Annotated in this window: 113 protein-coding genes and 3 pseudogenes (1 of these 116 running past the window's edge); 52 read left to right on the top strand and 64 right to left on the bottom strand. The window is 71.8% G+C overall.

Translation table 11 applies throughout. The features are described 5' to 3' along the window. The first annotated feature begins 403 nt into the window (after window positions 1-403). Window positions 404-2,824 carry a bifunctional acetate--CoA ligase family protein/GNAT family N-acetyltransferase gene (locus Nocox_RS21280; protein WP_020543137.1) on the top strand — a complete coding sequence of 807 codons (2,421 nt, stop codon included), beginning with the start codon at window positions 404-406 and terminating at the stop codon, window positions 2,822-2,824. 141 nt (window positions 2,825-2,965) lie between these two features. Here the strand turns inward: Nocox_RS21280 and Nocox_RS21275 are convergent, their stop codons facing one another. From Nocox_RS21275 to Nocox_RS21265, 3 genes are read right to left on the bottom strand one after another with little or no spacing between them, the layout of a single operon-like run. Further along, window positions 2,966-4,348 carry an NAD(P)(+) transhydrogenase (Re/Si-specific) subunit beta gene (locus Nocox_RS21275; RefSeq protein ID WP_020543138.1) on the bottom strand — a complete coding sequence of 461 codons (1,383 nt, stop codon included), beginning with the start codon at window positions 4,346-4,348 and terminating at the stop codon, window positions 2,966-2,968. Continuing rightward, window positions 4,345-4,638: an NAD(P) transhydrogenase subunit alpha part 2 gene (locus Nocox_RS21270; protein ID WP_020543139.1), complete on the bottom strand. Its 294-nt coding sequence runs from the start codon at window positions 4,636-4,638 to the stop codon at window positions 4,345-4,347. Before Nocox_RS21270 ends, Nocox_RS21275 begins: the two co-directional genes overlap by 4 nt. Further along, window positions 4,635-5,735, bottom strand: coding sequence for an NAD(P) transhydrogenase subunit alpha (locus Nocox_RS21265; protein WP_020543140.1), 1,101 nt, complete (start codon window positions 5,733-5,735; stop codon window positions 4,635-4,637). The genes Nocox_RS21270 and Nocox_RS21265 overlap by 4 nt, the downstream gene beginning before the upstream one ends. A 135-nt stretch (window positions 5,736-5,870) precedes the next feature. On the opposite strand from Nocox_RS21265, the gene Nocox_RS21260 reads away from it, so the two are divergent. Genes Nocox_RS21260 through Nocox_RS21220 form a run of 9 tightly spaced genes read left to right on the top strand, consistent with a single transcriptional unit; the run spans window position 5,871 to window position 14,604 of the window. Then, window positions 5,871-6,413, top strand: a complete 543-nt coding sequence (locus Nocox_RS21260; RefSeq protein ID WP_020543141.1) for a 2-oxoacid:acceptor oxidoreductase family protein — start codon at window positions 5,871-5,873, stop codon at window positions 6,411-6,413. Beyond that, window positions 6,406-7,632: a hypothetical protein gene (porA, locus tag Nocox_RS21255; protein WP_020543142.1), complete on the top strand. Its 1,227-nt coding sequence runs from the start codon at window positions 6,406-6,408 to the stop codon at window positions 7,630-7,632. Before Nocox_RS21260 ends, porA begins: the two co-directional genes overlap by 8 nt. Window positions 7,633-7,634: 2 nt before the next feature. Then, window positions 7,635-8,612 carry a thiamine pyrophosphate-dependent enzyme gene (locus Nocox_RS21250; protein WP_020543143.1) on the top strand — a complete coding sequence of 326 codons (978 nt, stop codon included), beginning with the start codon at window positions 7,635-7,637 and terminating at the stop codon, window positions 8,610-8,612. A 2-nt stretch (window positions 8,613-8,614) separates the two neighbouring features. Then, window positions 8,615-10,234 (top strand): NAD(P)-binding protein, encoded by a 1,620-nt coding sequence (locus Nocox_RS21245; RefSeq protein WP_020543144.1) that lies wholly within the window; start codon window positions 8,615-8,617, stop codon window positions 10,232-10,234. An 11-nt stretch (window positions 10,235-10,245) separates the two neighbouring features. After that, window positions 10,246-11,346, top strand: a complete 1,101-nt coding sequence (locus tag Nocox_RS21240; protein ID WP_051112558.1) for a 4Fe-4S dicluster domain-containing protein — start codon at window positions 10,246-10,248, stop codon at window positions 11,344-11,346. After that, window positions 11,343-12,146, top strand: a complete 804-nt coding sequence (locus Nocox_RS21235; protein WP_020543146.1) for an FAD/NAD(P)-binding protein — start codon at window positions 11,343-11,345, stop codon at window positions 12,144-12,146. The genes Nocox_RS21240 and Nocox_RS21235 overlap by 4 nt, the downstream gene beginning before the upstream one ends. Continuing rightward, window positions 12,143-12,892, top strand: a complete 750-nt coding sequence (locus tag Nocox_RS21230) for an NADH-quinone oxidoreductase subunit B family protein (RefSeq protein WP_020543147.1) — start codon at window positions 12,143-12,145, stop codon at window positions 12,890-12,892. The genes Nocox_RS21235 and Nocox_RS21230 overlap by 4 nt, the downstream gene beginning before the upstream one ends. Further along, complete coding sequence (locus Nocox_RS21225) at window positions 12,882-14,165, top strand: Ni/Fe hydrogenase subunit alpha (protein ID WP_033408983.1); 1,284 nt, start codon at window positions 12,882-12,884, stop codon at window positions 14,163-14,165. Before Nocox_RS21230 ends, Nocox_RS21225 begins: the two co-directional genes overlap by 11 nt. Continuing rightward, window positions 14,158-14,604 (top strand): hydrogenase maturation protease, encoded by a 447-nt coding sequence (locus tag Nocox_RS21220; RefSeq protein WP_020543149.1) that lies wholly within the window; start codon window positions 14,158-14,160, stop codon window positions 14,602-14,604. The genes Nocox_RS21225 and Nocox_RS21220 overlap by 8 nt, the downstream gene beginning before the upstream one ends. 27 nt (window positions 14,605-14,631) lie before the next feature. Here the strand turns inward: Nocox_RS21220 and hypE are convergent, their stop codons facing one another. The 6 genes from hypE to Nocox_RS21190 all read right to left on the bottom strand — a co-directional run bounded on the left by hypE (window position 14,632) and on the right by Nocox_RS21190 (window position 20,449). Further along, complete coding sequence (gene hypE / locus Nocox_RS21215) at window positions 14,632-15,681, bottom strand: hydrogenase expression/formation protein HypE (protein WP_020543150.1); 1,050 nt, start codon at window positions 15,679-15,681, stop codon at window positions 14,632-14,634. Then, window positions 15,678-16,766, bottom strand: coding sequence for a hydrogenase formation protein HypD (hypD, locus tag Nocox_RS21210; RefSeq protein WP_026214330.1), 1,089 nt, complete (start codon window positions 16,764-16,766; stop codon window positions 15,678-15,680). Before hypD ends, hypE begins: the two co-directional genes overlap by 4 nt. Beyond that, window positions 16,750-16,983: a HypC/HybG/HupF family hydrogenase formation chaperone gene (locus tag Nocox_RS21205; RefSeq protein ID WP_026214331.1), complete on the bottom strand. Its 234-nt coding sequence runs from the start codon at window positions 16,981-16,983 to the stop codon at window positions 16,750-16,752. Before Nocox_RS21205 ends, hypD begins: the two co-directional genes overlap by 17 nt. A 386-nt stretch (window positions 16,984-17,369) precedes the next feature. Next, on the bottom strand, window positions 17,370-19,607 hold the full coding sequence (hypF, locus tag Nocox_RS21200; protein WP_020543153.1) for a carbamoyltransferase HypF: 2,238 nt from the start codon (window positions 19,605-19,607) through the stop codon (window positions 17,370-17,372). 10 nt (window positions 19,608-19,617) lie between these two features. Continuing rightward, window positions 19,618-19,878 (bottom strand): CBS domain-containing protein, encoded by a 261-nt coding sequence (locus tag Nocox_RS21195; protein WP_157383043.1) that lies wholly within the window; start codon window positions 19,876-19,878, stop codon window positions 19,618-19,620. 199 nt (window positions 19,879-20,077) lie between these two features. Continuing rightward, window positions 20,078-20,449, bottom strand: a complete 372-nt coding sequence (locus Nocox_RS21190; RefSeq protein ID WP_020543155.1) for a hypothetical protein — start codon at window positions 20,447-20,449, stop codon at window positions 20,078-20,080. An 896-nt stretch (window positions 20,450-21,345) separates the two neighbouring features. Between Nocox_RS21190 and Nocox_RS21185 the strand changes: the two genes are divergently transcribed. Then, window positions 21,346-21,591: a YciI family protein gene (locus tag Nocox_RS21185; RefSeq protein ID WP_211212650.1), complete on the top strand. Its 246-nt coding sequence runs from the start codon at window positions 21,346-21,348 to the stop codon at window positions 21,589-21,591. A gap of 784 nt (window positions 21,592-22,375) precedes the next feature. Here the strand turns inward: Nocox_RS21185 and Nocox_RS21180 are convergent. Continuing rightward, window positions 22,376-23,389, bottom strand: coding sequence for a phosphotransferase family protein (locus tag Nocox_RS21180; RefSeq protein ID WP_020543159.1), 1,014 nt, complete (start codon window positions 23,387-23,389; stop codon window positions 22,376-22,378). A gap of 208 nt (window positions 23,390-23,597) precedes the next feature. On the opposite strand from Nocox_RS21180, the gene Nocox_RS21175 reads away from it, so the two are divergent. Next, on the top strand, window positions 23,598-24,116 hold the full coding sequence (locus Nocox_RS21175) for a recombinase family protein (protein ID WP_020543160.1): 519 nt from the start codon (window positions 23,598-23,600) through the stop codon (window positions 24,114-24,116). A gap of 46 nt (window positions 24,117-24,162) precedes the next feature. Here Nocox_RS21175 and Nocox_RS21170 read toward each other — a convergent pair whose 3' ends face one another. Then, the gene (locus Nocox_RS21170) at window positions 24,163-24,396 is read right to left on the bottom strand and encodes a hypothetical protein (protein ID WP_020543161.1); all 234 of its coding nucleotides are present in this window, start codon (window positions 24,394-24,396) and stop codon (window positions 24,163-24,165) included. Between the two features lie 142 nt (window positions 24,397-24,538). On the opposite strand from Nocox_RS21170, the gene Nocox_RS21165 reads away from it, so the two are divergent. Next, complete coding sequence (locus Nocox_RS21165; RefSeq protein WP_020543162.1) at window positions 24,539-24,760, top strand: hypothetical protein; 222 nt, start codon at window positions 24,539-24,541, stop codon at window positions 24,758-24,760. A 244-nt stretch (window positions 24,761-25,004) separates the two neighbouring features. Here the strand turns inward: Nocox_RS21165 and Nocox_RS21160 are convergent, their stop codons facing one another. Further along, complete coding sequence (locus Nocox_RS21160; protein WP_020543164.1) at window positions 25,005-25,904, bottom strand: helix-turn-helix transcriptional regulator; 900 nt, start codon at window positions 25,902-25,904, stop codon at window positions 25,005-25,007. Between the two features lie 248 nt (window positions 25,905-26,152). Between Nocox_RS21160 and Nocox_RS21155 the strand changes: the two genes are divergently transcribed. The 3 genes from Nocox_RS21155 to Nocox_RS21145 all read left to right on the top strand — a co-directional run bounded on the left by Nocox_RS21155 (window position 26,153) and on the right by Nocox_RS21145 (window position 28,121). Continuing rightward, window positions 26,153-26,851 carry an SDR family oxidoreductase gene (locus Nocox_RS21155; protein ID WP_026214332.1) on the top strand — a complete coding sequence of 233 codons (699 nt, stop codon included), beginning with the start codon at window positions 26,153-26,155 and terminating at the stop codon, window positions 26,849-26,851. Window positions 26,852-27,112: 261 nt separating this feature from the next. Continuing rightward, on the top strand, window positions 27,113-27,484 hold the full coding sequence (locus Nocox_RS21150) for a beta/gamma crystallin domain-containing protein (protein ID WP_020543166.1): 372 nt from the start codon (window positions 27,113-27,115) through the stop codon (window positions 27,482-27,484). Between the two features lie 205 nt (window positions 27,485-27,689). Continuing rightward, on the top strand, window positions 27,690-28,121 hold the full coding sequence (locus Nocox_RS21145) for a tyrosine-type recombinase/integrase (RefSeq protein ID WP_020543167.1): 432 nt from the start codon (window positions 27,690-27,692) through the stop codon (window positions 28,119-28,121). Between the two features lie 474 nt (window positions 28,122-28,595). Here Nocox_RS21145 and Nocox_RS21135 read toward each other — a convergent pair whose 3' ends face one another. The 3 genes and pseudogenes from Nocox_RS21135 to Nocox_RS21125 all read right to left on the bottom strand — a co-directional run bounded on the left by Nocox_RS21135 (window position 28,596) and on the right by Nocox_RS21125 (window position 30,260). Continuing rightward, a complete protein-coding gene (locus Nocox_RS21135) occupies window positions 28,596-29,018 on the bottom strand; it encodes a VOC family protein (RefSeq protein WP_020543168.1) in 423 nt (140 codons plus the stop codon). Continuing rightward, window positions 29,015-29,281, bottom strand: a pseudogene (locus Nocox_RS21130) (IS256 family transposase); the annotation flags it as partial. The pseudogene Nocox_RS21130 and the gene Nocox_RS21135, both read right to left, overlap by 4 nt. A gap of 337 nt (window positions 29,282-29,618) precedes the next feature. Then, entirely contained in the window at window positions 29,619-30,260 is a 642-nt protein-coding gene (locus Nocox_RS21125; protein ID WP_020543170.1) for a hypothetical protein, read from the bottom strand. 54 nt (window positions 30,261-30,314) lie between these two features. Between Nocox_RS21125 and Nocox_RS43150 the strand changes: the two genes are divergently transcribed. After that, window positions 30,315-30,704: a transposase gene (locus Nocox_RS43150; RefSeq protein WP_246649824.1), complete on the top strand. Its 390-nt coding sequence runs from the start codon at window positions 30,315-30,317 to the stop codon at window positions 30,702-30,704. A gap of 196 nt (window positions 30,705-30,900) precedes the next feature. Continuing rightward, complete coding sequence (locus Nocox_RS43145; RefSeq protein ID WP_026214334.1) at window positions 30,901-31,365, top strand: hypothetical protein; 465 nt, start codon at window positions 30,901-30,903, stop codon at window positions 31,363-31,365. Between the two features lie 765 nt (window positions 31,366-32,130). Here the strand turns inward: Nocox_RS43145 and Nocox_RS21115 are convergent. Both Nocox_RS21115 and Nocox_RS21110 read right to left on the bottom strand, forming a co-directional pair. Beyond that, the gene (locus Nocox_RS21115; RefSeq protein ID WP_020543172.1) at window positions 32,131-33,414 is read right to left on the bottom strand and encodes an ArsB/NhaD family transporter; all 1,284 of its coding nucleotides are present in this window, start codon (window positions 33,412-33,414) and stop codon (window positions 32,131-32,133) included. Continuing rightward, window positions 33,411-33,968, bottom strand: a complete 558-nt coding sequence (locus Nocox_RS21110; RefSeq protein ID WP_246649823.1) for a CBS domain-containing protein — start codon at window positions 33,966-33,968, stop codon at window positions 33,411-33,413. The genes Nocox_RS21115 and Nocox_RS21110 overlap by 4 nt, the downstream gene beginning before the upstream one ends. A 148-nt stretch (window positions 33,969-34,116) precedes the next feature. On the opposite strand from Nocox_RS21110, the gene Nocox_RS21105 reads away from it, so the two are divergent. After that, entirely contained in the window at window positions 34,117-34,878 is a 762-nt protein-coding gene (locus Nocox_RS21105; RefSeq protein ID WP_020543174.1) for a hypothetical protein, read from the top strand. 534 nt (window positions 34,879-35,412) lie between these two features. On the opposite strand, the gene Nocox_RS21100 is transcribed toward Nocox_RS21105, so the two are convergent. Further along, window positions 35,413-35,871, bottom strand: coding sequence for a MarR family winged helix-turn-helix transcriptional regulator (locus tag Nocox_RS21100; protein ID WP_020543176.1), 459 nt, complete (start codon window positions 35,869-35,871; stop codon window positions 35,413-35,415). Between the two features lie 63 nt (window positions 35,872-35,934). Here Nocox_RS21100 and Nocox_RS21095 point away from each other — a divergent pair, with 63 nt between their 5' ends. From Nocox_RS21095 to Nocox_RS21085, 3 genes and pseudogenes are all read left to right on the top strand, one after another. After that, window positions 35,935-36,303 (top strand): VOC family protein, encoded by a 369-nt coding sequence (locus Nocox_RS21095; RefSeq protein ID WP_020543177.1) that lies wholly within the window; start codon window positions 35,935-35,937, stop codon window positions 36,301-36,303. 26 nt (window positions 36,304-36,329) lie between these two features. Then, window positions 36,330-37,286, top strand: a pseudogene (locus tag Nocox_RS43140) (transposase); the annotation flags it as partial. A 15-nt stretch (window positions 37,287-37,301) separates the two neighbouring features. Continuing rightward, window positions 37,302-38,261 carry a hypothetical protein gene (locus Nocox_RS21085; RefSeq protein ID WP_084685655.1) on the top strand — a complete coding sequence of 320 codons (960 nt, stop codon included), beginning with the start codon at window positions 37,302-37,304 and terminating at the stop codon, window positions 38,259-38,261. 58 nt (window positions 38,262-38,319) lie between these two features. Here the strand turns inward: Nocox_RS21085 and Nocox_RS21080 are convergent, their stop codons facing one another. The 4 genes from Nocox_RS21080 to Nocox_RS21065 form a co-directional block, all read right to left on the bottom strand. Further along, window positions 38,320-38,490 carry a hypothetical protein gene (locus Nocox_RS21080; RefSeq protein WP_157383044.1) on the bottom strand — a complete coding sequence of 57 codons (171 nt, stop codon included), beginning with the start codon at window positions 38,488-38,490 and terminating at the stop codon, window positions 38,320-38,322. Window positions 38,491-38,771: 281 nt separating this feature from the next. Beyond that, entirely contained in the window at window positions 38,772-39,491 is a 720-nt protein-coding gene (locus Nocox_RS21075) for a hypothetical protein (protein ID WP_020543178.1), read from the bottom strand. A 148-nt stretch (window positions 39,492-39,639) separates the two neighbouring features. Then, entirely contained in the window at window positions 39,640-40,650 is a 1,011-nt protein-coding gene (locus Nocox_RS21070) for a MaoC family dehydratase (protein ID WP_020543179.1), read from the bottom strand. Beyond that, complete coding sequence (locus tag Nocox_RS21065; RefSeq protein WP_026214337.1) at window positions 40,647-41,498, bottom strand: HpcH/HpaI aldolase/citrate lyase family protein; 852 nt, start codon at window positions 41,496-41,498, stop codon at window positions 40,647-40,649. The genes Nocox_RS21070 and Nocox_RS21065 overlap by 4 nt, the downstream gene beginning before the upstream one ends. Window positions 41,499-41,609: 111 nt before the next feature. Between Nocox_RS21065 and Nocox_RS21060 the strand changes: the two genes are divergently transcribed. Continuing rightward, the gene (locus Nocox_RS21060; protein ID WP_084685656.1) at window positions 41,610-42,281 is read left to right on the top strand and encodes a TetR/AcrR family transcriptional regulator; all 672 of its coding nucleotides are present in this window, start codon (window positions 41,610-41,612) and stop codon (window positions 42,279-42,281) included. 62 nt (window positions 42,282-42,343) lie between these two features. Here Nocox_RS21060 and Nocox_RS21055 read toward each other — a convergent pair whose 3' ends face one another. From Nocox_RS21055 to Nocox_RS20980, 16 genes are all read right to left on the bottom strand, one after another. Beyond that, the gene (locus Nocox_RS21055) at window positions 42,344-43,558 is read right to left on the bottom strand and encodes an NAD(P)/FAD-dependent oxidoreductase (RefSeq protein ID WP_020543182.1); all 1,215 of its coding nucleotides are present in this window, start codon (window positions 43,556-43,558) and stop codon (window positions 42,344-42,346) included. Beyond that, window positions 43,555-43,746, bottom strand: a complete 192-nt coding sequence (locus tag Nocox_RS21050; protein ID WP_020543183.1) for a ferredoxin — start codon at window positions 43,744-43,746, stop codon at window positions 43,555-43,557. The genes Nocox_RS21055 and Nocox_RS21050 overlap by 4 nt, the downstream gene beginning before the upstream one ends. A gap of 31 nt (window positions 43,747-43,777) precedes the next feature. After that, window positions 43,778-45,088, bottom strand: coding sequence for a phytoene desaturase family protein (locus Nocox_RS21045; RefSeq protein WP_020543184.1), 1,311 nt, complete (start codon window positions 45,086-45,088; stop codon window positions 43,778-43,780). 4 nt (window positions 45,089-45,092) lie between these two features. Then, window positions 45,093-45,956: an SDR family NAD(P)-dependent oxidoreductase gene (locus Nocox_RS21040; RefSeq protein WP_026214338.1), complete on the bottom strand. Its 864-nt coding sequence runs from the start codon at window positions 45,954-45,956 to the stop codon at window positions 45,093-45,095. Window positions 45,957-45,991: 35 nt separating this feature from the next. Beyond that, complete coding sequence (locus Nocox_RS21035) at window positions 45,992-47,143, bottom strand: acyl-CoA dehydrogenase family protein (RefSeq protein ID WP_020543186.1); 1,152 nt, start codon at window positions 47,141-47,143, stop codon at window positions 45,992-45,994. Window positions 47,144-47,146: 3 nt separating this feature from the next. Beyond that, window positions 47,147-48,358 (bottom strand): enoyl-CoA hydratase-related protein, encoded by a 1,212-nt coding sequence (locus Nocox_RS21030; RefSeq protein ID WP_020543187.1) that lies wholly within the window; start codon window positions 48,356-48,358, stop codon window positions 47,147-47,149. Window positions 48,359-48,416: 58 nt separating this feature from the next. Then, on the bottom strand, window positions 48,417-49,610 hold the full coding sequence (locus Nocox_RS21025) for an acetyl-CoA acetyltransferase (RefSeq protein ID WP_020543188.1): 1,194 nt from the start codon (window positions 49,608-49,610) through the stop codon (window positions 48,417-48,419). Continuing rightward, entirely contained in the window at window positions 49,607-50,980 is a 1,374-nt protein-coding gene (locus Nocox_RS21020) for an OB-fold domain-containing protein (RefSeq protein WP_020543189.1), read from the bottom strand. The genes Nocox_RS21025 and Nocox_RS21020 overlap by 4 nt, the downstream gene beginning before the upstream one ends. Then, the gene (locus Nocox_RS21015; RefSeq protein ID WP_020543190.1) at window positions 50,977-52,188 is read right to left on the bottom strand and encodes an acetyl-CoA C-acetyltransferase; all 1,212 of its coding nucleotides are present in this window, start codon (window positions 52,186-52,188) and stop codon (window positions 50,977-50,979) included. Before Nocox_RS21015 ends, Nocox_RS21020 begins: the two co-directional genes overlap by 4 nt. Then, window positions 52,185-53,453, bottom strand: coding sequence for an acetyl-CoA hydrolase/transferase family protein (locus tag Nocox_RS21010; protein ID WP_020543191.1), 1,269 nt, complete (start codon window positions 53,451-53,453; stop codon window positions 52,185-52,187). Before Nocox_RS21010 ends, Nocox_RS21015 begins: the two co-directional genes overlap by 4 nt. Next, entirely contained in the window at window positions 53,446-53,667 is a 222-nt protein-coding gene (locus Nocox_RS21005; protein WP_020543192.1) for a hypothetical protein, read from the bottom strand. Before Nocox_RS21005 ends, Nocox_RS21010 begins: the two co-directional genes overlap by 8 nt. 11 nt (window positions 53,668-53,678) lie before the next feature. After that, the gene (locus Nocox_RS21000) at window positions 53,679-54,173 is read right to left on the bottom strand and encodes an aromatic-ring-hydroxylating dioxygenase subunit beta (RefSeq protein ID WP_020543193.1); all 495 of its coding nucleotides are present in this window, start codon (window positions 54,171-54,173) and stop codon (window positions 53,679-53,681) included. After that, window positions 54,170-55,414: an aromatic ring-hydroxylating oxygenase subunit alpha gene (locus Nocox_RS20995; protein ID WP_020543194.1), complete on the bottom strand. Its 1,245-nt coding sequence runs from the start codon at window positions 55,412-55,414 to the stop codon at window positions 54,170-54,172. The genes Nocox_RS21000 and Nocox_RS20995 overlap by 4 nt, the downstream gene beginning before the upstream one ends. Beyond that, window positions 55,411-57,108: a class I adenylate-forming enzyme family protein gene (locus tag Nocox_RS20990; protein ID WP_020543195.1), complete on the bottom strand. Its 1,698-nt coding sequence runs from the start codon at window positions 57,106-57,108 to the stop codon at window positions 55,411-55,413. Before Nocox_RS20990 ends, Nocox_RS20995 begins: the two co-directional genes overlap by 4 nt. 74 nt (window positions 57,109-57,182) lie before the next feature. Next, the gene (locus tag Nocox_RS20985; RefSeq protein WP_020543196.1) at window positions 57,183-58,826 is read right to left on the bottom strand and encodes a class I adenylate-forming enzyme family protein; all 1,644 of its coding nucleotides are present in this window, start codon (window positions 58,824-58,826) and stop codon (window positions 57,183-57,185) included. A gap of 156 nt (window positions 58,827-58,982) precedes the next feature. Next, on the bottom strand, window positions 58,983-59,777 hold the full coding sequence (locus Nocox_RS20980; protein WP_020543197.1) for an enoyl-CoA hydratase/isomerase family protein: 795 nt from the start codon (window positions 59,775-59,777) through the stop codon (window positions 58,983-58,985). Between the two features lie 92 nt (window positions 59,778-59,869). Here Nocox_RS20980 and Nocox_RS20975 point away from each other — a divergent pair, with 92 nt between their 5' ends. Then, complete coding sequence (locus tag Nocox_RS20975) at window positions 59,870-60,898, top strand: MBL fold metallo-hydrolase (protein ID WP_020543198.1); 1,029 nt, start codon at window positions 59,870-59,872, stop codon at window positions 60,896-60,898. Window positions 60,899-60,987: 89 nt separating this feature from the next. Here the strand turns inward: Nocox_RS20975 and Nocox_RS20970 are convergent, their stop codons facing one another. From Nocox_RS20970 to Nocox_RS20955, 4 genes are read right to left on the bottom strand one after another with little or no spacing between them, the layout of a single operon-like run. Beyond that, entirely contained in the window at window positions 60,988-61,797 is an 810-nt protein-coding gene (locus Nocox_RS20970; protein WP_020543199.1) for an enoyl-CoA hydratase/isomerase family protein, read from the bottom strand. Between the two features lies 1 nt (window position 61,798). After that, window positions 61,799-62,554: an enoyl-CoA hydratase/isomerase family protein gene (locus tag Nocox_RS20965; protein WP_020543200.1), complete on the bottom strand. Its 756-nt coding sequence runs from the start codon at window positions 62,552-62,554 to the stop codon at window positions 61,799-61,801. Beyond that, window positions 62,551-63,300, bottom strand: a complete 750-nt coding sequence (gene fabG, locus Nocox_RS20960) for a 3-oxoacyl-ACP reductase FabG (RefSeq protein WP_020543201.1) — start codon at window positions 63,298-63,300, stop codon at window positions 62,551-62,553. Before fabG ends, Nocox_RS20965 begins: the two co-directional genes overlap by 4 nt. After that, the gene (locus Nocox_RS20955; protein ID WP_020543202.1) at window positions 63,297-63,749 is read right to left on the bottom strand and encodes a MaoC family dehydratase; all 453 of its coding nucleotides are present in this window, start codon (window positions 63,747-63,749) and stop codon (window positions 63,297-63,299) included. The genes fabG and Nocox_RS20955 overlap by 4 nt, the downstream gene beginning before the upstream one ends. Before the next feature lie 106 nt (window positions 63,750-63,855). Here Nocox_RS20955 and Nocox_RS20950 point away from each other — a divergent pair, with 106 nt between their 5' ends. From Nocox_RS20950 to Nocox_RS20925, 6 genes are all read left to right on the top strand, one after another. Further along, window positions 63,856-64,653 carry an SDR family NAD(P)-dependent oxidoreductase gene (locus Nocox_RS20950; protein ID WP_026214342.1) on the top strand — a complete coding sequence of 266 codons (798 nt, stop codon included), beginning with the start codon at window positions 63,856-63,858 and terminating at the stop codon, window positions 64,651-64,653. Window positions 64,654-64,714: 61 nt separating this feature from the next. Continuing rightward, complete coding sequence (locus tag Nocox_RS20945) at window positions 64,715-65,869, top strand: acetyl-CoA C-acetyltransferase (RefSeq protein ID WP_020543204.1); 1,155 nt, start codon at window positions 64,715-64,717, stop codon at window positions 65,867-65,869. Window positions 65,870-65,871: 2 nt separating this feature from the next. Next, entirely contained in the window at window positions 65,872-67,026 is a 1,155-nt protein-coding gene (locus tag Nocox_RS20940; RefSeq protein WP_020543205.1) for an acyl-CoA dehydrogenase family protein, read from the top strand. A gap of 81 nt (window positions 67,027-67,107) precedes the next feature. Beyond that, on the top strand, window positions 67,108-68,265 hold the full coding sequence (locus tag Nocox_RS20935) for an acyl-CoA dehydrogenase family protein (protein ID WP_020543206.1): 1,158 nt from the start codon (window positions 67,108-67,110) through the stop codon (window positions 68,263-68,265). Further along, a complete protein-coding gene (locus Nocox_RS20930) occupies window positions 68,262-68,984 on the top strand; it encodes a TetR/AcrR family transcriptional regulator (RefSeq protein WP_020543207.1) in 723 nt (240 codons plus the stop codon). The genes Nocox_RS20935 and Nocox_RS20930 overlap by 4 nt, the downstream gene beginning before the upstream one ends. Window positions 68,985-69,044: 60 nt before the next feature. Continuing rightward, window positions 69,045-70,157, top strand: a complete 1,113-nt coding sequence (locus tag Nocox_RS20925) for a CaiB/BaiF CoA transferase family protein (RefSeq protein WP_033408992.1) — start codon at window positions 69,045-69,047, stop codon at window positions 70,155-70,157. Window positions 70,158-70,164: 7 nt separating this feature from the next. On the opposite strand, the gene Nocox_RS20920 is transcribed toward Nocox_RS20925, so the two are convergent. Continuing rightward, window positions 70,165-70,983 (bottom strand): GNAT family N-acetyltransferase, encoded by an 819-nt coding sequence (locus Nocox_RS20920; protein ID WP_026214343.1) that lies wholly within the window; start codon window positions 70,981-70,983, stop codon window positions 70,165-70,167. 177 nt (window positions 70,984-71,160) lie between these two features. Here Nocox_RS20920 and Nocox_RS20915 point away from each other — a divergent pair, with 177 nt between their 5' ends. Beyond that, window positions 71,161-72,345: a DUF2786 domain-containing protein gene (locus Nocox_RS20915; RefSeq protein WP_020543210.1), complete on the top strand. Its 1,185-nt coding sequence runs from the start codon at window positions 71,161-71,163 to the stop codon at window positions 72,343-72,345. Window positions 72,346-72,453: 108 nt separating this feature from the next. Then, a complete protein-coding gene (locus Nocox_RS20910; RefSeq protein WP_020543211.1) occupies window positions 72,454-73,863 on the top strand; it encodes an alpha/beta hydrolase domain-containing protein in 1,410 nt (469 codons plus the stop codon). A 109-nt stretch (window positions 73,864-73,972) separates the two neighbouring features. Here Nocox_RS20910 and Nocox_RS20905 read toward each other — a convergent pair whose 3' ends face one another. Together Nocox_RS20905 and Nocox_RS20900 are read right to left on the bottom strand one after the other, a co-directional pair. Further along, the gene (locus tag Nocox_RS20905; RefSeq protein WP_020543212.1) at window positions 73,973-74,266 is read right to left on the bottom strand and encodes an Lrp/AsnC family transcriptional regulator; all 294 of its coding nucleotides are present in this window, start codon (window positions 74,264-74,266) and stop codon (window positions 73,973-73,975) included. Window positions 74,267-74,381: 115 nt separating this feature from the next. Continuing rightward, complete coding sequence (locus Nocox_RS20900) at window positions 74,382-75,533, bottom strand: RNA-guided endonuclease InsQ/TnpB family protein (protein WP_219495641.1); 1,152 nt, start codon at window positions 75,531-75,533, stop codon at window positions 74,382-74,384. A 22-nt stretch (window positions 75,534-75,555) separates the two neighbouring features. Here Nocox_RS20900 and tnpA point away from each other — a divergent pair, with 22 nt between their 5' ends. Beyond that, window positions 75,556-75,981 (top strand): IS200/IS605 family transposase, encoded by a 426-nt coding sequence (gene tnpA, locus Nocox_RS20895; protein WP_026214400.1) that lies wholly within the window; start codon window positions 75,556-75,558, stop codon window positions 75,979-75,981. A gap of 102 nt (window positions 75,982-76,083) precedes the next feature. Here the strand turns inward: tnpA and Nocox_RS20890 are convergent. Then, window positions 76,084-76,224: pseudogene (locus Nocox_RS20890) on the bottom strand (Lrp/AsnC family transcriptional regulator); the annotation flags it as partial. 30 nt (window positions 76,225-76,254) lie between these two features. On the opposite strand from Nocox_RS20890, the gene Nocox_RS20885 reads away from it, so the two are divergent. The 8 genes from Nocox_RS20885 (at window position 76,255) to Nocox_RS20850 (ending at window position 84,104) form a co-directional block, all read left to right on the top strand. Next, window positions 76,255-76,578, top strand: a complete 324-nt coding sequence (locus Nocox_RS20885) for a hypothetical protein (protein ID WP_157383090.1) — start codon at window positions 76,255-76,257, stop codon at window positions 76,576-76,578. 170 nt (window positions 76,579-76,748) lie between these two features. After that, window positions 76,749-77,204 (top strand): glycosyltransferase, encoded by a 456-nt coding sequence (locus tag Nocox_RS20880; protein ID WP_020543568.1) that lies wholly within the window; start codon window positions 76,749-76,751, stop codon window positions 77,202-77,204. Between the two features lie 194 nt (window positions 77,205-77,398). Continuing rightward, window positions 77,399-78,529 carry a glycosyltransferase gene (locus Nocox_RS20875; RefSeq protein WP_020543567.1) on the top strand — a complete coding sequence of 377 codons (1,131 nt, stop codon included), beginning with the start codon at window positions 77,399-77,401 and terminating at the stop codon, window positions 78,527-78,529. After that, complete coding sequence (locus Nocox_RS20870) at window positions 78,526-79,530, top strand: hypothetical protein (protein WP_020543566.1); 1,005 nt, start codon at window positions 78,526-78,528, stop codon at window positions 79,528-79,530. Before Nocox_RS20875 ends, Nocox_RS20870 begins: the two co-directional genes overlap by 4 nt. After that, window positions 79,527-81,047, top strand: coding sequence for a glycoside hydrolase family 130 protein (locus Nocox_RS20865; protein ID WP_020543565.1), 1,521 nt, complete (start codon window positions 79,527-79,529; stop codon window positions 81,045-81,047). The genes Nocox_RS20870 and Nocox_RS20865 overlap by 4 nt, the downstream gene beginning before the upstream one ends. Window positions 81,048-81,190: 143 nt before the next feature. Then, window positions 81,191-81,547 (top strand): STAS domain-containing protein, encoded by a 357-nt coding sequence (locus Nocox_RS20860; RefSeq protein WP_020543564.1) that lies wholly within the window; start codon window positions 81,191-81,193, stop codon window positions 81,545-81,547. A gap of 126 nt (window positions 81,548-81,673) precedes the next feature. After that, a complete protein-coding gene (locus Nocox_RS20855) occupies window positions 81,674-82,555 on the top strand; it encodes a universal stress protein (protein WP_020543563.1) in 882 nt (293 codons plus the stop codon). Window positions 82,556-82,625: 70 nt separating this feature from the next. Then, window positions 82,626-84,104 (top strand): SDR family oxidoreductase, encoded by a 1,479-nt coding sequence (locus tag Nocox_RS20850; protein ID WP_020543562.1) that lies wholly within the window; start codon window positions 82,626-82,628, stop codon window positions 84,102-84,104. 20 nt (window positions 84,105-84,124) lie between these two features. On the opposite strand, the gene Nocox_RS20845 is transcribed toward Nocox_RS20850, so the two are convergent. The 5 genes from Nocox_RS20845 to Nocox_RS20825 form a co-directional block, all read right to left on the bottom strand. Next, the gene (locus Nocox_RS20845; protein ID WP_020543561.1) at window positions 84,125-84,967 is read right to left on the bottom strand and encodes an alpha/beta hydrolase; all 843 of its coding nucleotides are present in this window, start codon (window positions 84,965-84,967) and stop codon (window positions 84,125-84,127) included. 410 nt (window positions 84,968-85,377) lie between these two features. Next, a complete protein-coding gene (locus Nocox_RS20840; protein ID WP_157383089.1) occupies window positions 85,378-86,352 on the bottom strand; it encodes a LysR family transcriptional regulator in 975 nt (324 codons plus the stop codon). A 30-nt stretch (window positions 86,353-86,382) separates the two neighbouring features. Next, window positions 86,383-87,381, bottom strand: a complete 999-nt coding sequence (locus tag Nocox_RS20835; RefSeq protein ID WP_020543559.1) for an acyl-CoA desaturase — start codon at window positions 87,379-87,381, stop codon at window positions 86,383-86,385. 18 nt (window positions 87,382-87,399) lie between these two features. Next, window positions 87,400-87,711 (bottom strand): UBP-type zinc finger domain-containing protein, encoded by a 312-nt coding sequence (locus tag Nocox_RS20830; RefSeq protein WP_084685689.1) that lies wholly within the window; start codon window positions 87,709-87,711, stop codon window positions 87,400-87,402. A 184-nt stretch (window positions 87,712-87,895) separates the two neighbouring features. After that, window positions 87,896-88,099, bottom strand: coding sequence for a hypothetical protein (locus Nocox_RS20825; protein WP_020543558.1), 204 nt, complete (start codon window positions 88,097-88,099; stop codon window positions 87,896-87,898). 100 nt (window positions 88,100-88,199) lie between these two features. Between Nocox_RS20825 and Nocox_RS20820 the strand changes: the two genes are divergently transcribed. Further along, window positions 88,200-88,514 carry a hypothetical protein gene (locus Nocox_RS20820; RefSeq protein ID WP_020543557.1) on the top strand — a complete coding sequence of 105 codons (315 nt, stop codon included), beginning with the start codon at window positions 88,200-88,202 and terminating at the stop codon, window positions 88,512-88,514. On the opposite strand, the gene Nocox_RS20815 is transcribed toward Nocox_RS20820, so the two are convergent. The 9 genes from Nocox_RS20815 to Nocox_RS20775 form a co-directional block, all read right to left on the bottom strand. Then, entirely contained in the window at window positions 88,451-89,686 is a 1,236-nt protein-coding gene (locus tag Nocox_RS20815) for a 2-hydroxyacyl-CoA dehydratase family protein (protein ID WP_020543556.1), read from the bottom strand. The two genes, Nocox_RS20820 and Nocox_RS20815, sit on opposite strands and share 64 nt — an antisense overlap. Beyond that, a complete protein-coding gene (locus tag Nocox_RS20810) occupies window positions 89,683-90,741 on the bottom strand; it encodes a 2-hydroxyacyl-CoA dehydratase family protein (protein WP_020543555.1) in 1,059 nt (352 codons plus the stop codon). The genes Nocox_RS20815 and Nocox_RS20810 overlap by 4 nt, the downstream gene beginning before the upstream one ends. Before the next feature lies 1 nt (window position 90,742). Then, window positions 90,743-91,981, bottom strand: coding sequence for a CaiB/BaiF CoA transferase family protein (locus Nocox_RS20805; RefSeq protein ID WP_020543554.1), 1,239 nt, complete (start codon window positions 91,979-91,981; stop codon window positions 90,743-90,745). Continuing rightward, entirely contained in the window at window positions 91,974-93,098 is a 1,125-nt protein-coding gene (locus tag Nocox_RS20800; RefSeq protein ID WP_020543553.1) for a CapA family protein, read from the bottom strand. Before Nocox_RS20800 ends, Nocox_RS20805 begins: the two co-directional genes overlap by 8 nt. After that, window positions 93,095-93,913 (bottom strand): amino acid ABC transporter ATP-binding protein, encoded by an 819-nt coding sequence (locus tag Nocox_RS20795; protein WP_020543552.1) that lies wholly within the window; start codon window positions 93,911-93,913, stop codon window positions 93,095-93,097. Before Nocox_RS20795 ends, Nocox_RS20800 begins: the two co-directional genes overlap by 4 nt. Then, window positions 93,913-94,755: an amino acid ABC transporter permease gene (locus Nocox_RS20790; protein ID WP_020543551.1), complete on the bottom strand. Its 843-nt coding sequence runs from the start codon at window positions 94,753-94,755 to the stop codon at window positions 93,913-93,915. The genes Nocox_RS20795 and Nocox_RS20790 overlap by 1 nt, the downstream gene beginning before the upstream one ends. Continuing rightward, window positions 94,752-95,645 (bottom strand): transporter substrate-binding domain-containing protein, encoded by an 894-nt coding sequence (locus tag Nocox_RS20785; RefSeq protein ID WP_033409184.1) that lies wholly within the window; start codon window positions 95,643-95,645, stop codon window positions 94,752-94,754. The genes Nocox_RS20790 and Nocox_RS20785 overlap by 4 nt, the downstream gene beginning before the upstream one ends. A 112-nt stretch (window positions 95,646-95,757) precedes the next feature. Beyond that, window positions 95,758-96,681 (bottom strand): PaaX family transcriptional regulator, encoded by a 924-nt coding sequence (locus Nocox_RS20780; RefSeq protein ID WP_157383088.1) that lies wholly within the window; start codon window positions 96,679-96,681, stop codon window positions 95,758-95,760. A gap of 197 nt (window positions 96,682-96,878) precedes the next feature. Next, the gene (locus Nocox_RS20775; RefSeq protein WP_020543548.1) at window positions 96,879-97,346 is read right to left on the bottom strand and encodes a MarR family winged helix-turn-helix transcriptional regulator; all 468 of its coding nucleotides are present in this window, start codon (window positions 97,344-97,346) and stop codon (window positions 96,879-96,881) included. A gap of 115 nt (window positions 97,347-97,461) precedes the next feature. On the opposite strand from Nocox_RS20775, the gene Nocox_RS20770 reads away from it, so the two are divergent. The 4 genes from Nocox_RS20770 to Nocox_RS20755 are packed head-to-tail and all read left to right on the top strand — an operon-like array spanning window position 97,462 to window position 101,295. Then, the gene (locus tag Nocox_RS20770; protein ID WP_020543547.1) at window positions 97,462-98,388 is read left to right on the top strand and encodes an SDR family oxidoreductase; all 927 of its coding nucleotides are present in this window, start codon (window positions 97,462-97,464) and stop codon (window positions 98,386-98,388) included. Further along, entirely contained in the window at window positions 98,385-99,278 is an 894-nt protein-coding gene (locus Nocox_RS20765; RefSeq protein WP_020543546.1) for a 4-hydroxyphenyl-beta-ketoacyl-CoA hydrolase, read from the top strand. The genes Nocox_RS20770 and Nocox_RS20765 overlap by 4 nt, the downstream gene beginning before the upstream one ends. Next, window positions 99,275-99,733, top strand: a complete 459-nt coding sequence (locus Nocox_RS20760) for a MaoC family dehydratase (protein WP_020543545.1) — start codon at window positions 99,275-99,277, stop codon at window positions 99,731-99,733. The genes Nocox_RS20765 and Nocox_RS20760 overlap by 4 nt, the downstream gene beginning before the upstream one ends. Before the next feature lie 20 nt (window positions 99,734-99,753). Next, window positions 99,754-101,295 (top strand): acyl-CoA synthetase, encoded by a 1,542-nt coding sequence (locus tag Nocox_RS20755; protein ID WP_020543544.1) that lies wholly within the window; start codon window positions 99,754-99,756, stop codon window positions 101,293-101,295. 56 nt (window positions 101,296-101,351) lie between these two features. Here the strand turns inward: Nocox_RS20755 and Nocox_RS20750 are convergent, their stop codons facing one another. Both Nocox_RS20750 and Nocox_RS20745 read right to left on the bottom strand, forming a co-directional pair. Beyond that, window positions 101,352-102,548, bottom strand: coding sequence for a hypothetical protein (locus tag Nocox_RS20750; protein WP_157383087.1), 1,197 nt, complete (start codon window positions 102,546-102,548; stop codon window positions 101,352-101,354). Continuing rightward, a complete protein-coding gene (locus tag Nocox_RS20745) occupies window positions 102,545-103,072 on the bottom strand; it encodes a SigE family RNA polymerase sigma factor (RefSeq protein ID WP_020543542.1) in 528 nt (175 codons plus the stop codon). Before Nocox_RS20745 ends, Nocox_RS20750 begins: the two co-directional genes overlap by 4 nt. A gap of 333 nt (window positions 103,073-103,405) precedes the next feature. Between Nocox_RS20745 and Nocox_RS20740 the strand changes: the two genes are divergently transcribed. Next, the gene (locus Nocox_RS20740; protein ID WP_033409182.1) at window positions 103,406-104,755 is read left to right on the top strand and encodes a TrkH family potassium uptake protein; all 1,350 of its coding nucleotides are present in this window, start codon (window positions 103,406-103,408) and stop codon (window positions 104,753-104,755) included. A 316-nt stretch (window positions 104,756-105,071) separates the two neighbouring features. On the opposite strand, the gene Nocox_RS20735 is transcribed toward Nocox_RS20740, so the two are convergent. Further along, window positions 105,072-105,998 (bottom strand): dioxygenase family protein, encoded by a 927-nt coding sequence (locus Nocox_RS20735; protein WP_020543540.1) that lies wholly within the window; start codon window positions 105,996-105,998, stop codon window positions 105,072-105,074. A gap of 121 nt (window positions 105,999-106,119) precedes the next feature. Here Nocox_RS20735 and Nocox_RS20730 point away from each other — a divergent pair, with 121 nt between their 5' ends. Continuing rightward, complete coding sequence (locus Nocox_RS20730; RefSeq protein WP_020543539.1) at window positions 106,120-106,611, top strand: MarR family winged helix-turn-helix transcriptional regulator; 492 nt, start codon at window positions 106,120-106,122, stop codon at window positions 106,609-106,611. A 3-nt stretch (window positions 106,612-106,614) separates the two neighbouring features. Here the strand turns inward: Nocox_RS20730 and Nocox_RS20725 are convergent, their stop codons facing one another. Continuing rightward, on the bottom strand, window positions 106,615-108,096 hold the full coding sequence (locus Nocox_RS20725) for an aldehyde dehydrogenase family protein (protein ID WP_020543538.1): 1,482 nt from the start codon (window positions 108,094-108,096) through the stop codon (window positions 106,615-106,617). A gap of 65 nt (window positions 108,097-108,161) precedes the next feature. Between Nocox_RS20725 and Nocox_RS20720 the strand changes: the two genes are divergently transcribed. From Nocox_RS20720 to Nocox_RS20705, 4 genes are all read left to right on the top strand, one after another. Beyond that, window positions 108,162-108,989, top strand: coding sequence for an IclR family transcriptional regulator (locus Nocox_RS20720; protein WP_026214397.1), 828 nt, complete (start codon window positions 108,162-108,164; stop codon window positions 108,987-108,989). Window positions 108,990-109,216: 227 nt separating this feature from the next. Continuing rightward, the gene (locus Nocox_RS20715; RefSeq protein WP_026214396.1) at window positions 109,217-110,524 is read left to right on the top strand and encodes an ABC transporter substrate-binding protein; all 1,308 of its coding nucleotides are present in this window, start codon (window positions 109,217-109,219) and stop codon (window positions 110,522-110,524) included. Continuing rightward, a complete protein-coding gene (locus Nocox_RS20710; protein ID WP_051112571.1) occupies window positions 110,521-111,276 on the top strand; it encodes an ABC transporter ATP-binding protein in 756 nt (251 codons plus the stop codon). The genes Nocox_RS20715 and Nocox_RS20710 overlap by 4 nt, the downstream gene beginning before the upstream one ends. Then, window positions 111,273-111,420, top strand: the 5' end (the start) of a protein-coding gene (locus Nocox_RS20705; RefSeq protein ID WP_020543534.1) for an ABC transporter ATP-binding protein. Its footprint extends 578 nt past the window's final position; only the first 148 of its 726 coding nucleotides appear in the window; the start codon lies at window positions 111,273-111,275; its stop codon lies beyond the right edge, outside the window. Before Nocox_RS20710 ends, Nocox_RS20705 begins: the two co-directional genes overlap by 4 nt.

The raw sequence follows: 111,420 nt of genomic DNA, 5'->3' as shown, positions 1-111,420 counted from the left end.
TCGCCGCGGCGCTGGGGCCCAGGGCGGCCTCGGCGAAAGCGTCCTCCGGCATGAGCCGGGACCGGCACGAGCCGTCCACCGCCAAATCGACCACCTTCTCATTCTCCTCGGCCTCTCTCGCAAGCACATCGCGGGGGGCGAGGCCGGCGCCACCGCCGAAAGTCCCGCACCTCAGGGCCTTCGACCCGTTCCCGGGCGGGATCGCGAACGTCGTGGGGTTCGTCCGCTTTCGGCGCGCGGGGACTTTCCGCCCTCCTCCCGGCCACTCCGCGCGGACCCGGTGCCGGCACCTTCGGCAGGACTTTCGGCTGTGCGGCCGGGCCGTCCGGCTCTGCCTGCGGTGCGCGCGTCCCATCAGCCTCGGAGGCAGGAGGCACCAGCTCGATCGACGGGAGGCGCCACGATGTCCGACGGCTACGACGTCCTGCTGCGCGACGGCGGCATCGCGCACGTGCGCCCCCTGCGTCCCGGCGACCGCGCGGCCCTGCACGAGCTGGTGGAGCGCTCGTCGGAGCGCTCGGCCTACCTGCGCTTCTTCACCGGCGGCCGCAACACGGCCCACGCCTACATGGATCGCATCACCTCCGACGTCTACAGCGGGCACGCGCTGGTGGCCGGGCTGAGGGGACGGCTGGTGGCGGTCGCGGAGTACATCCCCGTGGACGGCGGCCCCGCGGAGGGTCGCAAGGCCGACCTGGCGATCCTCATCGACGACGCCGCGCACGGTCACGGGCTGGGCACCCTGCTGCTGGAACACCTCGCGCTGGACGCGGCCGCCCACGGGGTACGCACGCTGGTGGCCGACGTGCTGGCCGAGAACCGGCCGATGATCCAGGTGCTGCGTGACCTCGGCCTGGACGTGGCGCGGCGTTTCGAGGGCGGCATGACGCACATCGACATCGCCGCCCGGCCCACCGCCCGGCTGCGGGCCGGCATCGAGGCGCGCGACCACCAAGCGGCCCGGGCGTCGCTGGCGCGGGTGCTCTCGCCCCGTTCGGTGGCCGTGATCGGCGCCGGCGGCGACGAGCGGTCGCTGGGCCGCCAGGTGCTGCGCAATCTGCTCGACGCGGGTTTCCGCGGCCCGATCCACCCGGTCGGCCCCCACGCCGCCGAGGTGGCCGGGCTCCCCTGCCACACCAGGGTTCCCGACGGGGTGGACCTGGCGGTGGTGGCCCTACCCGCCCGGCACGTGCTGGAGGCCGCCCGGGACTGCGCGCGGGCCGGGGTCGCCGGGCTGGTGGTGCTGACGCCGGGGTTCGCCGAGGACGGCCGGCACGGCGCGGAGGAGGAACTGCGGCGGGTCTGCCGCGCGGCGGGGATGCGGCTGGTCGGCCCGAACTGCCTGGGCCTGATCAACACCGGGATACGGCTGAACGCCGCCTGCCTGCCGCACCAGCCGGTGCGCGGGCGGCTGGCGCTGATGTCCCAGCCGGGTACGGCCGGGGCGGCCCTGCTGGAGCGGCTGGCGGTGTCGTCGTTCGTGTCCGTCGGGAACAAGGCCGACGTGAGCGGCAACGACCTGCTCGAATACTGGGAGGACGACCCGGACACCGACGTGATCGCGCTGTGCCTGGAATCGTTCGGCAATCCGCGCAAGTTCGCCCGCATCGCCCGCCGGGTCGGCAGGACGAAGCCGGTGCTGCTGGTCATGAGCGGGCGCGGCGACGCGGGCCGCCGGGCGGTGCACTCGCGCGCCGCCGCGGCGCTCACCCCTGGCGTCGCCGTGGACACGCTGGCCCGCGCCGCGGGCGTCATCCGGCTCGACAGCCCGCGCGAGCTGATCGGCGCCGCCGAGCTGCTGGCCGGCTCGCCGCTGCCGGCGGGACGCCGGGTCGCCGTCGTGGGCAACTCGGGAGCCCTCTTGGCGAGGGCCGCCGACGCCTGCGAACGGCGCGGCCTGACCCTCTCCGAGCTGCTCGACGGCCGCGCCGCCGCCCCGGGCAACCCGGTCGACCTGACCGCCGGCGCCACCGCCGCCGAGATCGGCGCCGCCGTCGCGGACCTGGCGGCCTCCCCCGAGGTGGACGCGGTCCTGGTCGTCTGCGCCCCTCCGTTCGGCTCCGGCCTGGAGGCGACCAGGCGGGCCATCGCCGAGGCGACCGGGACGGCCGGCAAGGCCACGCTTGCCTGCCTCGCCGGCCACGACGGCCTGATCGACGGCCGGATCCCGTCGTACGCCTCCCCCGAGCAGGCCGTCGCCGCGCTGTCGCATGTCGTGCGCTACGCCGAATGGCGGCGCGGCCCGGCCGAACCCGCGGACGCGGACGGGGACGTGGACGTGGACGACCGCGCCGTGCGCAAGATCATCGAGGCGGATCCGGCCACCCCTGCCGAGGGCCATCGGCTCTCCCCCGCCGCCACCGCCCGGTTGCTGGCCTGCTACGGCGTGGCGCTGCATGCGGACGGCCCCGACGCAGGGAAGACCGGCGCGGACGTCCAGTCCAGGCCGGCGGGCGTCGAGATGATCGTCGGAGGCGTCAACCACCCGTCGTACGGCCCCCTGGTCATGGCGGGCATGGGCCCGGGCGGCCCGCCGCACGACCGGGTCTTCCGCGTCGCCCCGGTGGCGGACGCGACGGGGATGGTCGAGGAGCTGCGCCGCGCGGCGCTCCCGCACGGCCACCAGGGCGCGCCGCCCGTGGACGCCCGGGCGCCGGCCGCCCTGATCACCCGCGTCGGCCGCCTGCTGAGCGACCTGCCCCAGGTCGCCGAGCTGGACCTCGATCCGGTCATCGTCACCGAGGACGGCGTCGTCGCGGCCGGCGCCCGGATCTGGGTCGCGCCCTGCGAGCCGCCGTCGCCGCTGCTGCGCCGGCTGCGCTGACCGGGGGAACACCCTCTTCGGGTGGTCCTCATCGGACCCCTGTCCGTGCTGTTCACCGGCCGCTGCCCACGCGGGGTGCACGGCCTCGTGCCCGGGCCATGCCGCCCGAACCCCGGCCTGCCGCGGGGAACGGCGCGGCCGTCAGCCGACGAGTGTCTTGACGGCCGCCGTGATCTCGCTGAGGGCCCGCCTGGCGTCGGCGAAGTACATCCCGGTCCTGGGGCCTGTGTACAGCTCGTTGTCGATGCCCGCGTAGCCGTGCCCCATCGAACGTTTGATGACGATCACGCTCTTGGCCCGGTCGGCGTCGATGATGGGCATGCCGGACACGGCCGTGCCGGGGCGGCGGGCGGCCGGGTTGACGACGTCGTTGGCGCCGACGACGAGGGCGACGTCGGTCCGCGGCATCGCGGCGTTGGCCTCGTCCAGGTCGGCGAGCTGCTCGTACGGCACGCCCGCCTCGGCCAGCAGCACGTTCATGTGGCCCGGCATGCGGCCGGCCACCGGGTGCACGGCGTAGCGGACCCGCGCGCCCCGCTGCCGCAGGAGCTCGGCCAGCTCGTGCAGCTGGTGCTGCGCCTGCGCGGCGGCCAGCCCGTAGCCGGGGATGACGACGACGTCGGCGGCGTAGGCGAGCTGGATGGCGGCGTCGTCGGCCGACAGCGACCTGACGCGTCCCTGGGCGGAGGCGGCCTCGGCAGGCCCGTCGCCGCCGCCGAAGCCGCCGGCGACGATCGCCGTCAGCGACCTGTTCATGGCGTCGGCCATGAGCTTGGTCAAGATGGCGCCGGAGGCGCCGACCAGGGCGCCCGCGGTGATGAGGACGCTGTTGCCGAGCGTGAATCCGGCCATCGCCACGGCCGTGCCGGTGAAGGCGTTGAGCAGCGAGATGACCACCGGCATGTCCGCGCCGCCGATCGGCGCCACCATGCTGATCCCGAACGCCGCCGCCGCCACGGCCAGCACCACGAACGCGGCGTCGCCGCCGCCGGTGAACAGCAGGATCGAGGCGGTGACCATGGTCAGGGCGAGCGCGCCGGTGAGCAGGCGGGCGCCGGGGAACAGCAGCGGCCGGCCCGGCAGCACGCCCTGCAGCTTGCCGGCGGCGATGAGGGAGCCGGTGAACGTGACCGCGCCGATCAGCACCTCCAGCACGACCGGCAGGGAGGCGCCGTGGCGGGCGTGGTCGTGCACGCCGATGAGCGCCGCGGCGCCGCCGCCGACGGCGTTGAAGAGGCTGACGAGCTGCGGCATCGCCGTCATCGGGACCCGCCGGGCCAGCAGCAGGCCGGCGGCCGAGCCCAGCGCCGCCCCGGCGGCGAGCGCCGCCCACGCCCACGGCCGTACGGTGCCGGTGCGCACGAGCACCACGGCGGTGGCCAGCAGCGCGACGGTCATCGCCGCCGCCGACAGGGTGTTGCCGCGGCGCGCGGTGGCCGGGGAGTTCATCAGGTGCAGGCCGAGGACGAAGCAGGTCGCGACGGCGAGGTAGGTCAGCCGGATCACGAGGTCGAAAGTGGTCATCGGGTGTCCTTCCGCGGCCGGAACATCTCCAGCATCCGGTCGGTGACCACGTAGCCGCCGACGACGTTCATGGCGGCGAACGCGGCGGTCACGAACACCAGCGCGTACCCCAGGACGCCGTCCGCCGTGAGCGCGATGAGCAGCGCGCCGGCCAGGACGATGCCGTGGACCGCGTTGGCCGCCGACATCAGGGGCGTGTGCAGGGTCGTCGGGACCCGCCCGATGACCTCGAAGCCGAGCAGCAGGCTGAGCACGAACACGCTCAGGTCGGTGAACAGCAGCGCGTTCATGCCGCACCTCCGGTGACGATCACGGCCCGCTGGATCTCGTCGGCGGGGTCGAGGGCGAGCTCGCCGTCGCGCAGCACGTGGTCGAGGAAGGCGCACACGTTGCGGGCGTAGACCTCGGAGGCGGCCGCGGGCATCGTGGCGGGCAGGTTCGTCGCGCCGATCACGGTGACGCCGTCGCCGGTGACGTACGTCTGCCCCGGCCTGGTCACCTCGACGTTGCCGCCGGCCAGGTCGATGATCACCGAGCCTGGCCGCATGTCCTTGACGGCGGCTTCGGCCACCAGCAGCGGCGGCCGGCGGCCGGGCACCAGGGCCGTGGTGATGACGATGTCGTGGCCGGCCACGTGGCGGGCCAGCTCGTCCCGCTCGGCCTGCTGCTCGTCCTCGGCGAGCGCCCGCGCGTAGCCGCCCTCGCCCGTGCCCTCGCCCGCGCCCTCCCCCGTGTGCCGGCCTGTGCTCCGGCCGTGCGGGTCCAGGACGTTCGCGCCGAGGGAGGCGACCTCGGCCCGCGCCTCGGGCCGGATGTCGTAGCCGGTGACGACCGCGCCGAGCCGCCGGGCCGTGCCGATCGCCGACAGCCCGGCGATCCCGGCGCCGAGCACCAGCACCCGGGCCGGGCGTACGGTGCCGGCGGCGGTGACGAGCAGCGGGAAGAACCGCCCGTAGGTGTAGGCGGCGAGGATCGCGGCCCGGTAGCCGGCCACGTTCTCCTGCGAGGTGCGGGCGTCCATCGGCTGGGCCGCGCTGAGCGTGCGCGGCACCCGGTCCAGGCTGGCCGCGGTCACGCCCGCGGCGGCGAGTTCCGCGAGGTAGGCCGGGTCGGGGTGGAGCAGGCCGACGACGAGCTGCCCGGCCTTGAGGCGGCCCGCGGGCGGGCGGTCCACGCAGGCCAGGATGTCGGCGCCGGCGGGCCCGCCGGCGACGATCCGCGCGCCCGCCCCGCTGTAGGCGCTGTCGGGGAAGCCCGCGGCGTCCCCCGCCCCGGCCTCCACCAGCACGCCGAGCCCCGCGGCGCGCAGCCGCGGCACCAGGTCGGGAGTGATCGCGACCCTGCGCTCCTCCGCGCCGCTCTCCTTGACGATCCCGATGCTGAGCATGCGCCGCCCCTCTCCTTCGCGGTTGCCTGTCCATCGAGCGTCCCGCCGCGGCAGGAGCCCGATGAGAGCCGAAAGTCCCGCCGGCCGGGACGTTCGGCCCTCCGCCCCGGCCCGCCGCCGGTCTACACCGGGGGTATGGAGTACCAGACGCGCATTCACGGCCGGGGCGGCCAGGGCGTCGTCACCGCGGCCGAGCTGCTGTCGGTGGCCGCGTTCCTGGAGGGCAGGCACGCCCAGGCATTCCCCACCTTCGGCTCCGAGCGGACGGGCGCGCCCGTGGTGTCGTTCTGCCGCATCTGCGACCGGCCGATCCGCGTGCGCGAGCCGATCACCGCGCCGGACGCCGTCATCATCCAGGACGCCACTCTGCTGCGGGGCGTCGACGTGCTGGCCGGGCTGCGGCCGCACGGCCACGTGCTGATCAACTCCACCCGTACGGCGGCGGAGCTGGGCGTCCCCGGCGTCACCGTCCCGGCCTCGGAGATCGCGACGCGGCGCCTCGGCAGGCCGGTGCCCAACGCGGCGCTGCTCGGCGCCTTCTGCGCGCTGACCGGCGTGCTGGCGCTGGAGTCGGTGCAGGCCGCGATCCGCTCCGTGTTCCCGCATCCGGTGGCCGAGGCCAACGCGGCCGCCGCGGCCGAGGCTCATGCCTGGCTGAAGGAGGCCGCTCGTGCTTAGACAGCTGGAAGGCTCCCAGGCCGTCGCCGAGACGGTCGCGCTGTGCCGGCCGGAGGTGATCTGCGCCTACCCGATCTCCCCTCAGACGCACATCGTCGAGGCGCTCAGCAGGATCACGCGGGCCGGGCGGCTCGGCTCCTGCGAGTACGTCAACGTCGAGTCGGAGTTCGCCGCGCTGTCGGCGTGCATCGGCGCGTCGGCGGCCGGGGCGCGCACCTACACCGCGACCGCCAGCCAGGGCCTGCTCTACATGACCGAGGCGCTCTACAACGCCTCAGGGCTGGGCCTGCCGATCGTCATGACGGTGGCCAACCGGGCGATCGGCGCCCCCATCAACATCTGGAACGACCACAGCGACTCGATGTCGCAGCGCGACTGCGGCTGGATCCAGCTCTACGCCGAGACCAACCAGGAGGCCGCGGACCTGCACGTGCAGGCGTACGCGCTGGCTGAGGAGCTGTCGCTGCCGGTGATGGTGTGCATGGACGGGTTCGTGCTGACCCACGCCTTCGAGCGCGTCGACCTGCCCTCGGCGGAGCAGGTGGACGCGTTCCTGCCCGCGTTCGAGCCGCGCCAGCTGCTCGACCCCGATGATCCCGTCTCCATCGGCGCGATGGTCGGGCCCGAGGCCTTCACGGAGGTGCGTTTCCTCGCGCACGCCCGCCACCTGGAGGCTCTGGAGCGCATCCCGGCCGTCGCCGACCGCTTCGAACGCGCCTTCGGACGCCGGTCGGGCGGGCTGGTGCGCGGCTACCGGACCGGCGACGCCGACACGGTGGTGCTGGCGCTGGGGTCGGTGCTCGGCACGCTGCAGGACGTCGTCGACGAGCTGCGCGAGTCCGGCGCGGCCGTGGGCGCCGCGACGCTGACCACCTTCCGCCCGTTCCCGTCCGAGGCGCTGCGCGCGCTGCTCGGCGGGAAACGGAAGGTCGTGGTGCTCGAACGGGCCTTCTCCACCGGCGCGGGCGGCATCGTCTCGGCCGACGTCCGCGCCGCCCTGCCGGACGCCGAGCTGCGGACCGTGGTGGCCGGGCTGGGCGGGCGGCCGGTGACCAAGGCGGCGCTGCACCGGGCGCTCACCGCCGACGACCCACCGCCGCTGACCTTCCTGGACCTCGACCACCACCTCGTCGCCAGGGAACTGGCCAGGGCCCGGGCACGGCGCAGGCCGGGTCCGAGCGCCGGGAACATGCTGCGCGATCTTGCGGAAGGCGGCTGATCATGCCCGCGCCACGGACCAAGTTCTACCAGGTGGGCAGCTTCGCGGTCGGCAACCGGCTGCTGCCGCCGGAGCAGCGCGCCGTGCAGGCCGCCCCGGACCGCGGCAACGCGCTGACCTCGGGGCACCGCGCCTGCCGCGGCTGCGGCGAGGCGCTCGGCGCCCGGTACGCCATGGACGCGGCCATCCGGGCGACCGGCGGCCGGATCGTCACCGTGAACGCGACCGGCTGCCTGGAGGTGTTCTCCACCCCCTACCCGGAGAGCGCCTGGCAGGTGCCGTGGCTCCACTCCCTGTTCGGCAACGCCCCGGCCGTGGCCACGGGGGTGGCGGCGGCGCTGAAGGCGAAGGGCCGCACGGACGTGCGGGTCGTCGCGCAGGGCGGGGACGGCGGCACGGTCGACATCGGCTTCGCCTGCCTGTCGGGCATGTTCGAGCGCGGTGACGACGTGCTCTACATCTGCTACGACAACCAGGCGTACATGAACACCGGCGTGCAGCGCTCCGGCGCCACCCCGCCGGCCGCGCGCACGGCCACGACGCCCCTGCCGGGCAACGCCTTCGGGCAGGGCAAGAACGTGCCGCTGATCGCGATGGCGCACGAGATCCCGTACGTGGCCACGGCGACCGTCGCCGACCTGCGCGACCTGGAGGACAAGGTGCGCCGGGCGATGGAGGTCCGCGGCGCCCGCTACCTGCACATCCTGGTGCCCTGCCCGCTCGGCTGGGCCGCCGCGGCCCGCGACACGATCCGGGTGGCTCGCCTGGCCACCGAGTCCGGCCTGTTCCCCGTCTTCGAGGCCGAGCGCGGCGAGGTCACCGGCGTGACGAAGATCAGGCGGCGGGTCCCCGTCGACGACTACCTGAGGTCGCAGGGCCGCTACGCCCACCTGTTCGGCGATCCGCCCCGCGCCGATGTCATCGCCCGCATCCAGGCGTCGGCCGACCGCAACATCCGCCGCTTCGGATTGGTGGACTGATCATGGACAAGCCCTTCGCCATCACCCTGGGCGCCGGCGGCAGCCAGGCCAACAAGACGGGCGCCTGGCGTACCGAACGGCCGGTCTACCTGGACCGCCTGCCGCCGTGCAACGACGCCTGCCCCGCAGGGGAGAACATCCAGCGCTGGCTCGCCCTGGCCGAGGAGCCCTCCTACGAGGCTGCCTGGCGGGAGATCATGCGGGACAACCCGTTCCCGGCGATCACCGGCCGGGTCTGCTACCGGCCCTGCGAGAGCGCGTGCAACCGCGGCAAGCTGGACGAGGCCGTCGGCATCAACGCGGTGGAGCGCTTCCTCGGCGACGAGGCGATCGCGCACGGCTGGATGGTGCCCGCCACGGCCGGACCCTCCGGCAAGGGGGTGCTCGTGGTCGGGGCGGGACCGGCCGGCCTGTCGGCCGCCTACCACCTGACCCTGCTCGGCCACGCCGTCACGGTGATGGACTCGGGGCCGGCGCCCGGCGGCATGATGCGCTTCGGCATCCCCCGCTACCGGCTGCCCCGCGACGTCCTGGACGCCGAGATCCAGCGCGTCCTGGACATGGGCGTCGCCCTGGAGCTCGGCCGGACCGTCACCGACCTGGCCGGGGCGATGCGCGGCTTCGACGCCGCCTTCCTGGCCGTCGGCGCGCACATCGGCAGGCGCGCCTTCATCCCGGCCGGCGACTCCGCCCGCATCCTCGACGCGGTTTCCGTGCTGCGCGGCATGGAGGACGCCTCCGCGCCGCTGCTGGGCCGCCGCGTCGTCGTCTACGGCGGCGGCGACACCGCCATGGACGCCGCCAGGACCGCCAGGCGGCTGGGCGCGAGCGACGCGGTCGTCGTGTACCGCCGCACCCGCGACCGCATGCCCGCGCACGACAGCGAGGTCGTCGAGGCGGCCGAGGAAGGCGTGCGGATGAAGTGGCTGTCCACGATCGCGTACGCCGGCGGCGGGACCGTCACGATCGAGCGGATGCGCCTGGACGAGTCCGGTTTCCCGCAGCCGACCGGCGAGTTCGAGGAGCTGGCCGCCGACTCGGTGGTGCTGGCGCTGGGCCAGGAGGCCGATCTGTCGCTGCTGGCCGGGCTGGCGGGCGTCGAGTCCGAGGGCGGTGTGGTCAAGGTCGGGCCCGATCTGATGACCGGCTGCCCCGGCGTGTTCGCCGGCGGCGACATGGTGCCGGCCGAGCGGACGGTCACGGTCGCCGTCGGGCACGGCAAGAAGGCGGCCCGTCACATCGACGCCTGGCTGCGCGGCGGCTCCCACCGGCCGCCACCGCGGCACCCGATGGCCGCGTTCGACCTGCTCAACACCTGGTACTACAGCGACGCGCCGGCGAGCGTGCGCCCGAAGCTGGACCTGGCCCGCAGGATGAGCACCTTCGAGGAGGTGCAGGGCGGCCTGGAGGAGTCGACGGCGCTGTTCGAGGCCCGCCGCTGCCTGTCGTGCGGCAACTGCTTCGCCTGTGACAACTGCTACGGCGTCTGCCCCGACAACGCCGTGATCGAGCTCGGGCCCGGGCCGCGGTACGAGATCGACCTCGACTTCTGCAAGGGCTGCGGGCTGTGCGTGAGCGAGTGCCCGGCGGGCGCGATCACGATGGTGCCCGAGATCACCTGAAGGAGGCGGACATGAGAACGTGCCCGCACGGAGTGGAGGACGGCGGGGAGGCCGCCGTCCTGGACGACCTGGATCCGCTGGTCGGCGCGCTGCGCGAACGCGGGTTCGCCGTCGTGGGGCCCGTCGCCCGCGACGGGGTGATCCGTTTCGCCGAACTCGGCTCCGCCGCCGATCTGCCCCGCGGCCTGGCCGACGAGCAGGCGCCGGGCTTCTACCGCCTGCACGAGCGCGGGGAGCTCGTCTTCGGTTTCGCCGCGAGCCCGGATGCGGTCAAGCGCTACACGCATCCGCCGCGCTCCGTCCTGTTCCGGATGCGCGGTGGCGTGCCCGAGAAGGTCCCGCCGCGGGCCGGGAAGGTGGCGCTGCTGGGTGTGCGGGCCTGCGACCTGGCCGCGCTGGCCGTGCAGGACCGGGTGTTCCTGGGCGGCCGGCATCCGGACGAGGCGTACCGCGAGCGTCGCGAGGCCCTGTTCCTGATCGCGGTCACCTGCGCGGCGCCGGGTGGGACGTGCTTCTGCGCCTCCATGGGCACCGGCCCGCGTCCCACCTCCGGGTTCGACGTGGCGCTGACCGAGCTGACCGGCCCGCACCGGTTCCTGGCCGAGGCGGGCAGCGAGCGCGGCGCGGAGCTGCTGGCCGCGCTGCCGTCCCGTCCGGCCGGCGACGCCGACCGGGCGGCCGCTCGCGAGGTCGGCGCCGCCGCCGCCCGCATGGGCCGCCGCGTCGACCTCGACGGCGTCAGGGAACGCCTGATCGAACGGCGCGAGTCGCCGCTGTGGGACGAGATCGCCTCCCGCTGCCTGACGTGCGCCGCCTGCACGATGGTGTGCCCGACGTGCTTCTGCGTCACCGTCGAGGACGGCGTCGACCTGGCCGACGGCACGGCCGAACGCGCCGAACGCTGGGACTCCTGCTTCACACTGGGGTTCAGCGAGCTGGGCGGCGCGCCGCTGCGTTCCTCGGGCGCCGCCCGTTACCGGCAGTGGCTCAGCCACAAGTTCTCCACCTGGGTCGACCAGTTCGGCACCTACGGCTGTGTCGGCTGCGGCCGGTGCGTCACCTGGTGCCCGGCCGGCATCGACATCACCGAAGAGCTGGAGCGGCTGCGATGATCCCGGCCCCGTACCGCGTGCGTTCACGCCGCCCCGACCGGGCCGACACCGTCACGCTCACCCTGGAGCCGGTCGAGGGGACCTGCCCGCCGTTCCTGCCCGGCCAGTTCACCATGCTGTACGCGCCCGGCGTCGGCGAGATCCCCATCTCCGTCAGCGGGCACGCCCGCTCGGGCGGGTACGTGCAGACCGTCCGCGCGGTCGGCCCCGTGAGCCGGGCGCTGTGCCGTGCGCGGCGCGGCGACATCGTCGGCGTGCGCGGCCCGTTCGGCACCCACTGGGAGCTGTCGCGGGCGCGCGGGATGGACGTGGTGGTCGCGGCGGGCGGCCTCGGGCTGGCGCCGCTGCGGCCGGTGATCCGTGAGCTGGTCGCGCACGGCGCCCGCTACGGCCGGATCAGCCTGATCGCCGGCACCCGGACCCCCGCGACCCTGATCTACCCGCGCGAGCTGGCCCGCTGGGGCCGTGACCTCGACGTCCAGGTGACCGTGGACCATCCCGACCGGACGTGGACGGGCCCGACCGGGCTGATCACCAAGCTCGTCGCCCGGATCGTGTTCGACCCGGGCCGCACCTACGCGTTCGTGTGCGGCCCGGAGCTCATGATGCGGGCCACCGCCGGGGAGCTGCTGCGGCGCGGGGTGCCCGCCGGGCGGATCGCGCTGTCGCTGGAGCGCAACATGAAGTGCGGCATCGGCCGGTGCGGCCATTGCCAGCTCGGCCCGCTGTTCACGTGTCTGGACGGTCCTGTGCTCACCTACGACAGGGTCGCCGCTCTGCTGGAGGTGAGGCAGCTGTGAGGAAGCTCGCCGTGTGGAAGTTCGCCTCGTGCGACGGCTGCCAGCTCACTCTGCTCGACTGCGAGGACGAGCTGCTGTCCGTCGCCGCGACCATCGACCTCGCCTACTTCCTGGAAGCCTCCAGCGCCCGCGGCGCGGGCCCCTACGACCTGTCCCTGGTGGAGGGGTCGATCAGCACGCCGGACGACGTGGAGCGGATCAAGCACGTACGCCGGGTCTCCAGGCACCTGGTGACGATCGGGGCGTGCGCCACCTCCGGCGGGGTGCAGGCGCTGCGGAACCTGGCCGGCGTGCGCGAGTTCGCCGCCGTCGTCTACGCCCGTCCCGATCACATCGAGGCCCTGGAACGCTCGACCCCGATCTCCGCGCACGTGCCCGTCGACTTCGAGCTGCGCGGCTGCCCGATCGACAAACGGCAGCTGCTGGAGGTCATCGGCGCCTTCCTGGCCGGGCGGCGGCCGGCCGTGCCCGCGCACAGCGTCTGCGTCGAGTGCAAGGCCCGCGGCAACCCGTGCGTGCTCGTCGCCCACGGCACGCCGTGCCTCGGCCCGGTCACCCAGGCCGGCTGCGGCGCGCTGTGCCCGGCGTTCAACCGCGGCTGCTTCGGCTGCTTCGGACCCATGGAGAGCCCGAACGCGGCCGCGCTCAACGCCCGCCTGCGCGCCGCCGGCATGACCGGCGACGAGCTGGCACGCGTCTACCGGACCTTCAACGTCACCTCCTTCGGAGGCAGCAGTGACGCATAAGACCATCCGCGTGGGCGGCCTGACCCGAGTGGAGGGCGAGGGCGCGCTGCTGGTGCGGGCCCGCGACGGCCGCGTCACCGACCTGCAGCTCAAGATCTACGAGCCGCCCCGCTTCTTCGAGGCGCTGCTGCGCGGACGCGCCTTCGACGAGCCGCCCGACATCACCGCCCGCGTCTGCGGCATCTGCCCGGTCGCCTACCAGATGAGCGCCTGCCAAGCCCTGGAGTCGGCCTGCGGCGTCACCGTCGAGGGCGCGCTGCGCGACCTGCGCCTGCTGCTCTACTACGGCGAATGGATCGAGTCGCACGCCCTGCACGTCTACCTGCTGCACGCCCCCGACTTCCTCGGCTTTCCCAGCGGCGTGGCCATGGCCGCAAGCCACCGCCCGGCGGTCGAACGCGGGCTGGCGCTGAAGAAGGCGGGCAACGAGCTGGTCGCCGCCGTCGGCGGGCGCGCCATCCACCCGGTCAACGTGCGGCTGGGCGGCTTCCACCGGGTGCCCGCCGACCTGACGCCGCTCGCCGGACCTCTCCGGCGGGCCCTGCGCGCGGCGCTCGACACCGTGGAGTGGGTCAGCGGCTTCGACTTCCCCGACGTGGAGCACGACTACCGGTTCCTGGCGCTGCGCCATCCCGCCGAGTACGCGATCCTGTCCGGCGACGTCGCCGTCAGCGACGGCACCGCCTTCCCCGTCCACGACTGGCCCCGCCACGTGGTGGAGGAGCAGGTACGGCACTCGACCGCGCTGCACGCCCGCCTCGACGGCCGCCCCGGCTACCTCACGGGCCCGCTGGCCCGCTACGCGCTCAACGCGCCGCTGCTGTCGCCGCTGGCGCTGCGGGCCGCCGCCGAGGCCGGGCTCGGGAGGGTGTGCCGCAACCCGTTCCGCAGCATCGTGGTGCGCGCGGTGGAGATCGTGCACGCGTGCGAGGAGGCGCTGCGCCTCATCGACCGGTACGTCCCGCCGGACGAGCCGGCGATGCCCGTCGCCGCCCGCCCCGGGGTCGGGCACGGCGCGTCGGAGGCGCCGCGCGGCACCCTCTACCACCGCTACCGCATCGACGAGGACGGCCTGATCGCCGAGGCCGACATCGTCCCCCCGACGGCGCAGAACCAGGCCCGCATCGAGGACGACCTGCGGGCCCTCGTCGAACCCCGGCTCGGCCTGCCCGTCGCCCGGCTCACCGAGCTGTGCGAGCGCGCCATTCGCAACCACGACCCGTGCATCTCCTGCTCGGCGCACTTCCTCGACCTGTCGCTCCGCCATGGCTGAGACGGTCGTCATCGGGCTCGGCAACGACTACCGCGGCGACGACGGCGCCGGGCTCGTGACCGCCCGCCTGCTGCGTGGCCTCGGCGTGCCGGCGGCCGACAACGGCGGCGACCCGGCGGAGCTCATCGAGGCGTGGGCGGGTGCGGACGTGGCCGTCGTGATCGACGCCGCGCGCTCGGGCGAGCCGCCGGGTGTCGTCCGCCGCTTCCACGGCGTCTTCCCGCCGTCGCGCGCCGGCGCGAGCAGCCACGCGCTGTCCCTGGCCGATGCCGTGGAGCTGGCGCGCGTGCTCGGCCGGATGCCCGGCGAGCTGGTCGTCTACACCGTCGAGGGCGCCACGTTCGCGCTCGGCGAGGGTCTGTCGCAGCCGGTGGCCGCCGCGACGGCGGCCCTCGCGCGCACGATCGCACGCGACCTCGCCCATGAGCCCGGCCCGTGAGCCCGGCCCATGAGCCCGGCCGTGACTTCAGCAGATGCGCGGGAGCTGCTCCCCCACCAGCATGTCGACGACCCTGCGCGAGCCCACGAGCGTACGCGTGGTGACCCGCCCAGGAGGGCCGGCGACCACGGTGCCGATCCGGACGGCGGCCACCCCCTCCGGCAGTGCCCGCATCGCGGCCAGCACCGCCTCGGCCCCGGCCGGGTCCACGAACGCCACCAGGCAGCCCTCGTTGGCCACGTGCAGCGGGTCCAGCCCCAGCAGGTCGCAGGCGGCGGCGACCTGGCCGGGCACGGGGATGGCCGGCTCGTCCAGCTCCACGCCCACGCCGGAGGCGGCGGCCAGCTCGTTCAGCGCGCCGGCCAGCCCGCCCCTGGTCGGATCGCGCAACGTGTGCACGCCGCGGCCGCCCGCCGTGATCATCGCCGTGGTCAGGCGATGCAGCGGCCGGCTGTCGGAGGCCAGCGCACTCTCGAACCCGAGCCCCTCCCTGGTGCTCAGGATGGTGATCCCGTGCAGTCCGATCGGGCCGGACAGCAGCACGGCGTCACCGGGACGGCCGTTGGCGGCGGCGACGTGCGCGCCGGGCAGCCGCACGCCGATCCCGGTGGTGGTGACGAACAGCCCGTCCGCCGCGCCCCTGCCGACGACCTTGGTGTCGCCGGTCACGACGCGCACGTCGCAGTCCCGGGCGGCCTCGGCGACGGAGGCGGTCACGCGGCGCAGCTCCTCCAGCGGCAGTCCCTCCTCCACGATGTAGGCCAGGCTCAGCGCGACCGGCGCCGCGCCCCGCATGGCCAGGTCGTTGACCGTGCCGTGCACGGCCAGCGACCCGATGTCGCCGCCGGGGAAGAAGCGGGGCGTGACCACGAAGCCGTCGGTGGACATCACGATCTCCGGCGAGCCGGTGGCGACGATCGCGGCGTCCTCCAGCGTGCCGGCGCCGAGGCGGGGGGTGAGGTCGGCGAGCAGCTCGGCCATGAGCTGACCGCCCGAGCCGTGGCCGAGCAGCACCCGCTCGTTCTCGGCGAGCGGGGCGGGGCAGGTGGCGGCGACCGGGTCGAAGCGCGTGGTCATGGCCTCTCCTGTCGGGTACGGCCGGCGTTGTGGAAGGCGGCGCACGTGCCCTCGGCGGACACCATCGGCGCGCCCAGAGGTCTGCGCGGCGTGCAGGCGTCGCCGTAGGCGGGGCAGTCGAGCGGGGTGCGGGTGCCGCGCAGGATCTCCCCCGCGATGCACGCGGGGTGCTCGTCCGCGCCGAGGTCACCGACGCCGAACCGCAGCGTCGCGTCGTGCCGGGCGAACTCCGGCGCCAGCACCAGCCCGCTGGCCGGGATCTCCCCGATGCCCCGCCACGTCTGGTCGCTCACCCGGAAGACCCGCCGCACGGCCTCCTGGGCGTGCGTGTTGCCGGTGCGGCGGACGGCCCGCGCGTACTGGTTCTCCACCTCGAACCGGCCCTCCTGCAGCTGGCGGACCGCCATGAGGATGCCTTCCAGCAGGTCGAGCGGCTCGAACCCGGTCACCACGATCGGCACCCGGTAGCGGGCGGCCAGCGGCTCGTACTCGGTCCAGCCCATCACCGCGCACACGTGCCCGGCCGCCAGGAAGGCGTCCACCGCGGCGACCTCCATGATCGCGGCCATGGCCGGCGGCACCAGGACCTGGCTGACCAGCACGCTGAAGTTGCCCAGGTGTTCCTCGGCCGCGCGCAGCACCGCCATCGCGTTGGCCGGCGCCGTGGTCTCGAAACCGACCGCGAAGAACACCACCTGCCGGTCCGGGTTCGTACGGGCCAGGCCGACCGCGTCCAGCGGCGAGTACACCACGCGGACGTCCGCGCCCCGCGCCTTGGCCGACAGCAGGTCGGCGCCGGAGCCGGGGACGCGCAGCATGTCGCCGAACGAGGTGAAGATGACCTCGGGGCGGGCCGCGATGGCCAGCGCCCGGTCGATGATGGCCAGCGGGGTCACGCACACGGGGCAGCCGGGCCCGTGCACCATGCGCACCGGGATCAGCTCGTCGATGCCCTGCCGGACGATGGTGTGCGTCTGCCCGCCGCACACCTCCATGATCGACCACGGCCGGGTGGCGGCGGCCCGGATCTCCCGTACGAGGCGGCGGGCGAGCACGGGATCGCGATACTCATCGAGATATCTCATCCAGCCCTCCCGGGATCGCCCGCAGCACCGCGAGCGTGCGCAGCGCCTCGTCCTCGTCCAGCACGGAGATCGCGAACCCGACGTGCACGATCACGTAGTCACCCGGCCCGGCCTCGGGGGTGTAGGACAGGCACGCCTCCCGGCGCAGCCCGTCGAAGTCCACGATGCCCGTCTCGCCGTCGCGGGCCACGATCCTTCCCGGTACGCCCAGGCACATCCCGACCAGCCTCCCTCGCCTTCTTCTGTTCGCGTGCGCCGCGCGCACCACTTCAGCCAGGCGTCGCGCCGGACGGCGGGCAGGCCGCCCAGCCCGAGCGCGGTGCCGGCTCCGGCGGAAGCAGCCGCCGAGCCATGACGGCCCCCCTTCCGCGGGGTGATTCGCCGTTTCCGTGTTCGTGCCAAGCACACCGCTCGCGCGGCTCGCGCAGCAGTGCCGTAGGGCCTGGCGCGCGGGGACCTTCGTCCCCCGGCCGCACAGGACCGCCTGCGGCGCCGCCGTACCGCAGCGGCATGCCCTCAGCCGCCACCCGGGACCCCGCGCGCACCCTGATCGGGTCGCGACCAGGGATCCGCGGCCACGCGCCGCCCGCGAGGAATGACGGGTCATCGGCGCGCCAGCCGCGCCGCCGCCACGGCCGCCTGACCGTAGCTGATGCCGGCGTCGTTGACCGGCACCCGCTCGCCGACGTACGGCTCGAAGCCCGCCGTCGTCAGCCTGGCCAGCACGTTGGTGGCCAGCAGCCGGTTCTGGAACACCCCGCCCGACAGGCACACCTGGGTCACGTCGTGCTCGGCCGCGGCACGCTCGCACAGCAGCACCGTGACGGCCGCGATCGTGGCGTGGAAGGCGGCGGCGATCCGGCCCACCGGCTCGCCGTCCGCCCTGGCCTCCAGCAGGTGGCGCAGGGTCGCCACCCCGTCGTACACCCACAACCCGTCGCGGCGCTCCAGCCGCCAGGCCAGCGGATCCACCCCGCGCACGGCGCCCGCCGCCTGTTCCAGCCGGGTGGCGGCCTCACCTTCGAAACCGTTCACCTCGCACAGGCCCAGCAGCGCGGCGGCGGCGTCGAACAGGCGGCCGGCGCTGGACGCGGCCGGGCAGTTCACGCCTCGCGCGATCATGCGGGCGATGACCTCCTCCCCGGGCAGTCCGCCGGGCGCGGGTCCGGTGCTGATCTCGCCGCCGAGCAGGTAACCGAGGGCCATGCGGGCGGGCCTGCGCACGGCCGCCTCGCCGCCGGGCAAGGGAGCACGGGAGAAGCGGGCCAGCCGCCGGTAGCCGCGGTAGGAGGCGAGCAGCAGCTCGCCGCCCCAGAACGTGCCGTCGTCGCCCAGGCCGAGCCCGTCGTAGGCCACGCCGAGGAAGGGCGGCTGCAGCCGGTGCTCGGCGGCGACGGCCGCGACGTGGGCGTGGTGATGCTGGACGGGGACGCGGCTCGCCCAGCGCCGAGCCAGGCGGGTCGACAGGTAGCCGGGGTGCAGGTCGTGCGCGGCGTGCAGTGGCTCGATGTCCTGAAGACGGCTCAGGTGCTCCAGCGACTCGTCGTAGGCCTCCAGCGTCTCGGCGTCGGACAGGTCGCCGATGTGCGGCCCGAGCACCGCCCGTTCGCCGTCGGCGAGGGTGAAGGTGCTCTTCAGCTGGGCCCCCACGGCCACCAGGGGCGGCGCCGCGGCGGGCAGGCGCAGCAGCGCGGGGGCGAGCCCGCGTCCGCGCCTGATCGTGATCGAGCCGCGGCCGAACGAGCGGATCACCGAGTCGTCGTGGCGGGCCACGATGGGCCGGTCGTGGGTGAGGACGCCGTCCACGGCGAGATCGGGGATCTCGCCGGTCGGCATGGGGCTGTCGGCATGGTTCGCGCTGGTCACCACCAGAGGGCGGCGCAGCGCGTCCAGCAGCAGGTGGTGCAGGGGCGTGTACGGCAGGAACACCCCGATGTCCGGCATGCCGTCGCATACTCCGGGGCAGATTCCGGACAGCGGCGACGCGCCGTGCCGTCGCGGCGCCAGCACGATGGGCGCCGGCGGGCCGGTGAGCAGGGCGCGGTCACCGTCGGTGAGGTCGGCCAGCGTTCCAGCCATCGCCGTGTCCCGCACCATGACCGCCAGCGGCTTGCCGTCGCGGCCCTTCATCACGCGCACCCGGGACACGGCCTCACCGTCGGCGGCGTCGCAGACCAGGTGGAAGCCGCCCAGCCCCTTGACGGCGACGACGCCACCGGCCGCGATGGCGTCCACGGCGGCCCGCAGCGCGGCCTCACCCGTCATGGACTGCCAGCGCAGCCGGGGGCCGCAGGCGGCGCAGGCGATCGGCTCGGCGTGGAAACGCCGGTCCGACGGGTCCCGGTACTCGGCGGCGCAGGCCGGGCACATCGCGAAGCCGCGCATCGACGTGCGCGCCCGGTCGTAGGGCAGGCTCTCGATGATGGTGGCCCGCGGGCCGCACGCCGTGCAGTTGATGAACGGGTAGCGGTGGCGGCGGTCGGCCGGGTCGAACAGCTCGCGCAGGCAGTCGTCGCAGGTGGCCAGGTCCGGCGGGATCTCGCCGCCGGTCGCCGGCAGGAGGTCGCTGCCCGCGATCACGAAGCCGGGCGCCTGCCGCACCGGCCGCATCGGCTCGACGCGCACGTCCCGGACACGGGCCGCGCTGGGCGGCCGGGAACGCAGGCCGGAGACGAACGCCTCCAGCGCGGCCGGCGGGCCGGTGGCGGAGATGACCACGTGCCCGCCGGCGTTCCTGACCTCTCCCCGGATCCCGATGGCCGTCGCCAGCCGGTACACGAACGGCCGGAAGCCGACGCCCTGCACGATGCCGCGCACCTCGATCCGCCATGCCGTGTCCACGACGGTGCTCCTACATCAACGACGGGACGACGACGACGAGGTCGCCGGCGGAGGGAACCACCTCGCCCACCACGCCCTGCCGCACCTGGCCGATCTCTTTCAGCAGAAGATCGTCCTCCGAGACCACGCCCGTCGCGCGGAGGCCGGCGTCGGTCACGGTGACCGCGCCCACCGTGAACCGCTCCATCGCGGCCACGACGCCGGCGAACGAGGCGTCCGCCGGCACCGCGACAGCCGCCCGTCCCATGACGTCCTGGACTTCGATCGACATGACGCCCACCCACTTCCGCCTCTCACGCTCCCGCGCCACGAACCGGCGAGGTCAGCGGCGAACGTCCCCGATCGCCGGACCAAAGGTCCTTACGGCTCACGCAGCACCTCGCCGGGGCGCCTGCCCACAGGGCTGGGCGCGCAGACCCTCCGGGGACGCCCCGGCGATCAGCACCGCGCCGACATGACCGGCTCGTTCCTCACTTGAGTGCCGGCGTCCTCGCCGGGGTGAACGCGTGCCGCACGGTGGCCATCAGCCACAGCGCGATGGTGGTGTAGAACAGCACAGCCAGAGCGAACTCCCCGGCCGTGATCAGCGCGATCACACCCGACAGGAGCGCGACGACGCCCAGCGTTCCGGCGACCCCCCGGTACAGGCCTCCGCGCTGGAACGTCTCCGGCGCCGCGCCGAGCATGCAGCCGCCCACCACGCCCAGCAGCAGGATCGTCCCGGTGGTGCCGCGAACGCTGTCGACGATCGGGAGGTCAGCTCCCTGGGTGAAGGCGACGTAGACGGCGACGTTGACGCCGGCGGCCACTGTCGCGAGGGCGTCCTTCCAGGTCAGTCTCATCGTGCCACCTCCTTTCACTTCGAGCGTCCGCGCGGGCGGCGCGCGCCGCCAGTGCCATTGGTCCCCCGGACGACGGCGTTCGCCGGTGCCGCAAGCCCTTGCAAGCAGTCACCACGGGCTCATCGAAGAAGCGGAAGAGGGCAGTCCGTGCGCCCCGAGAGACCGATGCCAGCACCGTCGCGCTGAACCCGCCGCCCAGGCCCATGCGGCCGCCACTGGATGCCGTACCGGCCGTTCCCTCCTCACCGGGCAGCCGGCCGTAGAGGTCGCAGGTGCAGGTCGACGTTTGGCCACCGCTGGGAGAAGGTGGTCTTCTTGCCTAGAACCCGCCCCTCCCCGGCGGAGACCGGGACCGAAGAAGAGGGAGGCGCGGCCCACCAGGCATTCGACGCCTCCGATCGGAACGGGGCAGCGCTTCGGCGTAGCGGAACCATGTCCTGGTTCAATCATGCGAGGCCGAGTCCGAGGACGGAAGGCAGACGACACCGTCAGCGGGCAGCCGGTCCTTTGACCTGGCCCGGGGTGCCCGGGATCGGCCTTGTCCGCCCGGGCCTCCAGCCGCTACGCCACGGCTTCACCTCCGCTCCGCCGGCGCACGAAAATCGAAGTACCGATGATCTTCTTCTGGCAAAATATGGTCATGACTCGGCGCGGAAGTGGTGCACGCCTGCATAGCAACCTGGCTTCACCAGTTCCTCACCGGCGTGAAGGGGCGACGTGTCCGGCTCACCCGGGAATCGTGCCCGGTACGCGTCGTCCACATGCCGGCTGCTGTCCAGCGGACGCAGGCCGGACACATCGCCTGGGGAAACCGAACGTACGAAGCTGAAAGGAGATGGGGAGCGGGCTTTTACGGCACGTCCCCCTGACCATCAATGGCAAGATTCGTGTTGCACATGGTGTTCAAGAACGAGCCGGAGCGCCTGGAGGTGCGCCCAGCTCATCGTGAACATCTCCAGGCGCTCCTTCAAAAGGGCCAGCTGATCACGGCTGGGCCGTGGGCGGATGACACGGGCGCCTTGCACATCTATGAGGTCGCGGACGAGGCGGAACTCCGTGAAATCCTGAGCCGTGACCCGTACACGGCGGTGGACGCGTACGACATCGCAGTGCTGCGGGAATGGACGCCAATCTTGCCCTGACGATGGCCGTCAGGAAATGATGATCGTGATCGGCTCCCCGAATCTGTCGCTCCAGCGCGTCCAGTTGTTCGGGTGTACGAGCGTCGATGAGAAAGGTGACAGCCCGGTCATCGGACTCGCTCTCACAGCAGGGATGAGCCGGTAGCGCTGATCCGGGTCGCGGCCCAAGTCGTCCATGCGGTGCTCCACCACCCACACATGCAGCTCGCCCGGGTCGCACCCACCGCCATCAACCTCCAACCGCGCCGCCGCGCCCCTGCGGTCCGGGCTTCGGCAACCGGCCCGATCTGCGCCGGCAGCTCACGAATCTCGCCGACCAAGGCAGCTCGCGTGGCGAGCCGGGCTCCGGTCGGTCGCTCAGCGCGGCCCTGCCGGCTCCCCGCATCCTCGATGCCGGCGTCCTGGCGGAGATCGCGCGAGGCGACGCCGACCTCATCGGCCTCGTCCTGGACTACGGCCGGACCGGCCAGCCCCTGGTCATCTCGGCGCTGACGACCGTGGGCGCGCTGCCGCCCGGCCTGACCGCGTACGAGGGGTGCCACCGGAATACGGCAGAAACGGGCCGCGGGGAACTGCGAACAGACAGATCAGCCGCTACGTCACAGCTTCATCTCTGCCCTGCCGGGCGTACAAAAGATCGAGGTGGGAAAGCGGATACAAACTGGACTGTCAATTCGACACCCCTGCGGCAAAGGATGCTCTCATGACATCAATCCTCCGCAGACTCCTCGCCGTCGGCGCCGCCCCGGCCACAGTCGCACCGGCCATCCCCGCAGCACCCGTCTTAGCGATCAATACAGTCCCGTGCAATCAAAGCGAATACACGAAGGTGAATTGGCACAACACCAACATCCACGGGGGCACCGGTTACCACGTCACGTGTTTCGCCAATGGCGGGGAATACGACTTCACAGGCTGGCACATCGGCGACACGCAATGGCTTGACCAAATCTCGACCGGCAACAACCGTGTCCAGTGGTACGGAGACGGAAGATGGCAGCCCGAGGGCGGGATCGACAAGCGGGCGGGCTCTGGGCGGAGGCCGTGCCGAACCGAGCCGATCTAAAGCCCGCCCGACCGCGCGCATAAACGTACCGGGCGGATTTCTCGGTCCCTCATCCTTCAGCAGGAAGACCCACAGCAACGCAAACAGCCTGCGGCATTCCAACAGCCTGCGCTCCTCAGCGGAGTCGAGTTCGAAACACACCTCGCTCTCCCCATGCACCCAGCACGACACGTGCTCGGCCATCTCCGCGACCTCGGTCGCCCGATCGCTGCGCCCCGACTCCTCGAAATCGACAATCCTGACGCGCATCCCGTCCCACAGGAAGTTCGCCGTGTTGCCATCACTGGCCCCGAACACCGGCCGAACCCCACGCTCGCCCGGCTCCCACCCGGACAGCCACCGCGCGCCCTCTCTGACGGCCTGGTCTGCGAGCTCGTTCTTCGGCTGCCATCGCCCGGCCCACGTAAGCAATTGATCCCTGATCCGCTCCACCGGCCACAATCGTTGCGGTACCCGGTCGAGTGCCTGCCGGGGCACGGCGCTATGCAGCAGGTCCACCGCCTCCACCAGTTCCTTCTCCGGTACGGCAGGCAGCAGGAAGAGCGGCGTGCCCTCGATGCGCGACATCACCACCAGATCGGTCCCGTACTCCACGGGTGAAGGCGCGAGCCCAGGCGCGTGCTTCGCAAGCAGCTGCAGCGCCCGCCATTCCCGTTCGGCCCCGCCAGGCTTGCCGTCGATGAAGCGTTTGCGCACCAGGTCGCCGTCGATCTGCACATCGTGGGTCTGCATGAGTGGATATTGAACCAGCCATGGGCCATGTCGCGGTCTGGGCCGCGTGCCGCCGTGGCTGACGGCCTCGTGAGCGTGGCGGTGTTCCGTAAGGGGATCCCCCACCGGAACACCCGCCAGCCGAGACGGCACCCCAGGTCGAAGTGTTCCGCATAGGTGTTCCGCGTACTGTTCCGGCGAAGGCCCCCTATCCGGAACGCTTGAGCGCGTGAACGGAACCCGCGCCGGCTACGCCCGCCGCTCGACCGACGAGGACCGCGGCTTCTCCGGCACCACCCGCCGCAACCGCGCCGGCCTCGACCAGGCCCTCGCCGCCGTGTGGGACGGCAGCGTCTTCACCGTGACCAAGTTCGACCGCTTCGCCCGCAACATGGCCGAGGCCAACCAGATCCTCACCGACCTGTCCGGACGCGGCGTTCTGTTCGGCCTGGGCGCATCCGTCTACGACTGGAACGACCCGTTCGGACGGCTTTTCCTGCAGACCCTCGCCATGGTCGCCGAGTTCGAGGCCAACCTCGGGCACATGCCCACCCGCGAAGGCATGGCCCTGGCCAAAAAGAACGGCAAGCTCAAAGGCAAGCCACCCAAACTGCCCGAACCCGCCCGACGCTCCATCCGCCGACGCTACGCCGAGGGCGAGGTGTCCCTGGCCGACCTGGCCACCGAGTACAGCGTCGGACGCTCCACCATCCATCGGATCATCCACGGGCCAGAAACCCCCAGGTAGAGCGATCACGCCGAAGCCGGACGTCACACGTCCATCAAGATCATTTTCACTCGCCGATCACCTGCGTACCACTGGTGATGAAACCGTCCGCCAGGCCCTCGCCTCCGGGCAGACCATCCGCCGCGGCCACGGCTACTCGGTCCGCATCACGGCCCCGCTCACACTCCACCGCGTCGCGCTGGAACAGAGCGCCGCCCTCGCCGAGGCCGACCCGACCGAGCGCAAGGCGCACCGCGTGTACGCCGCCCGTGTCACAGCCGTTCAGGCCACCCCACTGCATCCCTCATGAGCTGCGAAAAACCCTTCAGCGAGACGCATTTGAACGGAAAGCCACGGCAAGCCGCTCAACGCTGCCCTGCTGACGGGACTTTTCGTTCGGATGCTCGTCGTGCTCCGTCAACACCGCCGACCCAGCCGGCGGTGTGTACGTCGTCGCCGTCGATACCGACGCCGGCCAGCTTGACAAGATCGCCTGGGTCCGGTGCGCCTCCTGCTGGGAACCCCTCAACGACGGACCGCGCCAGCATGGCGCGCCCGCCCACCGGGCGGCGGTCGAGATCGCCGACGACGCGAACTGGAAGGACGTTCCCTGGGAGGCGGCTGACCCGTGGGTGGTCCGGGAAGATCAGATGGGCCGCTCCTGACGCATCGTCCTCCAGCACGACCTGGCTCGGGGCAAGGTGCAGCGGGTCGGCATGTGGGAGTACATCACGGGGATTACCGACGCCGAACGCGAGCGGCTGCGTGCCGAGCGAATCGCCGCCGGCGAAGCGTACGACAGCGACTGGTGGAGCGAGAGCGACTGAACCCCGACGTGGCCTAGACCTCCTCTAGCTACGGCGAGCCGCCACCCTGACCAGTGCTGCAGGCCGTGAGCAGGTCGGCGCTTCAACCCGGCTGGCTGGTGGGGTGTGCCGGCTGGGTGGCTGCCAGGCTGGCCAGGAGCTTGAGCCGCTCTTCGGAGGTGCTGCCTGGTTCGGCGGTGTAGATGGTGAGGCCGTACACCGTCCGGCTGGACACGGGCAGGTCGAGGGACTGGTAGGTCAGCTCCAGGTCGCCGACCTGCGGGTGCCACAGCCGCTTGCTGCCAGCGTGGCGGATGCGCACGTCGTGGGCGGCCCACTGGCTGCGGAACGCGGTGCTGAGCGTGGACAGCTCGCCGACGAGGTCGCGTAGCGCCCGGTCGTGGAGCTCGCGTCCGGCCTCGGCGCGCAGCAGCGCGGCGCTGACGGCGGTGGCCGCGTCCCAGTCGACGAAGAACTGCTGGGAGCCTGGGTCGAGGAAGACGTAGCGGGCGAGGTTGGCGCGGCCGTGCTGGGCGGTGGCAGGGCTGTCGAAGACCGGCGCGAGCAGGGCCCGGGCCAGCGCGTTGTGGGCGACCATGTCCTGGCGGCCGTTGCGCACGAACGCCGCCGACATCGTCATCGAGTCCAGCAGCCACTGGACCTGCGGCGGGACCTGGACGTCCTTGCGGCGCGAAGGCGCCCGACCGGCGGGCCGGGCGGCGTGGGCCAGATCGAACAGGTAGGTGCGTTCGTCCTGATCCAGGCGCAGGGCCTGGGCCACCGCGTCGAGCACCTCTTCCGATACGCCGCTGATGTGGCCCTTCTCCAGCCGCGTGTACCACTCGGTGCTCACACCGGCCAGCACCGCGACCTCCTCGCGGCGCAGCCCGGGGACCCGGCGCCGGCCGCTGGTGGGCAGCCCGACCTGCTCCGGGGTCAGCTTCGCTCGCCGGGTGGCGAGGAAATCCCGGATCTGGGCACGGTGGTCGGGCCGGTCGTCCATGCCCCCACGGTAACCGCAGGGTTCGCGCAGGCGCTGGCCGTAAGGGGGTTGAACTTATCCCCCCATAAACGCGCTCTGCCTCGCGCCAAGCCAGGCGGGTTTCCTGGGATCAGCAAATCGAACGCGACCTGCGACACGGAGATGGACCCTGTCCGACCAGCTCTTGTAGCGGTGATCGGCCCGCCCATCACCGTCGAAGCCCTCCTGTGATGCACCCACCAGGACCTCCAGCACCCGGGAGTATGACCATGACCGGCAAGACCGTACTGATCACCGGCGCGACCAGCGGCATCGGCGCCCACACCGCACGATTGCTCCTCGAGCGCGGCCACCGCGTGGCCGTCACCGGCCGAGACGAGAGCAAACTCAAGTCCTTCCTCGACGAGACCGGCCACCCCGACCGGCTGCTCGGCATCATCGCCGACGCCGCCGACTGGCCGGCCACCCAAGCCGCCGTGACCCGCACCGTGTCACACTTCGGCGCCCTGCATGCCGCGGTGGCCAACGCCGGCTTCATCCCCGCCGACCACCCCCGCACCATCGCCGACGGCGACCCGGAACTGTGGGTGCCCATGGTCCTCACCAACGTCCTCGGCCCCGCCCTGCTGGCCAACGCCGCCCTGCCCCACCTCGAGACCACGGGCGGACGCCTGGTGCTCATCGGCAGCGTCGCCGGCCTGAAGAACAGCCCCGCCAACCTCTACTCCGCCACCAAGTGGGCCATCACCGGCATGGCCGAGAACCTGCGGATGTACGCCACCAGCCGCGGCATCGGCGTCACCCTCGTCAACCCCGGCATGACCGACACCGCCTTCTGGCAAGGCGGTGCCCCGCCCTTCGCCCTGTCCCCCGAGCCCGTCGCCGAGGCCATCTGCTTCGCCCTCGGCCAGCCGTCCGACGTCGACCTCAACACCCTGACCATCCGGCCGATCGGCCAGCCTGCCTGAGGCAGATCTGACACTCTGTGGTGTCGCAGCCGGTCGTGAGCCGTGGTGTTCCTATGGGAAGCGAGACAGCCACCCGGCAGGTGGCCAGAGACCTCCTGGCCAAGTCCGCGCGGATAGTCCGGCTCCATGCCCGCCCATACGGCAAAAGCGTGAGCGGCCCGTGCCCGCGATGTGTCACCGAGCACGAGATCGGCGATCGTGCCAGCCGCCCTATTGATAATGCCCTACCGCACTACTCAACCACCGAACAAGGGAACATGTATGAACCAGACACTCAAGCGGACGTTGCAGGTCACTCTGGCGTCCGTCGCGGTGACGGCCTCACTTACCGTCGCCCTCCCGACGGCCGCGTACGCGATCAATGAGGTCCCGTGCGCCGGCCGGACCGACCTCGTGCGCGCCACAATCCACGCAACTGGCGACGCGTCAGCCGACTACTGTTACGCCAACGCCGGAACGGATATGTACGTCCAGGATGTCTGGTGGGTCATCCGGATCTCGACCGGTAACAACCGCGTCCAGTGGTACGGGGACGGAAGGTGGCAGCCGGCTCAGCCGATCCCGAAGTGGACCGTGTTCACCTGGCCGAACCATCCCGGTGGGGTCCGCATCCAGGGCATCAGGATCCTCTGAACTGCCGGCGATATCGGGGCGGCGGTCCTGCCCGATCGCCGCTCCGGCCGGCAAGACCCCGGGGCACAGCCCCGGGAAAGCCCATCCTCCACGCCCAGCTCGGCCTCGCTCGGCCCGGCTCCGGATCGCGACGAAATCACTTCACGAAAGGTGGTCGGGCTTTCCGAGCGCCTCGATCCGGCCGACGACAGCCTGCCGGCGTGGGGTGAGCGCCTGGCGCGACCACCTGGCCGCCGCCGGCAACCGCGGCCGCGACGCGCGCCAGGCGCTGGCCGACTACCTGGAGGCGGAGCGGCCCGGCGACGCCGCCGCCAGCACTTCGGCGCCCGCGCTGCTGCTGTCGGCCTCCTCCATCGCCGCCGCCCGCCCCGACGGCCGCCTCTCGGCGCGCTCGATCAACACCGTCGTCGCCGAGATCGGGCGCTTGCACGACGCCCAGACCCCCGACCCCGACCGCAAGCTCGGCGCCCTGCGCCCGCACGACGCCCGCCACACCTTCGCCTTCCAGCTCTCCCAAGCCAGCGGCCACAACCGCGCCGAGCTCGAACGCCGCCTCGGCCACGCCAACGACCGCTACTTGCGGCTGTATACCAACCCGCCCGAGGACATCGCCGCCGGCTATATCGAGGATCTCTGACCCGGTACCCTCGCACGAGGCCGCGCACTACGGTGCTGGCATGGTGATGACGCCGCCAGCCGCATCAGAGCCGAAGCGATCACGCACGCCACCGCCACGCCCAGCAAGCGTGAGTTCTCCCGCTCGTCAACCTTGTGGTATGCGTTTGCGATCGCCGCGGGGGAGGACTATCCGACGCTCGGGGAGGTCCGCTACGCGATCTGCGAGCCCTGCGGCATCGGCCTGCTGAGAAAGATCGACTTTTCGTCGGATTGGCGGTTCTGCGGGCTTGGCACTTGTGCCCGAGGCTGTCCACCATCGCGAGCATGCTCGCTCCCTGGGCGTTCCGGACGAGGCGATCCTGGTCGAACCCGCCGCAACCAACACCGGCGAGAACCTCACCTCACGCGGGAACTGCTGGCCGGTCAGGGGATTACCCCGCGTTCGATCATGCGAGTAATCGTCAAGAGTTGTGGATCGGTTAAAGCAGGATTCTCAGGGCTGGTCTGTTCCGTCGGTGGCGACGAGCTCGACCTCGAACCCGTCCGTGTCCTCTAGATAGGCGGCGTAATGCTGTTCGCCACCGGCGTGCGGGTGCCGATCGGGGAACATCAGGGTCCAGCCATGTGCAGGCGCCTGCTCGGCCAGAGCGTCGACCATGGCGCGGCTTTCCACATGGAAGGCCAGGTGGTTCAATCCAGGACGGCAACGGTCGTGCCGGTCGGCGCTGAGCGCGGGTGACTGCTCCAGGACCAGATAGGTGGCCCCCAGCCGCCAGCTGCGCCCATCGCTCCAGTCCTGGAAGAGGGCGTAGCCGAGCGCCTGCAGTAGCCACTGCCAGCTGACGACAGCGCGCTGGAGGTCAGGTACCCATATCTCGACGTGGTGCAGTGTTCCGGTGGTGACCTTGTTGTTCATGCTGCGACCCCTTCTGGACGCTCGACGAGTTGGCCGTTGATGAAGGTCGCGCAGGCGCGGACCAAGGCGACGAGATGGGGAGCGTTGACCGCGCGCCAGCGTGCCTGGGCCGACTCGATCAGCTTGAACGCCATCGCCAGCCCGGCCGCCCGCGATCCCGGCCCTTTGGTGACCTTGGTGCGGTGCCGGACCGTGGCGAACGTCGACTCGATCGGGTTGGTCGTGCGCAGGTGGACCCAGTGCTCCGCAGGATAGTCGTAGAACGCCCTTACCAGCAGCGCCGGGCCTACGCCACGTGCCGGAAGATTCGGCCTGAGGTAGAGGTGATCTGCAGTTTTCTCCCCTTGGCCATCGACGACTACGTGGCCTCGATCGGGGACCCCGATCGCGTCGTGAACATGTTGGTTGGTGACACCCAGGCTCGTGGAGCGCGGCTACACCGAGCGCCTGATCGCATAGCCCCGCACACCGCGAAAGGGCCTCCAGGAACAGCTGATCTCCTGGAGGCCCTTTCGTGTGTTCCAAGTCAATAGGTGTGGTCGCCTGCCTGGCCGGCAGCAGCCGCGCTGCGCGCCGCCCGCCGCCTCGGACCATGTGGCTTCAGCCTTTGTAACCGACGGCGGCGTCGCTGCCGCGGCCGCCGTTGCGCCGTGCCCGGTAGATGTCGCCATCGGGGACGAGGAAGGAGCCATCCGCGGCCTGCTCATCGATCGCCGGGACGTGGCCGTCGAGCCTGAGGTAGTACCAGGCGTGAGCGGAGCCCTTGGCGGTGCACCGGGAGCCCGGGACGCGAATGCGCGTTACCTTCCGGACACAGACCACGACCCGGGGAACGACACCGACCTCGACCATCACGAATCGGCTCCGGCCGCCCTGCGCGGGTGCCCGGAAACGATGGATGTAGTCGTCACGTGGCGTCGGTGAGGCATCCGTGATCTTCTCGCCCACTCCGGGGACCCGGGCGAGGCCGCCCAGAAGGTAGTAGCGCAACACGAACCCGGGCAGCGCATCGTCACACGGGCGGTACCGCACCCGAATCTCGGTCTTGCGATCGGCGCACACCTCTACGTACGCCGTCGCATCCAGTTCCTCGTGCTCGCCCTCCGGCGTCGCCACCGAAGGAGCCGCCGTCGAAGAGGCCGGTGCGGCCGACGGCCGGACGTGATCCACGTCCTGCGTGCACGCCGAGATCAGCGGTGCCAACGCCAGGGCAAGACCGGCCAGAACCCGGGACGACGACACTGGTCCAAGGTGAAGGGCGCCGTCCTCACCCGTCAAGGGGTGCTGGTAGGAATCGTGTCCCACGGCCCAAACGAGCGGCTTCGCCACAGGGTCGCGCCCCAGAACCGCCAAGCTCTACGGCGAGATTGCCACAGCGCCCTCGCCACGCAGAGCGTTGCTATCGACGCCACCGTCATCACCGCCGCCTCCGACAAGCACGGCGCGGCGGTCACGTTCAAGAAGACCTACGGCTTTCACCCGCTGGCCTGCTGGTGCGCCAACACCCAGGAAGCGCTGGCGATGCTGCTGCGGCCCGGGAACGCGGGCAGCAACACCGTGGCCGACCACCTGCGGGTGCTCACCGACACGCTGGCCCAGATCCCGAACTCCTGCCGGCCAAGATCCTCGTGCGCGTCGACGGCGCGGGGGCCACTCACGACCTGCTGGTTCATCTGGAAGGACTGAACACCGCCCGCCGTACGGTGCGCCTACCTGGTCGGCTGAATGATCACCGACTCGATGCGCAGGCGATCGCCCGGCTGCCCGCCACCGCCTGGACCGACTCCCTCGACCAGGACGGCGACCTGCAGCCCGGCTACCACGTGGCCGAACTCACCGGCCTCAACCAGCGGACCGGCTGGCCCGCGGGCATGCGACGCTGGTGCGCCGGGTTCACCCCTCGGCCCGCCACCGCAAGAACCTGGCCGCCTTCGAGATGCGGACCGGCTGGAAGTACTCCATCGTCGTCACGAACATCGGCCGCATGTGGGGCATCGCCGGCTCCCACCACCCGCAATGGCTGGACGCCCTGGCCCGCACCCACGCCGTCGTCGAGGACCGCGTCCGCGCCGGCAAGGCGATGGGCCTGCGTAACCTGCCCAGCAAGAACTGGACCGTCAACGCCGGCTGGATGCTGGCCGCCAACCTCGGCCACGACCTGGACGGCTGGCTACGTCTGCTGACCTTCCACGACCAGCCCGGGCTGGAACACGCCGAACCCGACGCCATGGCTACCGGCTCTACCACCTGCCCGCCCGGCCGGCCGCCCACGCCCGCCGCCGCCATCTGCGCATCGAACGGACCTGGCCCTGGGCTCAAGCGTTCGTGCTGGCCTGGCGGCGCCTGACCGACCTGCCCGCTCTCGCCTGAGAGCCGGACCCGACCACAAAGATCCAGGAAGGAGCCTCATCCGGGCCCGTGGAACCCGGCGCCCCCGCAGCGTCATGCGACGGCCCGCCGCAACTGCCTCGGGGACATCACGGGCAAACCCGCGAAGCCACTCACGCAACCCGACCGGCTGAAGAATCGAGGCCAACGGAGGCTGTCAGCAAGATCGCTATCTGAACGGCATTGGCCAGCCATCCCGCCGCACGGGGAGGAAATGGGCTCAGTACGGCGGGGGCGTCGCCCCTCTACTGCGGTTGACGACCTCAGCGGCGAGAGCCCAGACGAATCCTTCATAGAAGGGAATCCGGGAAACGCCGTCCGCCTCGCTCCAGCAGTCCGCCCCGCCGCCACACCGGCTGGAACCACCGCACAGCCGCCCCGGATCCTTGCTCCCGCCAGCACCTTGACCGGAAGCTCACGCCCGAGCTCCGCCGCACGCCCAAGCGGCACGACACCGGACGCCACCGTCCGGACCGCACCTCCACGACCTCGACCGGAGACGCCCACTGCGCCGCCCCGTGCCCCCGAACCGGCGAGACCTGCCGCCCGGCCCACCTCGACCGCTACGCAGCAGGTGCCACCACGCGCGTCCCCTGCCACGAGCCGCGGCCACATCCCGCCCGGCAAACCAGACAACCGCCGGCGACCGTCCCGCCCCGCCCCTGCCTGCCGTGAAGCCAGGTTGACGTGTGCGTCGGGAACGTGGACAGATGCCGTCCCCGCCTCACGCGAGGTAACGCAGCCACAGGTACGGCGCCACCAGGACGACGGTGACCGCCGTGACGATCAGGCCGTACTTGGTGAAGTGCCAGAAGCTGATCGGGGTGCCGTTGCGGGCGGCGATGCCGAGCACGACGACGTTGGCCGCGGCGCCGACCGCGGTGGCGTTGCCGCCCAGGTCGGCGCCGAAGGCGAGCGCCCACCACAACACATGCCGGCCCTCGTTGGCCTGGACCACCTGCTCCACGATGGGGCTCATGGTGGCCACGTAGGGGATGTTGTCGACGATCGCCGACAGCATCGCCGAGCCGGCGAGCAGCCCCATCGTGGTCACTTCCGGTTGCCCGGCGGTGGCCGCGACGGCGCTCTTCGACAGCGTGCCGATGACGCCGGTCTCCACCAGTGCGCCGACCATGACGAACAGCCCGGCGAAGAACACCAGCGTGGGCCACTCCACCTCGGCGATGGCCTGCTCGGTACGGATCTTCGTCACCGCGACCAGCGCCCCGGCGCCGAGCAGCGCGACGATCGAGGGCTCGTAGTGCAGCACCGGGTGCAGCACGAACGCCGCCATGACCAGCGCCAGCACCGCCAGCGACTGCCACAGCAGCCTCCGGTCGGCGATGGCCTCACGCTCGTCCAGCACCATGATCGCCTCGGCGCGTTCGGGGTCGTAGCGTAAGACGCGAGCGAACATCAGCCGGCACAGGCCGACGAACACGACCATCAGCACGATCACCATCGGCGCCATGTGGATGAGGAAGTCGTTGAAGCTCAAGCCCGCCCGGCTGGCGATGATGATGTTCGGCGGGTCGCCGACCAGGGTGGCCGCGCCGCCGATGTTGGAGGCCAGGGCCTCGGCGATGAGGAACGGCGCGGCCGGCAGCGCCAGCCGCTCGCACACCAGGAACGTCACCGGCGCGATGAGCAGCACCGTGGTCACGTTGTCGAGCAGCGCCGAGGCGACCGCGGTGATGACCACCAGCAGCACCATGAGCCGGAAGGGCCGGCCGCGGGCGCGTTTGGCCGCCCAGATCGCCAGGAACTCGAAAACCCCGGTCTCCTTCAGCACCCCGACGATGATCATCATGCCGAGGAGCAGGAAGATGACGTTCCAGTCGATGCCCGTGTGTTCGGAGAAGAACGCCGCCTCGGCGCCGGTGGCGTGGATCAGCAGCATGATCCCCGCCCCGCCGAGCGCGGCCGCGACCCGGTGGACCTTCTCGGTGGCGATCAGCGCGTAGGCCGTCACGAACACCGCCACGCTCGCCCAGGAGAGCACGCTCACGCCGCGAGCACCCGGTCCAGCAGCGCCTGCAGGGTCACCGCTCCGATCAGCCGTTGATCGTCGGTGACGACGGCGACCAGGGGGCTGCGGGTGCGGGCCATCAGCGCGGCCAGTTCCAGCACGGTGGCATCGGGGTCGGTGAGCGGGAGTTCGCGTGGCCGCTGCGGCAACGCCTCGCGCACCGTACGACCGTCGAGTCCGTCCAGGAAGGTGTCGGCGTGCGCCTCGTCCACCACCCGGGCCAGGGCCGGGTCGTCCAGGCAGTAGGTGGGCACGGCAAGCCGCAGCACCTCGGTTCCGGGCAGGATGGTGAACGGTGTGCGGTCGTCGTCGACGACGATGAGACCGGGCAGATCATGATCGGCCAGCATCCGGGCCGCGTCGATGACAGGAGAGTCGAGGCCAACCGTGGGGAAATCGGCAAGCAGGTCTCGGGCGCGCACGAGCACATCCTTCTGGGTCAGTCGGAAAGGACCTGCCGACCAGACTTCCCGGCGCACCTGGGGACAACGTATCAAGAACTGCCGTGATGAGGAGTCGTCGAGTTCCCCCATCAGTTCCTCCCGAGGGGACCGTCGCCTTCAGGCGGCGGTGGAGTCGGGAGCAGGAGGGCGGAGATCGCAAGGTGAATGAGACAACTCGACCATCGGAAACAGTGCGCGGCGTATCCCGAGAAGTTCGGTTCGGAGAAGGAGCCACCCTGTGATCAGCGTGATATCGGCCGTGATTGCGGTGTTAGGCGCGGTGGTTACGGCCGTACTGAGCTATCGGCTGCAGACCCAGGCGAAGTCCCGCGAGCGCCTGGACTATATGAGCCGGTACCGCGACGCCATGCTGTGGGCAGCCTTCGATCTTCAGAGCAGGCTCTACAACATTCTCCACGGCTATGAAACCGACCGCCGCCAGGGACACAGGGGGTTCACGACCGCATTTCTGCTGGAGGGTACCGAGCGGCAGGCGCTCTACGTGAAGAGAAGCACCGCCTTCCTGTTCGCCGAGTATCTGGGATGGGTCGAGATCTTCCGCCGGGATCTTCAGTTTCTCGACCTGGGGAAGAACGCGGCGAACCAGCAGATCATGTTCGCTCTCACCAAGATCAGCAGAACTCTCGGAGAGGCGAACATCCCAGATACAGAGTGCTTCATGATCTTCCGCTCGGATCAGAGGGCGCTCGGCGAGCTCATGATCGAACCCGACGGCAAACCCGGAGACCGCAGATGCATCGGTTACGCCACCTTCTGCGCCAAGCTCGCTGCCGACGAGGCGTTCTCCGAGTGGGGGCAGGTACTCCTCGATCACGTTGAACTGGCAGCCCGTCAGCCCTACATGGCGCAAGGCCGCTTGACCAGGCTCCAGAACCAACTGATCGACCTGATCGACCTCCTGGACCCAGAGGGACACCGCTTCCCCTCCACCCAGCGCTCACGCTTCGCCCCCGCCGACGGAGCCGGCGATCCCAACTGAAGATCACCATCTACAGCCGACGCATTCGGACAGTTCCGATATCCGACGGCGCCGTTGGCCTCGGACGAGGAGATCGCCGCGTGGGACGACCTTGGCCGCGCGGTCCCTGAACACGTCATTGCCCAACTCGATCAGCACCTGCACCTGATGGGCACTAGCTCGTAGCAGGCAGCCAGGGCTTGCCCCGTTTCACGGTGCCACGCCGATCAAGGTCCCACCTCGGTCGGCGTGATCGCTTCAGACTCCGCTCGTGGCTGGACAGGTTCGTGTACGCGAGATCGATGACGATGAGGGAACCGGCTCCTGCACATCATCCGGCGTGGCAGCGGGTCGGTGGTGACCTGGCGGCGGGCGCCGATGGTGCTGCTGCCGGCCCAGGGCATGTCTGTACGAAGGCGCGCCGGCCGGTCTCGGGATGACGGTCCGCCTTGGCGGACCGTCGTGGGTGACAAGGCGTATGACCCGGCGCCCGCGGATCTCCACGCTCGGCGGCATTCCTATCGGAGCGCGACGAGACGTGCGCCGGGGAACGAGCTATGCACCGTCATTGCCATCGCGCAGTGAATGGATCATGCTCCGCAGGATCCGGAACGCGTCGGCCCTCTCGGTCTCGGTCATGCCGGCCAGCATTCTGACCTCGACGGACCGGACCGCTACGGTCGCCTTCTTGAGGCTCCGGCGGCCGCGAGGCGTGAGCCGCGTGGGAAGAACCTTCCCGACGGGTGCCTCCGCAGGCCTGGTCACGTAGCCGTCCCGTTCCAGGGCCTGGAGCAGCACGTTCATCGTCTGCCGGGTCACGAACGCGCCCCGCGCGAGCTCGGAGTTCGACAAGCCCGGTCGTTGAGCCAGCAGTTCGAGGCAGGAGTAGTGCGTCACGCTCATCCCGAGCGGCCGCAGCACCTCCTCCATGGCTGCACGGAGGGCGCTCGACGCCTCTTTCAGCAGGTAGCCCAGTGACGTCTCCAGGTCGACGCCGACACCGTTTTGACTCATGTCAGCATTCTGACATAGATTCGCCTGTGTCAGAAAACTGACACAGAGAGAAGGAGCATCATCATGCCCGTCACCGGCCCCGACTTCATCTCGCTCCAAGCGCGCGACCTCCACGCTTCGCAGGCGTTCTACGAGCAGTACCTCGGCCTCGTCCGCTCGCAGAGCGGACCTCCGCACGCCGTCGTCTTCGAGACGAGGCCGATCGCGTTCGCACTCCGCGACATCGTTCCCGGCACCGATCTCGCATCCGCTGCTCAACCCGGCATCGGTGCCGCGATCTGGCTCCACGCCACAGACGTCCAGGCCATTCACGATGCTCTGGTCGCCGACGGCCACACCATCGTCTCCGCACCGATCGACGGCCCCTTCGGTCGGACATTCACCTTCGCCGACCCCGACGGCTACCAGATCACTCTCCACGATCGCGCCTGACAGGCCGAACACGCCCGGACGATCATCGGCCGTGCGGGTCGGAGGGATCGCCGCGGACACCGTGACCAGGCGCCTTGCTCACGAGGTGTTCGGGTGGCGTCCCACGACGCCGCTGGTCACGATCCGCCGTTACCGGGGCGGCGGCTGCGGGCGCGTGTGGCGCCAGGACACCACCCGTGCCGCCGAGCCACGAGCGAAGCCCTCGCACCGCGGGCTGCGGTGGGCACTTGAGGCAATCGTGGTCCAGCACCGGGCCGGCGCCGCTGCTGGACATAGTCGAGGGCCGCTCCAAGCAGGCGTTCAAGACCTGGCTGGCCGCACGGCCCAAGGCTCGGCGCGACGGGGTCGAAGTCGTTGCGATGGACGGACGGATTTACCGGCGGCAAGACCGCCACCGCCGAAGAGCTTCCCGACGCGGTCGCGGTGACGGATCTCCTTCCACGTCGTACAACTGGCCGGTGAGGCGCTCCACCGGGCACGGCGGCCCCTGCAGAACCGGCGCCGACCTGCTCACCGACAAGCAGAAGGGCCGCCTCGCCGACCTGTTCGACGCCGGCGCACGTCGAAGTCGAGACGGCCTGGGGGTCTACCAGCGGATGATCGCCGCCTGCCGCGAGCCTGACCGCAAGCTCGGCAAGGAGTTGACGGAGAAGCTGATCGACTCCCTCGGCGCGGCGTCCCGGCTGCCCTCACCAAGCTCGTCGCGCTCAGCCGGACGCTGAAGAAGCACCAAAGCGATCAACGGACGACCCGAACATCCACGCGGCTCCGCTCTCGGCTCCCGCAACCTCACCAGCTACACCGCTATGCCCCTGCTCAAGACCGGCGGCTTCAGGCCGCGACCACACCCTCGCCGGCGAAGAGCCCTTTTGCTCCAAATTGGGCTTAGAAGTCGCTTCAGGCACTATGTGAAGGGAAAGAATGTAAAGCAGCGACTGCCGCCACCCCCTCCCCCGCCGGCTCAATCATTCGGCCCACGATAACGAGGTGATGAGATCATGCTGGAAGTCGAACTCGACATTTTTTCCGGAATGCCGAATCCTACGTGGACCCTCACCTACGAGGAGGAGGGTGAGCTGACAGAACGCATTCAGGCCGCCCCGGAGCAGGTTTCGCCGCTAAATCCGAGCGGGCAGACCTTCGGTCTCGGTTATCGCGGGTTCATCGTGCGTCTGATCAAGGACGACAACGGCCCCTGGAGTCGATATCAGTCGACCAGGGAAACTCCGTTTCCCCATGAGTTTCGGGTAGGAAATGTGCCCACAGATGCGGGGTCATCTGTCGCTCAGTGGCTGCTCGAAACGTCTGCTGGGCGGGCGGGGGTGGACGACGAGCTGCTGTCATCCGCCTCGCGGGGGGTAAATCTCATTCCGCCGCCACCTGAGGATATGCCGCCTCAGTCCGGAGGTTCCCGGGCGAGCAAGCAGGAGCAATCATTCGAGGGTATACGCGGAGTTTGGCTAGACCCTTGCCCGGACGCCAATTCCCTGTATTGGGACAACTATGCCACGTTCAACGCCCCAGGCGTCGTGGAGAAGAATAACTGCTACTGCTTCGCCGCTAATCATATCGCAAACCGTCGCTATGCCCTGCCCGGGCTCAGAGGAGGGGCGCCGGCCCAGAGTATGTCAGTCGGACAGATAGCATCGGGGTTGGATGCTGACGGCTGGAGGGAGACCTGCCAGCAACCAGACGGGTTGACTATTGCAGCAGCGATTTGGCCCGGTTACGACTACCACTTGTACCGCTTGGTAACAAATGGGGACGAGTGGCTTTGGGCACACAAGCCGGGCGGGACTCCGGTTATCCATGAGGACAGCTCCGGCCGGACGTTGAAGAGAACTCAGACAGGACCCTACACAGATATTTGGATACATCCAGAAGATTGTGATAGGGGTGAATACTCAGTATTCGTCGGTTTTTACTATCAAGCAAACGCCACAGCAAAGGTCAAGTAGCTGCCTCTGGTCGCCGGGGCCAAGGCTGGGCACGAGCACGTCGTCCAGCCGGCCCGGGTCAGGGACGTTGAGTTCGAGTTTGTTCCGCAGGCGTACCCGCACCCCAAACCGCGGCGGCCAGTCCGCACCGGCCGGCCAGCCGCATTGCCGGGGCCGGCCCGCCGTAGGCGATCATGTGCTCATCGTCGAAGATCGCGCCGGTCGTGACCACGTCGTGGAAGAGTTGCACGTACGGGGTGTCCTTCCGACCGGGCTGCTGGAAGCGTCGAGAACTAGCTGTCGTCCGGCGTGGCCCCTGGAAGGTCACCGCCATCGCGTCACTGGTGACGTGGCCGGCTGCCGCGATCGCAAGGGCGTCACCTCACCCTTGGTGAGAATGGTCATGCCAGAAGCAGTCTGGGGAGCTTGGAGTACGTCGCCGGCGTCCTTGCCCGCGAGGGCGAAGCAGCTGGGATGCCGCCAACGCCTGTGGCCGCCTGCCTGACGAACCGCAGGCGATGGGACATCAGGTCAGCGAATGCTGGTGGTCACGGTGGAGGGCGCCGGCGCCTTGACCGACACCTTGCCGCCCCACCCGGTATAGCGGGTGTCCACGGTGCTGGTGTAGGGGGTGCCGTCCTCTGTCAGCGTGTAGCTGGATGTCACCCGGGTGACCAGGCCCGCCGAGGACAGGGTGAGCTTGTAGGAGATCTTCACGCCGTCGTGCTCGTTGCCGAGCTTGGCGGCCGAGACCCAGGTCGAGACCGCCTTGAGTTCCTTGAGAGTGATCGAGCCGGAGACGGTGCCGCCCTTGGTCGTGCCGTTCTTGAGCAGCCGGGCCAGAGTCTTCGTCTCGGCCGGGTTGATGAACTGCGACCACGAGTCGGGCATGCCGCGGTTCTTCTCCTTGTACCAGGTCTTGCCCTCGGGCAGCAGGCCGCCGATCACGCCGCCGGAGTAGTAACCGGTCTTGCCGATGCCGATGACACGTTGCTGTTCGTCGCCGTCCTTCAGGGTGATGTCGAAGGCGGCGACGCCCTTCTTGCCGAACTGGAAGACGCCCTTGAGGTCGCGGGCGCCCCGCTGGTCAGTGCCGTCCATCCAGGTGACGCTGCCGGTGTACCGCACGCCGTGCCCGGGCACGATCGTCGCGTTCAGGACTTTGACCGGGTCCTTGGGCGCCGCGTGCGCGGGCAGCGCGGGCACGGTCAGCGCGGCGATGGCCGCGATGGCGAGGAGTGCTTGCTTCATGGCAGGTGATCATGCCCGACAGCGGCGACAACCTGGGGCCCCTGATCATCCGGGACCGCCCATCGTTATACCGATGATGCGGTGAGAGTGTGCGAGGGCCTGCTGCCCGGCGAGCGGGCGCGCCTGCACGACGACCGCCGCGCCCGGCCTACGCCATCACGGCGACGAAGCGCCAGTCCAGTACGTCCCTCGGCTCTCCGTCGCCGGCCGCCGCTCTGACCAGCGAGCGGAGATGGACCAGCCCGCCGCCGCCTGGCAGCGCCTGGCGGCGCTCGGCCACCACCTCGCTGGACAGCGTGTCGCCCTCGCGGACCGGCCCCAGGTGGTCGCAGCCGTGCCAGGCCACAACCGCGACGAGGTTCGGCAGAGCCCGTGCGACCTGCGACAGGGCGAGACCGATCGTGTGGCCGCCGTACACCAGCCGGCTGCCTCCGGCGGCCCTGGCGTCATGGTGGACCTGCGCGACGTTGAGGGTGAGTCTGGCCAGTTCCGGAGCGCTGGAGACCACGTCTCCCCCGCCCACCTGCCAGCTTTCGCCCTCGGCGACGTCGGTGAAGTGGCGGCCCGGGACGCGGTCCCTGAAGTGGTCGAGCCGCCAGCCCTTCAGCAGCTCGGCCGTCCTGGCGGCGAGTTCGGCGTCGGAGATTCGCTCCCCCACCTGGTCGAGGTCGGCGTCATGACCCGTGAGCGTCGCGGGGTCGCGAAGCGGCAGCATGGCGCAGCGCCAGAAGTCCAGGACCGGGCGTCCTCGCTGGTCCACGGTGGTCATCCGCAGGACCGCCAGTCCCGTGGGGTGGCGGCCCGGTTTGGCCCGGTTCTGGCGCAGCGCCACCACCTGGGTGGAGGTGCGGAGGGTGTCGCCGACCACCGGCAGACGGCGGAAGGCGAGGCCGCGGTAGAACAGGTTCGCCTTGACATGGTGGGTGACGAGGGTGGACTGCCCGATCGCCACGTCCCACACCAGCGCCGGATGAGCCAGCGGCCCTCCTCCCGTCACCTCCCGGCAGAGGCCGGAGTCGAGCGGCAGGCGGAGCCGATCGCCCACGATGGCCTGGTGGGTCGCGCCGTGCCCCTCCGTCAGGGTGAGGCCCGGCGCGCCGTCGAAGACCTGCCCGACCGTCAGCTCCTCGAAGTACGGCCCTTCGGCGATCGTCGTCATCCCTGCATTCCTTCCACCCGGGCCAGGACCCGCCTGGCCGCCACCGCCACCGCTTCGTCGATCATCTGCCCTTGCCGTTCCACCGCTCCCGCCTCGGACCCGTGCAGCGCGTCGAGGACCGCGCGGGCCTGGGCCACCTCGTCCGCGCTCGGGGTGAAGACGCCGTTGACGGTGCCGAGCTGGCGTGGGTGGATCACCCATTTGCCGTCGAAGCCGAGTTCGCGGGCGCGCAGCGCGGCGCGCCGGAACGCCTCGTCGTCGGCGACGCCCAGCCAGGGACCGTCGATGGCCGCCAGCCCCGCGCTGCGCGCGGCGATCAGGACCGCATCCTGAGCGTACGACCAGTCGTCGGCCGTCCGGCCGAGTGATGCTCCGAGGTCGGCGTAACCGAGCACGAGGGTACGCAGCCGCGGCGAGGCCGTCACGATCTCCCGCAGGTTGGCCAGGCCCTTGGCGGTCTCGATCAATGCCTGCACACCGATGGGCCGGTCCCGTCCCGCCGCCGCCTCCACGCCGTCGAGCAGCCTGTCCAGGAACTCGAGGTCTCCCGCGCTCTCCACCTTCGGCAGCACGAGGGAGGCGGGCACTCCGTCCGGCCCCGCCGAGGCGATGACGTCCAGGTGGCACCACGCGGTGCGCGGCGCGTTCACCCGGATCGCGACCTGGCCGGCCGCGCGGCGGGGAAGCGCGGCGAGCATCCCGCGCGCCTCGTCCTTGCGCGTGGCCCGTACGGCGTCCTCCAGGTCGAGCACGACCTCGTCGGCCGTGGAGTCCCACGCCTTGCGGATCTTCCTGTCGTCGGTGCCCGGCACGGACAGGCAGGAACGAGGTGGGACGGCATCGATCATTCGGCTCTCCTAAGGAGAAAGTGTTTAATCTATATTAGGTTAAAGGAAGTCCGCGTGGACGACTCGCCCACAGGGGGCGTCGGGGACGGTGGCCGGCAGTAGAATCGCCGGGTGTCCAGGAGAGTTGCCGGTTCGGAAGACAGTTCCAAGTCCGCGCGGACGCGCGAGCGGATCCTCGACGCGGCGGCGCACGTGCTCAGCCGCAAGGGCTACGCGGGCACCCGCCTCGGCGACATCGCCGACCAGGCCCAGCTGCAGGCACCGGCCATCTACTACTACTTCGGCTCCCGCGAGGAACTCATCGAAGAGGTCATGTGGACCGGAGCCCAGCGCGTCCGCGAACACGTCACCAAAGTCCTCGACGAACTCCCCGACGACACCACCCCCATGGACCGCATCTGCGCCGCCGTCGAAGCCCACCTGCACCTCGAACTCGAACTGTCCGACTTCGCGACCGCCGTGATCCGCAACTCCGGACAGATGCCCGAACACCTGCGCACCCGGCAGCTCGCCGAGGAAGCCGCCTACGGCAAGCTGTGGCGCAACCTCTTCCAGGACCTCCACGAGGACGGCCGGCTGCGGCCCGACCTCGATCCCCGCACCGCGCAGTTGCTGGTGATGGGCGCGCTCAACTGGGCGGCCGAGTGGTGGAACCCCAGACGCGACACGTACGAGACGGTGGTCCGCACCGCCCAGTCCCTGGTCCGGCACGGCCTCAGCAGCCGATCACAACTGGTGGAGGAGGCCGGGGACACCGGGCGGCGCAGGCGGTCGTCCCGCTGATCCCGGGCGGGGATCAGCGGTCTCGCCGGTCGACGACGTTGCCCGGTCGAGGAGGTGGGTGGTCAGGCCGTCTTCAGGGCCGCGCGGCGGCGGTCGGCGAACTCCAGTCCGTCCGCCCAGGAGGCGCCCCGCATGATCAGAGCACGATATTTCATGATCTGTGGCTGGCCGTTGAGCGTGAGGGCGCCGGCCAGCCGGTCGCCCTCCCGGTAGAGGGCGACGAAGCGGTGCCCGCCGGGATCCCCGTCGACCACGCGGACCTCCTCGGCCGCCGGCACTCCGACGAACTGGATGCGGGAGTCGTACCAGTCCGACCAGAAGTACGGGACGGTGGAGTACGGCTTGGCGTTCGCCGGGTCGAGCGCGTTGCGCGCGGCCACGGCTCCCTGCTCGGCCGCGCTGGTCCAGTGTTCCAGCCTCATGGGGCGGCCGAAGGCCGGGTTGTGCCAGCGGGCGACGTCGCCGGCCGCGTACACGCCCGGAACCCCCGTGAACAGGGTCTCGTCGCAGACGACCCCGTCGTCGAGCGGCAGGCCCGCGCCCGCGAGCCAGCCGGTGGCGGGGACCGCTCCGATGCCGGCCACCACGAGGTCGGCCGGGAGCACCGTCCCGTCGGTGAGCCGGACCCGCTCGACCCTGCCGTCGCCCTCCACGGCCGCCACGCCGGTCCCGCACCTGAGGGTGGTGCCGTTGCGCGCGTGCAGGGCGGCGCACGCCCGGCCCATGGCCGCGCCGACGGCGCGTACCAGCGGGGTGGGCAGCGCCTCGACGATCGTCACGTCGAGGCCCCGCTTGCGGGCGGCCGAGGCGACCTCGGAGCCGATGAACCCGGCTCCGACCACGACGGTGCGGGCGCCGTCGTCGAGCGCCGAGCGCACCGCGAGCGCGTCGTCGCGGGTGCGCAGCGTGTGCACCCCGGTCAGGCCGCCGGTGCCCGGGAGGGTCCTGGCCGCGGCTCCGGTGGCGATGACGAGGGCGTCGTAGCCGAACTCCCGCTCTCCCGCCCTGACGACCCGGGCGGCGGTGTCCAGCGCCGTCGCCGGCGCGCCCAGCGCGAGCCGGACGCCCAGCTCGTCGCGCAGCACCTCCTCGGTACGGAAGGCGGGCAGATCGGCGCCGTCGAGGAACGCCTTGGACAGCGGCGGCCGGTCGTAGGGCAGATGAGGCTCGGCGCCGATGAGCACGACGGAGCCGTCGAAGCCGCTCTTCCTGGCCGCCTCGACGGCCCGGAGCCCCGCGAGGGAGGCGCCGACGACGACGAGCCGGCGGCCGCTCATGACTCCAGCCGCAGAGCCTCGGTGGGGCAGCCCTCGATCGCCTGCCTGACGCCTTCGAGGTCCTCCTCGGACACCGTCTCGGTCAGCAGGATCAGGTCTCCGGCGTCGTCGACCTCGAAGCAGTTCGGGGCCAGCGACTCACAGATGCCCAGGCCGGTGCAGGCGCTCCGATCTACGATGATCTTCATCTGTCTCTCCTTGGTGAACGCGGGCGGCGGCTCAGCGGCCGGCCGCGACCGGGTGCCGGGCCGCGATCTGCTCGACGACGAGCTTGGCGGTCTCGGCGCAGGCGGTGGTGCCGCCGTTGGCGTACTCCTTGACCCCGTCGCCGACGTTCCACAGGTTCGGGATCGGGGTGGCCGGGGCCAGGTCGAAACCGGCGACGGCGCGCTGCGGCGGCCAGGAGTCGCGCATGACGGCGGTGGACAGCACGCGCGCCCGGTCGAAACCGGGCACCTGCTCGCGCAGGTCCTCCATGATCAGCTCGGTCTCGGCCGCCTCGTCGAAGTCGCCGACGGCCGGCTTGGGGACGCCGGCCGCGGCGTACAGGTGCCAGCCCTCCGGCGCCATCCCGGGGCACAGGTCGGTGAAGTTGGCGATGTAGCACAGGCGCCGGGTCTTGCCGAAGCTCAGCATGCCGGGAGCCTCGATGAGCCGTTCCCTGCTGGCGATGTTGACGGTGATCATCGAGGAGGGGCGGTCGCGCCGCCTGACCTCCTCGAGGTAGCCGGCGGGCAGGTGGCCGACGCCGACCAGGTCCACGGTGGCGACCGGTCCGGCGTCACTGACGGCGACGCGGCAGCCGACCTCGACGCTCTCGCCGCCGCGCGCGACCACCGCTCCGGTGACCAGGCCGTCGGTGAGGGTCAGCGACCGTACCTCGCTGTCGAGCCAGACCTCGCCGCCGTTCCTGGTCACCACGTCGGCGAGCGCCCGCCAGACGCCGATGGTGCCCTCAGGGTGGTAGCCGAACTTCTTGAAGGCGCTCTTGCGGGTGAAGTAGGTGAGGAAGACCCGGGCGGGCAGCTCTTCGGAGCCGACCGCGAAGATGGACGCGCACATGTTGCGGAACATGCCGTGCACGTTCTCGTTCTTGGTGTACTTCGACACCCACTCGGCGGTGGTGAGCTCGGCGTCCGGCAGCCCGCTGTCCTCGCGGGCGGCGCCGAGGCCCTGGACCAGCTTGGCCCCCTGCCGGGTGAGCTTGCCGAGCAGGAACCCCCAGCCGCCGCCCGTGACGTCGATGTCCTTGCCGCCGATCCGGTAGAGGATCGGGGGCTTGGGCATGCGCACGTCGTAGGGGGCGCCGACCTCGGCGAAGGTCTCCTCGGTGACCCCGCCGAGCTCCAGCACGATGGCGCCGTTGTTGACCTTGAAGCCGTCGATGTCGTACGTGGACGCGCGCCCGCCGACCCGGTCCAGCCGCTCCACCACGAGCGTGCGGTAACCGAGGTGCGAGAGCCGGGCGGCGGCGCACAGGCCGCCGGCGCCGGCCCCGATGACGAGAACGTCGAAGTCGGTCGTTGCCATCGGCTCAGCCCACCCTGTTGACGGCCGCGACCGCCCCGCTCATGTCGGTGATCTCCGCCCACCGCTCGCCGACCTGCTCGATCGTGGGCACGTCGGCGAAGGTGACGCCCTTGGACTCGTAGAGCTGGACCCGGGTGCAGAGCCCGCCGCCGACGACGACCACGGTGCCGCTGTCGGCGCACTCGTCGGTGAGCAGGTGGCCGACGATCGGCGCGACGTGCGCGGCCGGCAGCTTGGCCAGCAGCTCGGGCGGCGCGATGTCCTCCGTCATGCGGGTGGCCGCCTGCGGCGCGACCGCGTTGGCCAGGATGTCGTACTTGCGGCCCTCGATGGCGAGGGTGTTGATCAGGCCGACCATGCCGAGCTTGGCGGCGCCGTAGTTGGCCTGGCCGAAGTTGCCGTACAGGCCGGTGTTGGAGGTGGCGACCACCACCCTGCCGCGCCCCTGCTCCCTGAAGTGCGGCCAGGCGGCGCGCACGACGTGGTAGGTGCCGTGGAGGTGGACCTGGATCACCGCGTCCCACTGCTCGTGGGTCATCTTGTGGAAGGCCACGTCGCGCAGGATCCCGGCGTTGCTCACCACGCCGTCGATGCGGCCGAAGGCTTCCAGCGCGGTACGGACGACGCCGGCGCCGCCCTCCTCGGTGGCCACGCTGTGGTAGTCCGCCACGGCCTGCCCGCCCGCGCCGGTGATCTCGGCGACCACCGCGTCGGCCATGGCGCTGCCGGAGCCCGTGCCGTCACGCGCGCCGCCCAGGTCGTTGACCACGACCTTCGCCCCGGAGCGGGCGAGCAGCAGCGCGTACTCGCGGCCGAGCCCTCCTCCGGCGCCGGTCACGGCGATCACGCGGTCCTCTACACCTGCCATCGATGGAACCTCTTTCGTCTCTGGGGAGCGTGCGGTCAGTAGGAAGGGGGCAGCTGGAGGCTGTGCTGGGCGACGTAGTTGAGCACCATCTCCCGGCTGACGGGGGCGGTACGCAGCAGCCGGGCCGCGAACCACAGGTCGGCCAGGCCGTACTCGCGCGACAGCCCGTTGCCGCCGTGCGTCTGGATCGCCTGGTCGAGCGCCTTCAGCGAGGCGTCGGCGGCGGCGAACTTGGCGATGTTGGCCGCCTCGGCGGCGTCCTCGCCGCAGTCGTACAGCTCGGCGGCGCGGGCGGTGGCCAGCCGGGCCAGTTCGACGGCGATGTACGCCTCCGCGAGCGGATGCGACACGCCCTGGTGGGCGCCGATCGGCGTGGACCACACCTGCCGCTCGCGCGCGTAGCGGGCGGCCTTGTCCAGGGCGTAGCGGCCGATGCCGTTGCTGAGCGAGGCCGCGAGGATGCGCTCGGGGTTGAGGCCGGCGAACACCTGGCGCAGGCCGCGGCCGGCCTCGCCGATCAGTGACTCCGGTCCGATCCGCACGTCGTCGAAGAAGACGGTGTACTGCTTCTCCGGGACGACCAGTTCGGTGACGATCTGCTGGGCGCGCAGGCCGGGGGCGTCGACGGGCACCACGAACAGCGACAGGGGGCTGCGTCCCGGCGGTCGCTCCTCGCCGTCGCGGGCCACCACCAGGAGCGCCTCGGACTCGTCGACCCCGGAGATGTAGTACTTGGCCCCGGTCAGCCGCCAGCCGTCGCCGTCCCGCTGCGCGGTGGTGGTGACGGCGTGGCTGTTGGTGCCGGCGTCCGGCTCGGTGAGCGCGAACGCCATCTTCCTGGTGCCGGCGGCCATGCCGGGGAGCCAGTCGCGCTTCATCTCCTCGGAGCCGTGCCGCCAGACGATCGAGGCGGTGATGGCGGGCGAGATGACGCCCATCAGCAGCGGCATGCCGTGCGCCGCCAGCTCTTCGAGGACCACGCCGTACTCGCGCAGGCCGCCTCCGCCGCCGCCGTACTCCTCGGGCAGGTGCACGCCGAGGAATCCGGCCTCGCCCAGCTCGGCCCACAGCTCGTCGACCCGGCCGCCGGCGCGGGCGCGGTCGGCGAAGTAGGCGTGGCCGTACCGCTCGGCGATCTTGCCGACGCTCTGGCGGAGCAGCCGGTGCTCGTCGGTGTCTATGTTCATGGGTTACCGTCCCTGAAAGTCGGGTTCGCGCCTGCTCTTGAATGCCTCGATGCCCTCGGCCGAGTCGGCGGTGGCGGTGGCCCGCCCCTGGGCCCGCTGCTCGGCGGCCAGCTGCTCGGGCAGGGTGTGGTGCCAGCTCTCGCGCAGGAGCCGCCGCAGCTCGGCGAAGGCGCGGGTGGGGCCGGCGGCGAGCCGCCGGGCCACGGCGAGCGCCTCGTCCTCGATCGCTCCGGCCGCCACGACGCGCGTGACGATCCCCCACTCCTGCGCCTCGCGGGCGCTCAGCACGCGGGGTTCGAGGAACAGCTCCGCCGCCCGCCGGGATCCGATCATCCGGGGCAGGAACCAGGTGCTGCCGCCGTCGCCGGACAGTCCGAGGGCGCTGAAGCCGAGGGCGAACTTGGTGTCCTCGGCCGCGAGCACGAGGTCGGCGCAGTGCATCAGGCCGAGGCCGCCGCCCGCCGCGGCGCCGTGGACGGCGCAGACGATGGGGACGTCCAGCCGGGCCAGCCGGTCGAGCGCCTCGTGGTAGGGCGTGATCATCGTGTCGACCAGGCCGGCCAGCTCCGCGTGCGGGGTGGAGGCGAACAGCTTGACGTCGCCGCCGACGGTGAACGCCGGTCCCTCCCCGGTCAGCAGGACCGCGCGCAGGCCGGGGGTCTCGGCGCAGCGCAGCGACACCTCCTGGAGGTCGAGCGCCATGTCGAGGTCGAGGGCGTTGCGCGCGGCGGGCCGGTCGAGCCGGACCCGGGCCAGGCCGTCGTCGACGTCGAAGCGGACCACCGTCAGCTCCCGGCGTCCGGCCTTGTCCGCCGGGGGGCGGCCGTGCAGCGCCTCGGCCCAGCGGGCGCTGTCGGTGTACTGCACCAGCTCGGAGATCCGGCCGCCGGTGAAGCGGAGCACGTGGGCGAAGCCCGCGTCGACGGGCGCCCCGGTGGCGCGGGCCTTGCCCACGTACCTGCCGGTCACCAGGAGCCCGCCGCCGGCGAGCTCGTGGAAGTCCTGCGGCTCGGCCCGGACGCGGTAGTGCTGCCCGATGCGTCCCCAGAACTCCCGCCACGCCTCGTCGGGGCCGCTGTAGACGCCGCCGAGGTCCAAGGGCAGGCCGTCGGTGGTCCTGGCGACGAAGGCCGGGTGCAGCAGGTGCGCGAGCCGGGCCTGGTCACCGGTGGTCAGCGCGACGTAGAGATCGCGTGCCGCCTGCACGTCCTTCATCGTGAGTTCCTCCACTCGTATTTAATCTAATCTAGACTAAAAAATCGGCGCATGCCAATCAGCCGAGCTCGGAACCGACCACGGAGACGAAGGACACACACGCCCCCGGGCGCCCGCCCAGGTTGTGGGTCAGGGCCAGCCGGGGATCGGCGAGCTGCCGCTCCCCCGCCTCGCCGCGGAACTGCAGCCAGCACTCGTAGAGCATGCGCAGGCCGCTCGCGCCGACCGGATGCCCGAAGGACTTCAGGCCGCCGTCCGGGTTGACCGGCAACCGGCCGCCCCGGTCGAAGGCGCCGTCGAGGCTGTCCCGCCACGCCTCGCCCCGCCCGGCGAAACCCAGGTCCTCCATCAGCACCAGCTCGGTCGGCGTGAAGCAGTCGTGGACCTCGGCCATCGAGATCTGTGTACGCGGATCGGTGATCCCGGCCTGCCGGTAGGCGTCCTCGGCGCTGCGCACGACCTCGGGGAAGGTGGTGTAGTCGTAGCCGGTGTCCATCGCGGCGCGTCCCGGGGCGGCCGACAGCGCCAGCGCCTTCACGTACACCGGACGGCCCGTGTAGAGGTGGGCGTCCTCGGCGCGGACGATCAGCGCGCAGGCCGCGCCGTCGGAGACCCCCGAGCAGTCGTACACGCCGAGCCGCCCGGCCACCAGCGGCGCCGCGCCGATCTTCTCCTTCGACACCGCCGCGCGGAACTGCGCCTTGGGGTTGAGCGCCCCGTTCGCGTGGTTCTTCCACGCCACGTGCGTCATGGCGGCCCGCATGTCGGCGGGGTCCACGCCGTACTTCGCGCAGTAGGCGGGGTCCAGCAGCGAGAACGCGGCCGGCGCGGTGAGCGTGTTCTCCGGCGCCGTGCCGTCCCCCGGCGGGTCGGACCGGGTCAGGCCGGAGAAGCCGGAGTCCTTGAGCTTCTCCACGCCGACCGCCATGACCCTGTCGTACGCCCCGGACGCCACCGCGTAGCAGGCGTTGCGGAACGCCTCCGAGCCGGTCGCGCAGTAGTTCTCGACCCGGGTGACCGGCCGGTGGTCGAGGGCCAGCGCGCGGCTGAGGGTCAGGCCCGACTGGCCCGAGCCGAGCGTCCCGAGCCAGTACGCCTCCACGTCCGCCAGCTCCGTGCCCGGCACGGCCGACAGGCACTCGCGTACCGCGTCGATCACCAGGTCGTCGGTGGACGCCGACCAGTGCTCACCGAACCGCGTGCAGCCCATCGCGACGATCGCGACCCGGTCGCTGATCCCTCTGGCGCTCATCGCTCCTCCTCCACGGGCCGGACCTTCCAGAAGTAGTTGTGGGTCCCACCAGCCGTGTAGAGCCTGCGGAACGTCGGCTCGACCCGCATCCCGATCGCCACCTCGGCGGGCGAGGCGTCGGCCAGCTCCATCGTGTACCGCCCTCCGCCGTCGAAGTCGACCACCACGTCGATGAGGGGCGGCGAGGGCGAGTAGGCCAGCCGGTCGGCGGTGAAGGTGACCACCGTCCCCCGGGTGGCCGACAGCGGGAGCGGCTCCATCGCGTCCACGGCTCCGCAGCCCTTGCACACCCGTGCCGGCGGCAGGTGCGCGAACGCGCAGCGGCCGCAGCGCGACCCGGTGAACGCGAACTTCCACGCCTGCGACCGGGCCGACGGGGGCGCGGCGGGCAGGTCCGGCTCCGGCCGTCTCGGCGGTTCCCGCTCCAGCAGGCCACGCCAGGTCAGGTAGGTCGCGTACGGGACGTCGCGGCCGGCGGCGAGCTGGGCGGCCAGCGGGCGCGCCTGCCGCCCGTGCGTGATGCGGCCGGTGACGCGCAGCACCAGCGCGTCGCAGCCGTCCGCGGCGGCGAGCAGCAGCACGCTCTCGCCCGGCGCCGCCCGGTCCAGCACCTCCGCCAGGGCCAGCCCGGCGTCGGCCGCGCCGGCGTGTCCCGGCAGCCGCCCGGCGGGGACCCGCGCGGGGAAGAGCGCGCTCGCCCGCCTGGCCACCAGCGGGTTGGGCGAGGTGACCACGACGTGGTCGGGCTCGGTGACGCCGGCCTCCTTCAGCGCCCGCCGACCCGCCTCGGTCACCAGCGGCAGGTAGCTCTCCAGGCCGAAGCGGTCCTCCCACCGGCGGGAGGCCGCCTCACCGGGCAGCCGCCAGCGGTCGAGGAACTCGGCCGTGACCGACACGCGGGCGGCGATCTCGGCGATCGCCTCGTCCGGCCGGCCGAACAGGAACGCCGCGGCGCCGTCCGCCCCGCCCCGCTCGTCGGCCGAGCCCGGCAGGCCGGTCCGCACGTCGGCGAGCACGGCGAGCCCGCCGGCGGCGGCCGCGGCGAGCAGTGCGCCCGTGCCGGAGCGCGCCGACCCCGCCAGATCGACCGCCAGGCCGTCCCGGCCCAGCCCCAGGGCCGCGTGCAGGGCCGCGGCGTTGGTCTTGTCCAGGTACGCGGGCGAGGTCGTGGCGAAGAAGACGGCCCCGGGCGGGCCGGTCAGCACCCGCCTGGCGGCCTCGACGCCGAGCGTGGTGCTGTCCTCGTCGAAGGAGGCGGCCACCCGCGATCCTGACCCCGACCTGACCCCGAGGGCCGCGCCCAGGTCGGCGTGCCGCAGCCGGTGCCGCGGCAGGTGGCAGGCGTAGGCGACGATCCCGTGCCCGGTCATGACACTCCCTCGAACAGGGCGGCCATCCCCTGGCCGCCGCCGACGCACATGGTCTCCAGGCCGTAGCGGCCGCCCCGCCGGCGCAGCTCGTACAGCATCGTGGTGAGCATGCGCACCCCCGTCGCGGCGATCGGGTGCCCGAGCGAGATGCCCGACCCGTTGACGTTCAGCCGGTCGTCCAGCTCGGCGGGGTCATCGAACCCCCACCCCTTGAGCACCGCGAGCACCTGGCAGGCGAAGGCCTCGTTCAGCTCCACCAGGTCGAGGTCGTCGAACCCCACCCCGGTCCTGGCGAACAGCCGGCTGACGGCCGGCACCGGGCCGAGCCCCATGGTGGCCGGCTCGCAGCCGGCCGCCGCCCAGCCGACCAGGAATCCCAGCGGCTCCAGCCCGAGCTCGTCCAGCTTGTCCTCGGCCACGACCAGGCAGGCGGCGGCGGCGTCGTTCTGCTGGCTGGAGTTGCCGGCGGTCACGGTGCCGCCCGGCGTGAGCGTGCGCAGCCCGGCCAGCGTCTCGACGTCGGAGTCGGGGCGGATGCCCTCGTCGCGGGAGAAGGTCACCGGGTCGCCGCGCCGCACCGGCACCTGGACCGGGACGACCTCCTCGGCGAAGGCGCCCGCCTCCCAGGCGGCCGCCGCCCGGTGATGGCTGCGCACGGCGTAGGCGTCGGCCTGCTCGCGGCTGATGTCGTAGTCGCGGGCCAGGTTCTCGGCGGTCTCGATCATGCCGGAGATGCGGCCGAACCGCCATTCCGGCTGGGACCGCTCACGCCCCCGGTCGAGCCGGTCGTACAGCTGCACGCCGCCGGACCGGCTGCCCCAGCGGACCTGGGTGGAGTAGTGCTCGATGTTGCTCATGCTCTCCACGCCGCCGGCGATCACGACGTCGGCGGCGCCGGTCTGCACCATCATCGCGGCGGTCACCACCGCCTGCAGGCCGCCGCCGCAGCGCCGGTCGAGCTGGAAGCCGGGCACGGCGACCGGCAGGCCGGCGTGCAGGGCCGCCCAGCGGCCGATGGACGGCGTCTCGGAGTTGGCGTAGGACTGGGCCATCGCCACGTCCTCGATCCGCCCGGGGTCGATGCCCGAGCGTTCGACCACGGCCTTGATGACGGTGGCGGCCAGGTCCTCGACCGGTACCGGGCGCAGGGATCCGCCGAACGTTCCGACCGGGGTGCGGACCGGGGCGACGATCGCGGCTCTTCTCATAGGGGGCACTCCTTCTCGAGCGCGGGACGGTGGTCCGGGTGGGAGATGGCGAGCATGGCGGCCACGCGCTCGCCGAGCGGCAGGCCGCGCAGGTCGGCGACGCCGTGCTCGGTGACGATGAGCCCGGCGTCGCAGCGCGGCGTGCTCACCGGCCCGCTCAGCTTCGCCACGATCCGGCTCGCCGTCCCTCCCCCGGCCGCCTGCACGGTGGAGGTCAGCGCCACGATGGGCAGGCCGCCGCGGGACCGGGCGGCCCCGCGCAGGAAGTCGACCGCGCCGCCGACGGCGCCGACGTACGCGCCGCGCGCGACCTCGGCGTTGATCTGGCCGGTGAGGTCCACCTCGATCGCCGAGTTGATCGCCACGAAGCGGTCCTGCGCCGCCAGCACCTCGGGATCATGGGTGTACCGGGTGTCGCGCAGCTCGATCGCCGGGTTGCCGCCGGCGTAGCCGAACAGGCGGGCGGTGCCCATGAGCGCCCCGGTGACCGTGCGGCCCCGGTCGAGCGTCTTACGCGCGTTGGTGATCACCCCGGCCTCCATCAGGTCGGCCACGGCGTCGCCGATCAGGCCGGAGTGCACGCCGAGATGGCGGTGCCCGGCCAGCCGGGCGGCGATCGCCTCGGGCAGCGCGCCCAGCCCGAGCTGCAGCGTGGCGCCGTCCTCGATCAGTGCGGCGACGTGGCCGGCCACCCGCCGCTCGGCGGCGCCCGCCCGCTTCGCGGCGAGCTCGGCCGGCGGCCTGGAGGTGTGCACCACCAGGTCCAGCTCCGCCGCGGTGAGCGTGCGCGTCCCGTACGTCCAGGGCACCTGGTCGTTCACCTCGGCGATGACGACGCGGGCCCGGTCGATGGCGGCGGACAGGTACTCCTCGGCGAGGCCGAGGCTGTGCCGCCCGGCCCCGTCCGCGGGCGAGAGCTGGAGCAGGACGACGTCGACGGGCAGGGCGCCGCTCTCGATGAGGTACGGAAGCGTGGAGTAGTGGCCGGGCAGGACATCGAGGACGCCGGCCCGGTGCAGCGCCCGGTTGCCGCCGCTGCCGCAGTAGGACAGGAACGACACGTGGTCGGCGTGCTCCGGGCGCACCGTGCCCGACGCGGGCACCCCGACGAAGCAGCGCAGGCCGCCGATCGCCGCGCGCTGCTCCATGAGCCGTTCGGTGAGGGTGAGCGGCTCCGCGCACGCCTGCCCCCACAGGACCGTGTCACCGGGCCGGATATGGGCCGCGAGGTCCGGCCGCCCGGCCTGGTCCGGCGCCTCAGGCATCGCCGGCTCTGTCGCTCCAGCGTCCGGCCGACGGGTCCATCAGCTCCCGCAGCCGCTCGTCCGGCGCCCAGGCGATGCTCTCCAGCTCCAGCGCGTCGAGATGACGGACGTGGCCGCTCCGCAGATCCTCCAGCCGCAGCCGTGGCCCGTTGGCGTCCAGGTCGAGGCTGACCGCCACCTCCGCGAACTCGCTTGCGATGATCCACTGATTCACGCTGTGACCCCTCAGATGAGGAACGCCAGGGTGAAGAGCGCCTGCGCGCTGTCCACCAGGACGACCTTCTTGTAGGCGAGCCTGATGTCGTCGCCGGCGCGGCGCAGCCGGTAGGTGGCGCGCCCGGCCCACATGGTGGTGCCCCGCTCGCGCGACTCGACGATCAGGAAGTTGGCCCCGACGACGGTGTCGGTGCCCTCGACCGTGACGATCTCGACGTTGGAGATGAGCCGCCGCAGGTTGGACGGCGGCGACTGGGCGTAGCGCTTGCCCGTCTTCAACTGCTTGATCCGGGTGGCGATCCGGTGGCGGTTGTCGTAGATGACCGACATCTGCCGCTCGGGATCGGTGTCGTCACCCCCGGCGGGCACCCAGTAGAGCGCGTCGTCGGTCCACAGCGCCTCCCACCCGTCGTAGTCGTGCTCGTCGGCGAGCCGCGCCTCCCGGTAGAGGAACCGCTCGGCCTCACGGACGTCCAGGCCGATGTGCCCGGCCACGCCGCTCATCGCGCCTTCCCTTCCATCAGGCTCCGGTAGTGGGACCAGAAGCCGCGCATCCCGGTCTCGTCGTTGGCGGCGCCGATCCGGAAGCCGTTCTCGTCGATGCGCTCGCGGTGCGCGCCGCGCCGGATGTCGAGCCATTCGGGCACCCGCGCGGCCACGCCGCGCTGGTTGCGCTCGTACATCTCCGAGTCGTCGGCCAGCAGCATGCCCGCCGGTCCCACCGAGCCGATGCACTGCGACAGCAGCCGCCGGTTCATCTCCGGCGCGCCCTTGAGCTGGACGGCGGTGACGTTCTGCACGGTCTCGTCCACGGCCACCGGGTTGATCATGAAGACGCTGATCTCGGCGACGAACAGGTTGGGGAAGACCATGACGTGCGGAGCGCCCTCGATGAGGATCTCCTCGGCCTGTTCGCCGTGGAGCGCGCGCATCTTCGCGACGTAGTCGGGCACCCTGGCCTCGGACGTGCCGAACCAGTTCATCGGCTCCATCTTGCGGAACTCCGGGCGCAGGTCGTTCTCGCTGTGGCCGCCGCCGAGGTCGCGGGTGACCGCGGCCGACTTGTCGCTGTAGAGGGTCCCGATGTGGCTGCCGGTGACGCTGAACACCGAGCCGTGCACGAACTGCGGGTGGTAGCCGTCGGTCTCGTTCTCGACCAGCAGCTTCCAGTTGGCCTTGGCGCGGTGCTGGAGCCAGCCGGCGGTGAGCTCGATCTCCCCCTCCGGGGAGAGCCTCGCCAGCCGGTCGAGCTCGCCCGCCGCGGCGCCGAGGTGCTCCTTGAGGCTCGGGCCGTCGGCGGCGAAGCTGGCGAACACGAACCCCTGGTAGGTGTCCACCCGCGGCACCCGGCCGAGGTTCAGTGACAGCTTGCCCTTGCCGCCGTAGCCCTGGTTGTAGGGGTAGCCGAGCATCTCGCCGGTGTTGCGGTAGGTCCAGCCGTGGTACGGGCAGCGGAAGGTGCTGGAGTTGCCCCGCTGGTCCTCGCAGACCAGGTTGCCCCGGTGCGCGCACCGGTTGAGCAGCAGGCTCACCTCCCCGTCCTTGCTCCGGGTCATGATGACGTCCTGGGAGGCGACCTTCTTGCGGACGTAGTCGCCGGGCCGGGCGACCTCGCTCACGTGGCCGACGCACACCCAGGTGCGGTACCAGATCCTCTGGAGCTCCTCGGCGAAGATGTCCTGGTCGGTGTACAGCGAACCGTGCACCCTCTCGGGCTGGATCAGCTCCGAGTACTGGACGGTCACGACGTGCCTCCTTCGATGCGTTCCTTGGCCTGCTGGACAAGCCGGAATTTCTGGATCTTGCCGGTGGGGGTCGCCGGCAGTTCCGACGGCTCGGCGAAGAAGACGTGCTTGGGCACCTTGAACCGGGCCAGGTTCTCCTTGCAGAACGCGATGATCTCGCCGGCGTCGAGCGTCGCGCCCGGCTCGGGGACGACCCACACGCACCCGGTCTCGCCCCACCTGTCGTCGGGCACGCCGATGGCGTAGGCCTGGCTGACGCCCGGCAGCGCGGTGAGCAGGTCCTCGATCTCCTTGGGCATCACCAGCTCGCCGCCGCTCTTGTAGAGCTCCTTGCTGCGGCCGGTGATCTGGAGGTAGCCGTCCTCGCGGACGATGCCGAGGTCGCCGGAGAAGACCCAGCCGTCGCGGAGCGCGAGCGCGCTCTCCTCCGGCTTGTTCCAGAAGCCGAGCATGTGCGTCGGCCCGGTGGAGACCAGCTCGCCCTCGACGCCGGCCGGCAGGAACTCGCCGGTCAGCGGGTCGGCCGTCTTGTAGACGCAGAGGTCTCCGGGCATCCCGGCCACGCCGGCGAGCTTGGGCCGGCCCACGGTGTCCGAGGCCCGCTCCAGCGGGTCCTCCGGCAGGGACATGGTCATGGCGCCGCCGCACTCGGTCATGCCGTAGCCGGTGACCACCTCGGTGACGCCGAGCTCGGCCCGGACCTTCTCCCACAGCCACACCGGGGAGGGCGCGGCTCCGGACAGCACGGAGAAGAGCGAGGACAGGTCGCGCTTGAGCCGGTCGGGGTGCTCCAGGAGGGCCACCGTCATGGTGGGCACGCACAGGATCTCGGTGGCCCGATGGCGTTCGATGGCCTCGAAGTAGTCGGCCGGGCTGAAGGCGGTCCGCGGGATGATCGCCCCGCCCACCATCATGGCCGCCAGCAGGCCCTCGACGTAGCCGAACATGTGGTAGCAGGGCAGCGAGAACAGGATGCGGCGGCCGTCCTCGAACGCCCTGCTCAGCGCGGAGGCGTAGCCCGTGCGCTGCACCGCGTCGTGGGTCACCATGACGCCCTTGGGCGAGCCGGTGGTGCCGGAGGTGTAGAGGATGTCGCCGAGGTCGTCCGGGGCCCGCAGACCGGGCGCGGCGGCGCCGGGGTTGCGCCCGCCGAGCTCGCCGAGACCGTCCACGGTGAGGACGCCCTCACAGGTGCGGCCGTCGGTCGCCAGCAGCACGACGCTCCTCAGGTCGGGCAGCGCCTCGCTGCCGCCGCCGTCCCAGCCGGGGGCGACGCCGTCGAGCATCTCCAGGTAGTCGAGCCCGGCGAAGCCGGTCATGCTGATCAGCGCGTTGCACTGGGACTGGGCCAGGACGTACGCGAGCTCCTCCTGCCGGTACAGGTAGTTGAACGGGATCGCCACGGCGCCCGCCCGCGCGATGGCGAACTTCAGCGGGACGAACTCGAGGTAGTTGGCCATCAGCAGGCCGACCCGGTCACCGGGGCGGACCCCGAGCGCGACCAGGCCGTCGGCCAGCCGGGCGGCCCAGGCGGCGGTCTCGGCGTAGGTCAGGGTCCGATCGTCGGTCAGGACGAAGGGGCGCTCGCCGTACTCCGCCGCGCAGCGGTCGAGCCGGGCATCCAGGGTGAGCGGCGTCCACTCGGGGAACCGCTCGCTCAGCGACGCCCTGCGCTCGTCGACACTCGGAATCACGTGACCCTCCTAGAATTATTTAATCTTAATTAGATTAATTCGTCAAGGCGTGCGGATCCCCGCACGGACGCCGGTCAGCCGGCCGGCTTCAGCACGCCGTCCGCGATGGACGACCTGAGCGTGGGCTTGTGCGTCTTGCCGGTCGCGGTGAGCGGCAGGCCCTCGGTGAAGTACCAGTGCTGCGGCACCTTGTACGGCGACAGCCGCGCCCGGCAGTGGGCGGCCAGCTCCTCCTTGAGCTCCGCGCTCGCGGGCGCGCGCAGCACGACCGCCGCGCCGACCGTCTCCCCCCACCGGTCGTCCGGGACGCCCACGACCGCGGCGTCCACCACGGCCTCGTGCGCCATGAGGCACGACTCGATCTCGGCCGGGGCGATGTTCTCGCCGCCACGGATGATCAGGTCCTTGAGCCTGCCGGTGACGGTGACGACGCCCCGATCGTCCATGGTGCCGAGGTCGCCGGTGTGCACCCAGCCCTCGGCGTCGACGGCCAGCGCGGTCGCCTGGGGGTCGTCGAAGTACTCGATCATCTGCTGGTAGCCGCGGGCGCAGATCTCGCCCTCGACGCCCAGCGGCCGCACCTCTCCGGTGACCGGGTCCGCGATCTTGCAGTCGACCTGCGGTATGGGCCGCCCCACGGTGGTGACCAGGTCCTCGGGCGTGTCCGACTTGCGGGTCAGGGTGAGCACCGGGGCCAGCTCGGTCTGCCCGAACAGGTTGTGCACCGAGGCGCCGAACTCCCGCGCGACGGCGTCGATCACCGGGCCGGGGACGTTCGCCCCGCCGCCCACCACGGCGGTCAGCCGCGGCGTCGGCCCCGCTCCGGCGCGGGCGGCCTCCAGCACGGCGATCAGGATCGTCGGCACGTAGAACAGGACCGTGGCCCCCTCCCGCTCGATGAGGCGCAGCACCCCGGCGGGCTCGAACTTCTCGACCAGGAGCATGGTGCCGCCCAGCCACAGCGGCCCGAGCGTGGAGATCACGCACGCGGCGGTGTGGAACATGGGCAGCGGCGCGGCGCACACCGCCCCGGCGGGCACCTCGGCGGTCTCCACGGTCAGCTTCGCCACGTTGACCAGGGCCCGGTGCGACAGCAGGACGCCCTTGGGCCTGCCGGTCGTGCCCGAGGTGTACTGCAGCATGACCGCGGAGTCCGGGTCGATCTCCGGACCGGACCAGTCCCCCGGCTCGGCGGTCCAGCGCTCCCGGTCGGAGAGGCTGATCGTGTGCCGCAGCGCGGGGCAGCCGGGGGCGACCTCGGACGCGACCGCGGCCAGGTCGTAGTCGCGGCTGCGGTCGGCGTGCAGCAGCACCACGGCACGCGAGTGGTTCAGCGCGTAGCGGAGCTCGTCGGGGCGCAGCACCGGGTTCAGCGCCACCAGGACCACGCCGGCCAGCGCGGCGCCGTACTCGATGATCGGCCACTCCACGACGTTGGGCGCCCAGATCGCGACGTGCTCGCCCGGCTCGGCCAGCTTCGCCAGGCCGGCGGCCACCCGCCGCGCCTCGGCGTACAGCTGCGCGTAGCTGAGCCGGCGCTCCTCCCCCGTGCCGTGCGCGTGACCCACGAGGGCGAGGGTGCCGGCATGGGTACGGGCCCGCTCGGCGAGCAGGGAGCCGACGGTGTGATCGATCAGGGCCACGCTGGTGTCGCGCGGCCACAGGGACTCGCTGAGCGGCAGCGCCACCGTCGAGCCGGCATTGCGGTCAGTGGTCACAGGTCACACCCTCCTGGTACGAAGCTACCCACGCCGCAGGAGCACCGGCGACAAGGGCCGGCGGGCGAGGGTGACTCAGGTTACATAATTCGAATTAAAAAAATAAGGGGTCGTCTGCGGCCGTCGCCGTGGAGCGCCCCTGCGGCCGGGACGGTGCTACCTGCCGCGGAAGATCGGCGGGCGGCGTTCGTGGAAGGCGGCCACCCCCTCGGCGAAGTCGTCGGTGTCGAACAGGCGAACCTGGTTGTCGACCTCGCGCGCGAGCACCTCGTAGGGGTCGGACGGCCCCGCGACGAGCAGTTCCTTGATGGCGGCGAGAGCCAGCGGCGGCCCGGCGGCGAGCCGCTCGGCGTCCGCCAGCGCGGTCTCGAGCGCCGCACCGGGCTCGGCCAGGACGTCGGCCAGCCCCATCTCCACCGCTTCGGCTCCGCCGACCGCCCGGGGCAGCATGAGCAGCCGTCGCGCGGCGGCGAGCCCGGCACGGCGGCGCAGGGACCAGAAGACGCCGAGGTCACCGGCGAGCCCCACGCGCGTGAACGTCGGGTTGAACGTGGCGTCCGAGGCGGCGACCACCTGGTCGCAGGCCAGAGCCAGCGCCGCGCCGGCCCCGAAGGCGAAGCCCTCGACCGCCGCGAGCACGGGCTTGGGGCCGGACCAGATCGCGCGCACGATGCGCTGCGCGGCCTCCGCCCGCGGGCGGGTCCGCTCGGCGGGCTGGCGGCTCATGGTCGAGATGTCGCCGCCGGAGCAGAAGACGCCTCCCGCCCCGGTCAGCACGATCACCCGCACCCCGGCGTCGGCCATCGCCTCCTCGATCCGCTCGGCCAGCACGACCCGCAGTTCGAGGTCGATGGCGTTGCGCCGGCGGGGCCGGTTGAGTGTCAGCACCCGTACGGCACCGCGATCCGCGACGAGAACGCAGGCATCGCCGGCCTCCGCCTTCTGCGACATATTGCCTACCCAGGTTTTTGAATCTAATTTCAAATAATAGAGTAGCTGTGACCAGGACCGCGAGACAAGACCCCAGCAGTGAGGAGACGCCCATGACGATCGGCGAGCAGCCCGAGGACTGGACCGAGCCGGGCGCCCACCTGGTGAAGCCGGGAGTGCACCGCGTGCCGCTGCCGCTGCCCTCCAAGGACCTGCACGCGGTCAACGCCTACGTGATCGAGAGCCCCGAGGGGCCGGTGGTCATCGACTCCGGCTGGGCCATGCCGGAGACCGAGAAGTCGCTGGCCCACGCCCTCTCCACGCTCGGGCACCACCTGGCGGACGTCGCCTGCGTCCTGGTGACCCACGCCCACTGGGACCACTACTCCCAGGCCCTGGCGCTGCGCGGCGCGTTCGGCTCCCGGGTGCGGCTCGGGCGCGGCGAACGCCCCTGCGTCGAGGCGTTCGACCCCGCGAAGGGCCTCTACCCCCGCCAGATCGAGCTGCTGCGCGCCTGCGGCGCCCCCGCGCTCGCCGGCCGCGTCGCCACCCTGGAGCTCTCCTCCCACGAGCGGGACATGCCGTGGCAGTTCCCCGACAGCTGGCTGGACGACGGCGAGCGGGTCCGTCTCGGAGCGGTCGAGCTCGACGTGCTGGCCACGCCCGGGCACACCAGGGGGCACGTCGTGCTGCGCGACGCCGCGGCCGGCCTGCTCTTCGCCGGTGACCACGTGCTCCCGCACATCACCCCGTCCCTCGGGCTGGAGGTCGTCCCCTCGGCCAAGCCGCTGCGCAGCTACCTCGACTCCCTCCGGCTGCTCCAGGGGATGCCCGACGCGCTGCTGCTGCCCGCGCACGGGCCGGTCACCCCCAGCGTCCACACCCGGGTCGAGGAGCTGCTGGTCCATCACGAGGAGCGGCTGGAGGCCGCCGCCCGCGAGGTGAGGTCCGGGGCGCGGACGGCGTACGAGGTGGCGGCCGCGCTGCCGTGGACCCGCCGCGCGCGCAGGCTGGACGACCTCGACGTGATGGGGCAGATGCTGGCCGTGCTGGAGACCGACGCCCATCTGGACGTCCTCGCCGACCAGGGCGTGCTCGCCGCCGCCGACCAGGACGGCGTCCGGACCTACGCGCCGTCCTGAGGACCTGCGCGCCGTCCTGAGGACCTGCGCGCCGTCCTGACCGCGACCGCCGCGTGGCGGCCGGTCAGCCCGCCCTCACCGGGCGGGCGTCAGCGGCCGGTGAAGCGTGGGCTTCTGCGTTCGATGACGGCGGCCAGGCCCTCGCGCGCGTCCCGCGTCCCGGAGAGCTCGGCGACCGTGCGGGCCTCCTCGGGCAGCCTGGCCTCGACGTTCGCCCCGAGACCGTCCCAGATCAGGCGCTTGGCGGCCGCCAGGGCCTTGGGGGCGCCGCCGGCGAGCTCCCGGGCCAGCGCGAGCCCCTCGTCGGCCAGGGTGCCGGCGGGGACGACCCGGCTGATCAGGCCGATCTCCAGGGCCTCGGCGGCGGTGAGCACCGGGTTCGTCAGCACGATCTCCATCGCCTTGCGCAGGCCGACCAGCCGGCTGAGCGTGACGGAGACGCCGCCGTCGGGCGCCATGCCCACCCGGGTGGCTCCGGCCAGGAACTTCGCGGAGTCGGCGGCGATCACCAGGTCGGCCGCGCACACCAGGCCGAACCCGCCGCCGCCCGCGGCGAAGCCGTGCACGGCGGCGATCACCGGGGCCTGCAGGCGCATCAGCGCCGAGGTCGAGATCTGCAGCCACGAGGTGGCCTCGCGCAGGTAGTCGGGCAGGGCCTCGCCCTTGGCCGCGAAGGTCTTGACGTCGCCGCCGGCGCAGAAGTTCTTCCCCTCCCCGGTGAGCAGCACCGCGCGCACGTCCGGCTCGCCGTGGCAGCGCATGACCGCCGAGTAGAGCCCCTGCAGGAGCGGCACGTCCATCCCGTTGGAGGCCTCCGGGCGGTTGAGCCGCAGGCGGGCCACCCCGTCGTCGTCGAGGTCCAGCAGCACCGGGCCGGAGCCGATCAGTTCGCGTGTCACGTCAGGCTCCCTTGAAGGCGGCGATGCCCGCGGCCGCGGCCGCCTCGCCGAGATGGTCGAGCACGGTCTCCAGCTCCAGCGCGAGCCCTTCGGCCGGAGGCAGTTCCAGGCCGGCGTGCACCAGGTGCTTGACGCGCCGCGCGGCGTCACGGTCACGGCCGGCCAGCTTCGCGACGAACGCGGCCACCGCCTCGTCGAAGCCGTCGGCGGGCAGCGCGCGGTAGGCCAGCCCCCATGCGACGGCCTCGGCCGCGGTGAGTCGCTCGCCGGTGAGGATGTGGGCGAGGGCGCGCTGCCGCCCGACCAGCCGGGGCAGCCGCTGGGTGCTCCCCCCGCCGGGCACCTGCCCGAACCGGGCGTGGTTGTCGGCGATCTTGGCGTTCTCGTGCACCAGCACGATGTCGCAGGCCTGCATCAGTTCGAACCCGCCCGCCATCGCGTATCCCTCGACCACGGCCACGACCGGCACCGGGAGCCCGGGGATGGCGGCGCAGGCCCGGCCGAAGTGCTCGAACAGCGGCCGCATCGCCTCCCGGCCCCCGGCGCGCAGCCGTTCGAGCTCGTGGAAGTCCCCGCCGACGGAGAAGTTGCCTCCGGCCCCGCGCACCACGATGACGCCGGCCTGCCCGGCGAGCCGGACCAGCGCCTCCTCCAGCTCGCGGCCGAGCTCGACGGTGATGGCGTTCATCGCCTCAGGGCGGTTGAGCACCACGTGCCCCACCGCACCGTCCACCCGGGTCAGCACCACCCCGCTCACATGAGCCTCCCGCCGCCGACCTCGAGCACCGCGCCGGTCATGTAGCTCGCCAGGTCCGAGGCGAGGAACAGGACCGCGCCCGCGACCTCGCGCGGCTCGCCGGCCCGCTTCATCGGGATGTCGGCCTCACGGGCGGCGAAGACGTCGGGCGGCATCGCCTCGGTCATGGCGGTACGGATCAGCCCAGGCTGGACGGCGTTGACCCGGACGCCGCGATGGGCCAGCTCCTTGGCCGCGGCCTTGGTCAGGCCGACGATGCCGGCCTTGGCCGCGCTGTAGTTGGTCTGCCCGGGGTTGCCGGACTTGCCGGACAGGGAGGAGATGTTGATGATCGAGCCGGTCCCGGCCTCGCGCATCACCGCGGAGGCCGCGCGCACGCCCAGCCAGGTGCCGCGCAGATGGACGCCGATCACCGCGTCGAAGTCCTGCGTGGTCATCTTCCTCAGGGAGGCGTCCCTGGTGATGCCCGCGTTGTTGACCATGACGTGCAGCGCTCCGAAGCGCTCCACCGTCTCGGTGACCAGGGCGTCGACCTGGGCCTCGTCGGTGACGTCGCAGGCACGCGACCACACCGACTCCTCGTCGCCGAGCCCGGCCGCCGCGGCGGCCGCCTCCTCGGCGTCCCGGTCGGCCAGGACCACCCGGGCGCCGTGCTCGCGCAGCAGGCGGGCGATCTCCAGCCCGATCCCCCGCGCGGCCCCCGTCACGATCGCGGTGCGCCCCGCGACCAGTCCCGTGCCGGTCATGCGAAGTACCTCACGACCGACTCGGCCACGCACACCGGCTTCTGCCCGCCCTCGGCCTCGATGGTCGTGGACAGCACCGCCTGGACCGCGCCGTCCATCGGGGTGACCTCCACGAGCCGGGAGGTGGCCCGGAGCTTGGCGCCCACCCGGGCGGGCGCGGGGAAGCGCACCTTGTTGAGCCCGTAGTTGACCGCCATCCGGACCCCGTCGACCCGGTAGATCTGCTGGAAGAAGACCGGGAGCAGCGACAGCGTGAGGAAGCCGTGCGCGATCGTGCCCCCGAAGGGGCCGTCCTTGGCCCGCTCCACGTCGACGTGGATCCACTGGTGGTCGCCGGTCGCGTCGGCGAACCCGTCGACGCGCTCCTGCTCGACCGTGAGCCAGTCACTGGTGCCCAGTGTCTCGCCGCGCGCCTCGACGAGTTCGTCCAGGGTGGTGAAGATCCTCAAGTTTTCCTCCTGGTGGGTGCTGCACCTCGCGTACCGTGTTCTAATCTAGATTAAATAAGAAACTGACGACAACCGGTCCGATCCCGGTACGAAGGAGAGCAGCTGCATGGATCTTGGTCTCGCGGGCGCCCGAGTCCTGGTGACCGGGGGCGCCTCCAACATCGGCCGGGGGATCGTGCACGGGTTCGCCGCGGAAGGCGCCCGGGTCGCCATCTGTGACCTCGACGGCGAGCAGGCCGCCCGGGTCCGCGGCGAGGCGCTGGAGCGCGGCGCCGCCGCCGCCGAGGTGGTCCAGGCCGACCTGGCCGGAGAGGGAGCCGCCGCCCGCGCCGTCGGCCGCGTCCTGGAGCTCTGGGGCGGCATCGACGCGCTGGTGAGCAACGCGGGCATCAGCATCCCGGGGTTCATCGCCGAGCACACCGACCGGACGCAGTGGCAGCGCACCTTCGAGGTCAACCTGTTCGCCGCGATCGAAGGCACCCAGGCCGCGCTCGCGCCCATGCGCGAGGCCGGCGCCGGAGCCCTCGTCTACATCGCCAGCGACGCGGCGTTCGGCGAGATCCGCCAGGGGGTCTACGGAGCCTCCAAGGCCGGGATCGTGGCCCTGGCCAGGACCACCGCCAAGGAGCACGGCCGGCACGGCGTCCGCGCCAACGTCGTGTGCCCCGGCCTGGTCATCCCGCAGGGGCCGGAGGCCGTGGGCGCCACCAGCCTGTGGGCGGGCGGCCAGGACGCGATCTTCAACGAGCGGCAGGTCGACCACATGCTCAAGGCCACGCCGCTGCGCCGGCTGACCACCGCCGAGGACATCGCCGGCGCCGTGCTCTGGCTCGCCTCCCCCGCCGCCGCCCGCCAGGTGACCGGCCAGGTGATCTCGGTCAGCGGCGGCTACGCGATGCCCTGAGCATCGCCCCTGCCGCCCGATCCCCTCAATCTCCCCAATCATCCCGTACATGGAGGAAGACATGCCCGAGGCCTACATCGTCGATGCCGTCAGGACCGCCACCGGCCGGCGCGGCGGCGGATTCGCCGGCGTCCACCCCGCCGATCTCGGTGCCGCGCCGATCCGGGCGCTCGTCGAGCGCAACGACGTCGACCCCGAGGCGATCGAGGACGTCGTGTACGGCTGCATCGACGCCATCGGCTCGCAGGCCGGCGACATCGCCCGCACCGCGGCGCTCGTCGCCGGGCTGCCCGAGTCCGTCCCCGGCGTCACCATCGACCGGCAGTGCGGCTCGTCGCAGCAGGCGGTCCACTTCGCCGCCCAGGCCGTGATGAGCGGGACCACCGACCTGGTCATCGCCGGCGGCGTGCAGAAGATGAGCCAGTTCCCCATCCTGTCGTCGTTCGCCGCGGGCGAGCCGTACGGGGCGGTCGACCCGTGGACCGGCAGCAAGGGCTGGCAGGCGCGCTACGGCGACCAGGAGATCTCCCAGTTCCGCAGCGCCGAGACGATCGCCGAGGAGTGGGGCTTCTCCCGCGAGGACATGGAGCGCTTCGCCCTGGAAAGCCACCGGCGCGCCCTCACGGCACGCGAGGAGGGCCGCTTCGCCCGGGAGATCCTCGTCTGCGAAGGGGTGGAGCACGACGAGGGACCCCGCGCCGACACGACGCTGGAGAAGATGGCGGGGCTGAAGCCGCTGGCCCCCGGCGGACGGCTGACCGCGGCGGTCTCCAGCCAGATCTCCGACGCCTCCGCCGCGATGCTGATCGCCTCCGAGCGGGCCGTCAAGGAGCACGGCCTGGTGCCGAGGGCCCGGATCCACCACCTGTCGGTGCGCGGCGCCAGCCCGGTCAACCTCCTCGTCGCGCCGCTGCCGGCGACCGAGCACGCCCTGCGCAAGGCCGGCCTCACCATCGGCGACATCGACCTCGCCGAGGTCAACGAGGCGTTCGCCAGCGTGGTGCTGGCCTGGCAGAAGCACATCGGCGCCGACCCCGCCCGCGTGAACGTCAACGGCGGCGCGATCGCGCTCGGCCACCCCCTCGGCGCCTCCGGCGCCCGCATCATGACCACGCTGCTGCACGAGCTGGAGCGCACCGGCGGCCGGTACGGCCTGCAGACGATGTGCGAGGGCGGCGGCCAGGCCAACGTGACCATCATCGAGCGGCTGGGCTGAGCATGAGGCGAGAGCTCTACACCGAGGACCACGAGGAGTACCGGCAGACGGTTCGGGAGTTCCTGGCCCGCGAGGTGGTCCCCCACTACCGGCGCTGGGAGGAGGAGCGCCGCATGGACCGCGGCGTCCTGGCCGCGGCCCGCAGGCAGGGCATCGCCGGGCTCGAGGTCCCCGAGGAGTACGGCGGCGCCGGCGTGCAGGACTACCGCTACCGCATGGTGGTGTGCGAGGAGGTGGCCCGCGTCCACGCGACGACCTTCACGGTCACCCTGGGACTCCAGGACGACCTGGTCCTGAACTACCTGCTGGACCTCACCACCGAGGAGCAGAAGCGGCGCTGGCTGCCGGGGTTCGCGGGCGGCGACGTGATCGGCGCGCTGGCGATGACCGAGCCGGGCACCGGCAGCGACCTTCAGGGCATGCGGACGGCCGCCCGGCGCGACGGCGACTCCTGGCTGCTCACCGGGCAGAAGACGTTCATCAGCAGCGGGATCACCGCGGACCTGGTGATCGTGGCGGCCCGGACCGACCCGGAGGCGGGCTCGCGCGGGTACAGCCTGTTCGTCGTCGAGGACGGGATGCCCGGCTTCACCCGTGGCCGGCAGCTCGACAAGCTCGGGCTCCACGGCCAGGACACCGCGGAGCTGTTCTTCGAGGACGTCCGGCTGCCGCCTGAGAACCTGCTGGGCGCCGAGGGCCAGGGGCTGCGCTACCTGATGAGCCATCTGGCCCGCGAGCGGCTGGGGATCATCGCGCAGTCCATGACGGGCGCCCGTGCCGTCTACGAGCTGACCCGGGACTACTGTTTCCAGCGGGAGGCGTTCGGCAGGCGGATCGGCGACTTCCAGGCCACCCGCTTCGCCCTGGCGGAGATGGAGACCGAGCTGGACATCGCCCAGGCCTACACCGACCGGTGCGTGCTCGCCCACAACGCCGGCGAGCTGACGCCCGTGGACGCGGCCAAGGGCAAGTGGTGGATCAGCGAGCTGCAGAAGCGCGTGGTCGACCAGTGCCTGCAACTGCACGGCGGCTACGGCTACATGCTGGAGTACCCCGTCGCCCGGGCCTTCGCCGACACCAGGATCCAGACCATCTACGGCGGCACCACCGAGATCATGAAAGAGATCATCGGCCGGGACCTCGCCGCGCGATCCTGAGCTTCGCCCCCACCACACTTTCTCATCCAGATTCACAAGGCGGCCTCGGAGCCGCGCAGCGGCAGTACGAGAGGAGCCGAGATGACAGCACTGTCCGAAGAGGAGAAGGCGGTCGTGGAGACCGTGCGGGACTTCGTCGACCGCGAGGTCAGACCGGTGGCCCGCGAGCTGGAACACGCCGACGAGTACCCGGAGAAGCTCATCGAGCAGATGAAGCGGCTCGGCATCTTCGGGCTCGCCGTCCCCGAGCCCTACGGGGACGTTCTCGTCTCCACCGCGTGCTACGTGATGGTCACCGAGGAGCTGGCCCGCGGCTGGATGAGCCTGGCCGGCGCCATGGGCGGGCACACCGTGGTCGCCAAGCTCATCTCGGCCTTCGGCACCGAGGAGCAGAAGCAGCGCTACCTGCCGCGCATGGCCACCGGCGAGGTCCGCGCCACCATGGCGCTCACCGAGCCGGGCGGCGGCTCCGACCTGCAGGCCATGACCACCACGGCCCGGAGTTCCGGCGACGGTTACGTGATCAACGGCGCCAAGACGTGGATCACCAACTCCCGCCGCTCCCAGCTCATCGCCCTGCTCTGCAAGACCGACCCGGCCGCGCGGCCCACGCACAGCGGCATGAGCATCCTGCTCGTCGAGCACGGGCCCGGCCTGACCGTCTCCAAGGACCTGCCCAAGCTCGGTTACAAGGGCGTGGAGAGCTGCGAGCTCTCCTTCGACGACTACCACGCCCCCGCCTCCGCGGTGCTGGGCGGCGTCGAGGGCCGCGGCTTCGGCCAGATGATGAAGGGGCTGGAGACCGGCCGCATCCAGGTCGCCGCCCGCGCCCTCGGCGTCGGCCGGGCCGCGTTCGAGGACTCGCTGCGCTACGCGCAGGAGCGTGAGAGCTTCGGCAAGCCGATCTGGAAGCACCAGTCGATCGGCAACTACCTCGCCGACATGGCCACCAAGCTCACCGCCGCCCGCCAGCTCACCCTGCACGCCGCCGAACGACTCGACCTCGGGCAGCGCTGCGACATGGAGGCCGGCATGGCCAAGCTCTTCGCCTCCGAGACGGCCATGGAGATCGCGCTCAACTCCGTCCGCATCCACGGCGGCTACGGCTACTCCACCGAGTTCGACGTCGAGCGCTACTTCCGCGACGCCCCGCTCATGATCGTCGGTGAGGGCACCAACGAGATCCAGCGCAACGTCATCGCCTCCCAGCTCGTCCGCCGAGGGGGCCTGGACCTTTGACGCCGGGACACCCCTCAGCGCGCAGGGCCCGCAGGCAGAAGGCCGGGGACGGGGCGGCCCCGGCCGACGACGCCCCCTCCAAGTCCAGCCGCACCCGCGAGCGGATCCTCGACGCGGCCGCGCACGTGCTCAGCCGCAAGGGCTACGCGGGCACCCGCCTCGGCGACATCGCCGACCAGGCCCAGCTGCAGGCACCGGCCATCTACTACTACTTCGGCTCCCGTGACGAACTCATCGAGGAAGTCATGTGGACCGGAGCCCAGCGCGTCCGCGAACACGTCACCAAGGTCCTCGACGAACTCCCCGACGACACCACCCCCGTGGACCGCATCTGCGCCGCCGTCGAGGCCCACCTGCACCTCGAACTCGAACTGTCCGACTTCGCCACGGCCCTGATCCGCAACTCCGGACAGATGCCCGAACACCTGCGCACCCGGCAGCTCGCCGAGGAAGCCGCCTACGGCAAGCTGTGGCGCAACCTCTTCCAGGACCTCCACGAGGACGGCCGGCTGCGGCCCGACCTCGACGCCCGCACCGCGCAGCTGCTCGTCATCGGCGCGCTCAACTGGGCGGCCGAGTGGTGGAACCCCAGACGCGACACCTACGAGACGGTCCTCCGCACCGCCCAGTCCCTGGTCCGGCACGGCCTCAGCAGCCGATCACAACTGGCCGACGAGGCCGGGGACACCGCGCGCGGAACGACCCGTCGCACGTCCTGACCCGCCGGGGTTCCTCACCCTTCTTCCGTCCGTACGACCGATCCGACTGGAGTGTTGACGATGAGCGGTCCTCTGTCCGGCGTCAAAGTGCTGGAACTCGGCGGCATCGGGCCCGGCCCGTTCGCCGGGATGATGCTGGCCGACCTGGGCGCCGACGTGGTGCGCGTCGACCGGCCAGGAGGCGGCGCCTTCTTCCCCGGCATGGAGCACCTGGACCTGCTGAACCGCGGCAAGAGATCGGTGGTCCTCGATCTCAAACGGCCCGAGGCGGTGGCGGCCGTGCTGTCGATGGCGGCCGTGGCCGACGTGCTCATCGAGGGCTACCGTCCCGGTGTCGCCGAGCGGCTGGGGCTGGGCCCCGAAGCCTGCCACGCGCGCAACCCCCGCCTGGTGTACGGCCGGATGACCGGCTGGGGGCAGGACGGCCCGATGGCGCAGCAGGCGGGCCACGACATCGGCTACATCGCGCTGACCGGGGCCCTGCACGCCATCGGCGCGGCGGGAGGGCCGCCGCAGATCCCGGTCAACCTGCTCGGCGACTTCGGCGGGGGCGGCAACTACCTGGTCATCGGCGTGCTGGCGGCGCTGCGCGAGGCGGACCGCTCCGGGCAGGGGCAGGTCGTCGACGCCGCGATCGTGGACGGCACCGCGCACCTTCTGGCCGGCACCCACATGATGCTCGCCACCGGCACGTGGGCGGACGAGCGCGGCGTCAACCTGCTGGACGGCGGTGCGCCCTTCTACGCGGTGTACGAGACCGCCGACGGCCGGCACATGGCCGTCGGCGCGCTGGAGCCCAAGTTCTACGCGGAACTGCTGGCCGTGCTGGAGCTCGACGAGGACCCGGCGCGCCAGCACGACAAGGCGCACTGGCCCGCTCTGCGCGACAAGCTCGCGGCCGCCTTCGCGAGCAGGAGCCAGGCGGAGTGGTCGGCGGTCTTCGCCGGGTCCGACGCCTGCGTGGCGCCGGTGGTCAGCCTGCGCGAGGCCGCCGACCATCCGCACATCAAGGCGCGTGGATCCATCGTGGAGCACGAGGGACTGCTGCAGCCCGCCCCGGCGCCCCGCTTCTCCCGGACGCCCACCGCGCTGGGCACGCCGCCGCCGGCGCCGGGCCGGCACACGCTCGAAGTCCTGGAGGAGTGGGGCGTCGCCGACGCCGCAGCCGGCTGAGGGCCGGTCAGCCCATCGAGATGAGGATGGGCGCGACGTATCGCCCACGGTCGCCCGGGTGGCGGCGGGCTCCGTGGACCATCGTCGGCAGGGCCGCGGGTCCCTCCGCGGGCCCCAGCCCGGTGAGCCACGGGCGCAGCCCCGGATAGGCGTCCAGCAGGTCGATCCGCACGTCGCGGTCGGAGCCGTGGGCGGCGGCCAGGATCAGCTCGCGGGCCGCTTCCTCCGAGGGTGAGACGACGGGGCCGATGACGCGGTGCGGGCCGGCGTTCCAGGCCACGGCGAAGCCGCCGTCGGTGACGACCGTACGCTCGGCCGTGGCCAGCAGCGCGGTCAGCGCCCTGCTCCGGTCGGCGCCGGTGACCTCGGCGTCCAGGTCGAGGAGCGCGGCGTGGTCCTCCGGTGTCGCCACGCGGACTCCGGGCGAGCACGCCGCCCCCTCCATCGGGCCCATGGTGATCGTCAGGCTGCCCGTGGGCCGGAAACCCAGCCGCTCGTAGACGGGGCGCCCGAACCGGGTCGCGGTCAGCTCCACGACGCGGTCACCGGCGACGTGCAGGGCGTGCTCCATCAGCCGCGTACCGAGCCCTTGCCTGCCGTACCTGCCGGCGACCAGCATCATGCCGACGCCGGCCAGCGAGTCACCGTAGCGGGTCACCACCACGCACCCCGCCAGGCCGTCGCCGTCGGCCGCGTCGACGGCGTAGACCTCGCCTGCCTCGAACATCAGCCGCCATTTGGCCTCGTCGGTGGACCACCCGCGATCGCTTTCCAGCCGCTGGCACAGGGGCAGTTCCGCCGGATCGAGAAGTCGAATGTCAGTCACGCGCAAGAACCTACTCCGCCGGCCGCTCCGGCCCAGCCCCGGCCGCCCTGGCTGGATCCGCCGGCACAGCCGGGGCCGGTCAGGACCTTGCCGCCGTCCGCCGCGGCGGGCGGGCAGGGACGGAGGCTCCGTCACGGTAAAGTTCTGGCGGACCTTCTACAGGGGTGGACGGCACGTGTGAGCAAGGCTGATGAGCTGATCGGCGCGGCGTTGGAGGCGCTTGCGCGTGCGGATGAGGCGGCCTTCGACTCCGCCGCCGCCTTCCTGGCCGACCGGGACGACGCCGATCGGGTGCTGGTGGAGGTCGTGACCCGTACGGTGTCGGGGTTGTGGCGGAACGGCTGGCAGCCCGCCGACGTGGTCAGGATCGCGGCCAGGCGGCTGAGCGACTGGCACGGGCGGGCGGCGGCCGACCTCATCGCCTGGGAGCTGCGCGGCTACGCGCCGGCCACGGTGGATGAGCGCTGGCGCGGCCAGCTCGCCGGCCTGCAGGCCGCGGTGTGGTGGACGGGCGGCTACCTGGCGGCGCGGCAGGCGCGCGACGGGGCCGGCCGGTTGGTGACCGTCTCCGGTGTGCTGGAACTGCTGGGGTTGCTGACCGGGCTGCCCCGGCTGGAGTCGTTGGGCCCGCCGCCGGGGGCCGCTCGCCGTACGGTCCTGGCACGCTCGCACACGGTCAGCGAGAAGACGTTGGCGCGGGTGCGGGCGCTGCTGGCCAAGGCGGAGTCGACGACGTACGAGGCGGAGGCGCGGACGTTCACGTCGGCGGCGCAGAGCCTGATGGCGAAGTACAGCATCGACGCGGCGATGCTCGACGCGCAGCCAGGCGGGGGTGAGGCCCCGGGAGGCATCCGGGTCGGCATCGACGCGCCGTACGAGCAGCCCAAGGCCGTGCTGCTCAACCTCGTCGCCGAGGCCAACAGGTGCCGGGTGATCTGGTCCGAGGAGCTGGGGTTCGCCACCGTGCTGGGGTTCGCGGCGGACCTGTCGTGGGTGGAGATGCTGTTCACCTCGCTGCTGGTGCAGGCGCAGACCGCGCTGGTGAACACGGGCACCAGGAAGCACGGCACCGGCCGGTCGAAGAACAGGACGTTCCGCCAGTCGTTCCTGTCGGCGTTCGCCTCCAGGATCGGGGAGCGGCTCGCCGAGGCCACGGCGGCCGCGGTCGCGCAGGAGAGCGCCGGCAGGGGCGCCGACCTGGTGCCGGTGCTGGCGGCCCGCGAACAGCAGGTGGAGCAGGCGGTCGAGCGCATGTTCCCGAACCTGGTCTCGCACGCGGTCCGCACGTCCTGGGACCGGGAGGGCTGGGCGGCCGGCCGTACCGCCGCCGATCAGGCGAGCCTCGGGACACGTGACCGATAGCGCTTGTTCCCCGGACCTGACTGGTGATTTCCCCGATGCACGGGGGGCGGCCCCCGTCGGAGACTGGCGTCTGTTCCCCGCCGCCGTCCTCCGAGGAGGAGATCCAGCATGTTCGAGCGACTTCGCCACGGCCTGTCGCGGGCCGTGGCCATCTGGGGGGCGGCGGTCCTCCTGCTGCCCACCGCCCCCGCGCGGGCGGATGCGGCGGCGGTCAGCGTCGCCGAGATCCCGGCCGGCGCGGGCCAGGGCAGGATCATCGGGGCCACCGTGACCGACCTCGCCGCCCGCGGGTACGAGGAGCGCGAGTTCCTGATGAGCGGCAGCGCCGACACCTTCCAGAAGACCGGCACCTGGTACTCCAACGGCCAGTGGGGTGCCCGCCGCAGCGGCACCGTCCAGGCGTACACCACCCGGCTGCTCGTCGAGCGGCCGGCCGACCCCGCCCGGTTCAACGGCACCGTCATCATGGAATGGCTGAACGTCAGCTTCGGGGTGGACATCGGCGTGGAGTGGTCGCAGTCGCACGAGTTGTACACCCGCGCCGGGTACGCCTACGTCGGCGTCACCACGCAGAAGGTCGGCGCCGACAAGCTCAGGAGCCTCGACCCCGCCCGCTACGGGCAGGTCTCGCTGGCCTCGGACGCGTTGTCGTACTCGATCTTCGCGCAGGCCGCCGAGGCGGTGCGGGCGCACGCGCCGGCGCTGCTGGGGACGGGCGCGCCCGCGAAGGTCCTGGCCGCGGGCCACTCGCAGTCCGCCGGACGCCTGGCCACCTTCGCGAACGCGATCCAGCCGATCATCCCCGCCTATGACGGGTTCCTCATCCACGGACGGGGCGCCGGCGCCGCGCCCATCGGGGACGGGGTCATCGCCCTGCCCCTCACCGCCAGGATCCGCACCGACACCGCCGTCCCCGTCTTCCAGGTCGAGTCCGAGACCGACGTCAGGACGTTCGCCGACGCCCGCCAGTCCGACGGCGCCCGCATCCGGACGTGGGAGGTCGCCGGCACCGCGCACGCCGACGCGTACGGACTGGCCCAGTACAACGCCCAGAACGCGCGCGACCGCGCCATCAACGACGGGCGTCCCATCTCCTGCGACCGGCCGGTCAACGCCATGACCTGGCGGTACGCGTCCAACGCCGCCTACCACCACCTCGACCGGTGGGTGCGCGGGCTGGGCGCGCCACCCTCGGGGCCGCAGATCAGCCTGCTGCTCGGCACCATCCGGCGCGACGGTGACGGCAACGCGCTCGGCGGCGTGCGGCTGCCCGACCTGGACGCGCCGCTGGCCGCCTACGGGCCGACCAACAGCGGCGGCGAGATCACGGGCGCGTGCCTGCTGCTCGGCTCCACCACCCCGTTCAGCAGTGCCCGGTTGCTCCAGCTCTATCCCACCCGGCAGGACTACGTCACCGCCTTCACCCGGGCCGCCGACCGGTCCCTCGCCGCCGGCCACCTCCTGCCCGCCGACCACGCCGAGGCCGTCGCGCGGGCCCACGCCACCCCGATCCCCTGACGGCTCTGAGCTTTCCCGGGGCGGACCCACGGCTTCTGCTGCCCCCACTGCCGCGGCCCCTGCACCAAGGGGCCGCGGCAGGCGTTCTGGCCGCCCCCGCCTCGCCGCTTCAGGAGGACGGGGCCAGGCGGCTCGGGGCCGGGTTGCCGACCTGCTGGAAGATCACGGATGAGCGGAAGCCGGTGACCTCGCGGCGTTTGCTCAGCCGGTCGAGGAGGAAGGCGTGCAGGGCGTCGAGGTCGGGCACGCCGACGTGCAGCAGGAAGTCGTCGCCGCCGGACAGGACGAAGACGCTGAGCACCTCCGGCATCTTCGCGGCTGACGCCTTGAACGCGTCGATGACGTCCCGGCTCAACGGCCGGACCTGCACGGCGACCATCGCCTGCACGCCGCGGTTCAGCACGGCGGGGTCGATCTCGGCGTGTTGACGCGCTCTCCGGCCTGAAGGTCGGCGATTCAGCCCGTGCCGCACGTGCGGCACCTCTGTGGCTTCCTGTTTCGCTGGGTCCGGCCCTCCGCTAGGCGGCGGGTCTTACAGTCCCTCCGCAGGCGTTTAGCCTCTCCGCCCGTCCGGCGGCGAGGATGTTGATCGCGGCGTTGACGTCCCGGTCGTGGACCGCGCCGCACGGGCACGTCCACGACCGGACGCTCAGCGGCATCGTGCCCGCCACGGCGCCGCACGCCGAGCACAGCTTGCTGGAGGGGAAGAACCGGCCGGCCTTGGCGAAGGTGCGGCCGTACCGTCCGGCTTTGTACTCCAGCATGGCCACGAACTGCGACCAGCCCGCATCGTGCACGCTCTTGGCCAGCCTCGTGCGGGCCAGGCCCTTCACACACAGGTCCTCCACATACACCGCTTGATTGTCGCGGATGATCTGCGTGGAGAGCTTGTGCGCGAAGTCCCGGCGCGCGTCGGCCACCCTGGCGTGAGCACGGGCGACCCGGGCCGCGGCCTTCTTCTGGTTCGCCGACCCCTTGGCCTTGCGGGACAGGGCCCGCTGAGCCTTCTTCAACCGTCGTCCGGCGCGGCGCAGAAACCTCGGGTTGTCGATCTTCCGGCCGTCTGAGAGCACCGCGAAGTGGGTGAGCCCCAGGTCGATACCGACCTCGTCCGGCGTCTGCGGCAACGGATCTGCGCCGGTCTCGACCACGAACGAGGCGAAGTACCGCCCCGCCGCGTCCTTGATGACCGTCACGCTGGAGGGCTCGGCGGGCAGATCACGAGACCATCGCACCGGCACGTCGCCGATCTTCGGCAGGCGCAGCTTCCCGCCCGCCGTGACCGTGAAGCGGGCGTTCCTGGTGAACCGGATCGCCTGCCGGTTGTCCCTCTTGGACCGGAACCGGGGCGCGGCCACCTTCGGCCCCTTGCGCTTGCCGGAGATCGAGGCGAAGAAGTTGCGGTACGCGGTGTTCAGGTCGGCCAACGCCTGCTGAAGGACGACCGCCGACACCTCGCCCAGCCAGGACCGTTCCGGCGTCTGCTTCGCCTGCGTGATCACCAGTTTGGACAGGTCCCCGTCCGAGACGTACGGCAACCCCTGCTCCCGGGCCTCCTGCCGTAAGCGCAGCCCGTCGTTGAACACCGTCCGCGCGCACCCGAACGCCCGCGCCAGCGCCTGGCGCTGACCGGCGGTCGGGTAGAGGCGGAAGTTGTACCGAAGCCGCACACCATGATCATACCATTGGCCTATGGGTGAACATGGCGATATCAGAACAGGCAGACACTGCGTTTTCGTCCTGCACGCACACTTGGTTTTCGTGACAAAGTTCCGGCATCGGGTGTTCACCGGGACGCACCTGGAGCGCATGGAACAGATCATGCGGGAGGTGTGCGCGGACTTCGAGTGCGAGCCGGCCGAGTTCAACGGCGAGAGCAACCACGCCCACCCGCTGGTGAACTTCCCGCCGAAGGTCGCGCTGTCTCGCCTGGTCAACTCCCTGAAAGGGGTGTCCTCCAGGCGGCTGCGCACCGAGTTCCCCGAACTGGCCCGCCACTACTACCGGGCGAACAAGCTGTGGTCGGGCTCCTACTTCGCAGGAAGCGTGGGCGGCGCCGCGATCAGTGTCCTGCGGCAGTACATCGAGCAACAGAACCGCCCCGTCCGAGCCGGGTAGACGCCGGATCACCCGGGGGCGATCCGGCTTTCCCCGCCCCGCTACGCGGGAGAGTCCGCTTCACCCCCGGCCTGAAGGCCGGAGCACTGCGGACGACCCAGGGTAGCCCTTGATCACACCGCGGCGGGCGAGTGACCGCACCCGTTCCAGGCAGGTCGAGGGGGCGATGCCGAGCTGCCGGGCGAGTTCCCGGTTGGAGAGCCGGGCATCTGACTGCAGCCAGCGGCCGATGCGCCCGGCCACCCGGTCGCCGTCGTAGGCACGTACTCGACGTTGTCGGCCTCGATCTCGATGACCGGGAAGCCGGCCGCCTCCAGCGCCCGCGAGGTGGACAGCTTCCTGCGCGGTGACGGATACGTCATCCCGGTCACCTGGTTCAGCGATCCCGTGACCAGAGACGGCGAGGTGGCCGGTATGACGGTGCTGTTCACCGGCGACGCGAGCGACCGGGACGCGGCGGACGGCCTCGCGGCGCATGTGACCGCCCTGGAAGATCTCACCGACCGGCTTCATCCATACGCATCCCGGCGGGTCATCAGCCGTCGTGATGGCCGTTTGCGGCATCGGTTGTTTCCGGACGGCCCGCCGTGGCGTTGACTCGGCAGGGCAAGGCAGGAAGGTGAGGCACAGCGGCGCCTTCCTGCGGGACGCCACCTCGGGGAGAGCAGCCACGATGCCAGACGTACGCCGGAGCGAAGACGTCGTCACGTGAGGACAGCGCTGCTGGGACCGATCGCCTGGCGCACGCCTCCACGCCATTACGGCCCGTGGGAACAGGTGACGAGCCTGCTCGCCGAGGGGCTCTTCGCGGCATCGTCCAGGACGAGCGGTACTTCGAAGAAGAGATCGCGCCGAAGGTCGACGGCGAGCGGGTCAGCTTCCTCGGCCCGGTCGGGCCGGAGCGGCGTGGCCGGGTCCTTGGGGGCGCCGCCGCGCTGCTGCATCCCATCACGTTCGACGAGCCTTTCGGCCTGTCGGTGGTCGAGGCGATGGCCTGCGGCACGCCCGTCGTCGCCTACCGGCGCGGATCCATGGCCGAGGTCGTGGATCCTGGTGTGACGGGTTTCCTGGTGGACTCCCTCGACGAGGCGGTCACCGCGGTGGCGCGCATCGCGACGATCGACCGCGAGCGCTGCCGCGCGCAGGCGGAACGCAGGTTCAGCGCCGATCGCATGGTGGCGAGCTATCTGAGGATCTATCGCGAAATTTTAGGACAAAAATAGCGACTGATAGTGTCAAGAGACGCGGACCACGCCATCAGCTGATCGGTCGCGTCGGCCGGGCCCCCGCATGAGGACGGGCCCCCGGTGAAGTCTCCAGGTTCCACCGCACACGCACAGGCAGACGGATCCTCTTCACCGAGCGAGCGGCACCCGACTCCATCAGGGTGCGGCCGGATGACCGAAAGGCGAGGCAGTTGGTCCTCACGTACGGATTTCTCAGCACCCACCCGCCCACCGAGTGCGGGCTGGCGACCTTCAATTCCGCCCTGGCCACCCATCTCGCCAGGGGCGGCATGTCCGGCGGGATCGTCCGTGTCACCGCGAAAGGCGACGACGTACGGCCGCGGCCCGGGGTCGTGCACACCTGGACTCCCGGAGGGCCCGGCGGCTGGCAGGCCGCGGCCTCCGCTCTGGAGGACTTCGACGTGGCCGTCGTGCAGCACGAGTACGGCATCTACCCCGGTCCGGACGGCCAGGACGTCCTGCCGTTGCTGCGGCGCCTCACCGTGCCGAGCATCGTGGTCCTGCACACCGTCCTGGCCAGGCCGACTCCCCCGCAGAAGGCCCTGCTGGAGGAGATCGGGGACGCCGCCGACGCGATCGTGACCATGACCGGCACCGCTCGTGACCGGTTGAAGGCCGGCTACCGGGTGGATGCCGGCAAGGTGTCCGTCATTCCGCACGGGGCCGCCGACCACCTGCGGTTCCCGGCTCAGCGCCGGACCCGTCCGCACCTGCTCACATGGGGGCTGCTCGGGCCCGGCAAAGGGATCGAATGGGCGGTGCGTGCCCTGGCACTCCTGGCGGACCTCGACCCCTCGCCGATCTACACGATCGCCGGCAAGACCCACCCCAAGGTGCTGGAACTGCAGGGCGAGGCCTATCGCGACGGCCTGCGCGCACTCGCCGCCCGGCTGGGCGTGTCCACGGCTGTCCGGCACGACCCCGTCTACCGGGATCAGGACTCGCTGAGCCGGCTGATCCGCTCGGCGGATGCCGTCATCCTGCCCTACGACTCGGCGGAGCAGGTCACGTCCGGTGTCCTCATCGAGGCCGTGGCCGCCGGCGTGCCGGTCGTCGCCACCCCCTTCCCGCACGCCGTGGAACTGCTCGCCGGCGGCCCGGGGCTGCTCGTGCCCCACGGCGACCCCGCCGCGCTGGCCTCCGCCCTGCGCCATCTCCTCACGCGGCCCGGGCTGGCCGACGATCTCACCGGGCGTACCCGCGCCCTGATCCCGGCCCTGCTGTGGCCGGCGGTCGCGGCCCGGTACGACGACCTCGGCCGGTCGCTCGTCGCGGCGCGGCCGGCCGCGATGCTGCCGTGAGCACCGCCGAGCCCGGTTTCAAGCACCTGATCCGGATGAGCGACGACACCGGCCTGTTCGAGCATGCCCGGCACGCCGTGGTCCGCCGCGAGCACGGCTACTGCACCGACGACGTCGCCCGCGGCCTCGTCATCGCCAGCCGCGAGCCGCGCCCCGCCGACCGGCTGACCCGGCTCGCCGAGTGCTACCTGGCCTTCCTCACCCACGCGCAGGATCGTTCCGGCGCCTTCCGCAACCGGCTCACCTTCGACCGCCGCTGGAGCGAGTCGCCGGGCGTCGGCGACTGGTGGGGACGGGCGATGTGGGGCCTGGGCACCGCGGCGGCCCGCAGCGCCATCCCCTGGATCCGGGAGGACGCGCTGACCGCCTTCGTACTCGGCGCCGGACAGCGCTCCCCACATCCACGCGCCATGGCCTTCGCCGGGCTCGGCGCGGCGGAGGTCCTGCGCACCGCCCCGGACAGCGCCGTGGCCGCCTCCCTGCTGACGGACGCCGTGGAGGCGATCGGCGTGCCCTCGGAGAACCCCTCCTGGCCGTGGCCGCAACCGCACCTGACCTACGCCAACGCCGCTCTCGCCGAAGTGATCATCGCCGCCGGTGATCTGAGCGGTGACCGGGGGCTGCTCACCACCGGCCTGCGCATGCTGGCCTGGCTGTCGGACATCCAGACCGAGGACGGTTTGCTCGCGGTCGTGCCTGCCGCCGGCTGGCGTCAGGACGCGCCCCGGAGCCGCTACGACCAGCAGCCGATCGAGGTGGCCGCGCTCGCCGACGCCTGCGCCACCGCAGCCCACGTGACCGGCGACAAGGCGTGGCAGGAGCCGGTACGACGGTCGGTGGCGTGGTTCAGGGGAGCCAACGACGCAGGCGTCCCGATGTGGGACCCGGCGACCGGCGGCGGCTACGACGGCCTGACCGAGCACGGCCCGAACCTCAACCAGGGAGCGGAGTCGACCATCGCGCTGATCTCCACCATGCAGCATGCAAGGTGGCTCCCGTGACGATCAGGGATCTGGCCACGCGGCTCGGCCCGGCCCTCACTCCCGATCCGCGGAGGGTGATCATCAAGCTCTTCGTGCCGGGCGAGGACGCCGCGCTCACCCGTACCAGGGCCGCCGCGCTGATCGACCGCATCATGCTCCTGGGCGAGGACCAGACCACCGAGATGCTCCAGGAGACGCTGCGACGATTCGGCGACCGGCACCACGACCTGGAAGCGACCTTCGCCCATCACCACGACCTGGTCCGCCATCGCGTCCCGCGCGACGTCGACCTGTCCCTTCCTGCCCGCCTCCTCGTGGGCGCCTACTTCAGTCACGAGTACGCCGTGGAGGGCGCGGCGGTGTGCAACCCCTCCATGGTCCCCCATCCCGACCAGTCCGGCCTGCGCCCCGGACAGCTCCGTGTGGCGATCAGCCTGCGGCAGATAGGTGAGGGGCACCTGTCGTCGATCGGCTTCGCCACGGCGCTGCTCGGCCCCGGCTCCGCGCTGGCGATGGCCGACCGCTCAGGAACGCTGTCCGTCGGATGCCGGCTCCGGAGCCGCCACCGGCGCGACCTGCTCGCCGCCGGGCTCTGCGACGGCGACCGGGACAACGAGGTGACGGCCGCCGTCCTGCGGTCGCTGCCGGAGCGTTTCGACGACAACGACTTCGAGGACGCGGTCGCCCGGCTCCCGGCCGACCTGCTCACCCGCACCTCCACCCAGCCGATCCTGGAGGAGATGCGCCGCGCGACGCAGTCCGACTACGCCGTCTCCTTCCCCGCCGATCTCCCCCTGCACCGGCGGGTCCTCTGGCCGTCGACCGCGGCCGAGTGCAACGGGATGGAGGACGCGCGATTCGTCCGTGTCGTCGACCAGGACGGCACACCTTCGTACCGGGCCACCTATACCGCCTATGACGGAAGGCACATCCGGTCCCATCTGATCGCCAGCGACGACCTGCGCCACTTCGAGATCACTCCCATGCGCGGCCCGGCCGCCGTCAACAAGGGCATGGCGCTCTTCCCGCGGCCGGTCGGCGGGCGGACGCTGGCGCTGTGCCGCTCCGACGGCGAGACCATCGGGCTCACGGCGCTCGACCGGCACAACAGCTGGCGAGCGCCGACGCCGCTGCACACGCCCCGCTGGGACTGGGAGCTCATCCAGGCGGGCAACTGCGGATCCCCCATCGAGACCGGCTCCGGCTGGCTCGTCCTGACCCATGGCGTCGGCCCCATGCGTGACTACTCCATCGGCGCCCTGCTGCTCGACCTGCACGAACCGCACAGGGTCATCGCCGAACTCCCCGGAACGCTCCTCACCTCCGACGGCGCCGAACGCGAAGGCTACGTGCCCAATGTCGTGTACTCCTGCGGCGGCCTGCTGCACGGCGACGCCGTGTGGCTGCCCTACGGGGCGAGCGACACCCGCGTCGGATTCGCCCGCGTGCCGCTCGACACCCTCGTCGGCGCGATGCGTCCACCGGGAAGGACGGCCGGCCCGCCGGGGTCGCCGGGTGTTCACGACCGGCGATAAGCGGGACGCGAGTTGCTGCTTTCCACCTCATCCAGCCTGTCAGACGATCAGACAGAACCTGGCTGCCCCGCTCACGACGCTCAAGCGATCGTGCGCGTCCCTCCAGCCACGGTGACCCGTACTTCCTGCCCGCAGGAGCCGGCATGACCACTCCAGATGCCACGCGCGACCTCACACCCTGCACGAACACCGAACAACTCCTGCGCATCACGCCGCTCGTCGAGCTCGTGGGCCTGAGGATCGAAGGCGAGCTCGACTACGTCACGCTGCCCGTCCTGCTCCCCGCGCTGGCCGCGATGTCAGGTCGCGGCAGCTTCTCCATCGACGTCAGTGGCCTGGTGTTCTGCGACGTCGGCGGGCTGCGTGCTCTGGTCACCGCCGCCGCCGGCCTCCGCCCCGGCCACGCCCTGACCATGCGGTCGCCCTCCCCGCAGGTACGACGCCTGCTCAAGCTCACCGGCTGGCACAAGGTGGCCGGCCTCCGTCTGCAGGCGCCGTAGCGACGACATCCGAAAGGCGTTTCCCTGAATGTCCAAACTCTTGTCGTCCACGACGACGTCGGGGGCCGTGGAGGGAAGGTGCCCTCTGGAACAGGCGAGCTTCTCCCTTCCTCCGGAGGAACAGCAGTGAAAGATCGTGACGGCGGGCGGTCCATCCTGGTGGGCTATGACGAGTCATCGGGGAGCGAGCAGGCGTTGCGATGGGCGGCCGAGGAGGCGCGGCTGCGCCACTGTCCTCTGCTGGTCTGCCACGCGTGGCAGTGGCCGTATCCTCTGCGACCCGTCGGCGAGCAGATGCTGGCGCAGGTCGAGCAGATCGCCACCGACGTGGTCCACCACGCGGTGGATCACGTACGTGACCATCACGCCGGCGTCGAGGTCCGGCCCCTCCTGGCCAAAGGCCCGGTCTCGGCGGTGTTGCTGGAGGCCGCGAAAAAGGCCCAGCTCGTGGTTCTGGGCTCCCGGGGAGTGGGCGGATTCGAGGACCTGAGGGTGGGGTCGGCGGCCGTGCAGGTGCCCGCGCACAGTGCCCGGCCGGTCGTGGTCGTACGTCCCGCGGCCGAGCCGATCGATCAACCCGGTTCACGGATCGTCGTCGGCATCGACGGCTCTCCCGCGAGCAAGGCGGCGTTCGGCTTCGCCCTGCGTGAGGCCACCCTGCGCGGCGGGACGGTGACGGCCGTCTGCGCGTGGTGGGATCCCGGAGCCCTGCCCGGGCCTGACCGGCTCCCCTTCGTGGACGCGGCGATGATGCGCGCGGGAGCGGAGACCCGCTTTCAGCAGGTGGTGTCCCTGCTGACCGATCGGTACCCGAATGTGCCGGTGACCACGGAGTTCGTGAGCGAGCGCCCTCCGCGCGCGATCGTCGAGGCGGCCAGGGACGCGACGTTGCTCGTCCTCGGACGCAGCGGGCTCGGCGCCGGGACAGGCGCCCTGCTGGGAGCCGTCACCCAGGCCGCGTTGTCGGGAGTCCACTGCCCGGTCGCCGTGACCCCGTCACCGGGCTGAGAACGCCGACGTCGGCAGATCGCTGGGTAAAGGGGATATGACGTCCTGTAACGACATCGGGGGTACGGACATGGCGCGCTGCCTGGTCACCGGAGCGACCGGCTACATCGGGGGCCGGCTGGTGCCCGAGCTGCTCGCGGCCGGGCATGAGGTGCGCTGCATGGCGCGGTCGCCGGAGCGACTGCGGGATCTCCCCTGGAGAGAGCGGACCGAGATCGTCAAGGCGGACGCCGCCGACGCGAGCCAGGTGCCGGCGGCCCTGGAGGACATCGACGTCGCGTACTACCTGATCCACACGATGGGCGGATCACGCCATTTCGCGGACGAGGACCGCCGGGCCGCCGAGGTCTTCGCCACGTCGGCCGGCCTGGCCGGCGTGCGCCGCATCGTCTACCTGGGCGGGCTGGCCCCGCGGGAACATCTTTCGCCGCATCTGCGCTCTCGCGCCGAGGTCGGCGAGATCTTCCTGCGCGGCCGGACTCCGGCCGTGGTGCTCAGGGCCGCGGTGATCATCGGGTCCGGGTCGGCCTCCTTCGAGATGCTGCGTCACCTGACCGAACGGCTGCCGGTCATGACGACCCCCCGCTGGGTGGCCAGCCTGACGCAGCCGATCGCCGTACGCGACGTGCTGCGCTACCTCACCGCGTGGGCGAGCGTGCCCGGCGAGATCAACCGCGCCTTCGACATCGGCGGCCCGGACGTGCTGACCTACGCCGACATGATGCGGGAGTACGCCGCCGTCGCCGGCCTGCCCAGCCGTGTGATCATCCCCGTGCGCGCGCTCACGCCGCGGCTGTCGAGCCTGTGGGTCGGCCTGGTCACCCCGGTGCCCTCGCGCATCGCACGCCCGCTGGTGGAGTCCCTGCGCAACAACGCCGTGTGCGCCGAGCACGACATCGCCGCCCACGTGCCCGACCCCGACGGCGGGCTGATCAGCTTCCGCGACGCGGTCCGCCTGGCGCTGAAGAAGATCAAAGAAGCCGACGTCGCCACCCGCTGGTCGTCGGCCTCCACGCCGGACGCCCCGAGCGACCCGCTGCCGACCGATCCCGGCTGGGCGGGCGGCAGCCTGTACATCGATCGCCGCGCCATCCGGGTGCCTGCCTCCCCAGAGTCGTTGTGGCAGGTCATCGAGAGCATCGGCGGCGACAACGGCTGGTACTCCCTGCCCACCGTATGGCGGCTGCGCGGCCTGCTCGACCGGATGGTCGGCGGGGTCGGTCTGCGCCGCGGGCGCCGCGACCCGTACCGGCTGAGAGTGGGCGACGCCATCGACTTCTGGCGGGTGGAAGACGTGATCCCCGGTCGTCTGCTGCGGCTGCGCGCCGAGATGCGGCTGCCGGGGCTGGCCTGGCTGGAGCTGAGCGTCTCCCGGTCCGACGGCGGGACCGTCTACCGCCAGCGGGCGATCTTCCACCCGCACGGGCTGGCCGGCCACCTCTACTGGTGGGCCGTCTCGCCCTTCCACGGCCTGATCTTCGGCCGTATGCCGCTCAACGTGGCCGCGGCGGCCGCCCGCCGCGAGGCTCGCCGCCCGGGTCGGGCGTGACGGCGCGGGCGCGGCCGCGTCTACCGTGCCTCTCCGCGGTTGTTCCTGGCCTGTCGCGTGATGTGCCGCCGCGCCCAGTGGACGACGTGGTCGGCGACTTTCTCCCATTGGGGGGCGCCGAGGGAGAAGTGCGGCATGCGGGCGAACTCCTGGTAGTCGGTGACCGCGGAGGACTTGCGGTAGAGCCGGTAGGTCGCCCGCACCAGCGTGACGGGGACGGTGTGGTCGGCGCCGCCGGCGATCAGGAGCAGCGGGGCTCGGGTGCCGTTGCGCACGTCGACCCGGGTGGCGGCGTGCCGGAGCAGGTTGGCGGCGGCGACCTGGAACAGCGGCCGGCCGGGGGCGGGCACGTGATAGCGCTGGTAGATCGCCTCGGACTCCTGCGGCGTCAGGGTGTTGGTGAACGCGTAGTGAAACTGCCTGGGGCTCAGCGCCACGGTCCTGGAACGGTTGCCGGGGTTGGACAGGACCGGCAGGGCCGAACGCAGGCTGTTGAGCGGCAACCGCAGCACGCCCTTGATCGGGGCGGGGTGGATCGCGACGCCGGCGACGCCGAGGCCGCGGTCCAGCAGGATCTGCGTGATCAGGCCGCCGAAGGAATGGCCGACGATGATCGGAGGCCGCGACTGCTCGCGGACGATCCTCTCGTAGAAGTCGGCCACTTCGGTGACGCCCAGGCCGTTCATGACGTCCGGGTTCTTGCGCAGGGCTTCTACCTCGATCTCCATGCCGGGCCAGGCCGGGGCGGACACCTGGTGGCCGAGCGCCGTGTACCGCTCAGTCCAGCGTTCCCAGGCACGTGGGGTCAGCCACAGCCCATGGATGAGGACGATGGGATGCTGGGTGTCCGTGCTCTCGTTCATGGTCTTCTCCTGCTGGGCCGTCGATCGTCCCCTTCAGAGCACAGGAGTGCATGATCGAAGGAAACGGGCAATTCATGCGCAGCTCATCTCCTCAACTGATAACCGGATCCTCGGCCACCTCCGGAACTCAAGAACGGCAAGGTGAATGATGTCGAACGCTCGACCTCCGCGGCGGGCGGACCGCGACGAGGGTGTGGACCAGGCCCTGACGAGCGTCTTGGAGGCGATCGGTGAAGCCTCGCGAGCTCTCGCCCTCAAGACCGCGATGAACATGGCCCTCGACGGTGATCGGCGGCGGCTCGCCGTTCACCTGGAGGCGATGACGCCCGATCAGCTCGCCGGGATGGCCGGCGCCGCGCGGTTGCTCGGCGTGGAGGCCGGCCAGGCGCTGGCCAGAAGAGCCCGGAAGGTCAGGCAGGACCGTCGGTGGAGCCGATGGCGGCGCCCGGAGCGTCTTCGACGGGTGCGGGCTCGATGGAGGAGCTGAGGGGTTCGAGCCAGCCGAGCCGCTCGGCCAGGTGCCGGGCGCTGTCGATGACGGTGGCGATGTGGGGAGAGGGGTTGTCCTGGTGCCACAGGAGTGACCAGGGGTAGTGCGTGGCCGGCTCGATCAGGGGTCGCCAGGTGGTGCCCGGCCGGTTGGAGGTCTGGAAGGAGGAGGGGACGCAGTGCACGCAGCGGCGCTGGAGAACGAGGTCGGCGGCGGCGCGGCTGCTCTGCACGGTGCCCTCGTAGAGGGTGGGGGCGAACCCGGCCGCGCGGCACAGCGTGATGACGAACCCGTTGAGCTCCGGAGTCTGTGACTCCTCGCCGAGAAGCAGGAGTTCGGTGGCCAGAGCGGCCACGGGCACGCCGTCGGACGCGGCGAAGCGGTGCTCGTCGGGCACCAGCACGCCGAGCGGATCGAGCCTGACCAGCTTGCCGGTCACGTCGGCCGGAGCCTGCGAGGCATGTCCGATGGCGATGTCCAGGCGGCCGTCGGCCAGTTGCCGGTACTGCTCGGGAGTGCCTGCCTCGACCTGGTGGATCGTGATGCCGGGATGGGTGCGCTGCAGCTCGCGCAGGATCTGCGGCATGGTGTCGTAGCCGGCGTCGATGATGCCGGCGCGCAGCGTGGGCGCGGAGGTGGCGGCGTTGCGGGCGGCCTGCCTGGCCCGGCCCACGTGGTCGAGGATCTGACGGGCCTCGACCAGGAAGGCGACACCCGCCGGAGTCAGATCGACCTGGTGGGTGCTGCGGTCCAGCAGCCGCATGCCGAGGTCGCGTTCGAGCCGCTGGATCTGCTGGCTCAGCGCGGACTGCACGATGTGCTCGCGGGCGGCGGCCCGGCCGAAGTGCAACTCCTCGGCCAAGGTCACGAAATAGCGCAACTGACGCAACTCCATGTCCGCCACCTCTTCCCGGCCGGGCTGCGCCTATCCGGGCGTCTCCCCCACTCTAGGGCGAGGGCCGACGCGGCGGCGTTCGATGCGCTCGTGGTCTGGCCAGTGCACGCCGCTCACCCAGTTGAGCCGTTCGAACAGGCCGATCACGGCGGCGGACGGGTCGAACTGGCCGTGGTCGACTCCGTGGCGGGCGCAGGACGGCTCGCTGTGGTGCCCGTTGTGCCAGCTTTCGCCGAAGGACAGCAGGGCCAGCGGCCACACGTTGCTCGACCGGTCGTGGCGCCGGGTCTTGAAGGGCCTGTCACCGATGACGTGGCAGAGCGAGTTGACGCTCCAGGTGACGTGCTGGAGGAGCGCGATCCGGATCAGCCCGGCCCACAGGAAGGCGGTCAGGCCGCCGTACAGGGTGCCGGTGATCGCCCAGCCGGCCAGGAACGGCAGCGCCAGCGACAGGGCGCACAGCGCGGGGAAGGCCCGGGCCACCCGCGTCATGGCGGGATCGGCCAGCAGGTCGGGGGCGTAGCGCTCGGCGGGGGTCCGGTCGTCGGTGAACAGCCAGCCCAGGTGGGCGTGGGCAAGCCCCCGAAGCTGCCCGCGCAGGCCGGTGCCGTACCGGTAGGGAGAGTGCGGATCGCCCGGCCGGTCGGTGAAGGCGTGATGGCGGCGGTGCACCGCCACCCAGTCCACGACATTGCCCTGGAAGGCCATCGACCCGGCGACCGCCAGCACCGCGCGCAACCACGGCCGGGCGGTGAAGGAGGCGTGTGTGAGCAGCCGATGGAACCCGACCGTCACCCCCAGGCCCGTCACCACGTAGAGGACCGCGGCGAGCAGGAGATCGGTGAGCGTGACCCCCTGCCCCCATGCCAGGAAGATCGCGACGCCGAGCGCGACGAACGGCAGCACCACGATCGCCGCCGTCAGTCCCGCCTGGAGCCTGCCCGCCGCGACGTGCTCTTCCGCCCCGGGGAAGGGCGATGCGCCGTCGTAGTCCTGACGGCGTTCCGCCGCCTGCTCGGAAATAGTCATACGTCTCCTTCGTCTCGTTCATACGGTGCGGCGGTGCACGTAGCACCAGCGCCAGGTCGATCTTCGATCCAGGGCGGCGACCACCGGGTGGTCGGTCTCCTCGTAGTGGTCGCGAGCGTGACCGCCCCGTGAGTCGTCGGAACAGGCCACCCGCCCGCATGTCAGGCACACCAGTAAGCGGGTCCAGGTCTGGCCGAGGGTCAGACATTCCTCACATTCGGCTCGTCCGTGCTCCACAGCGGGGAGCTGGTCGAGATGATCGCAGCGCGGGGCCTGGCCGTTCAGTCCGGTGCGGCGGGCCGCGTGCGCTTCTTGCGCGTCCAGGGTCATGACGAGACCCCCTCAAGGGCAGCGACGCGAGCTGCGCCGTCTGTTCATCCACCAGTCAAGGCGATCGGCGAACAGGCGGTAAGACGCAATCCGAGCTGGCCTCATCATCTGCGGCGATGAACGGCGGAGGCGGAGCACGACAGCGCCAGGCCACCGCCCGGCCGCCCGGCGATGCCCGCGTCCGTCAAGCGATCCGCCGGAAGATGACGGTCGCGTGGTAGCGGTTGTGATGCTCCCCGTCCGCCTGGGCTTCGGCACTGATGACGTCGAGTTCCGCGGTGGGGCCGAAGAAGCTGAGTGCCTGCGCCCTTGCGTTCTCCCTGATCTCGTCCGGAGTCGCCCCGCTGACGGTGACGCGCAGAGTGAGCGGAAACTGTGCCTTGCTCATGGGTGACCTCCCTTCCCACGTAATGTGCCCCGCTTCACGCCGCCCAGCGGTCCGACGCCGGAGAGATGAGGCGGCATCGGCTCCGGTCCGCGGCGCCCGCATGGGGCTGCTCACCGACGTGGTGCCGCTGGTGCCGTTCCTGCTGCCGCCGAGCGCGGGCGCGATCGGCTGGTCGCTGCTGGGGCCGGAACGCTCGGGCTACCTCAACCAGCTCCTGCGGCTCGGCCTCGGCGGCGCGCAGGGCCCGATCGACGTGCACTCCTGGTACGGCCTGATCTTCGTCTGCACGACCTGCCAGGTCCCGTACGTCTTCATGATCGTCTCGGCGGGCCTCAGGAACACCGACGCGTCTCAGCGCAGGACGACGTCCTGCAGCCAGCGGCCGATGCGCCCGGCCACCCGGTCGCCGTCGTAGGTGCGGGTGTCGACGTTGTCGGCCTCGATCTCGATGACCGGGAACCCGGCCGACTCCAGCGCCCGCGCGGTGAAGTAGCTGCCGCGCGGGTCGTCGGACACCAGGTGCACCACGCCGTCGATGCCGTGCAGGCGGGCCTCCTTGACGTACCACTCGCTGGACCAGGGCGGGGTGTAGAGCTGGTCGGTGAAGGCGGCGAAGCGGGCGGCCAGGGCGCGCATGGGGTCGTCGCCGTGGCGGATGTAACCGTCGGCGGCGATGGCCAGGTACATCGACCAGACGAAGACGGCGCCGTACTCGTCCTGGAAGCGCTGGTAGAAGCCCATGTCGTACCAGAGGCCGCGGCCGATCCACATCAGCCGGGCCCGCTCCCCCGGGCAGGCCGCCTGCCCGGAGTCCACCCGTTCGCGCACCTCGTCGTGGAAGCGGCGGGCGGCGTCACGGGCCCACTCGGTGCCGCGGTGCCACTGCGGGAGCATGACGCTGGGGATGCCGTCGGCGACGGAGACGGGAGCGGGCCGGGTACGGGCGATGAGGTCGCGGGTCCTCCTGTTCCATTCCTCCTGCTCGTTGACCAGGGCCATGACCTCACGGAAGCGGGACTCGCGCAGCCGCCTGCCGGTGGTGGTCTCCAGGAACCGGACGAGGTTCTCCAGCTCGGCGGTGAGCAGGTCGAGGCGGGCCGGGCCGATGGCCTCCTCCCAGCGGTGCGGCATCAGCTCCCACCAGTTCGCGGGCACCTCGTTCTCGGCGGCGCTCTCCAGGGGGTAGAAGGTGACGCCGGGCTCGCGGCCCCAGATGTCGAAGATCTTGCGGGTGACGTCGCCGGAGGCGTCGCCGACCACGATGCTCGGCTTCGGCAGGCCGCCCCACGGGCCCTCCTCGGTGTCGAAGGCCGAGGCGAGCGTGACCGCGTTGTACTGCTCGGACCAGTCGGGCAGGCCGCGCTGCCGCAGCAGGTCCAGGTAGTGGGCCGAGCGCCGCTTCGCGGCCACGACCGAGGCCCACCACTGGCTGACCACGTACGGGATGTCCATGGCGCGGAAGATCTCGTGCGGCACGTCGGCGTTGACCACGGCCAGCGGCTCGCCCGCGGCCACCCTGGCGCGCAGGTCGGCGAACCATTCGCGCTGGTGCCTGCCCACCTCGGTGGCCGTCGCGAGCTTCGTCACGTCTCCTCCTTGCGCAGGGCGGCCAGGTCGGCGCGCCCGTAGTCCTGCCGGTCCAGCAGCACGGCCGGGACGTCGAGCGCGGCCCGCTGCGCCGCGAAGTCCCAGGCAGGGGCGTCGTCGCCGGTCCTGGCGTAGGCGACCAGCAGCTCGGCGCGGCAGCGGCGGACGGCCGTGGCCGCGTGGCGGGCGCGTTCGGCGGCGGTCGCGCGGTGGGCGGTGGGGCCGGACTCGTGGTAGTGCTCGGTGAGCGCGTCCAGGTCGCCGCGGCCGACGCGGCGCTCGGCCTGGGGGTCGCCGAAGGAGTGGTCCTCGCCTACGATCACGTGACCGTCCGCCTCGATCGTCTCGTACACGTGCGGGGTGTCGTGGTCGGAGCCGCTGAGGAAGACCCGCCGCCCGCGCCACGACGGCAGCCGGTCGCTCTGGGCCAGCAGCTCCCGGAGCCGGGCGACGTGCTCGGGCAGGGGCAGGTCGGCGTTGGCGGCGGCCAGGAACTGGGCGCCGGTCAGCCGGGCGGGCACGGCGCGGCGCAGCTCGGCGACGGCGGCCAGCAGGCGGCGGCGCTCGTCGTGCGCCTCGATCGCGGCGGGCAGGTCGAGCGGGCGTCCGCTCCAGGCGGCCAGCCGGGCCGCGAACTCGCCGATCCTGCGGCGGTTGTAACGGGCGGTGGTGCGGTGCGGCAGGTGCAGGACGTCCACCAGGTACGCCTCGGGCACCCCGGCCCCCGGTTCGATCCGCCGCAGCTCGCGCAGGGCGTAGAAGAACCGCAGCGACGCCTCGCAGTCGTGGGAGACGACGACCCGTTCCAGCTCGCCGAACGCGCCGGTCAGCAGCCGGGTGAGGATCGAGCGGGCCATCGGGTCCACGCCCCGGCCCAGGTAGCGGTCCCCGGGCGCGGCGTCGCCGCCGGGGTCGCCGGTGAGGCGGACGGCGTGGAAACCGGCGGCGGTCAGCAGCTCGACCGGCACATCCGCGCCGACGTAGCCGATGGCCGGCCCGCCAGGGACGCACGGCCGCGCGTAGGCCGCCTCCAGGGCGGCCAGCGCCGGGCTCACGTCAGATCACCCCTTCGCCGGCCAGGGCCTTGAGCTCCTCGCCGGTGTAGCCGAGCAGCTCGCCGTAGATCTCGGCGTTGTGCTCCCCGAGCCCCGGCGCGGGCCCGTCGAGCGCGGCCTCGCAGGCCGAGAAGCGGATCGGGACGCCGGTCCCCACCAGTCCCGCCACGTCCCCGTGGCGGGGGTGCTCCAGCGGCACGACCTCGCCCCGCCGTACGACGATCGGATCGCGGACGGCGGCGACGGGCTCGCGGACCTCGGCCGCGGGCACCCCGTTCCTGGCGAGCAGGTCGAGCACCTCGGCGAGGGGCCGCGGCGCCGCCCACGCCGCGACCGTCGCGTGCAGCTCCCCGGCGGCGGCCACGCGGGCGTCGCGGGTGGCGAAGCGCGGGTCGGCGGCCAGCTCGGGCCGCTCCATGGCGGCGAACAGGCCGCGCGCGAAGGCGTCGGTCGGCCCGCACAGCGCGAACCAGCCGTCCGCCGCCGGGAAGGTCCCGAACGGCGCCAGCCTGGGCACGGTCGTCCCCGTACGGGCCGGCAGGCCGAGCCGCTCGTAGGCGTCGAACGGCTCGCACGCGACGAGCGAGGTGAGCGCGCCGAGCATGGACACGTCCACGTGCTGCCCCCGCCCGGTGGCGTCGGCCTGGATGACGGCGGCGAGCGTGCCGATCACCGCGTAGAGCGGCGCGACCAGGTCGCCGACCGGCAGGCCGAACCGGACGGGCGGCTCGCCGGGCGCGCCCGCGGTCATCATCACGCCGCTGAGCGCCTGCACGATGGTGTCCATCGCCTTGCCGGAGCCGGGCCCGCCCTGCGCGCCGAACCCGCTGATGGACGTGCACACGATGCGCGGGTTGATCGTGCTCGCCCAGTCGTGCCCGATGCCGAGCCGGTCCGTGACGCCCGCGCTGTAGTTGTCGACCATGACGTCGGCCACGCGCACGAGCCCGGCGAGGACGTCGCGGGCCTTGGGATGCTTGAGGTTGAGGGTGACGCTGCTCTTGTTGCGCCCGCGCAGCAGCATCGACACCGACATGTCGTCCGCCTCGCGCCGCACGGTGGTGAGCCCGCCGGCGCCGACGTACGGCGAGTTGTTGCGCGAGCTGTCGCCGCCGGTCAGCGGGTTCTCGACCTTGATGACCCGGGCGCCGAGCCCGGCCAGCAGCAGCGTCGCGTACGGCCCGGACAGCGCCGTCGTCAGATCGATGACCGTGCGCCCGGTCAGCGGCCCCTCAGCCACGCAGCACCACCTCGCCGCCGTCCCAGCCGAACTCCGTGTCGAGGCCGGCCCGGCGGGTGATGTCCTCGACGTAGGCGGCCACCCGCCGGCCTTGGGCGGAGTCGCCGAGCGGCACCGGGCGGCCGGCGTCGTCGATCCAGCACGGCACGAACCCGGCCGAGACGAGACCGTCGCGGTCGAAGCGGCAGACGGCGATGGCGGTGTTCCTGCTCTCGGGGTGGAAGGGGTAGAACGGCATGGCGGGGTCGGGGGCGAAGCCGTACAGCTCCTTGCGGCGGCGGGCCCACGCGGCGCGTTCCCCGGCGTCCCCGTCGGCGGGCGTGAGGGCGTGGGTGACGGTGACGAAGTTGCCGAGGCCGTGGTAGATGGGCCGGCCCCGGTACATCTCGATGCCGCGCATGATGTGGGCGTGGTGGGCGAACACGGCGTGCGCGCCGGCCTCGATCGCGGCACGGGCGACGGGTTTCTCGTACATGGCGAGCGCGGCGGGGGTGTGGCCGACGCCCTTGTGCAGCGACACCAGCACGACGTCCGCCTCGGCGGCCAGCTTCGCCACGTCGCCGGCCAGGCGCTCCAGGCCGGCGGGGTCGGCGAAGGTGTAGACGGCCGGCGGGCCGCCGGGGCTCGCGTGGTCGAGCTCGTAGTGGGTGAGGACCTTGACGTAGGCGCAGCCGGGCTTGCGGGTGGTGGCCCACGACTCGCGCGGGCCGACGCAGTTGTAGCTGAGCACGCCGACGCGCAGCCCGCCGCGCTCCACCACGGCGGGCCTGCGGGCCTCGTCGAGGGTGAGCCCGGCGCCGGCGGTGGCGAGCCCGGCCCGCGCGGCGTGCGTGAGGGTGTCGGCCACGCCCTGGTCGCCGGCGTCGTAGACGTGGTTGCCCGCGAGGGTGACGACGTGGAAGCCCGCCTCGGCGATCGCGGTCAGCGCGGCGGGGTCGGCGGGCGGGGCGGGCACGTCGGTGCTGACCTGGGCGGTGGAGGTGCTGTGCGGCACCTCCACGTGGCCGATCACGACGTCGCCGCGCAGCAGGGTGTCCCTCGCGGGGGCGAAGAACGAGGCCGGGCCGGGCTCGTCCACGACCAGGTCGCCGACGGACATCACGGTGAGCGCGCTCAACGGACCTTCTCCTCCTTCAGCGCCTGTCCCGCGGGGACCTCCGGCGTCCGCTCCTGCGAGAACCGGGACAGAAACGCCCGCAGGCGCGGTGACCCGGGACGGTCGAAGAACTCCTCGGGCGTGCCGGTCTCGACGACGCGCCCGTGTTCCATGAAGACGCAGCGGTCGGCGACCTCACGGGCGAAGCCCATCTCGTGCGTCACAATGATCATGGTCATGCCGCCGGCGGCGAGGTCGCGCACGACGCCGAGCACCTCCTCCACCAGCTCGGGGTCGAGCGCGCTGGTCGGCTCGTCGAACAGCATGATCCGCGGCTCGGTCGCCAGGGCGCGCGCGATGGCGACGCGCTGCTGCTGCCCGCCCGACAGCTGGCGCGGATGGGCGTCCGCCTTGCCGGCCAGCCCCACCCGCTCCAGCAGCCGCAGCGCCTCCTCGCGCGCCTTGTCCGGCGTGCGGCCGTGCACGGCGACCTGCGCCTCCGTGAGGTTGCGCAGCACGCTCCAGTGCGCGAACAGGTTGAACTGCTGGAAGACCATGCCCATCCGGCCGCGCTGCGCGGCCACCCGCCGCTCCGGCAGCGGCCGCAGGTGGCCCCGGTGCAGCTCGTGGCCGAGCAGTTCGCCGTCGAGGTACATGGAGCCGCCGTCGATGGGTTCGAGCTGGTGGATACAGCGGACCAGGGTGGACTTGCCGGACCCGGACGGGCCGATGACGGTGACGACCTCGCCCTCGTGCACGTCGAGGCTCACCCCGGCGAGCGCCACGTGGTCGCCGAAGCGTTTGCGCACGTCATGGACGCGCAGGACCGGGCTCATCACTGCCCCTTCCCGAAGTGCCGCTCCAGGCGCCGCTGGCCGAGCGACAGCACGGTGACCACGGCCAGGTACCACGCGCAGGCCACGATGAGCAGCGGCACGATCTGGTAGGTCCGGTTGTAGATCACCTGGACCGAGTAGAGCAGGTCGGCCATGGCGATGACGCTGACCAGCGAGGTGCCTTTGAGCAGGCTGATGAACTGGCTGCCCGTGGGCGGGATGATCACCCGCATCGACTGCGGCAGCACCACCTTGACGAAGGTCTGGGTGGCGGTGAAGCCCATGGCGCGGGCCGCGTCGCGCTGGCCGCCGTCCACGGCCAGGATGCCGGCCCGGACGATCTCGGCCATGTACGCGGCCTCGTGCAGCGTGAGCCCGAGGACCGCGGCGGTCAGCGAGCTGATCACGGCGTTGGTCGGCCACGAGGCGAAGGTCGGCCCGAACGGCACGCCGAGCGAGATGCGCGGCAGCAGATAGCCGAGGTTGAACCAGAAGATGAGCTGGACCAGCGGCGGGATGCCGCGGAAGACCGCCACGTACACGCCGCACGCCCACGCCAGCGGACGGAAACCGCTCAGCCGGCCGGCGGCGAGCAGCACGCCCAGCCCGCTGCCCAGCGTCATGGCGATGACGGTGAGCAGCAGCGACATGCCGAGCCCTGCCACGATGTTGGGGTCGAGCAGGTATTCGGCGACGACCGGCCACTCGAAGCGCGGGTTGGTGACCAGGAACCAGGCGAGCTGGGCGGCGAGCACGAGCAGGGCGGCGCCGGCCAGCCACCGCAGCGGGCGGATCCGCGGGCGGGCGGTGGCGACGTCGGCGGGGCCGGCGACCTGGCTCACGGTGTCGCCGCGGTGTTCATCGCGGGCTTGTCCACGGCGACCTTCTGCAGGCCGTACTTGTCGACGATGCGCCGGTACTCGCCGTTGTCGAAGATCTCCTTGAACGCCTCCAGCATCACGGGGCCGAGGCCGCCGCTCTTGGGCACCAGCATCGCGAGCCGGTCGATGCCTGCGCCCTGCTCGTCGGTCTGCGTGACGTACGTGAAGGCGTCCTTCTCCTTGGCCATCGCGTCGATCGCGGCGCTCTCGGTCATGCCCGCCGCGTCGGCGCGGCCGGACTTGGCCGCCAGGATCGTGCCGTTGGTGTCGGCGAGCCCGATGAAGGTGAGCGCCGGCTTGCCCTGGGTGGCGCACCACTCGCTCAGCCGCTTGGCCTGGTCCTCCACGATGCTGCCCGCGGTGCCCGCCACGCGCTTGCCGCACAGGTCCCCGGAACTGGCGACGGCGGCGGAGCCCGACTTGGGGATGAGGTAGGAGGTGCGGCTGACCATCCACACGATGGCGTCGAACTGCTTCTCGCGCTCCGCGGTGTCCTTGACGGGGCCGTTGAAGGCGTCGTAGCGGGAGGCCAGCATGCCGGACAGCGCGGCGGGCAGGCCGTTGACGATCGAGATCTCGGTGCGGACCCCCAGGACCTTGCCGAGGGCGTCCTGCAGTTCCTTGTCGATCCCGGTCACCGTCTTGCCGTCGTTGCCGACGATCCGGTAGGGAGGGTGGGAATCCCCGGCGAATCGGATGACGCCCGCTTCCTTGATGGCCTCGGGTAAGCGGTCGTAGAGGGCCGTCCCGCCGGCCGCTCCAGCCGTCCCGCCGCTGTTTCCGCCGCAGGCCGCGACACCGGCAAGGGTCAGGGCAGCCACGGCCGCGACGGTGATCCTGGGCAATTCCATGGTGTTCCTCCAGCAACCCGGATCATTTGGCAACTCTCGTTGCGATCGTTCGCATTAATGTCACGTACGACCGCACGTCTGTCAAGAGGTCCCGGTGCGGAAGAACAGCGGTTCAGCGCGGGGCGAGCGGCAGGCCCGTACGGTGGTGCGCCACCAGCTCGGCGAGGGCGGGCTCGAACTCGCCGACGATCTGCTTGACCCGGAACTCGGCGAGCGGGCCCAGCGTGTCGTAGATCTCCACGAACACGTCACGGGCCGCCCCACGCGGCCAGTCGGCGGGCAGCAGCTCGGCCGGCAGGTCGGGGTCGTGGTTGGGGAAGGTGCGCCAGGTGTCCATGATCCCCGTACGCGCCACCAGGGCCTCGGAGGCCCCCACCGTCCCGTTGCGCACGCGCACCAGCAGCGGCGAGTACTGCGCCACGAACCCCTCGTAGGTCCGCCGGAGCTGGTCGAAGTCCCACGCCTCCCGCGGCGCCCGCAGACCCGGCAGGTCCAGGGCCTGGGCGCGGAAGATCGTGGACGTGGGCACCCCCAGCTCGGCGAGCACCGCCGCCGCCTCGTCGGCGCCGGCCCTGGGCGAGACCCACAGCCCGTCGTAGAGCGGGGCGAAGCCCAGCCAGCGCAGCCGCCCGCGCAGCGCGTGGCGCAGGTCGCGCTGCTCCTCCGAGATGGAGAACGCGGCCACCGCCCATGTCCCGTCCCACGCCCCCTGGTCGAGCCCGAAGGACATGATCCGCTGCCGGCCGTCGCGCAGGACGGCGGCGGCCCGGTCGGTCAGCCGGTAGTAGGTGCGCCGCCCCACCTTGGACGACTCCAGCAGCTCCCGCCGGGCCAGGCGGCTCAGCGCGGCCCGCGCGGCCACCGCCGACACCCCGAACTCCTCGGCCAGCCGCACCAGCGCCGCGGACGGCAGCTGCTCGGGCCGGCTGATCCAGTAGTCGCCCAGCAGCGTCGTGATCAGGTGTTGCGGGGGCGCGCCCACCTGGAAGCGCGGGAGATCGACATCGCCTGCCTCGACCGTTGCACCGTCAGTCATCACAGGAGTATATGGATAACGCTTCCTCATACGCACGCAATCGATTCGTCGTACGTCTCACGCCGGGGGCAAGCCTTGACGGCGTGCCGGCCTCGCCCGGACAGGGCAGCGGGCGCGCACACCCGAGGACTCCAGCGCGGCCGTCTAGACATTTCCGGCCACGCACGTCAGCAGGACGACGTGTGTATGGCGCCAGGTCATCCCCGGTCGGACAGCGCGCGCCAGGACTCCGAAAGCGCGTGACGGAACTCGCCCACCTGCTCGGACGACAGCGCCAGGACCATGCGCTCCTCCAGGGCGGCCATGGACCCGGCCAGCGTGGCGAGCAGGTCGTGACCGTCGTCGGTGAGGTGGATGAGCAGCTCCCTGCCGTTCGCCGGGTTGCGCTCGCGGCGGACGAGGCCCCGGTTCTCCAGGGCGCGGATCATGTCGGCCATGGACTGGGCGGTGACGAAGGAGTCGCGGGCCAGCTGCGCCGCGGACATGCCGTCGTGGCGTTCCAGCACGGTGAGAGCCGTGTACTGCAGCGCGGTGATGCCCGCGGGGCGTACGACCTCGTCGAGACGTGACCGCACGGCCAGCTCCAGCCGCTTGACCATGTAGAGCAGCGACGCGGGCGCCTTGGCCCGTTCCCGCCGCGCGTGTCCTGCCTGAATCTCCGTCATCGCCCCTGCACCTTGCTCCCCGCCCGGGCTCCCACCCTAGGCCATTGACAGGAATCCTGATCGATGCAACCCTCCTGATCGACAGGTTTCCTGTCAATCGGGATGGAGTCAGGACATGGATCTCAAGGGCAAGGTCGCGATCGTCACCGGGAGCGGACGCGGGCTGGGCCTGGCCTACGCCGAGGCGCTGGCCGCCGCGGGCGCGGCCGTGGTGGTCAACGACGTCGGCCAGGAGGCCGTGGACGCCGCCGTGGAACGGCTCACCCGCGCGGGCGGCCGCGCGGCGGGCGTCGTGGCCGCGGTGGGCGACACGCCGGCGGCGGACGAGCTGGTCGCCACCGCGGTCGAGCGTTTCGGACGGCTGGACGTCCTGGTGACCAACGCCGGCATCCTGCGTGACCGGGTGTTGTGGAAGATGACCGACGACGACTTCGACGCGGTGGTGCGGGTGCACCTGCGGGGCACCTTCACCTGCGCCAGGGCGGCGGCCGTACGGATGCGCGAGCAGGGCACCGGCGGCCGCATCGTGCTCATCTCCTCCCCCGCCGGGCAACGCGGCAACTTCGGCCAGGCCAACTACGCCGCGGCCAAGGCGGGGATCGTCGCCATGGCCAGGACCTGGGCGCTGGAGCTGGCCAGGGCCGGGATCACGGTGAACGCCGTGGTGCCGGTGGCGGCCACCGAGATGACCAGGACAATCCCGGCGTTCGCCCCGGTCATCGAGGAGGCGGAGCGCACCGGCAGGCCGTTGCCCGGCTGGCTGCGCAAGGACGAGGGACTGGGCACCGTGGAGGACGTGGCCGGGCTCATCACGTTCCTGGCCTCGGACGCCTCCGCGGACGTGACCGGGCAGGCCATCGGCATCGGCGGCGACCGGCTGGCCCTCTGGACGCATCCCCAGGAGAAGGCGGTCGCCGTCAAGGACGGCGGCTGGAGCGCCGAGGCGATCGCCGCGCAGTGGAGCACCGGCGTGGGCGCGCAGCCGGAGACCTACGGCATCCCCGCTCCCAAGGCTCCTCAGGGCACCGGAGGCATGAGATGACCGCGATGGACCTCGACCGGCTGACGGCCATCGACGTGCACACGCACGCCGAGATCTCCCGCTCCGGCCACCGGTCGCTGAGCCCGGAGCTGTTCGGAGCCTCCGAGGAGTACTTCAAGGCGCACGGGCACCGGCAGCCCTCGATCGGGGAGACCGCTGCCTACTACCGCGAGCGCGGCATGGCCGCGGTGGTGTTCACCGTCGACGCCGAGCACGCCACCGGCCATCCCCGCATCGCGAACGAGGAGGTCGCCGAGAGCTGCGCCGAACACCCCGACGTGCTGATCCCGTTCGCCAGCGTGGACCCGTGGAAGGGCCGCGCCGGCGTCCGCGAGGCGCGGCGGCTGGTCGCCGAGCACGGCGTGCGCGGCTTCAAGTTCCACCCCAGCATCCAGGGCTACGCCCCGAACGACCCCATGGCCTACCCGCTGTACGAGGCCATCGAGGAACTGGGGGTGCCCGCGCTGTTCCACACCGGCCAGACCGGCATCGGCGCCGGCGTGCCGGGCGGCGGCGGCATCCGGCTGAAGTTCTCCGACCCCATGCTGGTCGACGACGTGGCCGTGGACTTCCCCGAACTGCGGATCGTCCTGGCGCATCCGTCCTTCCCCTGGCAGGACGAGGCTCTGGCCGTGGCCGTCCACAAGCCGTACGTGTACATCGACCTGTCCGGATGGTCGCCCAAGTATTTCCCGCCGCAGCTCGTCCGCTACGCCAACACCCTGCTCAAGGACAAGGTGCTCTTCGGCTCCGACTACCCCGTGATCACCCCGGACCGCTGGCTGGCCGACTTCGCCAAGCTCGACATCAAGCCCGAGGTACGGCCCAAGATCCTCAAGGACAACGCCGCCCGCCTGCTCGGCCTCACCTCCAAGGAGACACCAGCATGACCACCACCGCGCACGGCCTGACGGAGATCAGGGCTCTGGCCGGCAAGGACCTGGGCCACAGCCAGTGGCTGCCCGTCGAGCAGGAACGCGTGAACACCTTCGCCGACGCGACCGGCGACCACCAGTGGATCCACACCGATCCCGGCAGGGCCGGGGACGGCCCGTTCGGCGGGACCATCGCGCACGGCTACCTCACCCTCGCCCTGGTCATCCCGCTCTTCAACGACCTGCTCGCCATCGAGGGCGTGCGGATGAGCATCAACTACGGCCTGGACAAGGTCCGCTTCCCCAGCCCCGTGCGGACCGGATCGAGGATCCGGCTCGGCGCCGTGGTCGCCGAGGTCACCGACGTGCCCGGCGACGGCGTGCAGATGGTGTGCGACTTCACCGTCGAGGTCGAAGGATCGGCCAAGCCCGCCTGCGTCGCCCGCGTCATCTACCGCCACTACGCCTGACCGCGGCGCGCGGGAAGAACATGCGCAACAACGGACTCGGCGTCTGGCCCGCCAGGCGGGCCCTGATGTCGCCGCGGAACACCGCCCTGGTGTTCGGGGAACGCCGGCTGTCCTTCGCGGACGTGCACGAACGCACGACCAGGCTGTCCGACCGGCTGCGCGCCGCCGGCGTGGGCCACGGGGACCGGGTCGCCTATCTGGGGCCGAACCATCCGGCCTTCGTCGAGACGATGTTCGCCACCCACCTGCTCGGCGGCGTCTTCGTCCCCCTGAACTTCCGGCTCGCCGCGCCGGAGATCGACTACATGCTCGCCCACAGCGGTGCGTCCGCCCTGATCTACGCACCCGAGTGCGCCCCCGTCGTCCGCGCTTCCCGGCGGGTCGCGGAGCTGGACACCGTGGTGGCGCTGACCCGGCCGGATCCCGGCGAACACGACTACGAGGAGTGGCTGGCGGGCGGCGAGGCCACGCCGATCGACGTGCCCGTCACGCTGGACGACGTCGCCACCATCCTCTACACGTCCGGGACGACGGGCCGCCCCAAGGGAGCGATGCTGACCCATGGCAACCTCGTCTGGAACTGCTACAACCTGCTCATCGGCGTGGACGTCGCCGGCGACGAGGTGACGCTGGTCAGCGCGCCGCTGTTCCACGTGGCCGCGCTCAACCAGTGCCTGCTGCCGACCTTCCTCAAGGGCGGCACCTCGGTGATCATGCCGTCCTGGGACACCGGCGGCTGCTTCGACCTCATCGCCGAGCACCGCGTCACCTGGATGTTCGGCGTGACCACCATGTACGCCGAGCTGGCCCGCTCACCGCGATGGGCGCACGCCGACCTGTCCTCGGTGCGCAGCCTGATGGCGGGCGGCGCGGCGGTGCCGCCCGCGCTGATCAGCACCTACCAGGAACGCGGGCTGACCTTCTGCCAGGGCTACGGGCTCACCGAGACCGCGCCGGGGGCGACGTTCCTGGAGGCGGGACAGAGCCGGCGCAAGGCCGGATCCGCCGGGGTGCCGGTCTTCTTCACCGACGTCCGCTGCGTCCGTACCGACCTGACCGACACCGCGCCCGGCGAGCCGGGCGAGATCATCATCCAGGGCCCCAACGTCACCCCCGGCTACTGGCACGATCCCGAAGGCACCGCCCGCGCGTTCTCCCCGGGCGGCTGGTTCCACTCCGGCGACATCGCCTACGTCGACGCCGACGGGCACTTCCACATCGTCGACCGGGTCAAGGACATGTACATCTCCGGCGGCGAGAACGTCTATCCCGCCGAGGTCGAAGCGGCGATCTTCGAGCACCCCGCGGTCGCCGAGGTGGCGGTCATCGGCGTGCCCCACGAGAAGTGGGGCGAGAGCGGCCGGGCCTTCGTCGTCACCGCTCCCGGGGCCACCCTCACCCTCGGCGACCTGCGGGCCTTCCTCGACGGACGACTGGCCCGGTACAAGATCCCCACCCGCCTCGACCTCGTCGCCGAACTGCCCCGCACCGGCTCCAGCAAGGTCATGAAGGAACGGCTGCGGGACCTGGCCCGCGCGGACGGCCACCAAGGTTCCCGCTGACGGAGCGGCCGGTCCGACGCCGACAGCTCATGTGTCCCTCGCGCCCCGGAGGTCCGTCACAGGGTGCCGGGGAAGCCCGGGAGCACGAGGTGGAAGAAGCCCTGAGCGGTGTAGGTGGCGAGCTTCCTGGCCACACCGGTCTCGACGTTCACCGCGTACGCCGTGAAGGGAACGTACGGCGGGTCGAGGTCCGATGCGGGCGCGTCGTCGTCCCGCTCATGGCAGACCAGGGGCGTGGCCAGGGCCGTGATCTCGTGAGGGCCGGTCCAGCCGCGCAGGTAGACCTGGTTGGCCGTCATGGACAGGCCCCGCACGGGGACCTTCCTGAGCGCCTTGCCGGTCTTCCTGTCCAGGTGCACGAGGTCGGGGCCGCTTCTCATGCATCCGACGACGCCCGCGTTCACGCTCTCCACCGCGACGACGCTGTGCCCGTCCGGCCCGAGCGCGCCGATCGAGTAGTCCCCGGCGACGTCGACGGTCGTCGAGTTGCCCGCCGTGGACGTCTGCCAGAGCCGGGTGATGGTCTGCAGACGGGTTTTGGGGGCGTACTCCGCCAGGGTGATCGTGTCGCCGTCCGGGGACAGGCCGATGGGGTTCCAGCCGTTCGGCAGCGGCCGGGCCATGCGCTCGCGCATGTCGAACAGCATGGCCGGGTCCTTGAGCGCCGGGCTCTTGGTGAAGGCGAGGAAGCGGCCGTCGTCCGACAGCAGGAGGTGCGCGATACTGCCGAGCCAGGCCGTGGGCACCTTCGCCGGCGCCGTGGTCACTTTCCCCGAGGCGAGGTCGCGCACCGCGAAGGTGCCGGCCTTGGTGTCGTAGTACGCGATCTTACGGCCGTTCCGGCTGATCGCCAGCGGGCTCGGCCGGAGCTTGGACGGCGAACCGGACAGGGCCCGCGCCACCCGGTACGTCTTGCCGCCACGGGTGACCACCCGCCAGCCGCCGTTCACGCATCCCGCCGGCGCCTTGCCGCCCTCCGGCCGGCAGAACGTCATGAAGGCGTGGCTCAACGGCCCCACCCCTCGCGCCGGCAGGTCGGTCACGGCTCCCGGCGCGGCGGCGGGGCGCGGCTGCGCGCGTTGCAGCCGTACGGCGGTCGTCACGCCGAGCGCGACGGCGACGACCGCGGCGGCCGCGACGATCGAGGTCGTCCTGCGCCTGCGCCGCCTGCGGATCCCGATCGTCCGCTCGGTCAGGTCCACCTGGGGCGCGTGGTGGGCCACGTCGTCCAGCACATCTCTCAGCCAGGTCATCGGCGTGCTCCCTTCAGGTCTTCCGTCTCGGCGAACTTCGGCGCCAGCTCAGGCGCGAGCACTCGTAACCGGGCGAGCACATGATGGGCGTGGCTCTTGACCGTGCCGAGCGAGCAGCGCAACAGTTTGGCGGTCTCGTGTTCGGTGAGGTCCTCGTAGTAGCGCAGGACGATCACGGCCCGCTGCCTGGGCGGCAGTTGCGCGAGCGCCCGCAGCATGGCGATCCGGACGACCGTGGAATCCTCGGTGGAATACGGTCGATCCGGCGGCTCGGCTCTCGGCAGCTCGGTCGCCCTGGCCAGCCGGCGGCGCCAGGAGATGTACTGGTTGATCAGGGCTTTGCGGGCGTACGCCTGCGGACTGGCGACGTCCGCCAGTTTGGGCCAGCGGCTGAGCACCTTCAGCAGCACACTCTGCAGCAGGTCCTCGGCCAGGTGGGCGTCCCCCGTGAGCAGGTAGGCCGTCCGCATCAGCGACTGCTGATGGGCGGCCATGAACTCACGGAAGCTGTCATTGGGGTCCAAGATGACTCCTCTCCCCCGTTACCGACGCCCATGATCGGCAAAGGGTTGGGTCGCTCCATGACCTGTCCGCCGCGCTCCGGCCTGCAAGGCTCTCGCCGGGGTGCTTTCCTTCGCCGGCCTCGGAAAATCCGCCTTTATCCACCCATAGAGGCGCTAACCATCTCGTTCCTGTTACGGTAGGGCGCGGTGCGCCGGGAAGCCTGGTCGGCAGGTTCACGTTCGCCGACGCCGGCCGGAGGTCGACAGGCACATGCTCATGAAGGCGTTCGCCGGCCTGTTACCGCCGATCACGCTCGTGGCCGGCCTCGTCCGCCGCGTCGGCACGGGCGGCTCATGAGACGGTCGCAGGGCATTCTCCCCCACTTCCAGCACCCGGCCCAGGTGATCGTCGCCGGCTTCGGAGCGGCCGCCCTGCTGGGCACCGCGCTGCTCGTCCTGCCGATCTCCACCGAGTCCGGGGAGTCGGCGGGCTGGCTCACGGCCCTGTTCACGGCGACGTCGGCCGTGTGCGTCACCGGCCTCGCCGTCGTGGACACCGCGTCGCACTGGTCGGCGTTCGGTGAAGTCGTCATCGCCGGGCTGATCCAGATCGGCGGTCTCGGCATCATGACCCTGGCCACGCTGCTCACCCTCCTGGTGGCCGGCCGCCTCGGCCTGCGCGCCAGGCTCTTCGCCCAGGCCGAGACCAGGACGTCGAGCCCGACCGACGTCCGGCACGTGGTCCGCCGCGTGGTCGTCTTCAGCCTGACCTGCGAGGCCGCCGCGGCGGTGGTCCTGACCGGCCGTTTCCTGCTCGGCCACGACGAGCCGTTCGGCCGCGCCGTGTACCTGGGCGTCTTCCACGCGGTCTCCGCCTTCAACAACGCGGGCTTCGCGCTGTGGTCCGACAGCCTGATGCGCTACGTCGCCGACCCGTGGATCTGCCTGACCGTCGCCGCCGCGGTGATCGTGGGCGGGCTCGGCTTCCCGGTGGTCTTCGAGCTGCTGCGCACCTGGCGCCGCCCCCAGCGCTGGTCGGTGCTGACCAGGATCACCGTCGCCGTCACCGCGGTCCTGCTGGTCGCCGGAACCCTGGTCTTCCTCATCGCCGAGTGGCACAACCCGAAGACGCTCGGCCCGCTCGACGATCCAGGGAAGTTCCTGGCGGCGTTCTTCACCGCCGTCATGCCGCGGACGGCGGGCTTCAACAGCATCGACATCGCCGGCATGCACCCGAGCAGCCGGCTCGCCACCGACCTGCTGATGTTCATCGGCGGCGGCAGCGCCGGCACGGCGGGCGGCATCAAGGTCACCACGTTCGGCATGCTGGCCTTCGTCATCTGGTCCGAGGTGCGCGGCGAGCGCGAGGTCAACATCGGCCATCGCCGCCTGCCGGACACGGCGCAGCGCCAGGCCGTCTCGGTCACCCTGATCAGCCTGGCCCTGGTCGCGCTGTCCACCTACCTCCTGATGGCCCTGACCCCGCACAGCCTGGACAAGGTGCTGTTCGAGGTCGTCTCGGCGTTCGGCACGGTCGGGCTCTCGACCGGCATCACCGCCGACACCACGCCGGCCGGGCAGGTGCTGCTGGTGCTGCTCATGTTCATCGGCAGGACGGGCCCCCTCACCCTGGGCTCCGCCCTGGCGTTGAAGGACCGCACCCGCCGGTATCAGCTTCCCGAGGAGAGGGTCATCGTCGGGTGACCGGAACGGCTTTCGCGTCAGATGTTCACGCCTGGACGGTGATGTGCACCATCGGCTCGTAGTTCGGGAAGCACGGCCGGGTCTATGCGTTGCACCTTGGGCCCGAGGAAGGAATGCAGCGCGGCCCATCCGAGGCCGGCCACCAGGAGGACCGCGGCCAGCGAGGCCGCCATCGGGACCACGACGTTCCTCAGGATGAGACGTCCGCGCGATGACGCCATGCCGCTGCACCCCCTCGACCCGGCGATCATGCTGCCGGAAGACGCACCCGGCGATCAAGGGGCGCGACGGCCGGTGAATGCCGGCCGGGCGACGGTCAGGCCGCTTCGAAGGAGCGGCGGGACAGCCCCACGCCGTAGCCGTCGAGCCTGGTCACCACCGGCGCCGCAGGGTCGGTGGCCGCGCCGAGGGTGACGAACAGCGGGGTGAAGTGCTCGACGGTCGGGTGCGCGTACGGCATGCCGGGCGCGGCGGTGCGGAAGCGGGCGAGTTCGGCGACGTCGCCGCGGGCCAGGGCGTCGGCGGCCCAGGCGTCGAAGTCGGACGACCAGCCGGGCACCACGTTCCCCTGGAACATCTCCCTGGTCAGGAACGGCAGTCCGTGGGTCATGTGCCCGGAGCCGATCACGAGCACGCCCTGGTCGCGCAGCGGACGCAGCCGCGCGCCGATGGCCAGCAGCCGGTCGGGGTCCTCGGTGGGCAGGCTGAGCTGCAGCACCGGGATGTCGGCGGCCGGGTACATGATCTTCAGGGGCACCCAGGCGCCGTGGTCGAGGCCGCGGCGGCCGTGCCGGTGCACGTGCTCGGTGTCCGGCATGAGGCCGGTCACCTGCCTGGACAGGTCGCCGGCGTCCGGGGTGTCGTAGCGGAAGGTGTAGTAGAGCGCGTCGAAGCCGCCGAAGTCGTACACCAGCTCGTCGGGCCGGTCGGCGCTCACCGACAGCGGCGCGGACTCCCAGTGCGCGGAGACGACCAGGATCGCCTTCGGCTTGGGCAGGGAGCGGGCCCAGTCGTGCAGCGGGGTGAGCCATTCGGGGCTCTGGAAGGGCAGGGGGCCGCCGCCGTGGGACAGGTAGAGGCTGGGCAGCGGCCCGTCCTGCGGCGTCCACGCCCGGTGCGGGTCGGCGGCCTCCAGGGCGGCGGCGCGCCTCAGGTGCGCGGCGAAGGGGTGCGCCGCCGGGATGCGGGCGTCGGCGGCGGCGGTCGGGGAGGGGGCGGTCGGGGAGGGGGCGGGCGTGGTCATGCGGGCTCCTTGGTGCCGGGGTCCTGCGGTGTGCCGTGTCGGTGACGGGCCGCTCATGAGGCAGGATCATCATGGGGAGCAAACTTGTCGCGACAACCATTCCCGGTGAGGACGGATTCTTTTGGACACTCCCTGGCTCGACCGGCCGCAGCTACGCGCCTGGGTCCGGCTGCGCGCGGTGCTCGAACTGCTCCCTGCCGTGCTCGACGCCCAGTTGCGCCGCGACGCCGGCCTGACGGAGTTCGAGTACTACGTGCTGGCCACGCTGTCGGAGACGCCCGGACGGACGTCGCGCATGACCGAGCTGTCCTGGGGCACCAACGCCACGCTCCCCCGCCTCTCCCACGTGGTGACCCGCCTGGAGAAACGGGGCCTGGTGGAGCGCTTCTCCCGCCCGGACGACCGCCGCACCACGCACGTCCGGCTCACCGACGACGGATGGGAGAAGGTACGGCAGGCGGCCCCCGGCCACGTGGCCACCGTCCACCACCACGTCGTCGACACCCTCACCCCGGAGCAGCTCGACCAGCTCGCCGCCATCGCCGACGCCCTCCTGGCCAGGCTGGACCCCTCGGGGACGTCGGCGGCGATCTACACCCGCTACGACGGTTAGCGCTCAGAAAGGGAACGCGCGGTCCTGGTCCCGTACGGTCACCCACTGCAGCTCGCTGAACTCCTCGGCCGCGAACCCGAGCCCGAACCGCCCCCAGCCGCTGTCCTTGACGCCGCCGAACGGCATCTGCGGCTCGTCGTTGACCGGCTGGTCGTTGACGTGCACGATGCCGACGTCCAGCCGGGAGGCCAGCTTCAGCCCGTGACGAGGGTCGCCGGTGATGACCGACGCGGCCAGGCCCAGGTCGGAGGCGTTGGCGCGGGTGACCGCCTCGTCGGCCGAGTCGACGGCCTCCACGACCACGACCGGGCCGAACGTCTCGCCCTGCGCGATCTCGGCCTCGTCCGGCACGTCGGTCAGCACGGTCGCGGGGTAGCACGGCGGCTGGGGCACGCCGCCCGCCAGGACGCGGGAGCCGAGTTCGACGGCCTCCTTGACCCGGCGGTCCAGCAGCGCCAGCGCCCATTCGTTGATCACGGGGCCGACCACGGTGGCCGGGTCGTGCGGGTCGCCGGTGGGCAGGGCCGCCACCTTGGCCGCGAACCGCGCGGTGAACTCGTCGGCCAGTGGCCGTTCCACGTAGATGCGGCGGGCGCACATGCACACCTGGCCCTGGTGGATGAAGGCGCCGTAGGTGGCGGCGTCGACCGCGTAGGCGAGGTCGGCGTCGCGGGTGACGATGAGCGGGTTCTGGCCGCTGAGCTGGAGCACGACCCGTTTGAGGTGGCGGCCCGCCTTCTCGGCCAGTCGCCGGCCGGTCGGGGTGGAGCCGGTGAAGTTGACGCGCTTGACCAGCGGGCTGGCCAGCATCGCGTCGGCCACGCCGCCGGCCTCGCCCGGGGCGTGCGTGACCACGTTGAGCGCGCCGGCGGGCAGCCCGGCCTCGTGCAGCACCTCCGCCCACAGGGCGCCGCCGGTGTACGGGGCCTCCTCCGACGGCTTGACCACGACGGTGTTGCCCAGGGCGAGCGGCCCGACGACGGCCCGTCCTGACAGGGTGAGCGAGGCGTTCCACGGCGCGATGGCGCCGACCACGCCGACCGGCCGGCGGACCGCCATCGCCTGCATGCCCTCGACGTCGGACGGCAGCAGGCTGCCGGTGGGCTGGTAGGCGAGCTGGGCGGCCTGCCGCAGCAGCTTGACCGCGAAGTCGACCTGGACCTCGCCGAAGTAGCGGCCGCAGCCGGTCTCGGCGGCGAGGGCGTCGAGGATGCCGTCGCGCCGGGCGTGCAGGATGTCGGCCGCGCGCAGGAAGACGTGCTGGCGCCGCCCGGGCGGCAGCGCCGACCAGCCGGGGAACGCCGCGTGCGCGGCGGCGATGGCCGCCTGCGCGTCCTCGGCGTCGCCGGCGGCCACCTCGGCGAGCACCTCGCCGGACCACGGCGAGTGGTCGGGATAGGTACGGCCGGAGCCGGCGGCCACCCACTCGCCGCCGATGAAGTGCCCGAATCGCGACTTGCGCCAGTCGCCCCCCGCTCGGGCCATGTGCCGTGGTCCTCTCCGTCGAATGATTCGGATGACTAGAACGGAGAAATCATATGCTGACCACTGTGACCGATGAAGAGCCCGCCCGGCGGCCCGAGACGCACGCGGCGTCCCACTCGGTGTCCCTGGAGCGGGGGCTGAGCATCCTGGACGCGTTCACCGGCGACCGCTCGGTGCTGGGGATCGCCGACCTGGCCAGGGCCGTGGGGCTGAACAAGAGCACCACGCACCGCTACGTGGCCACGCTGACCTCGCTGCAGTACCTGCAGCAGGACCCGGAGACGAAGAAGTACTTCCTCGGCCCGCGCGCCGTGGACCTGGGGTTCGCCGCGATCGACTCGATGGAGCTCACCCGCGTCACCGGGCCGCTGCTGCAGGCGCTGGCCGACGAGACCGGCTTCACCATCAGCGCGGCCGTCGCCGACGGGCCCGACGTCGTCTACGTGGACCGGCGGCGCAGCAGCAGGCGCACGTCCCTGGCCATGGACCTCAACCTGCACGTCGGCTCGCGGCTGCCGGCCTACTGCACGTCGATGGGCAAGGTGCTGCTGGCCTACCGGGACCCGGCGACGCTCCGGCAGATCCTGGACCGCACCGACATGGCCCGCCGGGGGCCCAAGACCATCACCAACCGGGAGCAACTGCTGGCCGCGCTGGCCAAGGTGCGCCAGAGCGGGATCGCGGTCAACGACGAGGAGCTGGCCCCGGGCCTGCGCTCGTTCTCCGCGCCGGTGCGCGACCGTTCGGGCGAGGTGGTGGCCGCGATCAACGTCGCGGTGTACCTGACGCTGGCCCCGACGTCCGTCGAGGCGCTGGCCGGGCGGCTGGAGGGGCCGCTGCGGCGCACCGCCGCGGAGATCTCCCGGCGGCTCGGCTACCGGCCGCCGGCGTAGCGGCGTTCCACCTGGTGATTTCGCGTTCCACTCCTTCGGACGTCTTGTTGCACGGGTGTTACCGGAGCCGTACGGTCAGGGTCACCTTCACGGCATCCCGCAGGTCGGAGCCGCGCCACGGCCACGAGCCGGCGGGCCGCCGACCCCTTCCCGAAGAGCACCTCAGATGTCCCCGCGGCGCGCATCGCCATGGGCGAGGGACATCGTCCGGCATAAGGAGTCCTCGCGTGAGCGACGCTTCCCCCGGCGGCATGAACCGCCGTTCCTTCCTCAGCGCGGCCGGCCTCGGCGCCGCCGCGATCGGCGGGGCGCCGCTGCTGAGCGCCTGCGGAGGCCTCAAGGGCACCGGCGCCTCCTCCTCCTCCGACGTCCTCAAGATCGGTTACGTCAGCCCGCAGACCGGCGCGCTGGCCGGCTTCGCCTCCGCCGACAACTTCGTGGTCAAGCAGATCACCGAAGCGCTGCGGGGCGGCTTCACCGCCGGCGGCAGGAAGCGCACCGTCGAGATCATCGTCAAGGACACCCAGTCCAACCCCAACCGGGCCACCGAGGTCACCCGTCAGCTCATCAACAGCGACAAGGTGGACCTGATCGTCGGCTCCTCGACGCCGGACACCACCAACCCGGTGGCCGACCAGTGCGAGGCCAACGGCATCCCGAACGTCACCACGATCGCCCCCTGGGAGGCGTGGTGGAACGGCCGGGGCGGCAAGGACGGCGAGGGCTTCACGTACACCACGCTGTTCTTCTTCGGGATGCAGGAGTTCGCCGACTGCTTCTTCCCCATGTGGGAGCGCATGGAGGTGGGCAACAAGAACGTCGCGGCACTGTGGCCCAACGACACCGACGCCAACGCCTTCCGCCAGGGCCTCGGCCCGATGATCACCAAGGCCGGCTACGAGGTCGTGGACGGCGGCGCGTACCAGAACGGCGTCACCGACTTCAGCTCGCAGATCGCGAAGTTCAAGTCGTCGGAGGCCGAGCTGTTCACCTGCACCCCGATCCCGCCCGACTTCCAGACGTTCTGGAAGCAGGCCCGCCAGCAGGGCTTCAAGCCGAAGCTGGCCACCGTCGCCAAGGTCATGCTCTTCCCCTCCGAGGCGGAGGCGCTCGGCCCGCTCGCCAGCAACATCGCCACCGACTTCTGGTGGAGCCCGGCGCACCCGTACAAGTCCACCCTGGACGGCAAGACCGCCCAGCAGCTCGCCGAGGACTTCGCCGCCACCGGCAAGCAGTGGACCCAGGCCCTCGGCTCGGTCTACTCGCTGTTCGAGATCGCCGTCCAGGCGTTCAAGAACGCGGGCGACCCCAAGGACCGCGACGACGTGGCCGACAAGCTGCGCACCATGAAGATCAGCTGCATGAGCGGCGACCTGGACTTCACCGCCGGCCCCAAGCCCGGCATCGCCCTCCAGCACCCGGTCGGCGGCCAGTGGCGCAAGGGCACCAAGTTCCCCTGGGACGTGGCCATCGTGGACAACACCCCGAACAAGGCCGTTCCCATCGGGGGCGACCTGCTGCCGACCGGCACATGATGACCGCACCGCTGCTGCGCCTGGAGAGCCTGTCCAAGAGCTTCGGCCAGGTGACCGTCGCCCGGGACCTGGCCCTGTCGCTGGGACCGGGCGAGGCGCTGGGCATCGTCGGGCCGAACGGGGCGGGCAAGTCCAGCCTGTTCGCGATGATCTCCGGCGACCTGCGCCCGGACGCCGGCACGGTCTGGCTGGACGGGCGCGACGTCACGGGCGTGCCGCCGCACGCCCGCACCCGCGCCGGCATCGGCCGCACCTACCAGGTGCCGCGCCCGTTCACCCATCTCACCGTGTTCGAGAACGTCCTGGTGTGCGCGCACCAGGGCGCCGGGCTGCACGGCAAGCAGGCCTGGTCGCAGGCCATGGACGTGCTGGAGCGCACCGGCCTGGCCGACCTGGCCAACACCGCCGCGGGGCGGCTCACCCTGCTGCAGCGCAAGCGGCTGGAAGTGGCCCGCGCGCTCGGCACCGGCCCCCGGCTGCTGCTGCTCGACGAGGTCGCCGGCGGGCTCACCGAGCCCGAGGTGGCCGAGCTGGTCGAGGTGATCAGGCGGCTGCACGCCGACGGGCTCGGCATCGTGTGGATCGAGCACGTGGTGCACGCGCTGGTCAAGACCGTCGCCCGGATGATCTGCCTGGCCGGCGGCGACGTCGTCGCCGACGGCGAGCCGGTCGCGGTGCTCGCCGACGCCAAGGTGCGCGAGCTGTACCTGGGCGGCGGGCCGGAAAGCGGCACAGCGGAGGAGGGACCGTGAGCCTGCTGTCGATCCGCGACCTCACCGTGCACCACGGCCTGCTGCGCGCCGTGGACGGCGTCAGCCTGGAACTGGAACGCGGCGAGGTCCTGGCCGTCATCGGCGCCAACGGCGCGGGCAAGTCCACGCTGCTGCGCGCCCTGG

Source organism: Nonomuraea coxensis DSM 45129 (assembly GCF_019397265.1).
Lineage (GTDB): Bacteria > Actinomycetota > Actinomycetes > Streptosporangiales > Streptosporangiaceae > Nonomuraea > Nonomuraea coxensis.
Note: the sequence above shows the minus strand (reverse complement) of the source record. Positions and strands in the feature narration are given on the sequence as shown.

Coding starts and splice junctions, on each gene's coding strand:
- Nocox_RS21280 (WP_020543137.1), top strand. CDS start 404: ATGTCCGACGGCTACGACGTCCTGCTGCGCGACGGCGGCATCGCGCAC.
- Nocox_RS21275 (WP_020543138.1), bottom strand. CDS start 4,348: ATGACCACTTTCGACCTCGTGATCCGGCTGACCTACCTCGCCGTCGCG.
- Nocox_RS21270 (WP_020543139.1), bottom strand. CDS start 4,638: ATGAACGCGCTGCTGTTCACCGACCTGAGCGTGTTCGTGCTCAGCCTG.
- Nocox_RS21265 (WP_020543140.1), bottom strand. CDS start 5,735: ATGCTCAGCATCGGGATCGTCAAGGAGAGCGGCGCGGAGGAGCGCAGG.
- Nocox_RS21260 (WP_020543141.1), top strand. CDS start 5,871: ATGGAGTACCAGACGCGCATTCACGGCCGGGGCGGCCAGGGCGTCGTC.
- Nocox_RS21250 (WP_020543143.1), top strand. CDS start 7,635: ATGCCCGCGCCACGGACCAAGTTCTACCAGGTGGGCAGCTTCGCGGTC.
- Nocox_RS21245 (WP_020543144.1), top strand. CDS start 8,615: ATGGACAAGCCCTTCGCCATCACCCTGGGCGCCGGCGGCAGCCAGGCC.
- Nocox_RS21240 (WP_051112558.1), top strand. CDS start 10,246: ATGAGAACGTGCCCGCACGGAGTGGAGGACGGCGGGGAGGCCGCCGTC.
- Nocox_RS21235 (WP_020543146.1), top strand. CDS start 11,343: ATGATCCCGGCCCCGTACCGCGTGCGTTCACGCCGCCCCGACCGGGCC.
- Nocox_RS21220 (WP_020543149.1), top strand. CDS start 14,158: ATGGCTGAGACGGTCGTCATCGGGCTCGGCAACGACTACCGCGGCGAC.
- hypE (WP_020543150.1), bottom strand. CDS start 15,681: ATGACCACGCGCTTCGACCCGGTCGCCGCCACCTGCCCCGCCCCGCTC.
- hypD (WP_026214330.1), bottom strand. CDS start 16,766: ATGAGATATCTCGATGAGTATCGCGATCCCGTGCTCGCCCGCCGCCTC.
- Nocox_RS21205 (WP_026214331.1), bottom strand. CDS start 16,983: ATGTGCCTGGGCGTACCGGGAAGGATCGTGGCCCGCGACGGCGAGACG.
- Nocox_RS21195 (WP_157383043.1), bottom strand. CDS start 19,878: ATGTCGATCGAAGTCCAGGACGTCATGGGACGGGCGGCTGTCGCGGTG.
- Nocox_RS21190 (WP_020543155.1), bottom strand. CDS start 20,449: ATGAGACTGACCTGGAAGGACGCCCTCGCGACAGTGGCCGCCGGCGTC.
- Nocox_RS21185 (WP_211212650.1), top strand. CDS start 21,346: ATGGTGTTCAAGAACGAGCCGGAGCGCCTGGAGGTGCGCCCAGCTCAT.
- Nocox_RS21180 (WP_020543159.1), bottom strand. CDS start 23,389: ATGCAGACCCACGATGTGCAGATCGACGGCGACCTGGTGCGCAAACGC.
- Nocox_RS21170 (WP_020543161.1), bottom strand. CDS start 24,396: ATGCAGTGGGGTGGCCTGAACGGCTGTGACACGGGCGGCGTACACGCG.
- Nocox_RS21160 (WP_020543164.1), bottom strand. CDS start 25,904: ATGGACGACCGGCCCGACCACCGTGCCCAGATCCGGGATTTCCTCGCC.
- Nocox_RS21155 (WP_026214332.1), top strand. CDS start 26,153: ATGACCGGCAAGACCGTACTGATCACCGGCGCGACCAGCGGCATCGGC.
- Nocox_RS21150 (WP_020543166.1), top strand. CDS start 27,113: ATGAACCAGACACTCAAGCGGACGTTGCAGGTCACTCTGGCGTCCGTC.
- Nocox_RS21135 (WP_020543168.1), bottom strand. CDS start 29,018: ATGAACAACAAGGTCACCACCGGAACACTGCACCACGTCGAGATATGG.
- Nocox_RS21110 (WP_246649823.1), bottom strand. CDS start 33,968: ATGGGGGAACTCGACGACTCCTCATCACGGCAGTTCTTGATACGTTGT.
- Nocox_RS21100 (WP_020543176.1), bottom strand. CDS start 35,871: ATGAGTCAAAACGGTGTCGGCGTCGACCTGGAGACGTCACTGGGCTAC.
- Nocox_RS21095 (WP_020543177.1), top strand. CDS start 35,935: ATGCCCGTCACCGGCCCCGACTTCATCTCGCTCCAAGCGCGCGACCTC.
- Nocox_RS21085 (WP_084685655.1), top strand. CDS start 37,302: ATGCTGGAAGTCGAACTCGACATTTTTTCCGGAATGCCGAATCCTACG.
- Nocox_RS21075 (WP_020543178.1), bottom strand. CDS start 39,491: ATGAAGCAAGCACTCCTCGCCATCGCGGCCATCGCCGCGCTGACCGTG.
- Nocox_RS21070 (WP_020543179.1), bottom strand. CDS start 40,650: ATGACGACGATCGCCGAAGGGCCGTACTTCGAGGAGCTGACGGTCGGG.
- Nocox_RS21065 (WP_026214337.1), bottom strand. CDS start 41,498: ATGATCGATGCCGTCCCACCTCGTTCCTGCCTGTCCGTGCCGGGCACC.
- Nocox_RS21055 (WP_020543182.1), bottom strand. CDS start 43,558: ATGAGCGGCCGCCGGCTCGTCGTCGTCGGCGCCTCCCTCGCGGGGCTC.
- Nocox_RS21050 (WP_020543183.1), bottom strand. CDS start 43,746: ATGAAGATCATCGTAGATCGGAGCGCCTGCACCGGCCTGGGCATCTGT.
- Nocox_RS21045 (WP_020543184.1), bottom strand. CDS start 45,088: ATGGCAACGACCGACTTCGACGTTCTCGTCATCGGGGCCGGCGCCGGC.
- Nocox_RS21040 (WP_026214338.1), bottom strand. CDS start 45,956: ATGGCAGGTGTAGAGGACCGCGTGATCGCCGTGACCGGCGCCGGAGGA.
- Nocox_RS21035 (WP_020543186.1), bottom strand. CDS start 47,143: ATGAACATAGACACCGACGAGCACCGGCTGCTCCGCCAGAGCGTCGGC.
- Nocox_RS21030 (WP_020543187.1), bottom strand. CDS start 48,358: ATGAAGGACGTGCAGGCGGCACGCGATCTCTACGTCGCGCTGACCACC.
- Nocox_RS21025 (WP_020543188.1), bottom strand. CDS start 49,610: ATGAGCGCCAGAGGGATCAGCGACCGGGTCGCGATCGTCGCGATGGGC.
- Nocox_RS21020 (WP_020543189.1), bottom strand. CDS start 50,980: ATGACCGGGCACGGGATCGTCGCCTACGCCTGCCACCTGCCGCGGCAC.
- Nocox_RS21015 (WP_020543190.1), bottom strand. CDS start 52,188: ATGAGAAGAGCCGCGATCGTCGCCCCGGTCCGCACCCCGGTCGGAACG.
- Nocox_RS21010 (WP_020543191.1), bottom strand. CDS start 53,453: ATGCCTGAGGCGCCGGACCAGGCCGGGCGGCCGGACCTCGCGGCCCAT.
- Nocox_RS21000 (WP_020543193.1), bottom strand. CDS start 54,173: ATGAGCGGCGTGGCCGGGCACATCGGCCTGGACGTCCGTGAGGCCGAG.
- Nocox_RS20980 (WP_020543197.1), bottom strand. CDS start 59,777: ATGTCGCAGAAGGCGGAGGCCGGCGATGCCTGCGTTCTCGTCGCGGAT.
- Nocox_RS20975 (WP_020543198.1), top strand. CDS start 59,870: ATGACGATCGGCGAGCAGCCCGAGGACTGGACCGAGCCGGGCGCCCAC.
- fabG (WP_020543201.1), bottom strand. CDS start 63,300: ATGACCGGCACGGGACTGGTCGCGGGGCGCACCGCGATCGTGACGGGG.
- Nocox_RS20950 (WP_026214342.1), top strand. CDS start 63,856: ATGGATCTTGGTCTCGCGGGCGCCCGAGTCCTGGTGACCGGGGGCGCC.
- Nocox_RS20945 (WP_020543204.1), top strand. CDS start 64,715: ATGCCCGAGGCCTACATCGTCGATGCCGTCAGGACCGCCACCGGCCGG.
- Nocox_RS20940 (WP_020543205.1), top strand. CDS start 65,872: ATGAGGCGAGAGCTCTACACCGAGGACCACGAGGAGTACCGGCAGACG.
- Nocox_RS20935 (WP_020543206.1), top strand. CDS start 67,108: ATGACAGCACTGTCCGAAGAGGAGAAGGCGGTCGTGGAGACCGTGCGG.
- Nocox_RS20925 (WP_033408992.1), top strand. CDS start 69,045: ATGAGCGGTCCTCTGTCCGGCGTCAAAGTGCTGGAACTCGGCGGCATC.
- Nocox_RS20910 (WP_020543211.1), top strand. CDS start 72,454: ATGTTCGAGCGACTTCGCCACGGCCTGTCGCGGGCCGTGGCCATCTGG.
- tnpA (WP_026214400.1), top strand. CDS start 75,556: ATGGGTGAACATGGCGATATCAGAACAGGCAGACACTGCGTTTTCGTC.
- Nocox_RS20860 (WP_020543564.1), top strand. CDS start 81,191: ATGACCACTCCAGATGCCACGCGCGACCTCACACCCTGCACGAACACC.
- Nocox_RS20850 (WP_020543562.1), top strand. CDS start 82,626: ATGGCGCGCTGCCTGGTCACCGGAGCGACCGGCTACATCGGGGGCCGG.
- Nocox_RS20845 (WP_020543561.1), bottom strand. CDS start 84,967: ATGAACGAGAGCACGGACACCCAGCATCCCATCGTCCTCATCCATGGG.
- Nocox_RS20840 (WP_157383089.1), bottom strand. CDS start 86,352: ATGGAGTTGCGTCAGTTGCGCTATTTCGTGACCTTGGCCGAGGAGTTG.
- Nocox_RS20835 (WP_020543559.1), bottom strand. CDS start 87,381: ATGACTATTTCCGAGCAGGCGGCGGAACGCCGTCAGGACTACGACGGC.
- Nocox_RS20830 (WP_084685689.1), bottom strand. CDS start 87,711: ATGACCCTGGACGCGCAAGAAGCGCACGCGGCCCGCCGCACCGGACTG.
- Nocox_RS20825 (WP_020543558.1), bottom strand. CDS start 88,099: ATGAGCAAGGCACAGTTTCCGCTCACTCTGCGCGTCACCGTCAGCGGG.
- Nocox_RS20820 (WP_020543557.1), top strand. CDS start 88,200: ATGGGGCTGCTCACCGACGTGGTGCCGCTGGTGCCGTTCCTGCTGCCG.
- Nocox_RS20795 (WP_020543552.1), bottom strand. CDS start 93,913: ATGAGCCCGGTCCTGCGCGTCCATGACGTGCGCAAACGCTTCGGCGAC.
- Nocox_RS20785 (WP_033409184.1), bottom strand. CDS start 95,645: ATGGAATTGCCCAGGATCACCGTCGCGGCCGTGGCTGCCCTGACCCTT.
- Nocox_RS20780 (WP_157383088.1), bottom strand. CDS start 96,681: ATGACTGACGGTGCAACGGTCGAGGCAGGCGATGTCGATCTCCCGCGC.
- Nocox_RS20775 (WP_020543548.1), bottom strand. CDS start 97,346: ATGACGGAGATTCAGGCAGGACACGCGCGGCGGGAACGGGCCAAGGCG.
- Nocox_RS20770 (WP_020543547.1), top strand. CDS start 97,462: ATGGATCTCAAGGGCAAGGTCGCGATCGTCACCGGGAGCGGACGCGGG.
- Nocox_RS20765 (WP_020543546.1), top strand. CDS start 98,385: ATGACCGCGATGGACCTCGACCGGCTGACGGCCATCGACGTGCACACG.
- Nocox_RS20760 (WP_020543545.1), top strand. CDS start 99,275: ATGACCACCACCGCGCACGGCCTGACGGAGATCAGGGCTCTGGCCGGC.
- Nocox_RS20755 (WP_020543544.1), top strand. CDS start 99,754: ATGCGCAACAACGGACTCGGCGTCTGGCCCGCCAGGCGGGCCCTGATG.
- Nocox_RS20750 (WP_157383087.1), bottom strand. CDS start 102,548: ATGACCTGGCTGAGAGATGTGCTGGACGACGTGGCCCACCACGCGCCC.
- Nocox_RS20740 (WP_033409182.1), top strand. CDS start 103,406: ATGAGACGGTCGCAGGGCATTCTCCCCCACTTCCAGCACCCGGCCCAG.
- Nocox_RS20735 (WP_020543540.1), bottom strand. CDS start 105,998: ATGACCACGCCCGCCCCCTCCCCGACCGCCCCCTCCCCGACCGCCGCC.
- Nocox_RS20725 (WP_020543538.1), bottom strand. CDS start 108,096: ATGGCCCGAGCGGGGGGCGACTGGCGCAAGTCGCGATTCGGGCACTTC.
- Nocox_RS20710 (WP_051112571.1), top strand. CDS start 110,521: ATGATGACCGCACCGCTGCTGCGCCTGGAGAGCCTGTCCAAGAGCTTC.